Source organism: Streptomyces barringtoniae, from assembly GCF_020819595.1.
GTDB lineage: Bacteria > Actinomycetota > Actinomycetes > Streptomycetales > Streptomycetaceae > Streptomyces > Streptomyces barringtoniae.
Window position 1 is genome coordinate 342,090 of record NZ_JAJHNP010000007.1, and the last position, 83,148, is coordinate 425,237.

Genomic DNA, 83,148 nt, shown 5'->3' on the forward strand with positions numbered 1-83,148 from the left:
CGGCTTCCCTGACCGGTACGAAGCGGACGGTGTCGCCGGGGCGGAGCTGGCCGAGCTTCCACAGTTCGCCGCTGGCGACCACCGCGGGGCAGACGAACCCGCCGAGGGACGGCCCGTCGGGGCCCAGGATGATCGGCGTGTCGCCGGTGAAGTCGAGGGCACCCACCGCGTACGGCGTGTCGTGGATGTTGGAGGGGTGCAGGCCCGCCTCACCGCCGTCCTGGCGGGCCCACCGCGGCTTGGGCCCGATCAGGCGGACGCCGGTGCGGGCCGAGTTGTGGTGGACCTTGTAGTCGGTGGCGTAGAGGGTGTCGATGTCGTCGCGGGTGAAGAACTCGGGCGCCGCGTGCGGTCCTTCGGTGACACCGATCTGCCAGTGCGAGGTGATCGCCGGCCGGCGCTCGGACGGGGTCGGGCCGCCGCCGGCCGCCGCCGAAGCTCCGGGTCGCAGCACATCCCCGGCGCGCAGCGCCCGACCGCCGTGCCCGCCGAAGCCGCCGAGGGTGAAGGTGGAGGCGCTGCCCAGGTATTCGGGTACGTCGATGCCGCCCCGGACGGCCACATAGCTGCGCAGGCCCGGCCCACGGCAGGCGCCGAGCACCAGGGTGGCGCCGGCCCCGACCGTGACCGGCTCCCACAGGGCTGCCGCGCTGCCGTCGACCGTGACCGGTACGGGGGCGCCGGTGACGGCGACCACGGTGGCGGCCGAGAAGCGCAGGGTCAGCCCGCCCGCGGTGACCTCCAGGCCAGGCGCCTGAGCCGGGTTTCCGACGGCCAGATTCGCCTCGGCGAAGGAGACGGCGTCGAAGGGGCCGCTCGGCGGTACGCCCACGTGCCAGTAGCCGAGCCGGCCCGGGAGGTCCTGGACGGTGGTCATCGCGCCCGGCACCAGGACGTCGATGCGCGGCTCGGGGTCGACGGTGGTGGCGAGCGTGCTGGTGCTGTGCACCGCCTTGCGCACCTCGGCCCGCGAGGTCAGCTCGCGCAGCAGGCCCAGGTTGGTGACGATGCCGTCGATCCGGCTCGCGGCCAGGGCCTGGCCGAGCACGTCGAACGCGGCGTCCCGGGTGGGGCCCTTCGCGATCACCTTGGCGAGCATGGGGTCGTAGTACGGCGAGACCTCCAGACCGGTTTCGGCAAAGCCGTCGACGCGCACGCCGGGCATGTCGTCGGCGCCCTGGCCGGGGAAGGCCGCCCGGGTGATCAGGCCCGAGGACGGCAGCGAGTCCTTGCCGGGGTCCTCGGCGTAGACGCGAGCCTCCACGGCATGCCCGGCGGGCGTCCACTCCCGCTCGAACACCGTGTCCTCGACCCTTCCGTCGCGGGCCAGGGCGAGCATCAGTTCGACGAGATCGACGCCGTACGCCTCCTCGGTCACCGGATGCTCGACCTGGAGACGGGTGTTGACCTCCAGGAAGGCGGCCTCCTCGCGCGTGGGGTCGTAGACGAACTCCACGGTCCCCGCGCCCCGGTAGCCGACCGAGGCGAGCAGCCGCCGCGAGGAGTCGTGCAGCAGTGCCCGCACATGAGGAGGCAGGGCCGGGGCCGGGGCCTCCTCGATCACCTTCTGGTTGCGGCGCTGCAACGAGCAGTCCCGGTCGCCGAAGACGGCGATCCGGCCGGTGCCGTCGCCGAAGACCTGCACCTCGACATGGCGGGCGGGGCGCACGAGGCGCTCCAGGAACACCCCGGCGGACCCGAAGTTGGACTCCGCGAGCGCCGCGACGCGGGCGAAGGCCCCGCGCACCTCATCGGCGGTGGCGCAGGCCTGCATGCCGATGCCGCCGCCACCGCCGGTGGCCTTGACCATCACGGGCAGCCCGATCGAGGAGGCCGCGGTGACGGCCTCCTCGGCGCTTGCCAGCAGTTCCGTCCCGGCCAGCAGCGGCACTCCGGCGGCCTTGGCCAGGGCGCGTGCGGTGTGCTTCTCACCGAAGGCGGTGATCTGGTCCGCGGTCGGTCCCGCGAAACGCAGACCGGCCCCCTCGACGGCACGGGCGAAGGCGGTGTTCTCGGAGAGGAAGCCGTAGCCGGGGTGGATGATGCCCGCGCCCTGGGCGAGCGCGGCCTCGATGATCGCCTCGCCGCGCAGATACGACGCGCGGGCGGGCGCCGGACCGAGGCGGACCGCGTGGTCGGCCTCGCGGACGTGCGGGGCGGCCCGGTCGGCGTCGGAGAAGACGGCGACGGTGCCCAGGCCCATCCTCCTGGCGGTGCGGATCACACGGCGGGCTATCTCACCGCGGTTGGCGACGAGAACGGCGGTGGGGCGGGTCACGCGCCCTCCTTCGCGGTGCGAGCGGCGTGCGCGGACCGTGAGTCACCGGCGACCGGTGCCGGCTCCACGACGATCATCCGCAGCGGAGTGGGGTTGAAGTCGTTGCACGGGTTGTTCATCTGCGGGCAGTTGGACACCATCACCAGCACATCCGTCTCGGCGCGCACCGCAACCCGACGGCCCGGCGCCGACATGCCGTCCACGATGCCCAGTGCGCCGTCCGCCTCGACGGGCACGTTCATGAACCAGTTGAGGTTGGAGACGATGTCCCGCACCCCGAGGCCACGCCGGCCGGCCTCGGCGAGGAAGTTCTCACGGCAGCCGTGCTGGAACATCACATGATGGCCGTAGCGCAGGGTGTTGGACTCCTTGCCGCACGCGCCGCCGATGGTGTCCTGGCGGTCGACCTCGTTGGCGACGACGGTCATCAACGGGCGGCCCTCGCTGCTGCGCAGCACGGTGCCGGTGCGCACATAGGCGTTGCCCTGCCAGGCCAGGGTGTCGGGGACGCTGTAGCGCTCCTCGGGATCGTCGGCGTCGTAGAGCAGACAGTCGGCCGACTGGTTGCCGCCGACGTCGACGATCGTCAGGACGTGCCCCGTCCGCACCACCGCCGACCAGGGCGCGTTGGGGGCCACCGTCTCGTCCAGGACGACGGCGCCCTCGACCAGGCTCGCACCCCAGTCCAGGGGAGAGCCCTCCGCGTACACGGCGCCAACGGGGACGGTGGAGGCGACTGTGCCGCCGGCGGCGGTCGGGTAGTTGACGGGCCTGGTCTCGGTCCGCGTGCTCGCCATGTCACAGCCCCCGGGCTTCGCAGTAGTCGATGGTGTTGAGGTAGGCCCGGTGCAGTTCCGGAGTGGCGGTGAACCGCGGCTCGCCAGGTCCGGTCGGGGCACCGCGCCAGGCGTGCACCCGCAGTGGGCCGACCACATAGCCGGGACGAGGGTCCAGCGGATGGGCGACATTGGCGACCAGCACCAGCAGGGGCATCTCCGCCACGAGTTCGACATGCGTGCCCGCCCCCGCGCTGCCCTGCCAGGCCAGGGTGCCGTCCGGCTCGACGCGCACGCCCTGGAAGAAGGAGAGACTGGGCGGCAGGTCGCGCCGGCTCAGACCGTGCTTGGCGGCCGCCTTGAGGAAGAGCCCGCGGCCGGACGGCGACGGCCCCTCGGGGCGGGCGTCACCGTACTTGCGCTCGTTCCAGGCGTCGGTGGTGGTGCCGCAGAAGGCGTCGTGCCGGCCGGAGGAGTCACCGCTGACCACGGCCAGGACCCGGCCGTCGCCGGAGAGCAGCGGATGGTCCTGGCTCGGATACGCCTGCCACGGCACCTTCTGGGTGTCGGCGACGTTGAGCCGCTCCACCGGCTCCAGAGCGTTGAAGAGCAGCAGGTGGGCGCAGGCGTCACCGCTCGGGTCGTCGAAGCGCAGCCGCGTACCGCGGGCGAGGACCTTGTGCGTGTAGCCGCCGGGTGCCACCGTCTCCGCCCACACCAGGGCGGCCGCGTCCACCCCCGGCGGGCAGTACGGGCTGTCCGACGCCGGAAGGTACGGCATCCACGCGCCGGCCTGCCCGCCCTGGGCGCGGGCGTCGTCGCGGGCGCTTCGGACGCTGTCGGTCAGGTGCAGATCACGGGCGCGGGCGGGAGCCTGCCTGGTCGGGTAGCGGCCGTGCTGCGGTACGGCCGTCGAGCTCTCGGCGGTGGTCATGGATGTCCCGTCGTCCCTTCGTCGGTACGTCATCGATGCGTCCCCTCGCGTCACACGGGCCCTCAGGCGGGCTCGGCGACGGCCTGGGCGTCCAGGGGCGGCTCGGTGTGCGTGTGCGGTACGTGCCTCAGCTCGATACGGCGGTGCAGTCGGCGGGGGAGGAAGTATCCGGCACCGGCGGCGAGGCTGAGCCCGATGAACAGCGGGGCGCTCCACCGCAGCCACCACGTGCCGCCGGTGAGGTCGTAGATCTCCGCACGGGGCCAGATCAGATTGACCGTCATGCCGGCCTGGTAGAGCACGGCGAGCATGTTGACCGCCACTCCCCACCGGCCCAGCGAGAACAGGGGCCGGCCGGTCTCGTCGACGCCCGTCGGCAGCCCGCCGCTGCCCCTTCGCCAGATCCGGGTGACCAGCAGGGGCACCGTCACGCCCAGATAGGCCAGGTACAGCAGGGCGATGCAGAGACTGGACAGGGCGGTGAAGATCGCCGACTGGCGGATGTTGACCACGAGCGCGATCGCGGCGCCGACGCCCACCACGATCGACGTGGTGATCGGCGTACCGGTGCGGGCCGATACCTTGCCGAGGCGCCGGTGGAAGGGCAGGGCGCCTTCGCGCGCCATGGAGTACATCATCCGCGCCCCGGAGGTCTGCACGGCCAGGGTGCAGGCGAACACCGCGACTGCCACGCAGCACAGCAGCAGGCGGCCCAGAACCCCGCCGAGCCGGTCGGTGAGCACCCAGGACAGACCAGCGGCTGCCAGCTTTCCGTCGGTCAGGCTGCGCGCCGCCATCAGCCCCGACAGGATCAGCAACGCGCCGCCGACACCCGAGGTGATCAGGGCCCGCAGGATGGTCCGGGGAGTGGTCCGGCGCGGGCTGTGGGTCTCCTCCGCCAGCTCGCCCGCTGAGTCGAAGCCGACCATCACGTACGCCGCCATCAGTGAGGACGCGAGGAAGGCCCCGAAGTAGCCGCCGTGACCGGCCCAGCCGGTGGGGTGGGCCACCACCCGCGGACCCCGCTCGGGCAGGAAGAACAGGATCAGCACCAGTGCGAGCACGCCGATGATCTCGACCGTGACGCCGAAGCTGGTGGCGGCGGCCATCTGGCGGATGCCCAGGATGTTCACCACCGTGGTGATGACCAGCAGGACGCATCCCAGCAGGACCGCGTTCTGCGCCCCGGTCGGGGAGCCCACCGACGGATCGGCGCCCGGACCGCCGACGATCTGGAACCCGGACCAGATGCCCGGCAGCACCGCCTGTGCCGCGATCGCGGCCGCCGCGACCGTGAGTATCTGCCCGATGATCATGATCCAGCCGACGAACCAGCCCGTCGTGGTGCCGGCCAGCCGGCTCGACCACTGGTAGATCGCCCCGGATATGGGCCAGCGCGCGGCCAGTTCGGCGAAACACAGTGCGACGAGCAGTTGGCCCGCGAAGACCAGCGGCCAGGTCCAGAAGAACGCGGCGCCGCCGAGCCCGAAGCCCAGCCCGAACAGCTGGAAGACGGTGGTGAGGATCGACACGAAGGAGAACCCCGCGGCGAACGACGCGAAGCTGCCTACGCCGCGGCGAAGTTCCTGCTGGTAGCCGAAGAGGGCGTGGTCGGTCGTGCCACCGCCGCCAGGGTCCTGTGCAAGGGGGAGTTCGGGCCGGCTCATCGCCGCACCTCCGATCGGTCGACAGATACCTGTCGCTTGATAGGTATTGCGATCGTCGGCCGGACCGGTCTCACACCCGAGTCCGGGGAGTTAACTTCGTGTATCCGCGGGCCCGCCTCGGAGATGACTGCGTGCCGGCACTCTGCGGTGTCCCCACAGCGGACCCTCCCGCGCGAGACGCGGGATCGGCTCCGGCGTCTCCGCCGATCTCGGCGGCCGACCGGGGCTCTTGTGTCTGTGGGGGCACTTGCCGACGATCAGCTCTCGGTGCCGGCGCAGCAGCGTCGCTGGGGTGACGAAGAAGCTGCTCCAGCTCTGTCTGGGCAGCAGACGCGACAGGGCCGTCAGCAGGGCCCGGTCGGCCGGTTCCAACCTCGGTTCGCCGAGCAGGCGTTGGAGCACAGCGAGCTGCTGTCGCAGCACCAGCAGTTCGACGTCCTTGGCGGCGTTGCCCGGCAGCCGCAGGCCCGCGGCTCCAGCGACCCGCGCGTCAGCGGACAGATCCATGACCACCGCATGGATCTCGATCACGCCCCGGTCCATCACCGTCCCGCAGAGAAACGTCCTGATCAGGGGCCAAACTCGGGTTATCACGCGGGACAGGCACGCTCGGCCGGCCGGATGCGACGGGGCCCGGCCATTGCCGTTCGGGGCCTTGCTCCTGAGTGCGGCGCGGGCGAGCCGCCGGTTGTCCGTCCCCGGGCACGGCCGCATGACGGGGACGAAGGCAGCCTCTGCCGGCACCCGCAGGCCTTCGTCGCATTTGTCCCCGGTGTCTGTCCGGAACGCCGACTCGTATGGCCACGAGGTCAGTGCAGCGGGGCGGTGCTTGCCGGAATGAGCGAATTGGGGTCACTGCCCAGACGCAACGCCTGCATGCTGCCCGCTCAGGCGCGCATCCTCGGCGGCGGGTGAGTCTCCCCGTCCGACCGGTGACTGTAGGTGGCCCCGAACACCTGGCACCTCGCCGGCCTGCAGCGCCGGCTCGGGCCGCCGGCGTGGGCGACCCGGCTGAGGCGACGACCCTCGTGACGGTCGACGCCGACCAACGACGACCTACAGCGGCACATCGGCGTCATCTTCCGGGACTTCATCCGCTACGAGATGTCCGTCCGCGACAACATCGGCTTCGGCCGCATCGAGGCGATGGACGACGACGAGCGCATCCGGGCCGCAGCCGTAGCCGGAGGAGTCGACACCGTGGTGTCCGCCCTTCCGGACCGGTACGACACCATGCTCGGCCGGCACTTCGAGGAGGGCCGGCAACTGTCGGGCGGTCAAGGGCAGAAGGTGGCTCTGAGCCGGGCCTTCATGAGGAGGGCCCCGGTGGTCGTGCTCGACGAACCCACGTCGGCCATCGACGCGTAGGCCGAGTCCGAGATCTTCGACCGCTTCACGTGGCCGGTGAGGCGGACCAGCAGGGCGGGCAGATGCGGCAGAACGTGGTCTTCGCGCAGGTAGGCGTTGCGGGTACGGCCGGGTTCGGGGCGTATAGCGCTGGTGTGGCCGTGGCGGCACGGGTAGCCGGGACGGTGGTGGGTCCAGTGGGATTCCATGGGTCAGGCCGCAGACGCCGCAACACAGCAGCCCCGCCAGGAGATACGTGCGCCCGTGTACCGTCTCCCCTCGGGCACGGAGGTTCTGGACGCTGCTCCTCGGCCAAGGAGGCCAGGTCTTCTTCGTGCCCAGTCCGCAGATACTGCGCGGCCGGGTTTGCCACCAGCCCGTCACGGAGGCCTCGGGTGAGGTGTCGGTCGTTCAGGTCCAGGCTGCGCGCGGTCCAGGTGCCGAGGTACGCCCGCTCTGCGAAGTCCCGGGATCGGCGAGAGGTGGCCACCCGTAGTTCCACCTGGTCAGCAAGTGGCGTCGGTCTGACCAGGCTCAGGAGGCGGCGGACGTCAGGTACGTCAGGCACAGCCCTCCCTCACAATCAGGCATCTTCTGCAGGGTCCAGCGGCCGTTGACGGTCGCTGAGGAGAAGTTCGACTCGGCGTCGTCCTGCTCCACCTCGCCCTCCTTCAGGGCGTATCCGGCCTTCGGGAGTTGCTTGTGCAGGAAGGACAGCGCGGAGTCGAAGCCGCCCCGTACGACTGCGACGACGACGAGCCGGTTACCGGTGCGGTGCTCCACCGAGGTGACGACCGCGCCGTCGGGCACCGGCAGGGTGACCGGGAAGTCCTTGGGCAGCGGCAGTGAGGCGGCGGTAGGACAGCCGCCGGACGCGGTGTCGGCCGCCTTCGCGGCAGACGGATCTGCTCCTTGCCCGGCCGCATACCGCGTCTGTCTCTCGGGCCCGGCGTGCTTGGTCGTCGTCGAGCATCCCGTGACAGTCGCCAGGCTGAGGACTACGCCGCCCAATGCGGCAGCGGGGAGGAAGGACTTCACCTACTGGCCTCCTTCGGGCTTCTTGCGTGCGCCGTGGACCACGGCGTCGAACGCGCCGTACAGCGTGTTGCCGGTGGCCTGACGGGCGATGGAGGCCAGTGCGTCGTAGTTCTGGGGCCCGCCGGTAGCGCAGGTGCCGGTGCAGCCGTCGGCGTACGCGGCGAGCACGCGGCCCTGGGCGTCGAGGGTGACGTCGATGAAGTCCAGAAGATTGCGGTCCTGGCCGCAGGTGGTGCCACTGGTGCAGATCGAGCCCCTCTGCACCGGGTCGGTGGGCGTGGCGTCGACGGTGACCCACGACTGGCCGCCGTCGTAGGTGGTGGCCACGTACAGGTGCCAGACGCCCTTGAAGCCGGCCGCGTCCTGGTAGTTGCCGCCGGTCGTGGTGCCCAGGAAGGCGAAGGCGGCGCGGTCGTCGTCGCCTGCGGTCACGGCCGGGAAGACGATGTTCTTGATGCCGAGAGCGGCGCCGACGTTCTGGTCGTACAGCCACGTCTTGCCCTTGTCGTGGCTGATGGCGATACGCGCAGTGCCGTCGCTGTTCTGGTAGCCCATGTACACCGTCCCGCCGGCTCCGACCCCCACGCTCGGGTCGGAGTCACCGGGGGTGCTGGAGGGATTCTTGCGGACCGTCCACGTCAGCCCGTTGTCCTCCGAGACGGCCACGGCCTGGTTGCCGCCGCAGCCCTTGTTGGGCACGTACACCGTGCCGTCCGGCGCGACCTTCACGTGCCCGTGCAGGCCGCCACAGTCCAGCAGCGAGTACATCGGAACGGCGGGCCCATAGGTGAGACCGCCGTCCCGGCTGACCGCGCAGGAGGCGTCGGCGATGTCCTGCGAGCAGTAGTAGACGGCGTTGGGGTAGGACGTGAGGGCACCAGGTCCGCCTGGGGTGAAGGGGCCGCCACCGATGGTCTGGTGGTCCACACCGGAGTTGACGCCGGAGCCGCCCGTCGGCGTCCATGTCTCGCCGTCGTCGTCGGTGTAGCAGGTCAGAGCAGTCTTGCCGGCGAGCTGCGACTCGAAGGTACGGCGGGCGGCAGGGTCGGTGAACAGGATGGGGTCGAGGCTGGTGGTGCTGCCCAGGGGACAGCCGTTGGCCGCGTGCGCGCTCTTGTCCTGCCAAGTGGCGGTGCCGTCGCCGTCGTAGGTGACCTTGAGCGTCGAGGTGTACGCCTGGAACATCGCGGCGCCACTCGCGCGGTCCACGCCGATCGAGGGCTCACCGGCGTTGTGCGCGTCCTTGATGCCGTCAGGCGCCGAGGAGTTGGCGTACGTCGGCGGGACGGCCGTGCTCGGCGGCGGATCGGCCGGGTTGGCGACCAGGCTCGCAACGCCGGTGAACCTGTCACCGAGCGGTGCGTACGGCACCACGCGCACGGTGTACGACGCCGTCAGCGCCGGAAGCAGCACGGTCTCGGGGTCGCTGGAGGACGCCGAGGCGGCCACCTCCCGACCGTTCGCGTCGAGGACGTAGAGGTCGAAGTCGGCTGCGGTGTCGGGCCACTTGATGTCGATGCGCAGGCTGTGATCAGTGTCGTAGCCGGCAGGTACGGACACCTTCAGGGCATAGTCGTCGCAGAGTTGCGGATTCCCGCAGCTGACCGTTCCCGCGGTGCCAGAGATGTTCGGGATGACGAAAGGACCGGCGCTCCACGTGGCCGTGGGCGCCGTGTCGCTGACCGAGCCCGAGGGCGGAGCGGCGGCGTCTGCCGACACACTCGGCAGAGCACCGGCGACCAGCGCCAGCAACCCCACGGTAATGCGCCACCGCGACCGGCTGTTGCGGTGAAGACGTAGCGCGGAGAAGAGAGCCACAAATACCTCCGGGGTTCGTGAGTCGGACGAAGACTGGATGGTGCGTGGCGATACTGATCAGGCCTTCGTCTGCTCTACGGGGAGGTAGGCGGCGTCCGTCGCAAGGAATCCGAACTCTTTTCGCCCGGCACACTGCCGTGCCGGCACCGCGACCTGCTTCGCCGCCGCCACGCCAAGGCCTCCCGCCCCAAACGTCCCAGGCGACCGCGCGCCATACGTTCCGTCAGTGAGTTCGTCGTCCTTGACATCACGGTCGCCGCATCCACCGTGCGGAACATCCTCAAGGAGCACGGCATCGGCACCGCATCCGAGCACACCTGCACAACCGGCGCTACATTCCTACGCTGTCGAGCACAGGCCATCCACGCCGCCGATTTCTTCGCGACCAACACCCTGACCGGGGCGACCTGTACGTCCTCGCGATAATCGAGCAGGCCACCCGGCGTGTGCGGATCCCCGGTGCAACCGCGCACCCGACCGCGGCATGGGTCACCCGACTCGCCCGAAAGATGCTCATGGACCTTCAGGACACGGGCGCCGGCGTGGCACCCTCGGTGAGCAGGGCAGGTCCCGCGCCGGCCTGGTAGTCGCCGGCCGTGCGACGCAGGACGCCGTCGTCGTCGAACTCCCGCCTCGACAGCCGTAGCGCCACGGCGGCCCGCTCGGCCAGGGCCACGTCGACCTTCTCGAGTATCTCGTCGAGCTGTGTCCCGACTCACACGCCGGGACGGCACATTGAAGCGAAGATAAGGACAACGGTTCGATCTCTGTGCGTGCCAGAGGCTGACACCGGCGTCCTGGTGCGCGGTAACGTGCGCGCTCGGCCTGATCATCGCACTGTCCAGGGACTGTTATGCCCGATCCTTTCACGCCGCCGGACGACCGGCCGGCAGCGCCCGTGACCGTCCGCTTGACGGCCGAGTCGCGGGCCGGGTCCTCCATGCGGCGTCAGTTGCTGTGGTCCGTGCTGCCACCGGGCGTGGTCGCCGTGGCCGGTGCGGTGACCACCGCGCTGGTCAGTGACGGCCACCTGGACCGGGCGGACCAGGGGGCGATGTTCGGCGGTGTGGTCCTCATCGGCGCCATGGCGGCAGGAATCGCGGGTGTAAGGGCTTCGGCGGAGGCACGAGCAGCCACCAAGCACTGGACGGAGCTGTCCCGTGCGGCCGACCGGGACCGTGCCGAACTGGCCGAGCTGATCCGCACCACAGCCGAGGGCAGAGCCGAACTGGGGTCGTTGTTCCGTCGGCTGAGGGCTGGGGAGCCCCCTGTGCGGCGCCAGCCAGAACTGCCGCCGCAGACCGGCCCGGACGGACTCTCCCGACTCGGATTCGAGATCGCTGCGGCCCGGCACGAGGCGGAGGCAGCCCTGCTGGAGACCGCCGCCGGTGCGCTCGGTGCGGAACACAGTGCCCGGCTGGAGCAGTTCGAGGTGTTCGCCAACCTGGCGCGTCGACTCGAGTCCCTGGTGCACCGCGAGATAGGACTGCTGGACAGCCTGGAGAACGAGGTCGAGGACCCCGACCTGCTCAAGGGGCTGTTCCGGGTGGATCACCTGTCCACCCGAATCCGCCGCTACGCCGAGAACCTGGCCGTGCTCGGCGGCGCGAACACCCACCGCCAGTGGACCCGTCCCGTCGGCCTGACCGACGTGCTGCGTTCCGCCGTCGCCGAGATCGACCAGTATGCCCGGGTCAAGCTGGTCCCGCCCATTGATGGAACGGTCAGCGGCCACGCCGTGGTCGACGTCGTCCATCTGCTGGCCGAGCTGCTGGAGAACGCGACGGTCTTCTCACCGCCCCAGACCACCGTGCACGTGCGGGTCGAGCCCGTCGCTGCCGGGGTGGCGATCGAGGTCGAAGACCGAGGCCTGGGCATGTCAGCAGCCGAGCGCAACCAAATGAACAGGGTGTTGGGTGCACCCGACAAGGTCGCCCTCGGCGAGCTGCTGCAGGACGGCCGGATTGGCCTGTACGTGGTCTCGGTCCTGGCCCAGCGGCATGACATCGCTGTGCAGTTGCAGAGCAACGTATACGGCGGCACTCAGGCCGTCATGGTGTTGCCCACGGCGCTGCTCGGCCCGCAGCCGGCAGCTCCCGCGCCCGAGCACCCCGCTGTCGCGACCCCTGACGCGGTGCCGCGAGACCGAGTGGAGCCCGAGGCGACGGACCCCCCGGCGACAGTGATGACCGTCGTCGCGGATCCGCGCGTGTCCGATTCCGAACCCCAGCCCGCCCCGATGCCCTCCCACGGTGAGGACGACCGTCCGCGGCTGCCTCAGCGACGCCGGGACCACGCCGCCGAACAGCCGCACCCGGTCCCCAGCGCCGGTACTTCCGAGGACATCGCACACGACCCGGGCCTGATGGCCGCGTTCCAGACCGGACTACGCAGGGCCGAGGAAGCGGAGACGCCCTGACACCCGAGGGCCACCCTGAAGGCCAGGGGCCCCGTCCAGCAAGCCATTTCCTTCTGCCGAAGAGGAGTACACGATCGTGGCGAGCGAAGACCTTTCCTGGCTGTTGACAGGTCTGGTGAACCGGGTGCCGCACACCCGAAGCGCCTTGTTGCTGTCCTCGGACGGACTGGTGAAGGCGGCGGAGGGGCTCGAGGCGGACGCCGCGGACCAGTTGGCCGCGCTCGCCAGTGGGCTGTACTCATTGGCGCGCAGCGCGGGCCGGCACTTCGACGATGGCGGCGACGTGCGACAGATAGTGACGGAGCTCAGCACCTCGCTGCTGTTCGTCTCGGCCGCCGGGCACGGCGCGGTGCTAGCGGTGCTGGCCGGACGCGAGGCGGACGCGGCGGTGCTGGGCTACGAGATGGGCATGATGGTGAAGAGCGTGCGCCCGCACCTGGCCACGCCGCCCCGGCACCCGGTGGGGTAGCCGATGTCGCCGGTCCTCCCCGACGGACCGCTGATCAACGAAGCGGTCGGGCGGCTGGTCCGTCCCTACACCGTGAGCGACGGCCGGACCAGGGCCACGTCCCACTTCACGCTCGTGACCGTGGTGCGGGCCACGGGTGTCCAGACGCAGGGCGCCTTCGGCCTGGAGCATGCGCAGGTGCTGGCGCTGTGCGAGAGCCCCGTGAGCGTCGCCGAGGTCGCGGCCCGGATGCAGGTGCCGGCCGCCGTGGTCAAGGTGCTGCTGTCCGATCTGGCTGAGGGCGGCGCGGTGGTCGCAGGCGACGCGCCCCCGCCGTCCCCGGGTCACTACGCACGACCTGATCGAGACCTCCTGGAAGCGGTGCGCGATGCCCTCCTCAAACGACTGTGACCCGCTGCCCGCCGAAGCCCTGCCGGTGGGAATCAAGGTGCTCATCGCCGGCGGGTTCGGCGTGGGAAAGACCACCTTCGTCAACACGCTCAGCGAGATCGAGCCGCTGAGCACCGAGGAGATGCTGACCGCCGTCAGCGCGGCCACGGACCGACTGGACGGAGTGGAGGACAAGGCCACCACCACGGTGGCCCTGGACTTCGGCCGGATCACGCTCGGTCCGGCCCATGTCCTGTACTTGTTCGGCACACCCGGACAGGAGCGCTTCTGGTTCATGTGGGACGAACTCTCCGAGGGGGCGCTCGGGGCGGTGGTCCTCGCCGACACCCGCAGGCTGGAGCACTCCTTCGCGGCGGTGGACTTCTTCGAGCGGCGCGGCATCCCCTTCGTCGTCGCCGTCAACGAGTTCGACGGCGCCCACCGCTACCACGCGGAGGAGGTGCGGACCGCGCTCGACCTCAGGCAGGAGGTGCCGGTGGCATTGTGCGACGCCCGCGTCCAGAGCTCCGGCATCCGCGTGCTGCTCGAACTGATCCAGCACCTGATCACGACAAGGAGTTCCCATGGCAGCGACACCGCCCCACCCCTCCTCCGGGCCTGAGTCCGGGATCGCCGTGCGCCATCTACTCCTCCCCCCGGAGGACCCACAGGTGCGTACCCGATCCGAGCGGCTGCGCGCGCTGGGCATCGAAGCCCGTCCGGATACGGAACTCGACGCCTTCGCACGGGAGCTGGCACAGCGCACCGGCGGCTGCTATGCCGGGGTCAACTTCTTCCTCGACGCCGACCGCCAGTACTTCGCAGGGTTGTACAGCGCCGCACAGGACACCCCGGTGCACGTGGGACCGCCGTTGCTGGAGGACCCGGTGCCCGGCCGCGTCATGCCCCGCGACATCGACATGGGCATCTGCCCGCACGTGGTCAAGCGTCGCCGGGCGCTGGTGCTGGAGGACATCCGGGATTTCCCGCGGTTCGCCGGAAACCCGGTGGTCGACGCGATCGGCGTCCACTCCTACCTGGGCGCACCGCTGATAGACAGCACCGGTGTGGTGCTCGGCACCATCTGCGTAGTCGACCAGGACCCGCAACCATGGGGGCGTAAGGGGCTGGAAACCATCAAGGCCATGGCTGCGGAACTGGTCGAACGGCTCGAGGAGTCGGCACGCCGTCGCAGCTGACCGGCGCCGCCGGACTCGCAAACCCCATCCATGGTCTGTGAGCTGCAACTTCTGGGGAACGGCCGTCGACAAGCGGGCGTGCGGGTCAGACACCCCCTGTCGTTTGATGTCGAACGGCGTGGGGTGCCTGGTGTGACCAGGCGGCCGCTTCGTCGTAGTGGGTTCGGGTCTTGAGCATCCGTGGAGGATGCCGACGAGGCGGTTGCCGAGTGGGAGTATCCAAATGAAGGGTCTGGCCCGTAGTCGATGGTGACGCCGGGGGTCCGTCAGGGCAACAGGATGCGGTGGCGGAGGCGGAGGACGTCGAAGTCGGCGCGGCCGTGCATCTGTCTCATGATCCTCCAGGTGCGGGTGTTGACGCCTTCGGCCGCTGGTGAGACTGCCGAGGTGGGGTAGGCCGCCGTTCGCGGAGATGGTCGCGGCAGGGGTCGACGAGGGTGGGCCGGTCTTGTGGCAGGGTCGGTAAGGTGCTGCACCTCGGCCAGGCTCACTCCTGCGTCCTGGTTCTGATGGGCGTCCGCCTCGATGGCACCAAGGAACTGATCGCGCTCGCGGCGGGTCTGCGGGAATCCACCGAATCATGGGCCGACTTGCTGCGCGACTGCCGGCGGCGGGGAATGAGGGACCCGGCCCTGGGTGGTCGGGGACGGGGCGATGGGCCTGTGGCGGGCTCTGGCAGAGGTGTTTCCGCAGGCCCGGCATCAAAGGTGCCGTGGTCGCGTTGCTGAGTGCCCGTCGGGCGGACGGGGACCATAGCGCGGTCAGTCCGATGGATGGCAGCTGATCGCGACCGTAGCCACAGGCGGAGTCACCACATGACATAGGCAGTTCATTTTGCCAGGAATCCTAAGGCGCCGGCAGGGGGCGTGCCGACTCTGTCTACGGGCATGTGCGGCGGCGTTTGCCTTGTCCTCAGAGACGGGCCTGGTCATCTGTCGACGCCGCACCCCCTCGGCTCGTGGACCGCTCCAAGCGGATGTGTTGGGCCGCCCCGTGCTACGGCGAGGTGGGCAGGTGTGGGGAGCGGAGTACGAGCAGGGTGATCTCGCTGGGGGCGAAGACGCGGAACGGCGGGCCCCAGAAGCCGGTGCCGCGGCTGGTGTAGAGGAGGGTGCGGGCGCCGTGGTGGCTGAGGCCGGCGAGGGCGGGCTGGTCGATGCGGACCAGGTGGTGGAAGGGCCAGATCTGGCCGCCGTGGGTGTGGCCGGAGAGCTGGAGGTCGATGCCGGCGGCTGCCGCCCGGTCGACGAACTTGGGCTGGTGTGCCAGGAGCAGGACGGGCAGGTCGGGGTCGGCGCCGTCCAAGGCTCCGGCGAGGTGGGCGCGGTGGCCTGCCAGGCCGGAGGACTCGGCGGTGACGTCGTCCACGCCGGCGACCACGAGGGTGTCGCCGCCGCGTTCGAGCAGCAGATGGCGGTTGCGCAGCGGCTCCCAGCCCAGCTCGTCCATCAGGTCGACCCAGCCCTGGGCCTCGCTGTAGTACTCGTGGTTGCCGGTGACGTAGACACGGGCCCGGGTGGCCCGCACGGTACCGAGTGGGGCGGCCTGGGCGCGGCGGCGTTCGGCCGTGCCGTCCGCGATGTCGCCGGTGTGGCAGACCAGGTCGGCTTCCAGGGTGTTCACCGTCTCGCACACCCGTGCCGACCAGCGGGCGCGATCGAGTGGGCCGTAGTGGGTGTCGGTGATGAGGACGACGCGCGTGCCGTCCAGCCCGGCCCCCAGTCGCGGGAGTTGCACGTCGAGTCGGCGCACGCGTGGCACGCGGCGGGCCTCGGCGTACCCCCAGGCGAGCAGTAGGGCGGTTGTGCCGAGGACGGCCCACGTGACGATTCGGGCCCGGTCCTGACTCTCGCCGATGCCGGCCACGCTCAGGGCGAGCCGTAGTACGACGCCGAGCAGAACGGACCAGGTGAACAGCACCCAGCTGGTGCCCAGCAGGGTGTCACCGATGATCGCCGCCCGGTCCTGCTGGCGCCGGCCGTGGCCGCGCATCATCGCGAGCGGCATACCGATGAGACCGAGGACGAACAGGGCGGTGCCGACCAGCGTGACGGGCAGCGGCCAGTGCTGGCCGCTGTGCAGGAGCACCCAGCAGGGCACGGCCCAGAGCAGGACGGGGGCGATCAGGGGGATGTAGCGCATCAGGCGGTGCAGTCGGCTCTGCCGCGGCGCTTGCGCTTCACCCTCGGCGGGCCGGGTGTTGCTGGTGGCGGTCACGCTTCCCCTCCCTGGCCAGGCTGCTGTCTCGCGCACTGTATCCGGTCGCCTTCGGGCCGGCCGGACCGGCGTTCATGGTCGCGGCTCCTTGGGGCGAAGGGTTCTCTGCGGGATGGCAAGGCTCCGCCGCAGACACCTCCCTTGGCATGAGCCGCGATCAGGGCGCTACTGCCCCGGCTTGGTACTGCCGCCAGTGGAGCGCGCCCCGGCGGTACGATGGCCGAAGCCGACGACGGCGAGTGACGGCCTCACTGAAGCCGGCCCGGAAACAGGCGTTCAGCTCACGGACCAGCTGCAGGAGCGAGCCGGGTCTGGCCCTGCTTGGCCTCCAGCTCCTTGATGAGGTCTTCATCGACGTACTGCGGCAGTTCCGCGGCCGGGGTAACGGAGCGCGGACCGATGGCTCCCGTGACCGTCGGCAAACCAGCCGCGCTCCTCCTCCGACGACTGGTGCGGATGGCCCGGTCAATCACTCAGGTGGAACCATGGCCTGTGCTCGGGCGACGCTCGTCACGGCTTCTCGAGCCGGGCTGCCAGATCCTCGGGGAGCGTGTCCCGGTTGGTCCGGGTCACTTGGAGCAGGGTGATGTCAGGGCGCTCCTTGAGGGCGTCGGTGAACGGGTCACGGTGCGCGTGGACTGTGGCGACGATGTCGATGTCGGACTCGAACAGATGCCGGACCGCGTCCTGGAACGCGGTGCACGCCAGCTCCATACGCCCGAGCTCGTCGATCAGTACGAGATCTCCAGCAGCGGGATCCGCTGCCGCCGACATGAGCGGCGGCAGCGCGAACCGCTCCATGACGTCCAGATCGACGCCGTACCGGCCCACCCGCGGTGGACCGGGGAAGTCGACATGGGCGAGCACGGCTCGGCGACCGCCCTCCAGTGTCTCCAGCGCGAAACCGCTGCGGGTACCGCCGTGCCGGATCTCCTCCGTGGTGAAACCGACGGCCCTGCGGGTGCGCAGGAGCGTGGCCAGTCGGCGGACAAGGGTCGTCTTGCCCGCGCCGGGGCGTCCTTCGAGCAGGATTCTCGTCGGCATCGTGTGCGCTCCCTGACAGGCCCGTATGAAGGGTTCCCGGTGCGGCGGTCGGGCTGCTCGGCCAATGGAGTGGCCCGACCGCGCCGGCGGCGGCCGCACTGTTTCGGGCAGGGCGGCCGCGCGAACGCCCGGAATCGAGCTCAGGAGCGTGGCGTTCAGCGACCATGCAGCGATTACCCGGTAACGCAGGGGGAGGGATGCCTCCGCCTGGACACGGGCAACGCTGCTTCTTCCGCCTGTGGGCCGTGTCGGAGGCGCCAACGCCGACCACCGCTGTGGACGTGGGTGGAGATGCCTCGTGCACCCGTCCGACCGGTCCGGCCGACGCCGTCAGCGCCCGCCGGCCCGGCTCGGTCGGCTCATCTGCTCAGCCTGAGCCTCCACAGACCACGGCCGTGTGTCGCGGCGACCACTGTGTCACCCGAAGGAAGGAGGGCGATGTCGGTCGTGACCGAGCTGGGCAGGCCGTGGCCGAGCCGGGACCAGCGGGTCGGCGTCCTGACGTCGGCGACGTAGACGAGGTGGTCGGTGGCGAGGATCAACTGTCCCTTCGCGATGACCATCGCGTCCGCCGGGACGTCGGGCAGATTGCCGCTGATGTCCCTCCAGGTCGCCCCGCCGTCCAGCGACTCGAAGACGTGCCCGACGCCGCCACCCGGGATCCATTTGCGTGAGTACGCGCCGTAAACGGCGTATACGTGGGCGGGATGAGCCGGGTCGCTGACGATCCGGGTGACGTAGCGGTTCGGCAGGTTCGGTGCGGTGATGGTGTGCCAGGTGCCGCCGTAGTTGGTGGCGATGCCGCTCTTGAAGCCGCTTCCGTCCTCGTCCGAGGGCAGGCACGGACCGCACCAGCCGACGTAGTCGACGCCGTTGTCGGCTTCGACCGCGGTGGTGGACGCGGTCTCGCCGAGGTCGTGGACGGGCTGCCAGTCGCATGTCCCGGCGGCCTTCGCGCAGACCGTGCCGAAACCCTTCTGGGTCTCCCATACGTACCGGCCCGAGATCACCCAGCGGTTGCCGTTCGCCCTGTCGGCGGTGAACGGGGCGATGAACTGCATCTTGGGATCACAGCCGGCGATCGGCGCACTGATCTGGCAGCCGGGGCTGATCTCCCGGAATGCCGCTGCTGTGCCGTCGGAGCGGCCACCGACGGTGGTCACCGCGATGTCGCCGTAGGTGTATTCGACGGCCGCGCGGTCGGCGTTGTCCGGGTCCACGATGACATCGCCGCCGTCACCGGCGAACGGCTGGATCACGTCGTGGGAGTTGCCGCGCACCAGGGTTGCGCCGTTGTCCTGCAGGCCTCCCCACAGCGCCGTTCCGCCCTGAGGGTCGTGACCTGCGCCGACGTAGAAGTACTGGAGCGTGTGCAGCCCGGAGTTGAGGTCGTACCAGCCTGCCGTGGCATGGTCGGTCGTCAGCCGGGTCCACACCCCGCCGTCGCTGCCCACGTACAACCGGCCCTCGTCGTTGATCGCGATGGCGTGCTGGTCCGTGTGGACGGTGGGCGGACAGCCCGTGGCGGTGCCGTAGCAGGGCAGCGTGTAGTTCCAGAAGGGTGCGATCGTCGTCCAACTCGCGCCGCCGTCGCGGGATTCGTAGACCTCCTCCAAACCGACGTAGACGTGTTGCGGGTCGTGTGGGTCGACCTTGACGTACTGGTTGTACCAGGAGCCCACTCCCGGCTCGTAGGTGGACGGGAAGGACTGGGCGGATCCGGATCTGCCGAGCGTCCCGGCGTCCGCGACGAGCGTCCACGGCCCGTTCGGATCGCCGTTCGCCGACTTGTACACGCCCTTGAGCGAGGTCGACTGCATCGGCGAGGGGCGCTTGCCGGCGGTGTAGGCCGGTGACTGGATCACCGCGTACAGGGCGCTGCCGTCGGGGGCGTAGGCGAGGCTGGTGCGGCCGATGTCGGAGTCGTCGATCCCGGCGGGCCGTATCCGCTGGAAGGTACCCGGTGCGCCGCCCTTCGTGGACAGGTAGAGCCCGTCGTAGGGGGTGCCGTTGCGGAAGCCCAGTGCGGCCAGCACCGTGGCGCCGTGACTGCCCGGCCGGACGGTGACGCTGGAGATGATTGAGGTCCGCGCCGGGTCCTTGTCCGGGTTGGGGTCGGGGCTGAGCACGCGTTGCCACGGGGTGTCCAGCCGGCCGGAGAACGGGCGACGCCACAGGCCGTGGCTCGTTGCCGCGAACACGTACGAGCCGTTCGTCGTCAACGTGGCGACCTGGGCGTTGAGCAGCTCGGAGCCGCCGACCCGCTGGAAGGTCCTGCCGTGGTCGGCGGAGCGGTAGACGCCCTGGCCGGTGTAGTTGTCGGCGCTGGTGTTGGCCTCACCGGTGCCGACCCACAGGGAGTGGTCGGCGGGATTCACCCACAGCGAGCCGATCGACTCGGTGGACGCGTGCTGGAATCCGGGGGTCCAGGTCCTGCCCGTGTCCTTGGACCGCCAGACGCCGCCGTCGGCGAACCCGGCGTACACCCACGGGCCGTCCGTGGCCAGTGCGGACGCCCTGCCGGTCACCGGACCCCAGCCGGAGCCGTAGTCGGAGTAGGACGGGTCGGCATAACCGGGGGTCTCGCTGTCGGCCGAACCACTGGTCACCTCGGACCAGGTGCCGCCACGCACCGGAAGCCGGTCGCCGGCGGCCGCTCCCGCAGCGAGTGCGGCGCCGGAAACCGTGGCGGACGGGGCCGTACGTGCCGCGGCGAACTGGAGGGTACCGGCGACAGGGTCGTCAGGATCACCACCGTCGTCGGCCGGTTGCATGCCGCCGGTGTTGCTCAGGTGGACCTGCCTGGCGAGTGCGGCAAACCGACGGTCGGCGGACGGGTGGTGGGTTCGGGGGACGGCAACGCCGGGTGTGCCGCCGGTGAGAACCGCCGTGGCCACCATGGCGGCCACGAGCAGGCTGGCGCGAGGGAGCATCACATGCCTCCTGGGCATCAGAACGCGAGTTGTGTCGCGCGGTGCTCCCGCCACCACAGGACGCCGGTGAGCGTAAAGGGTCAGTGCGCGGCTCGCATAGCCTCAATTCGGTTTCATACGGCTGGGGTTGCCGCTGGATAGGAATTGCCGGACTGCGCCCGCGACTGGGGCGGGCACCGGCCCGGTCCCGAGCGCGCCGGGGAAGAAGGTCCGGGATCCGCGCTTCCGATGAGCGGATACCGGTGATGACGTGCGGGAACGCGGCTTACGGCGTGGCTGTGCGGGGATGGCCGGAGGTACCGGAAGAGGCCAGTCACCATCGGCGGCGGAGGTCCGCCGGAGTCCTCGACACACCATCCATAACGCCGGGTTATGGATGTGTGACGTCTCCCCGGCGGCACACAAGCGGCCGAATACTTCTCCTCAGGCAAACCGCCTATCGCCAAGTGCGCGGCCCACCAGGCCAGGCTTCCCGTCCGGACGACCAGCTCCCGCCATGCCGCCCGGACGGGAACCACGGCCCATGACCGCGGCGCCGCGCCTGTTCGAGCCGTGACGCGCCCCTGCGACAGGGCGACGGCTCCGCACGTGAGCTGTCGCCGCCCTCACCCCCTCACAGCCGGGAACGGCCGCGAGGCGAGTCTGCGCACTGGCCTTTCACGCCGGACCTCCCCCCCGGCGCCAGCGGCCGGATGGAGACGGTACTGACCGATCCGGCGACCGGCGAGGAACTGCGGGTCTGGCAGTAGAGGGGATACATGCACGTCTTCACCGGAGACACCCTGGCATGCGACTGGCGCGCCTCCATCGCACTCGAACCCGTCGAGACGATGACCAACGCCCTCAACCGCCCGAACACACCGCCGCCCTCGCCCTGGAACCCGGCCGACGCCGCGAGTTCAGCTTCGGCGCCGCCTCTGCGGCCTATGCAGCGCTCCGGTACTCATTGATCAGGCCGCCAACGGCTTGGCGTCGCGTGAGCCGGACGTGATTCAGGTCGGCCGGAGCCGCCGGTAGCGGTCGGGGCGGGCCCTCTACCTCACGTTGCCCCGGCCACGGAGCCGCAGGCCAAGGCCCTGAACCCGGTTTCCACACCCCACAGGCAAGGATCTGGCGGCATGCCGCGCGGACTTGCCCATGCCCAGGGGCACGCCCGCCATCTTGAGGCCGAGGTCGTCCGCGCGCAGGTGGATCCTGGCGGCGCCCGCCTTCCCCAACTCCCTTGTGTCCCCGCGAGAACGCTGACCACCCGGCCTTGAGGGAACGTCCCGACGGGCAACGAGTGAGCGGTCACCGAGTGGCCTACCCATTCGGGTACCCCCGTTGAGCAGCCGCACAGCCGCACGATCGGCATGCACGAACACGCCTGTTCCAGGCCTTTCGCGACCAGAAGACTTCAGTCGTCGGATCAACAGCTGACTGCCGCGTTCGGCGCGGTGGGAAGGAGAGGGCGGCATGGTGGCTGCGGGCGAGGCCTGGTGGTCGAACGCGGGCGGCTATGTGCCCGATGTACTGAAGGCGCTGGCGAAGCACCCTGGCAAGGTGGTGCTGCGCTACCCGGGTACGGAGCTGACAGCGGCCGACTACCTGCGTGCTGTCACCGGCACCTATCGCGCCTTGCGCGCAACCGGCGTCAGGCGCGGCACCGTGGTCGCCGTACTCACCGCACCCAACAGTCCGGACATGATCACCGTGCGGCATGCCGCTCACCTGGCCGGCGCCGCCGTCTGTTACCTGCGCTCCACCAACCCGGGTACCAGCACGGCCATGCTGCCGCTCACCGACCAACTCGGCATCCTGCGTGACACGGGCGCGACCGTCCTCTATGCCGACCGGACCAGCGCGGCGCGTGCCGCCGAACTGGCCGAGCATTCCGAAGCAGTCCTTGTCGGTCCCGGACAGGCCGGATCCGCCGGGGTCGTGCCCACCGACGACCCCGGGGCCATCGCCCCAGAGCGCGGGGAGCCCGACGGCCTGGCAGTGATCATGTTCACCAGCGGCAGCACCGGTCGCCCCAAGGGGATCCGCAAGTCACTGCGGGCCTGGGAGGGCACGGTGCGGATCGCGATCGAGTCACCCGCGGAGGCTGCCGAGATCACGGCACTGTTCAGCACCCCGCTGAGCCACAGCGCCGGGCTCCTGGTCGACGGTGCCCTGGCGGTGGGCGGTAGCGTCGTGCTACTGCCGGAGTTCGATGAGAAGCAGGTAGCGCATACCGTCACCGAGCACCGCGTCACCCGCACCTTCATGGCCACCACCCAGCTGTATCGGCTGCTCGACCATCTCGACGATCTGGGGCACCGTGACGCCGAGGCGGCCGGCCTGGCCAGCCTGCGGAGCCTGAGCTACAGCGGGACATCGGCGGCGCCCAGCCGTATCACCGCCGCGCTCGAGGTGTTCGGCCCGATCCTGCTGCAGCTCTACGGCACCACGGAGAGCGGCCGCATCACGTTCCTCGACCCGGCTGGGCACGCTGACCCCGGCCTGGCCGCGACGGTCGGCCGGGTATTCCCTGAAGTCGAGGTGGAGGTGCGTGACCTGGACACCGGGGCGCTGTTGGCCGACGGGCAGGTCGGTGAGATTCGGATGCGTTCCCCGCAGCTCATGGATGGCTACCTCGACCCGGCCCTGGACGCCGATGTGCTGCGCGACGGCTGGTACCGCACCGGCGACATCGGCTACCGCGACGAACGCGGCTACATCCACCTGCTCGACCGTGTCTCCGACGTCGTCAAGGTCGACGGGGTCAAGGTCTACCCGGCCGTGGTCGAGCGCGAGCTGCTGACCGTCCCCGGCGTCGCTCTCGCGGCCGTCTACGGAGTACGCGACACCGATGGCACCGAGCACCTCCACGCTGCCCTGACCTGCCGCCCCGGCACGCTCGTCGAATCCGACGCGGTACGCAAGCACATCAGCTCCTCCCTCTCTCCGGCACTGGCCCCCGAGCGGGTCCTGGTGCTCGACGAACTTCCCATGAACGCCACGGGCAAGCCCGACAAGGCGAGGCTGCGTGAGCACAGCGCCGCTGCGGCCTGAGGCACCGCGTCAACTCAACTCCCCTTCCACCTCAGCCACTTTCACCTCCTGCTGAACGAGAGGAATCTCATGCCCCGGCACCTCGACTACTTCACCCACCAGCTCACCGATGAGCAGCGCCGCACCCGCACCTTCCTGGAGATCGGCCGCCGAGCCGGCAACTTCCCCAGCGCGATCGCCCGCACGGCCGGCGAGGACAGCGAGGTCAGCGTCTGGTGCAGCAACGACTACCTCGGGATGGGACAGCACCCTGCCGTCCTGGCCGCCGTCCACGACGCCGTCGCCCGGTTCGGCGCCGGGTCCGGTGGCTCCCGCAACATCGGCGGCACCAACCACCGCCACGTGGAGCTGGAGCGCGAGCTCGCGGACTGGCACGGCAAGGACGCGGCGCTGCTCTTCACTTCCGGCTACACCGCCAACGACGGCGCACTCGCGGTGATCGCAGGCAACCCCGAGGGCACCGTCGTCTTCTCCGACGAGCTGAACCACGCGTCGATCATCGACGGTCTGCGGCGCAGCGGCGCCCAGAAGCGCATCTTCCGCCACAACGACGTCGCGCACCTGGCCGAACTCCTCGCGCAGGCCGACCCGGAAGCACCCAAGCTGATCGTGCTGGAGTCGGTGTACTCCATGTCCGGTGACGTGGCGCCGCTCGCCGAGATCGCCGACCTCGCCGAGCAGTACGGCGCGACCACCTTCCTCGACGAGGTGCACGCCATCGGCATGTACGGTCCTGAAGGTGCCGGCATAGCAGCGCGCGAGGGTATCGCCGAGCGGTTCGATGTCATCATGGGCACCCTCGCCAAGGGCCTCGGCACCGCCGGTGGTTACATCGCCGGACCGCAGGACCTGATCGACGCGGTGCGCACACTGTCGCGGGCGTTCGTCTTCACCACGTCGCTGCCGCCCGCCACCGCGGCCGGTGCCCTGGCCGCCGTACGCCACCTGCGCGCCTCCGATGCCGAGCGGCAGAGCCTGGCCAGGAACGCCCAGTTGCTGCACCGGCTGCTCGACGAGGCCGACGTGCCGTTCCTGTCCTCCGACTCGCACATCGTCTCGGCGCTGGTCGGCGACGACGCCCTGTGCAAGCAGGCGTCAGCGCTTCTTCTGGACCGGCACAAGATCTATGTCCAGGCCATCAACGCCCCCAGTGTCCGTGCGGGCGAGGAACTTCTGCGCATCGCTCCGTCGGCGACGCACACGGAGGCCGACGTACAGAAGTTCGCCGAGGCCCTCGCGGGCATCTGGCAGGAGTTGGAGATCGCCAAGGCGTCCGACCGCGCGGCCGGACGTACCGCCGCGGTGAAGGAGTCTGTGTGACCCGCCCTCTGGCCGCCGTGCTTGCCGATACGGCAGCACGGCGGCCGGACCATCAGGCTCTGGTCTGGGACGACACCGTCGTCACCTACGAGCGGCTGTGGGACCGGGCCCGCCACTACGCCGGAGTTCTGCGCCGCCACGGCGTAGCTCCCGGCGATCGGGTGGTTCTGCTCGTGCCCAACTCACCCAGTTTTCCGGCCGTCTACTACGGCGTCCTCGCCCTGGGGGCGGTTGTGGTGCCGATGAACGCGCAGTCCCGAGCCGCCGAAGTGGAGTTCGTGCTCAGGGACTGCGATGCGCGCGCCCTCATCTGCGAGGGCACAGCCCTTGAGCAGGGTGCTCCCGCAGCCGCGGCCGCCGGAATCGAGTTGTTCACCGTGGCGGACGGCCACGCAGGCGGAATCGATCTCGTCGCTCCCCACGCCGGGCCGCCCATCGAGGACTACGCGGAGGTCGCCCCGGACGACCTGGCGGCGATCCTCTACACCTCGGGCACCACGGGCCGCCCCAAGGGCGCGATGCTGACCCATCGCAACATCGTCACGAACATCGAGGTGACCGCTGTCTCCCCGTTCGGGATCCAGGATGACGACGTGCTCTATGGCTGTCTGCCGCTGTCGCACACCTTCGGGCAGGTCTGCGTCATGGGCACCTGCTTCCTGGCGGGCGCCACGCTGGTCCTCGCGCCCCGGTTCGCCGCCGAGCAGGCCCTCAAGGCGATGGAACGTCATGGCTGCACCGTCTTCATGGGCGTGCCGACCATGTATCACGCACTGCTCGAAGCCGTGGCTGCGGGCGCGCCCGCGCCCCGACTGAGGCGCGCCTACAGCGGCGGATCCGCGCTGGCAGTACCGGTCCTGGCGCAGGTGCAGCGCGCCTTCGGCTGCGAGGTGTACGAGGGGTACGGGCTGACCGAGACCTCTCCCTGTGTCGCGTACAACCAGCCGGGCACAGCACCGCGGCCCGGCACCGTGGGACTGCCGGTCGAAGGTGTGGAGGTGGCCATCGCCCGTGCCGACCTGGAAGGCAGCGTGGAGTTGCTCCCCGTGGGCGAGGTGGGCGAGGTCGTCGTCCGAGGCCACAACGTGATGGCCGGATACCTCGGTCTTCCGAAGGCCACCGCCGAGGTGCTCGTGGACGGGTGGTTCCGCTCCGGAGATCTCGGACACTTGGCACCGGACGGCTACCTCACACTCGTGGACCGGAAGAAGGACGTGATCATCCAGGGCGGCTACAACGTCTACCCGCGTGAGGTCGAGGATGTGCTGCTGCGCCATCCGGCCGTCGAGCAGGTCGCTGTGGTAGGCGTTCCGGATCCGGCACGCGGCGAGCAGGTCTGCGCAGTCGTGGTGCGCAGGGACGGCGCCGGCCCGGACGCTGAACTCTCCGGCGAACTCGACGAGTTGGCGCGCCAGGAGTTGAGCGGTTACAAGCGGCCGCGCCGCGTGGAGTTCGTCGAGCGACTGCCACTGGGCCCCAGCGGCAAGGTCCTCAAGCGTGAGTTGGCCAAACTGCTGCTCACTTCGCGAGCAGCCCGATCTCCAGCGCTCTGACCACTGCGAGGGTGCGGTTGGGGCTGTTCAGTTTGGCGAGGATGTTCCCCATCAGCCGCTTGACGCCGTTCTCGGAAATGCCCAGCGAGCGGGCGGCCTGCTTGTTGCTCAGGCCGCCCGCGACCAGTTCCAGGACCTGTGTCTCACGTGCCGTCAGCGCGACGGCAGGGCTGGGACCGGCAGGTACGAGCAGGCGCCGTGCCAGGCTCGCCGATACGTGGAAGCGCCCGGCGCACACGTCGGAGACCGCTTCACGCAGCAGGCTGAGGTGGAGAGCCGATCGGTCCACGAAGCCATGCACGTGCGAGGCCCAGGCCGACGTCATCCGCTCGTCGGGGCCGATGAGGACCATCAGGCGCACATCTTGGTCGCGCAGTTGCCGGGCCAACACCGGGTCCGTGGCCTCCGCCAGCTCGGCGGTGGAGGTGAGCAGCAGGTCCGGCGACACCTCCGGGGCAGCCGCTGCAGCGTCGGCGATGGTCGAGTAGCTGAAGATGCTCGCGATCGACTCCAGGGAGTGCAGCATCCCTTCGAGTCCGTAACGGTGGATGTCCTTGCGGACCGCCAGGGCAACGGTGAGGCCCCGCGCGGACTGAGACGTCGGAAGAGACATGTTCTCCTTCTCTCTGTACGAGGGTGGGGCCCCGGGTCGTGCGAGGGTGGCCGCCCCGTTCGAGGTCGGCCACCTTCCCTTGCGTGTCCGGGGCTGTCGGTCAGGACCGGGTGACCGCCGGCTGAGGGGCTTCTGTCGGGGTGATCTGCGGGGCGTCGGCCGCAGGAGCCTGCTGCCGCACCAGCCACAGGGCAGTGAAGACGGCGCTGGCCAGAGTGACGACCCCGGCAGTGAGGAACGCGGTGTTCAGGCCGCTGCCGAAGGAAGCACCGTGCTCCTGACGCGTGCGCACGATGGCACCGAGCACCGCGACCCCGAAGACCGACCCGATCTGCCGAGTGGTGCTGCTGATCCCCGAGGCGAGGCCGCCTTCGCGGGGACCGACCGAGGAGATGGCCGCTCCGGTCAGCGGGGACATGGTGAGGCCGAAGCCGACACCGGTGATCGCCAGGCGCCACCACACGTTCGGGTACGGCGTGCTCGCATGCACGGCAGCCATCGTCACCAGGCCGGTCCCGGCAAGGACCAGGCCCACGGTGACAACGCTGCGGAAGCCGAACCTGGCGGCGATTCGAGCGGCGTACGGACTGCACACCACCATCGCGATCGAGCAGGGCAGCGTCTCCATCGCAGCGCGCATCACCGAATGGCCCTGGACCGTAACGAAGAATTGAGAGAAGAAGAAACCCGAGCCCATCAGGCCGAAGCCGACGACGGTCATTGCCGCGTTCGAAACGGTGAACAGACGGTGCTTGAACAGACGCAGCGGCAGCATCGGAGTAGCCACGCGGGCCTCGATGGTGAGGAACAGCGCAAGCAGGACGATCGTCGCGCCGAAGCAGGACAGGATCAGCGGCGACGTCCAGCCGAGATCGCCCGCTTCGGTGACCCCAAAGGTCAGCGTGCCCACAAGGAGGAGTGCCAGCACCTGACCGGGCAGGTCGAGCGGGGGCGCATCAGGGTTGCGACGGTCCGGCAGGATGCGCGCACCCACGACAAGCGTCACCACGCCGATGGGTATGTTGATCAGGAAAATGGCACGCCAGTCGAATGCCTCGACCAGCAGGCCGCCGGCTGCAGGCCCGACCGCGAGGCCGATGCCGCTGAAGGTGGCCCACTGACCGATCGCCTTGACCCGTTCCTGAGGCACGGGGTAGCCGGAGGCAAGAAGCGCGAGGCTGGCCGGGCTGAGCGCGGCAGCCCCGATGCCCTGAAGGATGCGAGCGGCCAGAAGCCAGCCGACGGTGGCGGACAGGCTGCACATGAGCGAGGCGAGCGTGAACACGGCCATGCCGCCCAGAAAGATGCGCTTGCCGCCGAAGCGATCCGCGAAGACGCCGCCGGCGAGCAGCAGCATCGCCACGGCGAGCACATAGGCGTCCACGATCCACTGCAGCCCGGTCAACGTCGTGTCCAGACGCAGTTGCATGTCGGGCAGTGCCGCACTGGTGATGGTGTTGTTGAGTAGAACCATGAACTGGCCGATGCAGGTCAACGCGAGTAAGGCGACCCTGTTGTGAGAACGAACGGGTGCTGTTCGGCGATGTCGGCCAGTTCGGCGACGGTCGAACACAGGGGTAGCTCCTATCGAGAGTCGTGGTATGGAGAGTCGAAGAGGCCGCAGCAGAGCAGAGCGGGCCGACAGGTTCCGCTCGCGCGGTCAGTCCTCGGCGTACATCGACTCGATGGTGTCCGCGTGCAGCTCGGCTATCGCCGTGCGGCGCAGGCTGAGCTTCGGGGTCAGCTCGCCGGTCTCCGGAGTCCACGGGCCGGGCAGCAGGCGGTACTTCTTGATCTGTTCGACGCGGGCGAGGACGGCATTGGCATCGGCGACGGCCTGCGCCACGGCGGCCCGGACGGCCGGGTGGCGGGTCAGGTCGTCCAGACCCGCCACATCGATCCCGTTGGCCTGTGCCCACGCGGGCACCGCCTCCTCGTCCAGAACGAGCAGCGCGGTGACGTAGCGGCGGCGGTCGCCGATGGCGGCGGCCTGGCCGATCAACGGGTGGGCGCGCAGCAGGGATTCCAGCCTGGTCGGGGCGATGTTCTTGCCGCCGGCGGTGATGATCAACTCCTTCTTGCGGTCGGTGACGGCGACCAGGCCGCGGTCGTCCACGGCGCCGACGTCGCCCGTGGGCAGCCAGCCGTCGGCGTCGGTGGCGGGTTCGATGTCCAGAGTGTCGCCGTCGGCGCGCAGGTAGCCGGCGCACACCACGGGGCCACGCAGGAACAGCTCGCCGTCGGCGCCGACCCGGACCTCGATGCCGGGCCCCGGCCGGCCGACCGCACCGAGCGCGAAGACCTCCGGCGTGCTGACGGTCGCGGCGCCGGTGGTCTCGCTGAGCCCCCACACCTCGTAGACGCACAGCCCGAGACCGGCCAGGAACTCGAGCACGGCGGTGGGGATCGGTGCCGCGCCGCTGAAGGCGCGGTGGCAGTCGTCGAGCCCGATGTCGGCCCGGATCGGCTGCAGCACGGCGCCGTCCAACTTCTCACACCGGGCGGCGAGTTCGGCGGGCACCGCCTTGCCGGCCGACCGCAGCCGGTACACCTCGACGGCCGTCTCCTGCGCCTGCCTGACGACCGCGGCCTGCTCAGGCGGCAACGCCGCAAGCCGCGCACGCGCCCCGGCCGCCAGCTTCTCCCACACGCGCGGCACGCCGAAGAACGCGTGCGGGCGCACCGCCTGCAGCGTCGGCAGCAGCTGTGCCGGGTCGTCGCAGATGGTGACGTGGCCGGCGTTGCAGATCGGCATGTAGATGCCCAGCACCCGCTCGGCGATGTGCGCCAGCGGCAGGTAGGCGACGGTGCGTGGATGCTCGGGTACGGCGACCAAACGGTCCTGCATCATCGACTCGTAGATGACGTTGCGGTGCGAGAGCACCACACCCTTGGGATCGCCGGTGGTGCCCGAGGTGTAGACGATGGTCAGTGGCGTCTCGGGCGTCGAGGCGTCGGTGAGCCTTTCGAAGGCGCCCGCGTCGGGCAGCTCGCGGGTCAGCTCGGCGTACGTGACATAGCGCCGGTCACCCGCCGGCACCGCGTCCGGGTCCACGACCACGACCGCGCGCAACCGGTCCATTTCCGCCAGCGCCGGCCGCCAGCGCCGCAGTTGCTCCGCGCCCTCCAGGACGACGACCGTGGCGGCGCTGTGCCGGGCCACGAAGCGCAGTTGTTCGGTGCTCAGCGTGTCGTACGTGGTGCAGGCCAGTGCGCCAAGATGGATCGCGGCCAGATCGGCGGCCCAGTGCTCGGGCCGCTTGGACATCGCCACCAGCATGCGCTCGCCGCGGGACAGACCGAGCCCGGCCAGGCCGTGGGCGAGCGCGGCGGTCTCGGCGCGCAGCCGCGACCAGGTCCAGGTGGTGGCGTCCGGACCGATGCCGCTGGTGAGGGCGGGGTGGTCGGCGAAGTCACGGGCGTTGCGGCGCAGCAGCCCGGTGATCGTCACGTCCTCGGTGGCGACGGACAGGTGGAGCGGTGTTGCTGAGGCCACGGCGGGCTCCCTTCATCGCAAGGGTCGTTCCGGCTTGACTGGGCGCCACTTCAGCCGCGCGGCGTCACCAGCAGGGGGAGGCTGCGCAGATGCGGCAGGGAGCTCTTTGCCACTCGGATACGGGCGCCCGGTGCAATGCGCAGCTGCCAGCGGGCGGCGAGGGCGGCCAGGGCGACGGTCATCGTGGTCGCGGCGAGGTGCTCCCCGACGCAGCGGTGCGGCCCGAGGCCCCAGGGGAAATAGGCGCCGGGTGGGGGTGCCTGGCCGGGACCGGGCTCGGTGCGCTCCGGATCGAAGAGATGAGGGTCGGCGTAGGTGTCCGGGTTCCGGTGCATGGCGCGCGGGCTGTAGCCGACTTCCGAACCGGCCGGAACGAGAGTTCCGGCGAGGACGACATCGTGCCGGGCACGCCGGGTGGAGAGCATCGACGCGTGCAGCCGCAGCGTCTCGTCCACGACCTTTCGGGTGTAGGAGAGCTCCCTGACCCGGTCGTAGGTGAGCGGTTGTCCGTCCAGGACCGACCGAGCCTCGTCGTACAGCCGCTGCTGCACCTTGGGCCGGATGGCGGTCTCGAAGACGGCCCAGGTCAGCGAGGTGCTGGTGGTTTCGAGGGCGGCGAAGACAAGGATGAGGAACTCACCGCGGATCTCCCGATCGGTGAAGGGACGGCCGGTGTCCGGATGGGTCGCCTTCAGCAGGATGTCGAGGACGTCCGGTACGGAGACGGGGTGGGCCCGTCGGTCCTGGATCAGCCCGTCGATGACGGCGTGGAAGCGATCCATGGCGGCCTCGAAGCGCCGGTTGGCAGGTGTGGGCAGTGACGTCAGGGCCTCGGGGAAGACGGTCCCCGTGAACAGCTTCCCCGAGATCAGGCCGAGGGTGCGCCGGATGTCGCGTACGACGACCGTGGGCAGATCCGCGCTGAACAGGCAGCGCAGCACCACGGCGGCGACGAAGTCCGACATCTCCTCGTCCGCCGGCACGGGCACCCCCGGCTGCCAGGCGGCGAAACGCCGTTCCGCCTCTTCGACGATGGCCTGGGCGTAGCCGCGGACGCTGGTCCGGCTGAAGGCCGGCTGGATGGTGCGCCTCTGGTGCCGGTGGTCCGCACCGTCGGAGGCGATCGGCGGATTCCCGAAGTGACCGGCCAGGACTTCGAAGAAGCGACCGCGTTCGAAGGTGTCGGTGTCGACCTGGATGCGGTGCACCAGGTCCGGGTCGTTGGCCAGGTAGAGGCCGAAGGGCCCGAACTCGACCCGCACCAGCGGATCCTGGGTCCTGATGGACTCGAAGAACGACAGCGGCCTGCGCAGCAGTGCGGGCACATGGCCCAGGACGGGAACCCGCCCGGGTGCCGGCGGGCAGGGGACAGTGGTGGTCGCTGACATGGTTCTACGGGCTCCTCGTCGTTGCCTGATCGGCAGGTTCCGTGGTCAGTGGCGAGTGCTGGGCACAGTGCCGACGGCGAGCACGTTGCCCTCGCTGATGTATCCGTCGGGGTCGTCCAGCGGGTGGGCGGGATCGGTGGGGTCGGCGAACCTCTGCCACGTGCTGCTGAGGCCGAGCACCAGGGCCTGCCTGGCCAGCTGTGCGCACGCAGCCTTGTAGAAGTCCTGTGCGGCGGGAGCCAGTGGGGCATGGTGCTCGATCAGGATGGTCTGCTGGCGTACGTCGGTGAGTCCGGCGCGTTTGAGGTGTCGGTAGAGCTCGCGGCTGCGCAGGAGCTGGCGGGCGTACCCGGGTTCCGCGCCCGCGGTGCGGAAGAAGTCGGCGAAGAGGTAGGGGTCTGCGGGCCGGGCGGTGATCAGGTGGGCGTCCAGGTCCTTGATGGCGAGGGTGCCGCCGGGACGGATGACGCGCATCAACTCCGCGAGTGCCCCCGCGAGCTCGGTGTCATCGAGATACTGCACGGTGTTGGCACACCAGGCGGCGTCGAAGGTGTCGTCCGGGTAGGGCAGGTCCAGGAGGCTTGCCGCGCGGACGTCGGTGGGGCAGGGCAGGTGCCAGGTGTCCGCGAGGTCTGCGGCGAGCACGGCGTTCTCCTCGGCCAGGTCGATGGCCGTGACTCTGCCCTCGCTGCCGACGAGCGCGGCGAGGTGCGGCAGAAAGTCGCCGGTGCCGCAGCCCGCGTCGAGGACATGTTGTCCCGGGTGGAGACCGGCCTGGCCGAGCAGAGCCAGATAGGGCTTTTCGCACGCGCGGAAGTGCGCGTCGACGATGGTGTGATGGGTGAAGCCGAGGCCGGTCGAGGAGGTGTAGCCCCAGTCCTCGTGGTCTTTGGTCAGCATGCCCGGGCTCCGCTCGCGATGCCCGCCGCGGCGTCGATTTCGTCGAGGAGTCCACAGAGGGCGTGAGTGACCTCTTCGGGGGCTTCCAGAGGCTGGAGATGTCCCGCGCGCGGGAGGGTGATCAGGCGCCCGTGCGGCAGTACGTCCGCGACGTAGCGGGATTCCTGCGGTGTGACCAGCGCGTCCTGCGCGCCGGCGATCACCAGGGCAGGTATCCGGGCAGCACTGAGGACGTCGGTGGAGTCGGGGCGGGCCGCGATCGCCCGCTGGGCCCAGGCCAGGGCAGCGGGGTCGGCAGCGTGGGCGTCGGCCAGGACCCGCGCGAGTAGCTCGGGGTGGTCGGCGCGGGTGGTGTGGGCGAGCAGCAGGGGCGTGACGCGCTCCACGATCGCCGGGCGGTGGGCCGGGTCCTGGACCAGCTCCGCGAACGTGAGCCGTTGGGCTGCCGCTTCGGGTTCGTCGGCGGTGGCGCGGGCGGAAAGGAGCGCGAGCCCCGCGACCCGGTCGGGACAGCGGCGCAGGAATGCCATGGCCGCATAGCCGCCCATGGACGATCCGGCAAGGACCACCCGGTCCATGCCGTGCTCGTCGAGCGTGCGGGCCAGGTCGTCGGCGATCACGTCGAGGCAGGGCGGGCTGTCGCCGAGCGGGGTTTCGCCGAAGCCCCGCTGGTCGACAGCCAGTACCGGATGCCCCCGGGCGCGCAAGGCGCGCTCCTGGGCTTCCCACATCGAGGCGTGCAGAGACAGGGCGTGCAGCAGGACGACAGGCGTGCGGTGCCGGGTGCCGGGCAGGTCAGAGCTCGCTGTCACCGGGAGGCCTCCGCCTCGGCCGTGGTGATGAACTCCCGTATGTGGTCGTGGACCTCGGCGCCGCGGCGCCACGCGAGGGTGACCGGAGCGGGCGGCAGGTCGTGGATCGGCACGACCTTGATGCCGGGCGGTGCGAGGTCGGCGAGGGAGATCAGCGAGATGTGGATGGCGTCGCCGGCGGCGACCATGCGCATCATCTCCGGGATGGTGCGGACCCGGCGGTTGCGGCGGATGGGACGCCCGGCGAGGGTGCGCGGCGGTACGACGTCGTCCCAGACGTATGCGGGGAAGCTGCCGGGCGGGGCGAAGGCGTCGTAGTCGGCGAGCTCCTCGATGGAGACCGACTCACGGGCGGCGAGCGGATGCCCGGAGCCGACGACCACGGCACGGGCGTCCTCGGTGAGTACCCGGCTGCTGACCAGGTCGGACTCGTTGATGCCGAACTTCACGATCATCACGTCGAGTTCGCCGGCGCGAACGCCACGAAACGGATCCGCGATGTCGTACTCGATCAGCTGCACGTCGGCCTCCCCGCGGCCGGCGAGCCGGATGATGCGGGCAGCCACCTCGGTGGATCCGTGGTAGCCGAACCGGACGGTCCTGGAGTCGGCAGCGGTCAGGGTCTGCTCAGGCAACGAGTGCCTCCTCGGTCAGCCCAGCGGCCGCTTTCAGCCGTCCGGGAAGGTGCTTTTCAGTGGTCACGCGCACGGTGGCCAGGCGCGCGGACAGCCCGACGATCCGGGGTACCTGGTGCACGACCAAGTGGTCGCCTGCTGCGATGAGGCCGTCCAGGACGGCTTCCGCCAGCACGTGGTTGACGTGCACCAGAGCCTCCGAGATGGTGCAGTCCGCGGTGGCGACGTACAGGTCGCGGCGAGCTCGCGGGCGTCCCGGCGGGCGGTGTCCGTCCGGTAGCTCGACAAGGATGTCCGGTCGGGGCGGCAACCCGGCGGGTGCGTCGAAGAGCTTCAGGAGCCTGCGCAGCGAGGAGGTCAGGGCGGCGGGCCCCGGCGTAGTCCACGCCGCGGAATCGTCGTCGGCGGTGTGCGCGAAGCGGAACCGCTCCCGCAGCTGCGCCGGGTTGCCCGCGAGGAAGACGGTGCGGGTGAAGGACGTACGCCAGTCTGCTGCCTGTTGCGGTCCGACACCGAGAGCGAATACGCAGGTGTCGCGCACCCACTGGGCCAGATCGAAGTTCCTGAGCACCACCGTGACCAGGCTTCCCGCGTCGCCTTCTGCGGTGATGTCGCACCAGGCGGCGGTCAGGCCGTCATACGAGGTCAGGTCGTGCCGGGCACCGAGGTCGGGACGGGCGGTGCGGATGCGCCTCGCTTCCTGTTCGCGCAGGCAGTCCTGCGTTATGGGAGCCACCGTCGTCGTCACAGGAACACCGTCCTCAGCAGGTCGGCAGCAGGAGCGGCGCGGCGCTTGCCGAGGAGGTGGGAGGTCAGCCGGTAGGGGTTGACATACACGTGGTCCTTGCGGTGCTGCGCCAGCCGGTCCTGGAGCGCCGCCCCGTCCGTCTCCGGGCCGGCCGCGTCCAGCAGACGTGCGGCCCGCTTGATGCACTGCCGCAGCAGATCCGAGCGGAACGACTGCTGCCGTCCGGGACCCAGTACGGCGATGAAATACAGCCGCATGCCCAGGCGTACGGCGCCCTCGTGGTATTCGGCACGTGCGGCGTCGATGAGCGTCCCGGCGTGCAGACCCCGCCAACCGCCATGCCGTGCGGAGTGGATCCGGCCCTCGACGGGCACCCGGCCCACCGCAACCCGCCGCACGCGTGGGCCGAGCGCTGTCAGAACCCGCTCCAGTTGCCGGTAGTCGGGGTCGAGTTCGTGATCGTAGAGAAGTACCACTTCGTCGAAGTCCGGGGCGAGCGGAATGAGCTCCCGCAGGGCACAGGCAAGGTAGTTCGGCCGTCCGTCCGCAGCGACCAGCCGGCGCAGGTTCAGTCCGAAGCGGGTGAGGTCCAGGTAGACGGGACCGCCCACCTCGCGCTGGTCCAGGCACATGCCAAGACCGGTGAGCCGTTCAAGGACGGCGTCCAGGCCCAAGCCGGGCGGCTGGTGCTGCAGGAGTCCCGGGTTGTGCAGGGCGAGAGCCGCGTAGTGCTCGGACCACAGCTGCAGGATGCGGGTGCTCACCGGATGCACCCAGCCGCGTTCGACCGCTTCGGCGTACGGGAGCAACGCCTGCGCGGGTGCGCGCTCGGCCGCGCGGAAGGCGACGTACAGCTCACCGATCCGTTCCTCGGTGAAGTCGCCGTAGTCGGTGGCACCACGGCTGCGGTCGAGGAACTCCCAGAATCCCAGGGTCTGTTCGGTGGGGTGGTAGGTGGTGTGGCTGTAGCGGTAGGCAACGTCCGCGAGGGGGCGGGTCGCCCGGTACATCACGTCCGTCCACAGCAGCCCCTTGAGATGGCTCGGAGTGAGCGGCTTGGACGGAGTGACGGTGATGGGCGCAAGGAGCACCCGGGGCCGGTCCACCGCGTCCGGCCGCGGGCGGGGGCCTGCCACGGAAAGGGTCGTCATCTGCGAGTCCCTCCTGCCGAGGTGACACGGCGTACGAGCTCTTCACGGCTGAGCGGCGGGGACGGTGCAGGACCGGCGGAGGCCGCCTGCCTGACCCGGGCGAGGAACTTGTCGTCGTCGAAGAGCTCCGCGGGCGTGGACAAGGTCATGAGCATGCGCATGAGTCCCCGCCACACCGTGCCGTCGCTGCGGGCCGCGTTCACGATCTCCTCGGTGGTGGGCAGATCGCCATGGGGCACAGGCACAGCGGGGGCGCCGTCGACGGCGGCCTGCCAGCGGGCGATGCGGAGCCGGTCGGATCCCACGGACTGCTCGTACCAGGGCAGGAACAGTTCGTGGGTCATACGGGCGACCGCCCGGCGCTGCGCGATGCCGATGTCGGGCTGTTCGGCCAGCAGGTCCGCGAGCCGGAAGGCGTGGTCGAGGGCGAGCGACATGCCGCGGCCGAAGAGCGGGTTGGTGATGCAGGCGGCATCGCCGACTTGGAAGAGGCCCGGGACCGGCCACTGCTGCGGACCGGCCACCCCCCGCAGGGTGTTGGGCGGACTGGAGATCACCCGCACCGCAGAGATGGGGAAGCTGACGCCGTCCTCCAGCCAGGGGGCGAGGCCCGGGGTGGCGCGGGCGGCTGCGGCGAACCCGGGGCGGGTGCGCAGGCCCTGCAACGCCTTGTCGCCCGGCAGGGAGCCCAGGGCGATGGAGAAGGTGCCGTTGTCGCCGGGGTGCAGCACACCCGCGTAGTGACCGAAGACGTCTCCGACACCATGGCCGCGGCTGAGTGGCCCCGGCAGGGTGCGGCTGGTCAGCCGGTAGAAGCGAGTGTGGCCGACCAGCCCGGACGGGCTGGTGCGGTCGGCGGCCAGGGGGACTCCGGCGCCGTGCAGCCAGCGGCGGGACAGCGCCCGGCGCCCGGTCGCGTCCACCACGATGTCGGCGGGAATGCGCTCGCCCGTGCCGGTGACGACGGCTTCCACACTCCGGTGCCGGGGGTGGAGTTCGAGGCCGACGACGGTGGTGTCGTGCCGGATGGTGACGTCGGCCACGTTGCCGACCGTTCGGTGCAGCAGGATCTCCAGACTGGAGCGGCGGCAGCCGAGCGCGACCAGTTCGCTGTCGCCGGATTCCCGGGCACTGTCGGTGGCTTCGGCGGGCAGCGCCTGGGTGAGGTCGAGGAGGGGCGCGCCCGCGGCCCTGGCGTCCGCCAGCACCTGTGGTGCGCGCTCGCGCAGGACGCGTACGCCGAGCGAGGTGAGCGTGTGCGACTGCAGGCCCTGGGGCACGGTCGGGCGCTGCCACGTGGCGTCGGCTGTGGACGACTGGGGCGGTTCCGGGGCGCGCTCCAGAACCAGGACGCGGTACCCGATACCGGACAGCGCGAGCGCGCTCGCCAGTCCGGCGACGCTTCCGCCGGCGATCACTGCGGTCGGCATGTCAGCGCCGCCGCCCGTGGACGAAGAAGACACGGCGCACGTGGCGCTCGCTGCGCGGGGGCACCGGATCGGGCCAACGCCCGAAGTCGGCGCCCGCCTCGCCGGGCTGGGTCGCCCGCACGTCGAATCCGTGGCGGCCGAAGAGCTCCTCCGGCTCGTCCGTGCCGAACAGCCAGGGGCACCCCCAACCGCTGAAGACATCGAGCAGGCCACGCATGTGGGGCAGGGTCAGGGCGGCGGAGTTGACGATGTCGGCGGCGACACGGCTGCCGGGGGCCGAGATCGCGGCCACCCGCTCGAGGATGCGGTGGGCGTCGGGCTCGGGGATGTAGTAGAGGAGCCCTTCGAGCAGCCAGGTGGAGGGGACGGTGGGGTCGTATCCCGCGGCCTTCAGGCAGGCCTCCCAGTCGGGCGAGGTGAGGTCGACGGCGACCTTCCGGTGGGCAGTGCGCGGCTCGGCCGCCCCGAACCGCTCGTCCTTGTACGCGAGTACGGCCGGACGGTCGACTTCGAACCAACGCACCCGGTCGGGCCAGTTCAGGCGGTAGGCGCGGGAGTCCATGCCGGCCGGGGCCAGCACGATCTGCGTGGTGCCCGGGTCCTCGGCCGCCTCCTGGAGGTAGTCGTCGAAGAACCGGGTGCGGATCGCGTTGTAGTCGGGGGTGCTCGGCACGGTGCGCTCGCGGCCCGGCGGGAAGGTGACGTGACGCACCTCGGCGAGCAGTTCGGGGCCGATGTCTCCGGCGAGGTCGGCGGCGTACGGGTCCTCGTACAGCCGGTCCGCGCGCTTGGTCTCGGCGGCCCGCAGGGCGGCGGTGAGAAGCGCGGTGCGCTCGACGGCGTCCAGTGATGTACCCATGTCGGTCCTCCGGTTGGTCGGTGCGCCGGCACGCGGCGGCTCGTCGCCGGCCAGGCTCAGGGGGCTGCTGTGCCCCGCCGTTCGGGGCCCTGCCCGGTCAGCCGGGCCCACTGCTGCGGGTCCTGCCTGAACAGCCGGTCCTTGACCTGAGTGGGCCGGATGCCGCTCTCGACCCGGGCCTGCCACTCGCGCAGGAAGGCATCGGAGTCCAGGTGAAGGAGTGCCGGCGCGGACAGCCGGCCCCGAGTGCGTGCCGTGCGGTAGTCGGCCGATTCGCGCTGCAGGGCCTCGTCGAGGAGGGCGGTGAAGCGGTCGGACTCGTCCCGGCTCCATGGGGTGCGCAGGGCGACGGCGAATTCGTAGCCCGCGGAACGGTGCGGGGATTCGGTGACCCGGCAGGCGGCGTTGCGCAACTCGAGACCGGTGGCATGCAGCGCACTGTGCAGGGCCCTGATCACCTGGGCGTCGCGCAGCCGCTCGCCGGCGTGGTCGGAGCGGTTGGCGCGGCCGGTGTACGCGAGGCGGGGGACGCCGTCCCGATGGTCGACGACGCGTACGACGTCGCCGACCGCGTAGCGGTAGAGCCCGCCGACGTGGCTGAACACCACGTGGTAGTCGCGGTCCGCCTCCAGTTCATGGGGCTGGAGGGTGGCGGTGTCGGGGCCGAGGTCCCGGTCGGCGTCGGCGAACTCGTACACCGCGGCGTTCACCACGAGGCTGCCGGCACAGGCGTGCCGGTCGAGGGCCACGCCCACCGGGCCTTCGGAGGCGGCCACGGGGGCGGGCAGGGCGGCAACATCGGGGCCGAACTCCTCGCGCAGCCGCGGGAGATACAGCGAGGCGGGCCCGGTGGTCCAGCAGAACAGAGCACGCATGCGGGGCCAGATGTGGGACGGGCGCACGGTGCCGTGACGGTGGGCGAGGCGCTCGAGTTCGGTGGCGCGGGCGGGGTTGGGGGTGCGGTGCGGCAGTCCGCCGAGCGTGCCGTCGCGGACCTCCTTGACGATGCGGGGCCACCACAGATTCAGCTGGTACGGCACGGCGGCGACCATCGCCGGGTTGATGCCGATGATGCAGCGGACGTCGCTCTCCACCGCGAGGCGCAGCCGCAGATACATCTTCTCCGCGTGCTGATCCGCCGCGACGGGCACGGCTAGCGTGGCCCAGGGGGCGCCGGTGCCGGGCTCTGCGGACAGCGGTTCCCCGAAAGCGGCGCCGAAGTCGACCTGGCTGGCGCCGACATGCGGGCGGCCGGAGGCTGTGGTGGGCGGGGCCGCGATGGGGTCGTGCTTGAGATTCAGGACCGCGCCGGGAGAATCCAGGATGTCCGGGAAGTGCTCGATGAGGGGCGCCCACGCGGCGTAGTAGAAGGGAAAGAAGGTCGTGCGCATGAAGCGGGGGGTCACCGGGATCTTCTTGTGGGCGCCGGTGCTGCCGCTGCTGGTGAAGAACACTGTGGGGCGGTCGGCGGTCAGGACGTTCTGCTCGCCGCCCGCGGCCCGCTCGATCCACGGCTCGAGATCGGCGTACGTCTGTACGGGGACGGCCCTGCGGTAGTCGGTGAGGCTGCGGATGCGGGCGAAGCCGTGCCGCTTTCCGTACTCCGTACCCGCGTTGAACTCCAGCAGGTCGCTCAGCACCCGCCGCTGGTGGCCGACCGGGTCGGCGAACGCAGCCCGCAGGACCTGCCGTTCGGCAAGGACGCGCTCGCGGTAGCGCCGTAACCGGGCGGGGTCGGCCCAGGCTTCAGCCAAACTCATGGGTGAGTACCTCTCGTATCGCCGCCGCGGTGGACTCCGGACGGTCCATTTCCTCGATGACGGTGACGGGCAGGTCCTGGATTTCGTCCCTCATGACCTTGGCCAGATCGGTCTGGTACCGCCTGAAGCCGTCCCGGTCCGGCTGCGCACCGTAGTGCTCCAGGAGGTTGAGACCGGCCCCCTGCCGACTGCGCTGCCAGGTCGTTTCAGGCGGTACGTCGAGGTAGATCACCCGGTTCGGCCGGGGAAAGGTGCGCCACCAGGCGAGCAGAGGGCTTTCCCCGGCTCCGGCGAGGCGGCATTTCGCCAGCAGCTTGTAGTAGTAGGAGTCGACGACAACAGGGGTGCCGGCGTCGGCGCGCAGCAGCTGGTCGCGCAGGTGGACGACGGCGGTCTGCACAAGTGTGGCGAAGAACTCCGGGGACCAGGCGCCCGGGTGCGGCGCCACATCCTTGACGACGTTCCGGCGCAGTCGGGCTATGAGGGCGTGCTCGGGAGCGAGGCGGGTGTCGTCCACGGAGAGGAGCTGCCACTGGGGCGCTGTCCGGGCGAGTTGGTCCAGTGACGAAGACTTGCCTGAGTAATCGGGGCCCAGGAGTACGCAGAAGGGCGGGTGCCCGGTGTCGAAGTCGATGAGAGACCTCCTCTAGAGGGCCGACACGAAGGTGTCGACGACCAGACCCGCCTGCACCGGATTGAGCCGGGGGTCGCAGAGGCTGGTGTAACGCGCCGCCAGGGCCGCCTCGTCCGGCACGTCTGCGCCCACGCACTCGGTGACGTGCTCGGCGGCGGTCTCCAGATGCAGGCCGCCAGGGCGGACCCCGACGCCGCGCAGGGCGGAGACGAAACCCCGGACCTCGTCGCAGACATCCTCAAGGCGCCGGGTCTTGAGTCCGTTCGCGGCCTTGTACGTGTTGCCGTGCATCGGGTCGCAGAGCCAGACGACGGGGTGACCCGCGTTCTTCACGGCCTGCGCGAGAGCCGGCAGCAGCGTGCGCACGTCGTCCTTCCCGAACCGCGCGATCAGCGTCAGGCGGCCGGGCTCACGCCCGGGGTCGAGACGCTCGACCACGTCGAGCAGGTCCCGCACCTTCGCCTTGCCGCTCACCTTGCAGGCAACCGGATTCATCACGTCCGCCAGCAGCCGGACGTGCGCGCCTTCGCCGTGCCGCGTGCGCTCTCCTATCCACGGGAGGTGGGTGGAGCCCAGGAACCAGCCGCCTGCGGACTCGTCGAACCGCACCAGGGCCGTCTCGTAGTCCATCACCAGGGCTTCATGGCTGATCCAGGTGCGCTGTCCGACCACCGGATCTTGGCCGCGGCGTCCGTCGAGGGCATCGGCCACCGTCTTGGCGGCCCGGTAGGCGCGCAGCATGCGGTCGGGGTCGTGCCTGCGGGATGCCGCCTCCGGGACCTCGGAGTTGACGATGTGGCCGCGGAAGACCGGCAGCAGGCGGCCGCCCACGTCCTCCGTGGGAGCTGACCGGGGTTTGGCGAACTGGCCCGCGAGCCTGCCGATCCGGACGACCGGAATTCCGGTCGAGACCGCGACGGTGTCGGCGAGGCGCACGAGGGCCCTCTCCTTGCGCGCTGCGTGCTCGGGCGTGCACTCCGCGAAGTCCTCCGCGCAATCGCCGGCCTGGAGCACATGGCCGTCGCCGGCCGCGACGCCGGCGAGTTCGCGGCGCAGCTGGAGCAAGTCGGGCAGCCGGGTGAGGACGGGACGGCCGGAGAGGTCGGCGCAGACCTCGTCACGCCGGGCCGGATCCGCCCAGGAGGGCTGCTGGCCCGCTCGGTAGAAGCGCCAGCCGGTCTGGTCTCCGGCGTGGGAGTGTGGGGTACGGGCCGCTTCTTCAGCATCCGCAAAGGCCTGGGACATGAGAGTTCCTTCGCTGTGTCGAACGGCGATCAGGCGGAGTGGTAACTCGGGCCTAGTCATCCGCGAGCTGCACTATGTGCGGATTGAACTGCTCGTGCACATAGGCCCGGCCGCCTGCGGCGTAGTGGATGACGTACTCCTTGAAGGCGGAGTCCACCCACCGGTCGGTGAGGCTGTCCCGCCAGCGCATGAGTCCGGTGGACAGCTGCTCACGGTGCTGGTGCACGTGCTGGTCGCGAAGCTGGATGCCGATGGGGGTAACGGAGTCGGGCACCCCCATCCGGCTGCGTGCAACCTCGTCGAACACCACCCGGTTGATGCTGACCACCTCCTGTTCGGAGGTCACCAGGCAGGAGCGGCGCTCCAGAACGACGGCGGTGTCCGCGAGTCCGAGCGCGGAACGTATGCCGTGCGGGAGCCGGCCTGCCGGGGTGTCGCCCTGGGCGTCGACCCGGATCGACAGCTCGTGGCCGATGAGGGCCTGCAGGAGCAGGGTGGTGGAACCGTCACAGGCCAGCAGCATGCGGGTACTGGCGCTCAGTTCGATCGTCGGCTGGAGGGTGGTCATCGTTGGTCTCCTGGGCTGCCCGTGGTGTGCTGGAGAGGGAACGTCCGGCGATCGCGCCGGTGCGGGGGAGGGGTGGCCACGCCCGGGGGACGTGGCGCGGCCACCCCGGCTGGGATGACGCGCGCCTCAGTGCGCCCGCACCGCTTCGGCCGGCTTGTCGCCGGGCTCGGTGCTGCCGGTGTCGCCCGCGGAGTCGCGCGGCAGCGGCGGGCGGGTGCGCCCGAAGCGGTTCATCAGCGGCCGCTCCACGCCGATGTAGAGCAGCCAGGAGAAGAAGACACTGATGCCTGCCTCCAGGGCGAGCAGTCCGGCCGCGACCGGGGCGCTGTGCACCGGGCTGAGGCCGAAGCGTTCGACGAAGACGTGCACGGTGATGTCATGGACCAGGTAGAAGGCGAACGAGACTTCGCCGAGCCACACGAAGACCCGGTGCCGCAGGACCGAGCGCCGACCCGCGATATCGGTCGTGGCCATCGCGGCGATCAGCAGCGCGACCGGGATCAGCGTCACGGCGCTCATCCCGAACAGCCACGGCACCCACAACAGTTCGACCAGGTAGGCGACGGCGACCAGGAGCAGCGCCGGGGCGACCCGGAAGTTGATCCAGCGGCCGGTCATGACGATGCGGGCCATCAGGATGCCCACGGCGAACTCGATCATCCGGAACGGCGGCAGCTGCCAGACGAACCAGTACTGCCACACGGAGGCCCGGAACCCCAGCGGCATGACGGGCGAGTCGGGCAGGGCCGCGTACGCGATGGCCGGGACGACGAACACGGCGGCGCCCAGGATGCCCACCCACAGCCACAGCCGCTCCGGCCGGATGCGCTGGATCACCCGGTGCAGCCAGGGGAAGCACAGGTAGAAGACGATCTCGACGGAGAGCGACCAGCTGGGCGGGTTGACGCTCTGGAACGTCTTCGCGTCCGGGATCCACGTGTGCAGCAGCAGGAGGTTGGGCAGTGCCTGCTTCCAGGTGTTCTTGGCCCAGGCGAACAGCACCAGCGCGGCGACGAAGGTCACCACGTGGTTGGGGTAGATCTTGACGAGCCGGCGCCGCCAGAACTGGTGGGGCCTGTCGCCCGGGCGGGCCGACCAGGTCAGCACGAATCCGCTGAGTACGAAGAAGAACCCGACACCGAGCCAGCCCGCCTTGCTGACGGCATGCGTGACGGATTCGGCGCTGCCGCCGCTGAACGGGGTGTACGGCGGCAGCGTGGAGTGGAAGAGGAAGACCATGAACGCGGCGAAGAACCGCATGCCGGTCAGCGAGGGCAGCCGTGCAAAGCGCGCGGACGCGGGCACGGTGGTTCTGGTCGGGCTGGACATGGTGAGACTCCCGATGGTGTGGTGAGCGGTCGGCGGCCGGGTCATCCGACCGGTGTGACGACGCCCTTGGCGTCCAGGAGGAACTCGGTGTAGTTGCCGTCGTGCGGCATGCCCGGCACCAGGTCCCAGGGCAGGACGGCACCATGGGTGATCTTCCGGACGGACGGGTCGAGCAGGGCCTGTCCGATGATCGCGGCGTTGTCGGTCAGCAGGTTGAGCACCAGCGACGGCCGCAGCGGTGCGATGCCGTCGGCCGGGCTCCAGGGGGCGACCACGACGAACGGGAAGGCCAGCTCCGTACCGACGGCCGGATGGTCCGCGCGGTCGGCGGCGAGGACCATGGGGCGCGGCAGGAAGGAGCCGTCGCCGAGGTCGACGAGGAAATCGTCGCCGTACAGCGGGGTGCTGTGGTCCGTGAGTTCGGTGGCCAGCTTCGCCATCTGCCGGCGCAGCGCGTCGGCGCGCTCGCGCCCGACGACGAGGAGCTCGCTCTCCGGGTCCGTGGCGGGCAGCACCGGGATGCGCGCCAGCCGTCCGGCGAGCCTGGCCGCGGTGTCGTGGACGTCGTTGCTGGTCAGGATGGCTGAGAGGTTGGTGCAACGGGTGCCGCCGTCGAAGGCGGCGCTCATGGTCAGGTGATCCAGGAGCGCGTCGGTCAGGGGCACGTCGAGCAGGGCCCGGGAGCGCCCCGGGCCGCGGGTGGCCACTCGAGCGTGATCGGTCCAGGTGCTCACTGCCTGCTCGTTGCCGTAGATGATGCCGCGGTCGGCGGCGTTCAGCAGGAACGAACCGACGGCGTGCGGGCTCGGCAGGAAGGCCAGCTTGTCCGGTGGCAGCCCGGCGGACAGCAGCGCGGCGGCCAGCCGGCGAGGGGTGAACGGATCGCGGCTGCCGGGCCGGACGACGACGCTGTAGCCGTGGTAGAGCGGCTGCACCCACGTGGCGTGCGGCTGCGGGTGGTTGCTGGCCATCACGGCCGTGAAGACCCGGCCCGAGGGTGCGCGGTGGACGCGGTGGGTCGGACGTAACTGCGCGGCAGGCAGGTCCGCCGCGGTGGTGGCGGGCAGTTCCTCGATCTCGGCGGCCATGTCCGTCAGGGCACGCCGGACGGTGGTGGACGCGAGACCGGTGGCGCGCACGGTGCGGCGCACATAGTCGTCGGCGCTCTCGCCGTTCAGCTCGGCCGTCGCAAACAGCTGCGCGGCCGTGCGGAACACCTCCGGCTCGGGTGGCCGGCCATCGGCTGAGCGGCGCAGTCGGTTGACGGCGGCCTGGGCGGCCAGCCTGGGGGCGAGGCCGACGTCCGCGAGCGGTTCGCCGTGCACGTCGGTCAGCACGCTGCGGTCGGCGCTCGGCCGGCTCTCACCGGCGACGAAGGGATCGATGACGAGCACTCAGTACACCCCCTCCACGACGTCGGCGTCCTCGTAGGTCGCCACGCTCGCCACCTCCGCGAGGCCGTCGACGCCACCGTCCGAGGCCGGCCGGACCCGCACGGCGCTGTCCCGTTCCAGCACGTTGGGCAGGAACATCTCCTCGCTTACGAGGTTCACCCTGACCCGGCCGCGCTCGCCGTAGCCGACCTGCCTGCCGTCCTCGTCCACCAGGTCCAGGCGGGTGGTCTCGGCGAACGGCTCGAAGACGCAGGCATGGTCGTCCTCCGGCGTCCGTACGCGCTGCGGGGCCACACCCATGAGGCTGTTCCCGTAGATCCCGACCAGGCGGGCGGCGGGGAAGAAGTCCTCCTGGACAAGGCGCAGGCTCTCCGGGCTGAAGGAGGTGCCGGCCCAGATGATGGCCTCGATGCGGGATGCGACGAGTTCGTACAGGTCCGGCCGGGCGCAGATGGCCTCGATCAGCGGGGGTGTGGTGCTCAGGATGCGCACCGGCTGGCTCAGCAGGACCTCGCGAGCCTGGTCGAGGAGGTGGTCGATGTAGTCGTCGGCCTCCTGCTGCCGGCCGGAGGCGAGCAGGCGTTTGACCCAGCGCGGGTCGAGGTCGACGGTGTAGCACAGGCCGCCGGAGGGCTCGACGTAGCGAGAGGTGTCGAAGGCCACCACATGCGGGCCGGTGGGCCCCAGGTGCAGCCAGTCGCCGGTCTCGGGTACGCCGTGGTCGGTCAGCCGCTGCCGGGTCCAGGCGCCCATCCGGGAGCGGTAGGCACCGTCCACGATCCGTTTGGGGGCGCCGGTGGTGCCGCCGGACTCGTAGACACGGAAGACCTGTCCCGGTGCGGCACCCCTGGGTATGAGGTCGGCCGCCGGGGCGGTGCGCAGTTCGCGGCTGACATCGGGAAAGCGCAGCAGGTCGGCCGCGCCGGTGACATCGGCGCGCGGATCAAAGCCCAGGTGTGCGCGGCGGGCCAGCCAGAACGGTGAGCCCGTGCGCTCGTCGAAGTGCCAGGCCATCATCGCGCGGACATGGGCGTCGAAGTCCGCCTCCCCGGCAGGCGGCCGGTGCGGGGCGGGCGGGTGGTCAGGAGTGGTGGTCACGCTTTCGTCCCTTCGGAGCGGTGCGGCGTCAGAACGGCTGGTTGAGCGCGTCGTCCACCTGGTGGGCCACCGCTTCCAGGCCGTTCTCGAGGAAGTCGGTCTGCCGGTCGAGGGCTGCCTGGTCGGTGGTGTTCATCTCGGCCAGGAGGATGTTGCGGGAGGCGTCCTGGGCGATCTTGACGCGGCCGAAGCGGCGTTCCTGGAACTCCGCCAGCAGACCGGGGAGTTCGCCGTCCCGGCCGAGCACCTCGCCGAGTACGGCGGCGTCCTCGATGGCCATGGCCGCGCCCTGGGTACGGTGCGGCGCCATGGCGTGGGCGGCATCGCCGAGCAGCAGCAGCCCTTCGTGGTACCAGGGCAGCGGGAGGAGCACCTCCTCGATCGGCGCGTACACGATGTCGTCGTCGGGCTTGATGCTGTCGCGCAGTTCGCCGATCAGACCTGTGTAGCCGGCCAGCCGCTCGGTGAGAAGGCCGTGGAACCGCTCCCGCGGGTGGCGGGGATTGCCCGGCTCCGGCGTCACGTGGAGCAGGTACATGACATCCTGGTTGAGCGGGAAGAGGCCCGCCTTGGTGCCCATGCCCTGGAAGTACATGTTCCGGGTGACGTCGGCGTGCCGCTCGAGGGCCACCCGCCACACCGAGTAGCCGGTGAACCGGGGCTCGACGCCGAGGGCCGCCTTACGGAACGAGGATCGGATTCCGTCGAACGCGACCACAAGGTCATAGCGTTCGGTGCTGCCGTCGGTGAGGGTGGCCGAGACCCCGCCGTTCGCGGTGGTCCGCATCTCGTCCACGGAGGTGCCATAGCGGACCTTGGTTCCTGCGTCGACACAGGCCTTCTCCAGGATCCGGGCCAGATCCCTGCGCTGGATGGCGCAGTTGGCGGGTACGCCGCCGACCCCCAGCTTCGACCGCAGCGCAAGCAGCAGCCGGGAGGCGGAGTCGTGGAAATCGACACGGTCGAAGGTGAAGCCGTGGGCGAGGACGTCGTCGAGCAGACCGAGTTGTTTCAGGGCCCGCAACGCGTTACCCGGGATGTTGATGCCGACGCCGGCGACGCGGTTCTCCGACTGGATCTCGACGACGGTGGTCTCGATGCCCTGCTGCCCGAGCGCGGCGCCGGCGGCGAGACCGCCGATGCCCCCTCCGATGATCAGGATGCGGCGTTTCACGGTGACTCCTCACGCATGAGTGGACGATTCCGGGTCACTGGTGCTGGTGCTGGTGCTGGTGCTGGTGCTGGTGCTGGTGCTGGGGCAGGCCCGCCACCCAGCGCGCGTGGTTGCGGACGAGCTGCCGGTCGGGTTCGACGAGGAGCAGCACGCGGTCCGAGGCGATGAACTCGTCGGCGAAGGGGGCGCCCAGGTATTTGCGGGACAGCTCGTCGATGTGGTCGCGGGCCTCGGCGCCGAGAATCTCCTTGACCACCCGGCCGCGTATCTCGGCGAAGTTCAGGGGGTCGTCGTGCTGCCAGACGGTGATGGTGGCCCGCGGGTCGCGGCGCAGATTGCGCACCTTCTGCCGGGCCACCTCGCTGTTGAGGGCGAGGTAGTCACCCGCGGTGGAGACCCACACGATCTGGGTCTGCGGGGTTCCGTCGCGCATCAGGGTGGTCAGGGCGGCGAAGTTCGGCCCGTCCGCGAGGGCGCGGACCTCCGGGTCGAGGCGGGGCCCCACCGCGACCTCCATCTCCTGGTGAGCGGGCATGCTGCGTCCTTCCTTCGGGATGGAATTCCTTCGTAGGCACCCGGCCGCCGGCGATACGGCGCGGGGATGGGGCCGGGGCGCCGTTCACCCCCGCAGCGCGGGGCTGGACTCCCCGGCCTCCGTGGGCGCCGCCGCCGGCAGCGGGCCCTTGCGGCCGCGTCCGCGGAGTGCGCCCACGCTGACGACGAGGGCGAGGCCGGCGAGCACCTCGAAGCCGGCGCCGGCCAGGGGGTTCCAGCGGAGCATGCCCGCGTTGGCCAGCAGCCCGCCGACCGCGGCGGCGGCCATCTGGCCCACGTAGACGGAGCTGTTGTTCAGCGCGAGGAGCATGTCGCCGCGGTCACCGCCGATGCCCAGGGCCCGGTGCAGCAGCAGCGGGAAGCTGGGCCAGTGCACCAGGCCCCATACTCCGACGGCGACCGCCGCGGCCAGCGGCCAGCGGATGGCCGGGGTGAGCACGACCAGCCAGATGCCCAGCGCGCTGATGGTGAGCGTGAGGCCGACGACCGAGCCGAACCGGTCGGCCAGCCGTCCGCCGACGAAGACGCCACCGAAGCTGCCGACGCCGAAGAGCAGGAGAACCCACGACTGCTGACCGGCGGAAAGTCCTGTGATCTGCTCCAGGATGGAGCCGAGATAGGTGTAGACGGTGAACGTGCCGGCGGTCCACAGGGCCGTCACCAGCAGGTGCGTGGGAGCCTGCGGGATCCGGATCGCGGCCATCCGCTCCCGTACCGTGGCACCGGGCCCGGTGGGCACGTCCGGCAGGAAGAACTGGATGCCGGCGACCGTCAAGGCCGCGAGGAAGGCAACCAGGCCGAAGGCCCAGCGCCAGGACGAGAGTTCGCCGACCCAGTTGCCGATCGGCACACCGAGGGCGATGGCGCTGGTCATGCCCGCGTAGACGATGGCCAGGGCCCGTCCGCGCACCTCGGGCGGGCTGATGCGGGCGGCGACCGCGGAGGCGTTGGCCGAGTACAGAGCGGCGCCTGCACCGGTGATGACACGGCTGATCAGCAGCACGGTGAAGTTGGCCGAGACGGCCGACAGGGCGTTGCCGAGGCCGAAGACCAGCATGACCGCGATGAGCAGCGGCTTGCGTCGGAACTTGGCGGTGAGCCCGGCCAGGATCGGCGCTCCCACCGCGTACGTGGCGGCGAACGCGGTGGAGGTCTGGCCCGCGAGTGCCGTCGAGAGATGCAGGTCCCGTCCCACTGCCGGCAGCAGTCCGGTGACGATGAACAGGTCGGTGCCGGTTGCGAATGTTCCCAGCGCGAGTAGCCAGACCCGCGGGTCCACCCGTCCGGCCGAACTCACCGAGCGCATCGGAGTCCTCCTTTCCGGAGACGGTTGGTCAGACGGCGGTGTCCAGCGCGACCTCCCGCCAGGCGTCGAGCTCCTTGGCGACGCCCTCGAGCTTGCTCTCGATGCGGGCGACGCAGTCCGCGCCGAGCGGCAGGCGCATCGGGGGCGCGTCCGACTCGGCCATGGCGACGATCGCCCGGGCGGCCTTGACCGGGTCGCCGGGCTGCTGGTGGTTCGTCTCCACCGCCCACTCGCGGGTCTTGCCGACGGTCTGCGCATAGTCGTCGATCGCAGTGGTGCGGTGCAGCGAGGAGTCGTCCAGGAAATCGGTACGGAACACTCCGGGTTCGACGATGGTGACGTGGATGCCGAGCGGGGCGAGGTCGGCGCGCAGGGCCTCGCTGAGTCCCTCGACGGCGAACTTGGTGCTGTTGTAGACGCCCCAGCCCGAGCCGGCGGTGAATCCGCCGACAGAACTGATGTTGAGGATCCGGCCGGCGCGCTGCCGGCGCAGGTGCGGCAGCACCGCCCGGGTGACGGCGAGCAGACCGAAGACATTGACGTCGAAGACCGCGCGCACCTCGGCCGATGAGGCCTCCTCCACGGCGCCGAGCAGCCCCCGCCCGGCGTTGTTCACCAGGACATCGATCCGGCCGAAGCGCTCGACCGCGGCCTGCGCCACCTCCTGTGCCTGCCGCTCGTCGGTCACGTCGAGCGGCAGGGCCAGCACCTCATCGCCGTACTCGCCGAGCGCGGCGCGCACGACCTCCGCGTCGCGCGCCGTCGCGACGACCTGATTCCCGCGGTCCAGCGCCTCCCGGGCGATGTGCAGGCCAAAGCCACGGGAGCTGCCGGTGATCAGCCAAACGGACATGAACTTCCTCCAACTTTCGGTGTGTTGCGGGGGCCAGGGGCCGAGGTCCGCGGACGTCGTCCTCAGGTGCCGGCGTGTTGCGTGAGGAACGAGCCGAGCACCGCGGCGAACCCCTGAGGGTCCTCCGCCAGCGCGTTGTGACCCGTATCGATCTCGGCGTAGGAGGCGCCAGGGATCCCTTCGCGCAGCAACTGCTGCTGGTCCGCTCCGCAGACGCGGTCATGTGCGCTGGCGAAGACCAGCGTCGGCGCGGCGATGCGGCCGAGCAGCGGACGCAGGTCGACGGTGAGGCCGACCTCGAACTGCCGCGCGGTGCCGGGTTGGGCGTTCTCCGCGATCTGCTGGACGAGCTTCTGGTGCGACGCCTCGTCCGTCGCCGCCCAGTACCGGGGGCCGAGGGTGGCCAGGGGGAACATCTGCGGGACGAGTGAGGTACCCGACTCCGCGTCGGTGCGCAGCAGATCGAGCGAGTAGCGGAAGTCGGCCGTCATCCGCTGGTCGGTGTACGCCCAGCCTGCGTGTGAGACGACCGAGCGCACGCGCTCGGGATGCTCGGCTGCGAGGCGGAGCGCCACCACCGCGCCGAGGGAGTGGCCGGCGAGGTGGAAGGTGTCGAGGCCGGCGTGGTCGGCCACCGCCAGCACCTCGGCGACCAGGTCGCCCAGGGTCAGCTGCCCGCCATGGTCGACCGTTCCACCGGAACCGGACAGGTCCGGGGTGACGACGGTGAACTTCCCCTTCAGCGCCTCGACTTGCTGGGCCCAGGCGTCACCGCGGGTTCCGGTGCCGTGCACCAGCATCAGAGCCGGGCCGCTGCCGTTGATGCCGTACGCGACGTCGGCATCGCCGCCGCTGATCCGTATCTCCGCACTCGGCATGTCGGGTGCCTCCTCGAGATTGGTCAACTGCCGGACAAGATGGGACCACGAGTCGTGCTTGGACGCAAGTATCATTTTTAACTGGAAGCCAAGTAAAGATCGGCCCGGGCCGCACCGGCGCAGGTGAGGGGCATATTCATGTCCAGCGATGCAAGTAGGCGGCATGAGTTCAATCTTGACCTTGCATCAATCTTTGGACGACTATCACTCCTGCAGCACCGACGCTTCGCTCACGCATGCATGAAGGCAGGGGGATGCCACATGGATCAGCCCGAAACAGCGTCCGATCGCTCAATAGCCGTCATCGGCATGGGGTGCAGGTTCCCTGGTGCCTCGAACGTCGACGAGTTCTGGGAGCACCTGATCGGCAATGCCGACAGCGTCACGGCGATTCCGGGCGACCGCTACGACGCGGCCGCGTACCACGCTCCCGACCCGGCCACCCCGGGCAAGTCGGTATCGGCAAAGGGCGGGTTCATCAGCGATCCCTTCGCCTTCGACCCCGGCTTCTTCGGCATCTCGCCCGCTGAAGCCCGCGCCATCGACCCACAGCACCGCGTCCTGCTCCAGGTCGTGTGGGAGGCGCTGGAGGACGCCGGCATCCGCCCCTCCGCCCTGGCCGGCAGCCGCACCGGTGTCTTCGTCGGCCAGGCAACCGCCGAATACGGCGACGAGCACCGGCCGCTGACCGAGCAGGACATCCGGCGCACCATCAGCAGCCAGTTGCGGGCCATGGCCTCGGGACGCATCTCGTACGCGCTGGACCTGCGCGGCCCCAGCATCGTGCTGGACACCGCCTGCTCCTCGTCCCTGGTGGCGGTGCACATGGCCCGGCAGAGCCTGCTCACCGGGGAAAGCGACCTCGCCGTCGTCGGCGGCGCCAACGTGGTCCTCTCGCCCCGGGACTCCATCGCCTACTCGCAGGCGGGCATGCTCTCGCCGGAGGGGCGCTGCGCGTTCGCCGACGCCGATGCCGGCGGGTTCGTGCGCAGTGACGGTGTCGGCGTCGTGCTGCTCAAGCGCCTCGCGGACGCCCGGCGCGACGGCGACCCGATACTGGCGGTGCTCGCCGGCAGCGCGGTGAACAACGACGGGCGCAGCAGCGGGCTGCTCGTCAAGCCCTCCGTCTCGGGCCAGGCCGAGATGCTCCGCGAGGCCTGCCGCAGCTCCGGGATAACCCCGGCCGACCTCAGCTACGTGGAGGCGCACGGCACCGGCACCTCCGTCGGGGACACGGTGGAACTGTCCGCGCTGGCAGCGGCGATGGGCTCGGAGCGCGACCCGGACCGGCCGCTTCGGACCGGCTCGGTGAAGAGCAACATCGGCCATGCCGAGGCGGCCGCCGGCATCGCAGGACTGATCAAGACCGTACTGATCGCCCGCAACGGCGTGATCCCCGCCTCGCTCCATGTGAACAGTCCGCATCCGCTGCTCGACGACCCGGACTCCCGCATCCACGTGGTCACCGAGAACGAACCCCTCGAAGAGGGCGACGAGACGTACCTCGGGGTCAGTTCCTTCGGCCTGTCGGGAACCAACGCCCATGTCGTCGTAGGCCGGTACCCTTCCGGCCTCACTGCCGAAGCCGTACCCGCCGCCGCGGACGAGCGCCCCGAGCTGCTGGTGATCAGCGCTCGTTCGCAGCGATCCCTGAAGCGGCTCGCGGCAGCCTACGCCCGCCATCTGCGGCCCGGTGGCGCGGGCCATCAGGAGCCCCTGCGCGACATCTGCGCCGCGGCCGCACTGCGCCGCGACCATCACCCGTACCGGATGTGGGTGATCGGCAGCAGCCACGAGGAGGTCGCCGGCCGGCTGGAGGCGCTGGCGGCCGGTGAGGAGATCGCCGACGGTGGACGCGGCGAGGCCGGCTTCGGCGCGGAGCGGCAGACGGTGTTCGTCTTCCCGGGGCAGGGGGCGCAGTGGCCGGGCATGGGGCGCAGGCTGCTCGAGGCCTTCCCCGCCTTCCGTGACCGTATGGCCGAGTGCGATGCCGCGATCCAGGCGGAACTGGGCTGGTCTGTCATCGAATTGCTGAAACGCGAGCAAGAGGACTTTCCCACCGAGATCGACGTGGTCCAGCCGGCTCTGTGGGCGATGGAGGTGTCACTGGCCTCCCTCTGGCAGGATCTCGGTGTCAGCCCTTCCGCATGCATCGGGCACAGCATGGGCGAGACGGCCGCCGCCGTGATCGCCGGAGCCCTGCCGGTGCGCGACGCAGCCGCAGTCATCTGCCGCCGCAGCCGGCTCATGCGCAGGCTCGGCGGCCGGGGGCGGATGTTGGCCACCGACCTGTCCCCGGGCGAGGCAGAGCTGGTCGCCGGCCGTCATCCCGACGCACTGTGCGTCGCAGTGGAGAATTCACCGCACTCCACCGTCCTCGCCGGAGATCCGGAACGCCTTGGCAGGCTCGCCGAGGACATGGCGGAGCGCGGTCGGCTGGCCCGGTTCGTCAACGTCAGCGTGGCCTCCCACTCCCCTGATATGGACGCGCTGCGGTCCGAGCTGCTCGGCGCCCTGACCGACCTCGAGCCGCGCGAGACGTCGCTGCCGCTGTACTCCACCGTGCGTGCCGAGTTCGTCCACGGGACGGCCCTCGACGCCGGGTACTGGATGGACAACCTGCGGCGCCCCGTGCGGTTCGCCGGTGCCGTGGCGCAGCTGGCGAAACAGGAGGAGAGCGTCTTCCTGGAGATCAGCCCGCACCCGCTGCTGACCTCGGCCGTGGAGGAGACCCTGGACGCAATCGGTACCCCGCACCTCACCGTCGCTTCCCTGCGCCGGAAGGAGAACGAAGGCGTCGAGCTCGCCCGCGCGGCCGGACGCCTCCATGCCGCAGGCGCCCGCATCGACTTCTCCCGGTGGTTCCGGGGCGCGGCCCGCCCCGTGCCACTGCCCCGATACCCCTGGGACAACGAGCACCTGCGGGAACCGGCGGCCCTCCCCGCGGCCACCGGATACACCTACGAACGGCCACTGGACATCCAGGCGTTGGGGGTGTCGTTCCGCGGCACAGCCGTTGTACCACCGATGCTGTACGTCGACGCCGTGCTGAGCGCGGCACGCTCCGAACTCGGCGGGCAGTACCGCCTTGAGGACATCGCACTGACCGGAGAACTGGTCGACCACGGGCAGGCACACGGGGCCTCCCTCCGGGTCAAGCTGCGTCCCGAGGGTGCCGACCACCTCGCAACGGTCCAGGTCGTCGCCCCGGCGTCAACCAGCGAACCGGCCCGGACCTGCCTGACGGCCCGCGTCACTTCGTCCCCCCTCAAGGGCGGCGGCACGACCGAAAGCCTGGACGCGTTGCTCGCGCACTGCACCGAGTACCTGTCAGGACCGGACTTCTACGACGAGGTCCGGGGGTACGGATACGAGGTCCCCGGCGACCTCGCGGGCGTCAGCCGGCTCTGGCGACGGGCGGACCGTGCGGTGGCCCGGATGCGCCTGCCGGCACCCGGACACCCCGCGGCCTGGGAGATACCGCTGCAGCCGCTGCTCGCGGTGCTGCCCCGCAGCGGACCGGACGGCATGAGCTACACCTATTTACCCGTTGGCATCGACTCCGTGACAGTGCACGGTGACTCAACCGACCTGAAGGGGACGGTGTGGAGCTCGGCCGTGCTCCGACCGGTGGCGGAGGACGGCACAGCGTCCTGGGACTCCGTTGTCCGCGCGGACGTCGTGATCCGCACGGACGACGGGGAACACGCACTGGCAGAGCTGCACGGGGTCCAGCTCTTGCAGCTGACCGGCGCAACCGGCGCGGCGGACGCCCGGGACACCTCGCCACGGCGAGAGGCCGGGGCGGCCGAGCCGGCACCACCGGCAGCGGAGGCCGCCAGCGAACCTGCGCCCAAGCAGTCTGCCGACGCCGAGGCGGCCGTTCTGACGCACGCCGCGGCGCTCCTCGGAACGACGCCCGAACGCATCGACCGCCGACGCGCGTTGAGCGAGCTCGGTCTCGACTCCATAACGGCCGTCAGACTGCAGCAGCGCATACGGGCCGCCATGGGCATAGACCTGCCCGTGGGGCGCCTGCTCGGCCGGGAGAGCATCGGCCAGTTGATGGCGTCGACCGCGATCTAAACGCATACTTTGCATCAAAGTTAAATTCTGGTATAAACCCCGCAGTGGAGAACCAGGCCCAGCCATACGGGCCACGCAACACATGGTTACAAGGTCCACTCCCTTGTCGCTGGAGAAAGTATGTCTGCCGAATCCCCTGTTGCACCCGTTGCTACGGGCCGCCGCGAACGCAACAAGCAGCGGATGAGGGCACGCATCTTCTCTGCTGCCCTGAGTCTGTTCGCCGAGAAGGGCTTCGAGCAGACGAAGGTCGACGACATCACGGAGCGCGCCGACGTCGCGCGGGGCACGTTCTTCAACCACTTCCAGCACAAGGAAGAGCTCGTCACCACCTGGAGCAGCCAACGCCAAGCGCGATTCGAGGAGAAGTTGCGGCAGGGAACGCACACGAACGACGACCTGTGCGTCGCCCTCGGGCGATGTATGACGGCACTGGCCGAGATCAACGAGGAGGAGGAGCCGGGGCTCAACCGGGTCATGCTCACCTCGTGGGTGCGGGCCGGCCTGCCGATCACCGAACCGCCACGCACGGCCGAGGCCTTCGCCAACGTGATCCGGACCGGGGTGGCGGAGGGCAGGGTCAGGCCCGGTGTGGATCCTATACAGGTGGGGTACTTGCTGCGGGACGCCTACTTGGGGGCACTGTTCCGATGGTGTCGCGGCGATCTGAAGGCCGAAGACCTGGCCACGGAACTGCAGCGCATCGTGGACTTCCTTCTGCCCAGCATCGTCAGCGACAGCTCCATCGCCGACGACACGAAGTAGCCGTCGCGGGGAGCGTCCGTTCAACGGCCCTGTGTCCACGCCCTTGTCGAGCAGGCGGCGTCGGTGAACACGGTGGCGTATGACGCGAGACGCCGACCGCGACGAAGCTACTGATCACCGCGGACGCCGGGACTCGCCCGGCTACCGCTACCGGGTATGGAAGAGCGAACTGCCCTGGCGCACCCTGGCTGCCGAGACCGGACTGGCAATCACCGTATGCCGCTTTCCTCCGGCGACTTCGCAGTGGAACAAGATCGAGGTGCCCCCCGAGGCGCCACTTCTACCGGGCAGGGGTGATGGACCCCTGCCGCCGGGCTGTCACAGCAGTCCGGTGAAGCTGAGGGCAGCCGATCCGCGGAGACGCGCGGGGGCCGTCAGGGGTGGAGCATCCCTGTTCGACACCGGAACAGTACGCACTACGCGCTACCGACACCGGGGGACAGCAGGCATCCCTTCGCCCTGGCCGACCACCACATGATGAAGATCCTCAAGGGCTGAACGGGGCCCGTGCTGGCCCGGATGGCCACCGACCAGCCACGAAGTCGTCCTGCAGACGATCGCGTCCACCACCACGAGCACCGGACTGCGAGTCGAAACGTACTGGCGAGGGCACGGCAGGGGGACCGCTCGGCCGCAGCCCACCGCCGCAGCCGGTTGGTATACCGAGTTGGCGCCAGTGACGGCCGCGGACCTCCTCGCCGCAGCCAACGGCCATGGCAGACCGGCAAGTTGATCCCTGACGGCTTCTCACGACCCTGTGTCGCTGCCGGAAGCGCGGCAGGGCGTCAAGCTGACGCGTCCGCCCCGTTCGGGGCCACGTCCCGGATGAGGCACGTCAGACGGGAGGTGCAGACTCGGCGGTCCTGGTCGTCGGTGATGACGACCTCGTAGGTCGCCATGGTGCGGCCGCGGTGGACCGGCGTTGCTGTGCCCGTGACCGTTCCCGAGCGCAGCCCCCTGTGGTGGGTGCAGTTCAGTTCCACACCGACCGCCACCTTCGTGGGGCCGGCGTACAGCGTTGCGCCGATCGAGCCCAGGTGTTCCGCCAGGACCGCTGAGGCGCCGCCGTGCAGGAGGCCGTAGGGCTGGGTGTTGCCCTCGACCGGGAGGGTGCCTACGACGCGGTCGGAGGTGGCTTCGACGAGCTCTACGCCCATGCGGTTGCCGAGGTGTCCTGCGGAGAACATCGACTCGAGGTCGACGCCGGCGTCGGCGAAACGACTGAGGACCTCAGGCGGGATCTTCGCCACTGTGCGCGGCGTGGTCTGCGTCTGGGTCTGCTCACCCATGGGCGCGGCTCCGATCGGCGGTGGGGTCGAGAAAGGATCGCTCTTAGGAGTGTAGTTTGCACCATCTGTTCGGTGCGGCACTGTGATCGACGTCTCTCCGTCGGGGAGCCGACGGGTTGTCTTGTGGGCACGGCCGAGCCGCGATTGGAAGAGCCCCGCCGCTACCTCCGGGCGCCCTCGCCTGAAGCCTGGACCGTGATCCGCCCCGGGAGACCGGGGTCGATCGGCAACTACTCCGTCTGCTGCGCTGGGTCGTCGGCCGCCCCGAGCGCCGCAGCGAGGAAGCCCGGGACCGGCTCAAGGACCTGTGCGGGCGGTGCACGCACATCGCCGAAACCACCCGCCTGGTCAGGGACTTCAGCCCCATCCTCCGACGCCGTGAGGGACATCGGCTTCGCGAACGGCTACGGATGGCGTACGACTCGGACGCCACCGGGATGAGCACCTTCGCCATGGGGCTGGAGGCCGACTTCCCCGCCGTCCAAGCAGGACTGTCTACCTCGTGGAGCTCTGCGCTGCCGAAGGACACAATCCTTCCGCCGGGCAGCCTCGAGCCGCAACGGCCCCGAATTGTGGGGAGTTGGGCCGAACGAAGGCGGATGGCGTCGCCGCGCCGGGCGGGCAGGAGCTCGGTGAGGGAGGACCCCGGCGGCGGACACGTGCATCGTGTGCGGCATGTGCCGGATGTGGCGCTGTCGCTGTCTCCGGGTGGACCGGTAGCCACAACGCCGTTACCGGCGGCGGTCCTGGTGAATTGTCCGGTGTCAGCCGACTGTTACTCCGCCTTCGGTGGAGTCGGTGGAGCGGCTGAGTTCCTCCCAGGCGTCGAAGTCGTCCTGGACGCGTTGGCGCCCGGCGGCGACCAGGCGTAGCGCGTCCGAGCCGAGCAGGACATGCACGGGAGGCTTCTCCGCGTCCAGGAGGGTGAGGATGGCGTCGCCCGCGCGATCGGGGTCACCGATGCCCTGACCCGCGAGGGCCTGGCGGCGGGTCCGGATCGGGTCGAACAGTGCGTCGTAGTCGGCGATGCTGCGTGGTGCGCGGACCAGTGACCTACCTGCCCAGTCGGTCTTGAACGCGCCGGGAGCTACGGCGGTGACCCGCACGCCGAACTGGTTGACCTCTTGGGCGAGGGTGTCGGTGATGCCTTCCAGGGCGTGTTTGCTGCCTTCGTAGAACGCCAGTCCGGGGAAGGTGGTGTGCCCGCCCATCGAGGTGATGACGAAGATGTGGCCGCCGCGCCGTTCCCGCATGCCGGGCAGGACCGCTTTCACGGTCGCTACCGTGCCGAATACGTTGACCTCGAACTGGCGGCGCAGATCGGCCATCGATGACTCTTCGAAGGTGCCTTCGAGCCCGTAGCCGGCGTTGGCCACGAGCACTTCGATCGGGCCCAGTTCCGCTTCAGCGGCCCGCACCGTGGGGTCGATCCGGTCCGCGTCGGACAGGTCGAGGATGAAGGCCCGGGCGCGGTCTGGGTCCAGTGCCTGGAAGGCGGCCGCGTGCTGCTCGGTGCGCACGGTGCCCGCGACCCGGTGCCCGGCCGCCAGGGCTCGTCGGGCGATGGCCAGTCCGAGGCCGGTGCTGACGCCGGTGATCAGGAATGTCTTGCTCACTACGGGTGTCCTTTCGTGGACGAGTGTCAGGTCGCGGGGCGTGCGTGGGCACGGCGGCATCGACCCCGCAGGTATGGCGGGGTCGTGTCTGGGTGGTGCTGGTGCTGGATCGCCCGGCTCGGGCGGTGGTCAGGACTCGGCGGCGGTGTCCCGGGTAGTCGCGGTGGCGGGTTCGCTGCCCCAACTGGCCAGCAGTCGCAGGCGCTCCTGAGATGGCGAGCCGGACGGCGCGCAGTAGACGACGAGCGATTGGCCCGGGTCGGCGACCGAGGTGAAGATCTCGTACTGCAGTTCCAGGTCACCGGCGACAGGGTGGTGGAGGCGTTTGAGGCCGGTGCTGCGTTCCTGGACGCGGTGTTCTGACCACCACGCCGGGAACTCGGGTGAGCGCATCATCAGCTCACCGATCAGGTTGGCGATGCGCTGGTTTCGCGGCTGGGCGGCGGCGGCCATCCGCAACCCATGCACATAGTCGCGGGCGACGCGTTCCCAGTCGCACCACACCAGGCGAGCACGCGGATCCAGCAGCGTCCAGCGCGCCATGCTGCGTTCCCGGTACGGCAGCTCGGCCAATTGGGGAAACAGCAACGCCCACAACGTGTTCCAGCCGACGACAGTGAGGTTCCGGTCGCTGACAAAAGCTGAGGCCAGATCCATCGACTCCAGCACCTGTCGCAGTGCCGGCCGTAGCCGTGACGAGTGCTCGGCCCGGTCCTTGTGCCCGGCTGTGGTGCCCGCGAGGGCGAACAGATGCCGCCGCTCGATGTCATCGAACCGCAGCGCGTCGCAGAGGGCATGCAGTACCTGTTCGGACGGCTGCCGGGCGCGGCCCTGTTCCAGACGGGTGTAGTACTCGATGCTCACCCCGGCCAGCTGCGCGACCTCACCGCGCCGCAGACCGGTGACCCGGCGACCGGCGCCGAACTCGACCGGCAGACCGACCTCGTCCGGCGTGAGTCCAGCACGGCGGGCCCGCAGGAAGTCACCCAAGTCGTTATTGCCCATGCCCTGAGTCTGCTCTTCACCCAGCCGCTCACCAAGGGCATAGCTGGTCCTGCCAGTACTACCCACCAGGCAGCAGTCCAGGCGCACGATCCCCCCACCGTGAAAGGCTACCCACCTCCGTGACCGTGCACGGAAAGTGCCGAAGAACCCAGACCTGCCCCGCGTCCGGCGTCCGCCCCGGCGAGATGGGCACCGTGGCCGAGATCAAGGCGGCAGCGGCGAAGCGGGGCATCCCCTGCAGCGTCGTCCCGCTGGACAGCCAGTTCCGCTGCGGCGGCAGCGACGCCTACCTGCGTTGGGTGGTCCGCCTCCTCGGCCTGGAACCGGGCGGGCCGGTCGCGTGGGAACCCGACGGCCGCATGCAGTTGCTGGTCGCCGAAAGCCCGCAGGAGATGGAAGCCTTCCTCCAGGCCCGCCGCACCCATGACTACGGCGCCCGTATGTCCGCGGGCTACTGCTGGCCCTGGTCCCCGGAACCCAAGCCCGGCGATCCGCTCCCGCCCGATGTCGTCATCGGTGACTGGGCCCGCCCCTGGAACCTGCGCGGCGACCGCTCCGTCTCCGGCGCGCCCCCGGCCGCCCTGTGGGCCACCGACCCGGCGGGCTTCGGACAGGTCGGCTGCGTCTACACCGCCCAGGGCTTCGAGTACGACTGGTCCGGCGTGATCATCGGCCCGGATCTGGTCTGGCGCGGCGACCGCTGGATCACCGACCGCACGGCGTCCAAGGACCTGGTATTCAGGAGGTCCACTCCCGCCACCGACGTCGACCGGCTGATCCGCAACACGTACAAGGTCCTGCTGACCCGGGGCATGGTCGGCACGATCGTGTACTCGACGGACCCTGAGACGCGGGAGAAGCTGCGCGACTTGGTGAGGGGAGGGCTGCAGCGGCAGCCCGCGCAGGTCTGACCGCGGAGGGGCGAGAAGGCAGCCGGAAGGATCAAGAAGATCTGCGGGCCGGAGCAACCGCACATCCCATCAGCTCTGCCTGCTTCGAGACGTCGATGAAGGAGGCGAGGGGATTCAGGCGAGCGACGATCTCGCTCGTCAGTGGTTGCCTCTCGAAGATGTGGCGCAAGGCTTGTAGATCCACGGGCCGTTCGTAGTAGTCCTCGGCGAACGACCGGAACGTCTCCGGAGTGGGGTTCATCGGCAGGCTGAGCATCCAACCGGAGCCGTCGGGGTCCGGGTGCCCACTGGGGAAGTCGATCCGACCGGCGTGCCATTTCGGGTCACCTGTCTCACGCCACAGGCAGAAGGTGACCCGGGGCACGCCGTCATCCATGAACGCAGGCTCGTCGATCTGAGCCTGGAAGACCTGGGGAACCGAGTCGAGCACGCCCGGCCAAACCGTGTCCTCGGCGTACGGACTCATCGGTGACTCATGGTCGAATCCGCGTATGTATGCGCCGCCAGGAGAGAAGACGATGTCGAACTCGTCCCCGCTGCCGTTGCGCATCGAGAAGACCTCCTCGGTCTCCGACCAGTGCGCATCGAAGGAGTAGTACGGGCAGCCCCCGGGATTCAACACGGCCTCGGCCAAGGCGATGGAACGGCATATGTGCTGCAGGCTGCGGATGTCCGGCAGGGCCGCGGCGGCGTCGTGAACGGTCATGCAGCCATTCAACTCCGAGGCACTGACAGAGCGATCCGGCCACGACGCTCATGGAACGGGCCGACAAGCGCCCAGCTGGTTTCTCGGTGAGCGGTCGTTTTTCTAAGATCACCTATACCGGTTGCGGTCCGACGGACTTCCCCAGGGACACGCCTCTCCACCCGCACGAGTCACGCGTGCCCTGGGGGGAACCACCTCGTGAGGCTAGGCGCCCGGCCCGCAGGTGGACGGCAGATCCCTGCAGGCCCAGGCGTGTCAGCTGTCGGCGCCGGCGTCGCTGTGGCGTCGGCCGGAGCCGCCGTGCCAGTCCAGGACCATGGTGGTGGCGTCGTCCGGCAGAGAGCCGCCGCACGCGTCGTGGACCGCACCAGTCAGAGCGCGGACCACTTCGCGGGGGTGTGCGTCGCGGGTGCCTTGGATGAGGGCGGGCAGGTCGACAGCGGCCGAGCAGCGCTCGGTCATGCCGTCGGTGAGCAGCACCAGGCGGTCGCCCGGCTCGAGGTCGAACCGCTGCACCTCGTAGGTGACCGGAACGGGAACCCCGAACGGCAGGTTCACCTTGACGGCAAGCTCCTCCAGCCGTGCCCCGCGCAGCCGCAGCGGCCAGGGGTGGCCGGCATTGACCAGCTCGCATTCGCCCGTCCCCAGAGTGACGCAGAGCAGCTGGCCGGTGGTCATGCCGCGGGCGTCCTCGGTGATCGCCTCGTGGGCGGCGTGCGCCTGGCCGAGAACACCTTCAGCGGCGCGGCGGGCTCTGCGCAGGGCATTGACCGTGAGCGTGGCCAGCATGGCGGAAGCGGTGTCATGCCCCATCGCGTCAGTGATCGACAGATACAGCCTGTCCTGGTTGAGGGCGTAGTCGTAGGTGTCACCGCCGATGTCGTCGGCGGGGACCAGACCGCAGGCCAGGGTGAACTGGGCCGCCTCGCAGCAGGAGGCCGAGGGCAGTAGCTGGTGCTGGATCTCCGCGGCAAGACTCACAGCAGTGGTGCGCCGGCCCCAGTGGTAGAGATCGGTGAAGCGGCGGTCGGTGACCACGATGTATGCGAGCGCGTGCGCTGCGTACGCGACCGCGTCGCGGACCGTTTCGTCCGCGTGCGGCACGAACAGGTCCAGTACGCCGATGCAGTCGCCGCGGTTCGTCACCGGCGCCAGAATCCGGCACCCGCCCTCCCCGTCGTCCTCCTGGTGCAGGCGCTGGCTGCGCAGGACCCGGTCATAGACGCTGCCCGCGAGCTCGAATCTCTGCGCCTCGCCGTGCGCCTGCCCCGCCGTACCGGCTCTGGGCAGGCGTACGACTTCCTGCCCGATCAGGTCGACGAACAGGAACGACACCTCTGTCGCCGAGAACCGTTTCTCCAGGTTCCGGGCGACCACGTCCACCGACTCCACCGGCGCAGCATCCTCCGCCGCCCGCAGCACCTCGTCCAGGCCCAGACCCTCACCAGCCACCGAACCACCTCCCCGGGCCATTCGCTCCGAGTTCCCCCAGCCTGCCTTCGAAAGCGCCACCGGAGAGCGGACGCACCAGGGCGCCGGGACCTGATAACGCTTGCACGGGTGCATATGCGGTGTGACATCGGGAAACTCGGGGCTCGGACCCTTTGAGGACGCGCGGAGGGAGCTGGACATGAGCCAGGTCAGGACAGGTTCGTCGGATCTTCCGCAGCCGTTCCGGGCGGTCGGCTCCGGGCTGCGCCGTCTGCCCGGAGCCGAGCGGGTGAGCAAGGTCGGCGACAGCGCGCTGGAGTGGATCGGAGCGATCTCTCCACGCGGTCGGCGGATGGCGGTCTACACCGGAGCCGGGGTACTCGGCGTCGCAGGGGTGGTGGAATGGCCCGTGGCTCTCACCGGCGCGGCCGTGGCGTGGCTGACCCAGCCGGGCACCCGCCGAGGCGCACAGGAGGAGGCGGCCCAGGCCGGCAGGGCCGGAAACGCCGGGAACGACACGCAGGGCGGTGGCCGGTCCGCTGCGGACGACGCCGACCTCGCCCCCACGGACACCGACAGCTTCTCGCAGCACTACGGCCCCGGCGACAGGCTCGCGCCCTCCCACTTTCACCACGAAAGCCACCCGCACGAGCAACCCGCCAAGGTGGGCGACTCTGCCACGGCATCGGCGCTGAAGCAGGTCGCGGAAGCCTCGGCACACCGCCGGGAGCCGGACTCGTCCAGCGGGCATTCGTAGAAGACCGAACCCTGTAGCCGGCCGTGGCGGGCGCTGAGGGAACCCGTGTCGGTCGTGTGGCGGCCGACGGAAAGCCGCCACGCGACTTTGCTCGGCGCCTCTGCTCCGGCGCTGATTCGTGGGTTCTCCCGATAGGACTCGGCCGCGCCGATGCCACCGAACGCCGACCCCGCACGATGCCGGATGATGCAGCGGTACGCCGCCGTCGCCGGGCTGCCCCGGTGGCTCGTCGTGCCCGTGCTGACACCTGGTCTGTCAAGTCAGTGGGTCGGCCTGGTGACCCCGGTGCCGACCTCGATCGCCCGCCCGCTCACGGAGTCCCTGCGCCACGAAGTGATCTGCCGGGAGCGGGGCATCGAGCGGTACCTGCCCAGTCCGCCCGGCCATCCGCTCGGCTTCGACCAGGCACTCGCTCTTGCGTTGCAGCGCGTCCGGGAAGCCCATGTCGTCACGCGCTGGTCCTTGGCTTGCGTGCCGGCCCCCAGCGACCCGCTGTCGACCGACCCGGACGGGGCAGGCGGCAGCCTGTACGCCGACGTCCGCGAACGCGAGACGGATGTGGCGCCGGAGGCGCCGTGGCAGGTCATCGAGGGCATCGGCGGCGAGAACGGCTGGTACTCCTTTCCCCTGGCCCTGGGCCGTGCGCGGCTGGCTCGACCGCCTCGTCGGCGGCGTCGGCCTGCGCCGGGGCCGACGGGAGGCCCGGCGACTGCGGGTGGGCGACGCGCTGGACGTCTGGCGGGTGGAGGAGATCGAGCGCGGCCGGCTGCTGCGGCTGCGCGCCGCGATGCGGCTGCCGGGTCCGGCCCGGCTGGAGATGCGCGTGGACGGCGACGGCGGCGGACCTGTCCGATACCGGCAGCGGGCGCTGTTCCACTCGCGCGGACTGCTGGGTCACCTGCACTGGTGGAGCGTCTCTCCCTTCCGCGCGGTCGTCTTCGGAGGCATGGCGCGCAACATCGTCCGCGCCGCCGCCCGCGCCCAGCACGACCATGCCAGCACAACTGAGCCCCTCACGACCGGCCGCACCGCTACCGGAAGCGCCGCGCCGCCGGAGCACAGTGGAGAGAAGTTGAAGCCCATGCGCGTCTCGGTCGTCCTGTTCACCTCCGACCTGCGCCTGCACGACCACCCGCCGCTGCACGCGGCGCTGAAGTCCGCGGACGCGGTCGTGCCGTTCTTCGTGCGCGACCTGGCCGTCGAAGCTGCCGGGTTCGCCACGCCGAACCGCAGCGCCTTCCTCGCCGACTGCCTGGCCGACCTCGACGCCTCCCTGCGCGAGCGCGGCGGACACCTCGTGGTGCGCTCCGGCGACCCGGTGGAGGAGGTGTGCCGTGCGGTGCGGGAGGCGGACGCCGACGAGGTGCACATGGCGGCGGCGCACAGCGCCTTCGCCATCCGCCGGGAGGACCGGCTCCGGCGGGCCCTGGAGTCCGGCGGCCGCCGCCTGGTCGTCCACGACGCGGTCACCGTGGCCGTGCCGCCCGGCGAGGTGACTCCCTCCTCGTCGGACCACTTCGCCGTCTTCACGCCGTACTACCGGCAGTGGGCACAGGCCCGCCTGCGCACGGCTGTGGCCGCCCCGCGCCGCGTGCCCGTGCCCGGCCAGGTGAACGGCGAGCCGGTGCCCGCCCGCAGCGAGGTCACCGGGGTCTCGCCCGCCCTGCCGCGCGGCGGAGAGACCGAGGGCCGCAAGCGGATGACCGCCTACTGGCGGCACGGCCTGGACGCCTACGACGACACCCGGGACGACCTGGCCGCGGACGCCACCTCCCGGCTCTCCGCGCACCTGCATTTCGGTACCCTTTCCCCGGTAGAACTGGTGCACCGGGCCCGCCACCGCGGCGGACCCGGCGCCGAGGCGCTGGTACGGCAGCTCGCCTGGCGCGACTTCCACCGGCAGGTACTCGCAGCCCGACCGGTCGCCGCCCGCGCCGACTACCGCACCAAGGGCGACCGTTGGCGCACCGAGCGCACGGCGAAGGCCGACATCGAGGCGTGGCGGGAAGGCCGTACCGGCTACCCGGTGATCGACGCCGCGATGCGGCAACTGCGCCACGAGGGCTGGATGCACAACCGGGCCCGCCTGCTGACCGCGAGCTTCCTGACCAAGACGCTCTACGTCGACTGGCGCATCGGCGCCGCCCACTTCCTGCACTGGCTGGTCGACGGTGACATCGCCAACAACCAGCTCAACTGGCAGTGGGTGGCCGGTACCGGGACCGACACCCGGCCGGGCCGGGTCCTCAACCCCGTCATCCAGGCCAAGCGGTACGACCCGCACGGCACTTACGTCCACCGCTGGGTGCCCGAACTGAGGAACATCGACGCGCCTGCAGTACACGAGCCGTGGAAGCTGCACAGAGCGGACCGCGCCGCGCTCGACTATCCCGACCCGATCGTTGACCTGTCCGAGGGCCTGGACAGGTTCCGCCGGGCCCGCCGCCGGCAGGAGTGACCGCGGCCGACCGGCTCTCACCCTGGCGCGGGACCGGCGGGCCTCCATCGCCCTCGAACCCGTCGAGGCGACGACCGACGCCTTCAACCGCCCCGAACATGCCGCCGCCCTCTCCCCGGAGCCCGGTCGGCAGCGCCAATTCCGCTTCGGCGTCAGGTACGGGTCACCGGGAACCTGACAAGCCGCGGTGGACGGTCCCGCGGAAAGCGTGACGATCAGAGCGACCACCCGCGTTCGATGATCATGTGGGCGTGGCTCGATCGCAGACCCATGGCAGTTCCGGGCCGCACCCACGCTGGGTCAGAGCACCGACGAATACGGGGCACCTCACCCACCCCTTCGGCCACTGCGACCCAGAGCACCCCCACAGCCACCCCGACCGCACCGGTCACACCGAGCCCACCACCGGACCGTGTCACGGACAGGAGAAGCACTGCGTCAGCACGAGCCCGACCGACACCGCCGGCGCCACGACCGGCGGTGCGGGCGACGGCGGGCTGCTCGGCGGCGCCACCGGCGGTGGCACCTCACCTACACCCGCACCCACGACCAGCCCACCGGCCACGGCCGGCATCCGTGGAGGGGCGGCGCGCTGATCCACGCCGCTCTCGGCATCCAGGCTGGTGACTGCCATCGGCGCGGACGCTCGTCGGCGTGGGCATGGTGAAGCCTCCTTGTCTCGACACCTCCGACTTCGAGATCCCGCTGTCCGCCTCGAGCGCCTCGACCAGGTCATCGACCGAGCGCGTTGAGGCCTCGTTCACGTATGCCTCCCTGGCCGCGGCGAACAGGGACCGATCGCTCCGCTCGACCAACAGGGTGATGAGGCGTCAAACCTTGCGGCTGCCATTGCCTGACGGCGGATAAATCTGGATGGGACAGGTATGTCGTAAATCCGCAACAGCGTCAGCCGGGCGCAACCGGGCGGTCGGCCGGCTCATCTGGCTGATCAGCAAGGCGCACCAGGCGCCTTGGGTGGAGACCCACGGGAGGGAAGCCCATGACCAGGACGAGAAGGACCGGGATGAAGGCGCGTGGCGGCCGCCTGGCCCTGGCCGGTGCGCTGGGGGTGGCCTCGTTGGCTCTGGCCGCGGTGCCTGCGTACGCCAAGGGTGAAGTGGATATCACAGCGCCGCACGCGGCGCATGTCGGCAAGACCTTCACGGTCACGGCGCACGGGGACGACGATGCCGTCCGCTACTTGCGGATATGCCTGCAACAGCGGAGTGGCGGGCACGCGTGGCGCCAGGTGGCCTGCGGTGCCGTAGTCGCCAGTGGCACGGAGGCGCGGGCCGCCGCGCACGTGAAGGATGCGGGGCGGGGCCCGGTGGACTTCCGCGCCGTGTTGTACGGCCTGACCGGTCCGCGTGATCACCACCCAGTGCGCCATCGCGCGTCTGACCCGGTGACGGTGCACGTCCGCTGAGCCGTCAGCGCGGCCGCGGACAGTCGGCACCACTACGTCCGCGGCCGCCCCGTCGTGCGTCGGACGAACGTTGCGGCAGCCGACCTTCGGCGGTCCACCGCCTCTCCGCCCAGCGCTTGGTCAGCCACAGTCCGATCGCCTCGATGCCCTCGAGTATCCGTCCCCGAAGTCCACTCAGCGCCGAGTGGGCACGGCACATCACTCCGTGCGGGGCGGGTAAACGGGTTGTGCGCGCGTCAATCGCGGATCTGGAAGGACGGGTCCATGAGTATGTCGGACAAGACCGCCGACACGGGCGACGAGAGCAAGGGCAGGACGGAAGAGTAGGTCGGCAAGGCGGTCGGCAACGAGCGTCTTGAAACGGAGGGCGGGTCCTGACCAGATCGAAGGGGACGTCCGGCCGGAGAAAGGACCAAGGACGCCGTCCGGGACATCCTCGACGAGGATCGGTCCCCCGAGCGGCATCCGGACGAAGGCAGTCGGCAGGTAGCCGGGCATCCGGCCGCCGCTCTGCGGGCGCCGGCCGTCAACGCACCGCATGCGGTGGTGGATAACTGGTGCGACAGGACGGCGGTCGGTGTCGGCCGCTGGTGGAGGGGGGCGTGGACAGTGGGTGGCGGGAGCATCCGCGCCATGCGCGAGACCGGCAGCCGGATGGGCCAGTGGTGGGCTGCGCTGCGCCGGACACCTGTGGCGATCTGGAATGACGACGTGACGGACTGGGCCGCCGCTTTGACCTACTATGCGGTCCTAGCCCTGTTCCCCGTGCTGCTGGTGCTTCTCTCGGTGCTGGGGCTCACCATGCCCACGGCGCAACCGGAAGTGATCGACCGCCTCACCCGCGTGGCGCCCGCCGCATCCCGCGGCTTGCTGCGCAGCGCCCTGGAGCAGATGGCCGGCCAGTCCTCGGCAGCCTGGCTGCTGGTCTTCTTCGGCGCGGCCGGGGCCCTGTGGTCGGGCTCCAGCTATCTGAGTGTCTTTCGCCGGGCCCTGCACGCCATGTATCACGTCAGCTCGCACCGGCCGGTGTGGCGGACGGCCCCACGCATCATCGTCACGGCCATCGCGCTGATCACCCTTCTCCTGACCACGACGCTCGCTCTGCTGCTGAGCGGCAGCCTGGTACGACGTCTGGGCCGAGCACTGGAGATGGGCAGCCTTCCCCGGGCTGCATGGGACACCTTGCGCTGGCCCGTTCTGGCAGTGGTGGCCATCGCCCTGGTCCTGGTGCTCTACCGTTCCGGTCCCGCACCGTCGCGTCCGCTGCGAAAGATGGCGCCGGGTGGCGGCCTGGCCATCGTGCTCCTGCTGTCGACCTCCCTCGGCTTCACCGTCTATGCCTCTCATGTGAGCACCTACCACCGCCTGTACGGCTCCCTGGCCGGGGTCGTGGTCTTCCTCGTCTGGTTGTGGCTGTCCAACCTGGCACTCCTGGCAGGTGCCCAGTTCAACGTCGAGCTCGCACGACAGGCCGTCAACGCCCATGCGCGCGGACACCGACAACCGTGATGGCCGTGGACGCGCGGCCTTCGTGTTCCAGGCCCCGGTCATCGCAGTGATCGTCGTCCTCAGCCGCCGCATCGACGATCCGCTCCGCCCGATCCGACCCGCGCCTTCGGCACCACGGGAGCGGTCCTCTCCGCCGTCGGTCTCCGGGAAGGAGCCGCTGCTGTCGCTCACCCTGTTCCGCAACCGCACATCCAACCTCGGGCTCATCCCCCAGACCCTCCAACAACTCATGCTCCTGGGCTCATGCCCCCGGCCGAGGCGTCGTGGGAACGGACTTGTACAACCGGCCTTCGACACCGCACTGTTGGCCGGTATTCGTCCACACGGTCAGGAGTCCCGGCTTGTCCTCCCGCCCTCCCGTTCCCACGCCCGCCCACGTCGTCGACCCCGTCGGCGGCTGCCCGCACGCCCTGAACGCCGACCTGCGGGCCCGGGGGCCCGTTGCGGACATCGTCCTGCCCGGCGGCGTGCCCGCGGCGGTCGTCCTGGGGCACGACGCGCTCAAGGAGTTCCTCTCCCACCCCGACGTGGCCAAGGACGCCCGCCACTGCCCGGCCCTGAACGACGGCACGATCCCCGCGGACTGGCCGCTGCGGGTCTTCGCCAACGCCCAGGGCATGCACACCGCCGACGGCGCCGACCACCGCCGGCTGCGTTCCCTCGTCGGCAACGCCTTCACCGCCCGCCAGGTGGAGCGGCTGCGGCCGCGCATCGAAGAGCTGACCGTCGGCCTCCTCGACGACCTGGGCCGGGCCGCCGACGAGGACCCGGACGGCATCGCGGATCTGCGCACCCACTTCGCGCTCCCGCTCCCGATGAGCGTCATCTGCGAGCTGCTCGGCGTGGACCCCGAGCACCGCAGCCGGCTGCACGACCTCACCTACACGGTGGTCATCGCCACCGACACCACCCCTGCGGAGGTGATGGCCGCCGTACGCGAGCTCGTCGAGCTGCTCGGCACGATCGCGGCCGCCCGCCGGGCCGCCCCCGGCGACGACCTGACCAGCGCCCTGATAGCCGCCCGCGAGGACGGCGGCGACCGGCTCAGCGAGGCCGAACTCATCGGCACGATGCGCCTGATGCTGGTCGCCGGCCACGAGACCACCCTCAACTTGATCAGCAATGCCGTACGGGCACTGTGCACCCACCGTGACCAGCTGGCGCTGGTTCTGGAGGGCAAGGCCACCTGGTCGGACGTGGTGGACGAGACGCTGCGCTGGGACGGCCCGGTCAGCTGGTTCCCCTTCCGCTACCCCACCCGCGACCTGGCCCTCGGCGGCACCGTGATCCCGCAGGGCACCCCGGTTCTTGCCGGCTACACCGCCGCCGGGCGCGACGAGGCCTTCCACGGCCCGGACGCCGACCGCTTCGACGTCACCCGGCCCGGCGCGGCCCGCCATCTCTCCTTCGGCCAGGGCGTGCACTACTGCGTGGGCGCCCCGCTCGCCCGCCTCGAGGCCACGATCGCCCTCGAACGGCTCTTCACTCGCTTCCCGGACCTCGGCCTCGCCGTCCCCGAGGCCGATCTGCCCCGTCAGCGCAGCTTCATCGGCAACAGCGTCGAAGCGCTCCCGGTCCGCCCGGTCCGGCGCTGAGGCGCTCCAGAGGGATTGCTGCCGAGGCGAACATGCCAGTGATGTCAGAGCGGCCTGTGATCGTTGGCTTGTGGATGAGTTGATTCAGCCCGTTGACGAGCGGGATCAGGTGTTGGGCGGGATACGCCGTTGCGAGGCTGTCCGCCATGGTTGGCTCGCTGCCCACGAGGCGGTCGTCCCCGACAGTGTGGTTCCCGCCGGCGCCCAGCCGAGTCGGCTGCAGACCGGCCAGTCGGTGTCAGTGGCTGCCCCTACTGACGCCGACAGGCTCTGCGAAACCGTCAACGATTGGATCCGCCACAGTGGTGCCTCGCCCGGTGCGGACGGTGGGTGAGTCGGAGAGCCGCAAGTGGTTCGACCTGCTTGCCCAGGCGGTGCAGAACTGATCGGCGAGTGCGGCCGAGACCCCGCTGTGGTAGTCCTACATCATGTAGGACTACTGTGTGCTCGAGGAGCTGCCGCCCCTGTGAAGGGGCGCCTTGGTGTGTCGCCAGTCAGGATGGTCATCGGATCGGTGCCGCATCAACGTCGTCGGCACAGCGATCCGCAGCGTACGAGTGCACGACGTGAGCCCGGCAGCCCCGGAGGAAGCCCTGGCATCCGCTGAACCGCGGTCCGAGCGTGGAACACATACACACCGACACCTGCCTGGAGACCATGTGGTGACTGACACCCCGGCCGTGCAACCGTCCGAAGAGGTACTCATCAGTATCGTCCTGCCCGTCTACCAGGTGCAGGAGTATCTGCCGGAGTGCCTCGAATCGGTCCTCGGGGCGTCTCAGTCCTTTCAGGGTATTGAGGTCGTGGCCGTGGACGACTGTTCCCCCGACGCCAGCGGTGCCCTTCTCGACGAGTACGCGGCCCAGGACCAGCGGCTGCGCGTGGTCCACCTGCCGCAGAACGTCGGCCTCGGCCGAGCACGCAGCGAGGGACTGGCTCGGGCCCGTGGCGACTACGTGTGGTTCGCCGACAGCGACGACCGGCTGGCCGACGGGGCGCTCGCCGCGGTCGCAGAGCGTCTGAAGCGGACCGAGCCTGACGTGCTTCTCGTCGACCACGCCCTCCTCGACCCGGAGGGAGGCATCGAGCGCAATGTCCGTGCGCATCTGTTCCGCGACGCCCCCGAGACGTTCACGCTCGCGGAGCGCCCGGGCACCCTGGACCTCGTCATGACCGCGTGGAGCAGGGTGCTGCGCCGCGACTTCCTGCTCGGCCTGGACGTGGAGTTCGGGCACGGGTACTACGAGGACATCTCCGTCACCTACCCCGTCCTGCTCGCAGCGCGCCGCCTCAGCATGCTCGACCGTGTCTGCTACCACTACCGGCGCGGGCGGGAGGGAGCGATCACCAACACCTCCAGCCCGAAACACTTCGATCTCTTCGGCCAGTACGAGCGGATCTTCGCCTTCATCGACCGCGAGGCCGAGACCGCCGAGCCCTTCCGCAGGGCAGTGTTCGACCGGACCGTGCGACATGCGACGACGGTGCTCGCCACCCCCGGACTTGTGCCGGAGGACATGCGGCGCGAATTCTTCCGGCAGACGTCGGAACACTTCCGGAGGTTCCGGCCGCGCGACTACTCCCACCCGTCCGGGCTGCGCGGCCTGCAGTACCGGCTGGTGGAGCGGGGCGCGTACTCCGCGTACGCGGCCTTGGAACCGGTGAACCGGCTTCGTCTCGCACTTCGTACCGCCCTCGGCCGGGCGCGCCAAGCGGCACGGCGGGCACCCCGGCTCGGGGCAACGGCGCTGCGGCGGGCCTACTACCGTGCTTGTCTGCTGCTTCCCGTCGACGACAGCCTTGCCGTCTACGCCGCCTACTGGAACCGCAGTTACGCCTGCAACCCGGCAGCCGTCTTCGAGAAGGCCCGTGAACTCGCGCCCGGCATCCGCGGGGTGTGGGTGGTCGCCAAGGACAGGACGGGATCCATCCCGCCGGGTGTCGAGTACGTGGTGGACGGATCAGCACGGTGCCTGCGCACCATGGCGCGGGCCAAGTATCTGGTCAACAACGTCAACTTCTCTTATGAACTGCCCAAGCGACGCGGCGCGGTGCTGGTGCAGACACAGCACGGCACCCCCCTGAAGAAGATGGGAACCGACCTGCGGGACCACCCCGCAGCCGCACGCGGCATGAACTTCGACCGGCTGGTGGAGCAGTGCGGGCGATGGGACTTCCTGGTCTCGCCGAACCCGCACACCACCGAGGTGTTCACCAGGGTCTATCCCGGCAGCTACGAGGTACTCCAGACGGGCTATCCGCGCGTCGACCGGCTGGCCAACGCCTCGCTCGACCGGGTGAACCGTGTGCGGGACGAACTGGGCATCCCCCCTGGGCGGACCGCCGTCCTCTACGCGCCCACCCACCGCGACCACCAGGACCAGGCGGCGCCCCTGCTCGACGTGCAGTGGTTCGCCGATCAGCTCGGTGACGACCATGTCCTGCTGGTGCGTGCGCACTACTTCGACACCCCTCGGACCGTCCCGTCGCGGGGCGTCGTGGACGTCTCGTCCCACCCGTCGATCGAAGACCTGTGCATCGCTGCCGACGTGCTGATCACCGACTACTCCTCAGTGATGTTCGACTACGCCGCCCTGGACCGGCCGATCGTGATCTACGCGCCCGACTGGGAGGCGTACCGCCGCGCACGAGGCGTCTACTTCGACCTCCTCGCCGAGGCTCCCGGAGCGGTCGCCACCACGCAGCAGCAACTCGCCGAGGTCTTCCTCAGCGGCGAGTACGCGGGGCCGCACATGGCCGAGCGACGCTCTGGATTTCGGGCACGCTTCTGCCCCTACGACGACGGGCACGCGGCCGAACGCGTGGTGCGCCGTGTCTTCCTGGGAGAGCCGGCCAACAAGAACGAACCAGCACAGGCGGGCAGTTGACCTCGTCGCCACTCAGCTCCGCACGCGGCGTGCGAACCGTCCCGCGACAACGCGGCGCATCCCGGAAAGGCCATCCGCGATGCGCACGGCGAGGCAGCCACTGTTGGTGGCGTACGGCTGGAGCAACAGCACCCGTCCCCGACGGCCCATCCGCACCAGCCGCCTGAGGCCGGATCCCGCACGAAGCGGCCGCGTGGCCGACTCGCCGTCCCGGAAGGTCAGGGTCACCCAGGCGTCCCAGGTCGTGATCGTGCCGCCTTCACAGAGCGCCGCCATGTCCGCGGAGACGACGGCACGCCAGCCGTGTCCGCCTGGCTCGGCTTGCCACTCAGCCTCGTACCGGTGTGCCGCGCCCGTCACACGGTGCCGCAACTCGACGGTCGCCCGCTCCGGTCCGGCGTGCGCGGTCCTGCCGTAGAGGTCGGCCAGTCGTAGTTCGAGCACGAGCCGGCGACCCGCGCCCACGTTCCCGAGGACGTGGAAGGGCAGCAGCGCGACAGGGGTGTCGTCGAGACCGTCGAGCACGATCTCGTCCGTTCCGCCGGGGGTGGAATCCGCCTCGTCCCACAGCGGTCGCCGCGCGTCACCGGCGTACGGCGGTGTCAGCCGAGGCGGGTCGGCCGCCAACTCGGCCAGCCGCCCGATGTCCACGGCATTTCGCTCGCGTCCGAGCAGCACCTCGGTGCGCCAACGGGCAGCGGGAGTGGCCCGGCGTGCGGCCTCCGCCTCGAAGGCGCCCACGTGCTCGCGGGCGATCCGCCACCAGGCGTCCTGGTACTCCGGCGTCCGCTGCGGCAGTTCGCTCAGGTAGACGGCGAGATCGAACTCAAGGAATTTCGTCTGCGCGGCGATCAGCAGATCCTGGTCGCCGCTGTCCCGCATGATCTCCAGCACCTGCTGATGGGCGGTGACCCGGTCCCGCCAGTTCTGGATCCGGTCCCGGCGCAGCGAGATCGAAGCCCGGCCGGTGCCATAGCGCACATGCCAGATGTAGACGGTTTCGGGAGTGACGGCGAAGCGCGGCCCTGCCGCGTACACACGCGCGGTGAACACGAAGTCCTCGTAGTGCGCCGCGCCGTCGGGGAAACGGATCCGCCGGGACACCAGGAAGTCACGGCGGTAGATCTTGTTCACCGACAGCGTGTCCCACAGCGTCTGCGGGCGCCCGGCCACCCCGTTGTGCACCGACTCGGTCGTGAACAACCCCTCCTGCCAGGGGATTTCACGCCCACCGGGCAGCTCGCGCCGAACGCACAGGCCTGCCGCCACATCGGCGCCGTGCCGGAGTGCGACGGCGAGGAGCGTGTCCACAGCCTTCGGCGGAAGCACATCGTCGCTGTCGAGGAAGACGAGCCACGGGTGGCGGGCCGCGTCGATACCGTCGTTGCGCGGGGTGCCGCAGCCGCCGCTGTTGACCGCACGGCGTACGACGCGCACGCGCGGCTCGGCGGCTGCGAGCTCGCCCAGTATGCGAGGTGTGTCGTCGGTGGAAGCGTCGTCCACGACGACGACCTCGCCGACCGCATCGCCTTGTGCGAGCGCCGAGGCCACCGCCTCCGCAACGTGCTCCGCGTCGTTGTAGGCGATGACCACCACCGTCACCGCCCCGTCGTTCGCGCTGGACAACTCTGCTCCTGTTCGTGCGGTCGTGACAGGCACCCTGCGCCGTTGATGGAGCGGAGGACCCGGTGGGCGGCACCCGATGAACTCCTACATTATGTAGGACTGGGCTGATGGGTGCCGGCACCATGTGCGGCACGGTGCAGGGCAGGCCTCCCCAGAACCGCTCCTACGGTGCTTCGGCGGACGCCCGAGTGAAACACACCACGGCCAAGTCCGTAGGCACGGGCGACCCCGACGGGTAGGTTCCCACGGCCGGTGTCCACGAGGACGAGCCCTGTGGACGCCTTTTGATCGCGGATAGCCCGTCAAGCCCTCCTCCCAGGAGAGAACACCAGAAATGTCTGCACAAGAACCTGCGCACCACCCACCCCAGCGCGTCGGCGTGGTGGCCGAGTCCGTCTCCGGTGAGACGCGTGTCGCGGCGACGCCGGCGACCGTACGTCAGCTGCTGGGTCTCGGCTACGAGGTCGTGGTGGAGTCCGAGGCCGGCGCGGCGTCCGGCTTCAGTGACCAGGCCTACCTCGATGTCGGCGCGGAGATCGGCGAGGCCTGGGACGCGGATGTCGTCCTGAAGGTGAACTCCCCCTCCGACGCGGAGATCACCCGGCTCCGGCAGGGCACGACAGTGGTCGCCCTGCTGACGCCGGCACAAAAGCCCGAACTGCTTCACACACTCGCCGATGCCGGGGTGACCGCTCTGGCGCTGGACGCGGTGCCGCGCATCTCGCGCGCTCAGTCGATGGACGTGCTGTCGTCGATGGCGAACATCGCCGGGTACCGTGCGGTGATCGAGGCCGCGCACGTCTTCGGCCGGTTCTTCACCGGACAGGTCACCGCGGCGGGCAAGGTGCCACCGGCGAAGGTGCTGGTCGCCGGCGCGGGCGTGGCCGGCCTCGCGGCGATCGGTGCGGCGTCCAACCTCGGCGCGATCGTGCGGGCGACCGACCCGCGGCCCGAGGTCGCGGATCAGGTGAAGTCGCTGGGCGGCGAGTACCTCCCGGTGCACGCCGCCCAGGAGACGAGCACCGACGGCTACGCCAAGGCGACCTCCGCCGACTATGACCGTGCCGCCGCCGAGCTCTACCACGAGCAGGCGGCGGACGTGGACATCGTGATCACCACCGCGCTGATCCCGGGCCGGCCGGCGCCGCGCCTGCTGACGGCCAGGAACGTGGCGGCCATGAAGCCGGGCAGCGTCGTCGTCGACATGGCCGCCGCCCAGGGCGGCAACGTCGAGGGCACCGTGCCCGGGCGTGCGGTCGTCACCGACAACGGCGTCACCATCATCGGCTACACCGACCTCGCCTCCCGGCTGCCCGCCCAGGCCTCGCAGCTGTTCGGCACGAACCTGGTGAATCTGCTGAGGCTGCTCACCCCCGGCAAGGACGGGCGGCTGGCGATCGACTTCGACGACGTCGTACAGCGGGCCGTGACCGTGGTGCGCGACGGCGACGTCACCTGGCCGCCGCCGCCCGTGGCGGTCTCGGCCGCGCCCGCCGTACAGCCGGAGACAAGGCTTGCCGAGCCCGAGCCGAAGCGGCCGAGGCCGACATCTGCGGGACGCTTCGGCCTGATCGGGCTCGGCATGCTCGCCATGTTCCTGCTGATGGCCTTCGCCCCCGCCCAACTCGCGGGAAACTTCACGGTCTTCGCCCTGGCGGTGGTGATCGGCTACTACGTCATCGGCAAGGTGCACCACGCGCTGCACACGCCGCTGATGTCGGTGACCAACGCGATCTCCGGGATCGTCGTGATCGGCGCCCTGCTGCAGATCGGGCACGAGAACCGGATCGTCACCGCGTTGTCCTTCGTGGCGGTCCTGCTGACGAGCGTGAACATCTTCGGAGGTTTCGCCGTCACCCGCCGCATGCTGTCCATGTTCTCGAAAGGCTGAGCCGAGATGACCTCACTGACGGCCTCCCACGCTGCCGACCTGGTCGCCGCCCTGTTGTTCATCCTCAGCCTGGCCGGCCTGTCCCAGCACCGCACCTCCCGCGCCGGCATCGTCTACGGCATCGCCGGGATGGTCCTCGCACTGGTCGCCACCGTCGTGGTGGCCGCGCAGAGCATCACCGCCGGGGCGGTGGCCCTGATCGTGCTGGCCATGGCGCTCGGCGCGGCGATCGGCCTGTGGCGGGCCCGCCGCGTCGAGATGACGCAGATGCCGGAACTGATCGCGGTGCTGCACAGCTTCGTCGGCCTTGCCGCGGTGCTGGTGGGCTGGAACAGCTACCTGGAGGTGGAGGCGCACGGCACGGCGCAGACCCGGATCGGCGCCGACCTGCTGGGCATCCACCATGCCGAGGTGTTCGTCGGCATCTTCATCGGCGCGGTCACCTTCACCGGCTCGATCGTCGCGTTCCTGAAGCTCTCGGCGCGCATCAAGTCCCGTCCGCTGATGCTGCCGGGCAAGAACGCGCTGAACCTCGGCGCGCTCGGCGCATTCGTCGCGCTGACCGTCTGGTTCACGATCAGCCCGAACCTGCCGCTGATGATCGCGGTCACCGCGCTGGCGCTGGCCCTCGGCTGGCACCTGGTCGCCTCGATCGGCGGCGGCGACATGCCCGTCGTCGTCTCCATGCTGAACAGCTACTCGGGCTGGGCGGCGGCCGCGGCCGGCTTCCTGCTCGACAACAACCTGCTCATCGTCACGGGCGCGCTGGTGGGCTCCTCCGGCGCCTACCTGTCCTACATCATGTGCAAGGCGATGAACCGGTCCTTCATCTCCGTCATCGCGGGCGGTTTCGGCATCGAGGCCCCCACGGGCAGGGGCGAGGAGCAGGGCGAGCACCGCGAGGTGCGGGCCGCGGAGGCGGCCGAGGCGCTCGCGCAGGCTCGCTCGGTGATCATCACCCCCGGCTACGGCATGGCCGTCGCCCAGGCCCAGCACCCGGTCGCGGAGCTGACGCGACAGCTGCGCGAGCGGGGCGTCGAGGTCCGCTTCGGCGTCCACCCCGTCGCAGGTCGCCTGCCCGGGCACATGAACGTGCTGCTGGCCGAGGCGAAGGTGCCGTACGACATCGTCCTGGAGATGGACGAGATCAACGACGACTTCGCCGACACCTCCATCGTGCTGGTCATCGGAGCGAACGACACCGTCAACCCGGCAGCGACCGAGGACCCGGCCAGCCCGATCGCCGGCATGCCGGTGCTGCGGGTCTGGGAGGCGGAACAGGTCATCGTCTTCAAGCGCTCCATGGCCTCCGGCTACGCGGGCGTGCAGAACCCGCTCTTCTTCCGCGAGAACAGCAGCATGCTCTTCGGCGACGCCAAGCAAAGCGTCGAGGAGATCCTGCGCGCGCTCAGCACCAACGGCAGCCATGGGGCGGCCCCGGTCGCGCGTCAGGCGACGGTGGCCGGCCGGTGAGCCGGTTCTGAGTTCGTTCGTCGTCCTGCCACCAGCGTCCGGACCGTCTCGATGGTTCAGCTGTTCGGGCATCCTGACGCCGCAGGCGGCGGCAGACATGGTGTCGGCCGCCGCCTGGTGGCAAGGGTTCATGTTCCTGTGCACGTGGAGTGACGTGGCGTCAGCTGGTCGCGCTGCCGAGACCCACTCGGCTGGGCGCGCAAGGGCTGCCCACCCAGGCTGGAGGGTGGCCGTGGGGTCAGTCGCCCTCCTCGGCGAGGGCAGCCAGTTCACGATCCACGGCGCGCTGGTGCTCCACCGCCTCATCACGGGCCTTGCGCGGACTCCAACGGCCGGCCATGACGAAGATGAACGGCAGGAAGATCACTTGCCCGGCGACACAGATCAGCCACCAGGTGCGCCACTGTTCGGGGCCCTGGGCGGCGGCGTTCTTCACCTGGGACCCGTAGCGTTGCAGCAGCGCCAACTGCGGCTGGGCCCTGCGCACGGTCGCCAGGTCGTCGTCCCCGACCTCGCGCGCCGCCTGAGCCGCCAGCGCCGGTGGGACTGCGGCCGGAGGATACGCCTCGAGTTCGGCGAAAAGCCGCGGGTGCGCGTCGATGATGGCCAGAGCGGGGGCGGCCTGGACGCTTGCGGCCTTTACCTGGGCGCCATGCTCGACCAGGGGCGTGGCCGACGTCACCACGACCGGGACGAACGCTGTGGAAACCGCGACCACCGCCCGGATGATCCATCCCCACACGGCCAGACCGGTCGCCGTGGCGGCCGGGTTCTGCTTCTCCACGGTCTCGGTGAAGCTCGCCATCCAGGGTGCGTAGGTGACGCCGGTGAGCACACCGATGGCGACGAACAGTGCGGCAAAGGTGTAGTAGCCGGTGCGCGGCTCCGTGGCGTGCAGGGCGAAGAGCGTGGTGACCACGATCGAACCGACGGCTCCGACGATCATGAACGGCTTGCGTACCTTCAGTTTGTCGGAGAGCAGCCCCGCCGCCACCAGTGCCACCGCGTTGGCCGCCCAGTACCAGTTGGCCAGCCCGTTGGTGCGCTGCTCGCTGTAGCCGAACGTCGCGGCGAAATAGACGACGAAGTTTCCTACGGCGCCGAAGTAGAGCAGGAGGAAGAGGCTGACGGCCGTGGCCGAGCCGACGACGTCCAGCCGCAGCATCTGCCGCCAGTGACCCGCGGCCGCCGTCCTCTGATTCGCGCCCTTGGCCCGCGCTTCGATGAGCGCACGGTCGCGGAGGCTGACCATGATCTGGTCACGCAGCCGAGGCGACAGCTCGCGCAGCCCCAGCAGCGCCAACATGAAGACGGCAAGCCCGGCCCAGCCGGAGTAGCGCAGCTCGTCCTGCCAGCCGGCGAAGGACAGGGTGCTGCTGGTGACGACGGTGACGACCAGGCTCCCGATGACCGGGCCCATGGTCCAGTAGCCCATCGCGGTGGCTCGGCCGAGCTGTGGAGAGAAGTCCCGGATCAGTGCCGGCGTGGCCACCAGCACGATGCCTTCGATGAAGCTGAGGCCGGCGAAGAGCACCAGGTAGGTGCCCTTGTCCGGGGCGTTGGGCAGGCCGAGGAGGCTGAGCAGGGCGGCGATGAGAAGCCCGTAGACCACCATGTTGGCCCGGCCCCAGCGGTCGGCGAGGCCCGCCACGAGCGAGGCGAAGGCGCCGACGGCGTTGCCGATGACGCTGACCCACACGAAGTAGCTGTAGGTCATGTGGAAGTGCGTGATGATCGACGTGGCGACCGCGTACTGCACGTAGAGGGCGTAGTACAGGACCACGGTGGTCAACACGACGATCGCCAGGTACGCCATCCGGCGTGAGGTGGCGGGATAGTGGTTCAACTCGCGGCGCCACAACCGGGCGGCCTGGTGGGGAGTTTCCGGCGTGCCGGTATCGGTCGGTCCGAGATCCGTGTCGTCGGGCGAAGCGGGCATGGCAGTCATGCGGCGGCTCCTGGGGTCGGGCCCATGGGCCCGGTGCGGTGGGTGCGGACGGTGCGCGCCTTGCGGTGCGGCGGGCACGAGCACTGTTCGGCCAGGTGGGCCGAACCCCTGGGGTCTCTGTGTCCCTTCGGGGAAGATGTGCGCAGACGCTAGTACCGACTGGTCGGTACGGCCTAGGGGTGTGCGTGGGGATACCGAAACGTGACCTTGCGCCCGGGGAGTTGTAGGGGCCGGGTGGATGACCTCGGGTCGCCAGGGCGCGCAGGACGATGGTGTCCCTAGGGCACGCGCACCTCGCCGGGATCGGCCGATGCCGCTGAGGGCCCCGTCCGTTCCTCCGCCGGTCGGAGCCGGGCCGGATCCTGAGCGAGAAGGGCATCACCGTTGAAGACCATCGCGGGACTCCGGGGTTGGGTGCGGATGCCGTCGACTCGGCGCGCCACTTCTACGAGATCAAGGCCCACGGCGGACTGCTACCACCCGAAGGCTCCGTGACCAGGGCCGAGTTCGTGCGTGCGATCAAGGAGGGCGAGAACTGCTCGCTCGTCGTCGCCTCGCACTTGGAGCACAACACCGGCACCCCCGCCCTCCTGGTCATCACAGATCCTCTGCGTTGCCTGCCAGCTCATCATCCGAGCACGGCGCGTCGTCAACCCGTGCAGCTGACGTCCGAGGCCTTCGTGTTCAACGACCGGTTCGGCTTCATCCGGGAGCACGGTGGCCGGATGATGAATGTCCTGAATGCCCGCATCCTTGGAGTACTCGCCGAGCGTGCAGTCCCCGCCCGCCCTGCGGGTGCGGGTGACCCGGCTGTCCAAGTGGTCTCCTTCGCCCCCGCCGCCGGCTATGCAGCGGCCGGCGCCGGTCTGCGGCCGACCACCCTGCGCATGTGCTCGCGGCCACGCCGGCACTGGTCGCATCCCGGCTGCGTCGCCGGGCGGGTCCCCATCCGCGCACCGGCGTGCCGGGGCTCCGGCCGTTGCCACGAGCCGGCGAACTCCTCAGGCGCACGGGCTGGTCCGGAAGCGAAGTGTGCGGGAGCGAGTGCCAAGGCCCGGGAGTTCCCCTGCGCGGCGGGAACAGCCGAGGTGGCCGGCGCTGTTGCACCAGCCGAGGAACTGGCGTCGTGCGGGCGGGGAAGCAGGGGGAGTAAAAGATCGTCCGCCCCGACGCGATCCGGGGCCCCGGGCCCGCGGTACGCCCCGGTCACCCGAAATCGCGGCGACCGCTTGTACGCCTGCCGCAGACTCGGACCGAGGTCTTTTCACACAGGAGGATATTTCATGCATGACAGGCCCTTGACGCTCATGGCGGTGCACGCCCACCCCGACGACGAGGCCACTGGCACGGGAGGTGTCCTCGCGCGGTACGCGGCGGAGGGCATCCGCACGGTCCTCGTGACGTGTACCGACGGTAGTTGCGGTGACGGGCCGGAGGGTGTCAAACCGGGCGATCCCGGGCACGATCCGGCAGCCGTCGCCTTGATGCGGCGCCACGAACTCGAGTCGAGTTGCGACATTCTGAAGGTCAGTCACCTGGAGATGCTGGGCTATGCCGACTCCGGGATGATGGGCTGGCCGGCCAACGACGCCCCCGGGTCCTTCTGGCGGACCCCCGTGGAGGAGGGCGCTGCCCGGCTCGCGGAACTCTTGCGCCGCTACCAACCCGATGTGGTCGTGACCTACGACGAGAACGGCTTCTACGGCCACCCCGACCACATCCAGGCAAACCGCATCACGATGACGGCGCTGGCGATGACCGCGCAGACGCCGAAGGTGTACTGGACGACGGCGCCCCGGTCGATGATGCAGCGATTCGGGGAGACCATGCGTGAGTTCGGTGCGGACTGGCAGGAGCCGGATCCGGCCGAGGCCGCCGCGATGGCCGAGATCGGACTCCCCGACGAGGAGATCACCACCTGGGTGGACACCACCGCGTTCGGCGGTCAGAAGTTCGATGCGCTGGCCGCGCACGCCAGTCAGGGCGAGAACATCTTCTTCCTCAAGATGGGCCAGAAAAGGTTCACCGAATTGATGGGCGTCGAGACCTTCGTACGTGTCCAGGACACCACCGGCGCCGCCGTGCCCGAGAACGACCTGTTCGCCGGACTGCGCTGATCCCTTGATCATCAGGGGGCCCTGCTCGGTAGCGTGGCTGTTACCGGACGGGCTGGTGGCCAGTGTCCATGCCGAGCCGCGGTCCGCCCCGCTCAGCCCGTCCCCGGAGCAGATGCGGGCTGCGGCTCTGCACAGACCAGCAGCGCCGGCGTGGTCCCACTTCGCGGCGACGAAACGGCGGTGCCGGCCGAGCAGGGTGCCTGGGTGATCGGGAAGTCATCGCGCCAGTGGCGCCGAGATACAAGGCCGGAGAGGGTGGCGAATCGCTCTCAACGCTTGCGCCGACGCCCGCCGCGGCCTGCCGCCGCTCCGGCAGCCGCGCCCGCGCCCGCCGTCGCCGCTCCCGCCTGCGGACCTGGCCGGTCGGCCGAGACCACCAGGGCGGCGAGCAGTGTGGTGACCGGGACG

The 83,148-nt window shown here is 70.2% G+C and carries 63 protein-coding genes and 6 pseudogenes (1 of these 69 cut by a window edge); 25 read left to right on the top strand and 44 right to left on the bottom strand.

Annotation, left to right across the window (positions count from 1 at the left end):
- The 5 genes from uca to LMU33_RS15310 all read right to left on the bottom strand — a co-directional run.
- A protein-coding gene (gene uca, locus LMU33_RS15290) for an urea carboxylase (RefSeq protein ID WP_228620905.1) crosses the window boundary here: on the bottom strand, positions 1-2,278 show its 5' portion. Its footprint begins 1,316 nt before the window's first position; the window shows 2,278 of its 3,594 coding nt (coding positions 1-2,278); its start codon is at positions 2,276-2,278; its stop codon lies beyond the left edge, outside the window.
- Entirely contained in the window at positions 2,275-3,075 is an 801-nt protein-coding gene (locus LMU33_RS15295; protein ID WP_308280781.1) for an urea amidolyase associated protein UAAP2, read from the bottom strand. Before LMU33_RS15295 ends, uca begins: the two co-directional genes overlap by 4 nt.
- Before the next feature lies 1 nt (position 3,076).
- Positions 3,077-3,988, bottom strand: coding sequence for an urea amidolyase associated protein UAAP1 (locus tag LMU33_RS15300; protein ID WP_228620906.1), 912 nt, complete (start codon positions 3,986-3,988; stop codon positions 3,077-3,079).
- A gap of 62 nt (positions 3,989-4,050) precedes the next feature.
- A complete protein-coding gene (locus LMU33_RS15305; RefSeq protein WP_228620907.1) occupies positions 4,051-5,655 on the bottom strand; it encodes an amino acid permease in 1,605 nt (534 codons plus the stop codon).
- Between the two features lie 90 nt (positions 5,656-5,745).
- Entirely contained in the window at positions 5,746-6,186 is a 441-nt protein-coding gene (locus LMU33_RS15310; protein WP_228620908.1) for a hypothetical protein, read from the bottom strand.
- 528 nt (positions 6,187-6,714) lie between these two features.
- Between LMU33_RS15310 and LMU33_RS15315 the strand changes: the two are divergent.
- Positions 6,715-7,023, top strand: a pseudogene (locus LMU33_RS15315) (ATP-binding cassette domain-containing protein); the annotation flags it as partial.
- Positions 7,024-7,536: 513 nt separating this feature from the next.
- Here the strand turns inward: LMU33_RS15315 and LMU33_RS15320 are convergent.
- Both LMU33_RS15320 and LMU33_RS15325 read right to left on the bottom strand, forming a co-directional pair.
- Positions 7,537-8,040: a hypothetical protein gene (locus LMU33_RS15320; protein ID WP_228620909.1), complete on the bottom strand. Its 504-nt coding sequence runs from the start codon at positions 8,038-8,040 to the stop codon at positions 7,537-7,539.
- The gene (locus LMU33_RS15325) at positions 8,041-9,600 is read right to left on the bottom strand and encodes a sialidase family protein (RefSeq protein WP_228620910.1); all 1,560 of its coding nucleotides are present in this window, start codon (positions 9,598-9,600) and stop codon (positions 8,041-8,043) included.
- 73 nt (positions 9,601-9,673) lie between these two features.
- On the opposite strand from LMU33_RS15325, the gene LMU33_RS15330 reads away from it, so the two are divergent.
- Positions 9,674-9,832, top strand: coding sequence for a hypothetical protein (locus LMU33_RS15330; RefSeq protein ID WP_228620911.1), 159 nt, complete (start codon positions 9,674-9,676; stop codon positions 9,830-9,832).
- A 549-nt stretch (positions 9,833-10,381) separates the two neighbouring features.
- On the opposite strand, the gene LMU33_RS15335 is transcribed toward LMU33_RS15330, so the two are convergent.
- Complete coding sequence (locus tag LMU33_RS15335) at positions 10,382-10,534, bottom strand: hypothetical protein (RefSeq protein WP_228620912.1); 153 nt, start codon at positions 10,532-10,534, stop codon at positions 10,382-10,384.
- Between the two features lie 177 nt (positions 10,535-10,711).
- On the opposite strand from LMU33_RS15335, the gene LMU33_RS15340 reads away from it, so the two are divergent.
- The 6 genes and pseudogenes from LMU33_RS15340 to LMU33_RS15365 all read left to right on the top strand — a co-directional run.
- Positions 10,712-12,277 (top strand): sensor histidine kinase, encoded by a 1,566-nt coding sequence (locus tag LMU33_RS15340; RefSeq protein ID WP_228620913.1) that lies wholly within the window; start codon positions 10,712-10,714, stop codon positions 12,275-12,277.
- A 76-nt stretch (positions 12,278-12,353) separates the two neighbouring features.
- Positions 12,354-12,746: a roadblock/LC7 domain-containing protein gene (locus LMU33_RS15345; RefSeq protein WP_228620914.1), complete on the top strand. Its 393-nt coding sequence runs from the start codon at positions 12,354-12,356 to the stop codon at positions 12,744-12,746.
- A 3-nt stretch (positions 12,747-12,749) separates the two neighbouring features.
- A complete protein-coding gene (locus tag LMU33_RS15350) occupies positions 12,750-13,136 on the top strand; it encodes a DUF742 domain-containing protein (RefSeq protein WP_228620915.1) in 387 nt (128 codons plus the stop codon).
- Positions 13,114-13,737, top strand: a complete 624-nt coding sequence (locus LMU33_RS15355; RefSeq protein ID WP_228620916.1) for a GTP-binding protein — start codon at positions 13,114-13,116, stop codon at positions 13,735-13,737. Before LMU33_RS15350 ends, LMU33_RS15355 begins: the two co-directional genes overlap by 23 nt.
- On the top strand, positions 13,700-14,314 hold the full coding sequence (locus tag LMU33_RS15360; RefSeq protein ID WP_228620917.1) for a GAF domain-containing protein: 615 nt from the start codon (positions 13,700-13,702) through the stop codon (positions 14,312-14,314). Before LMU33_RS15355 ends, LMU33_RS15360 begins: the two co-directional genes overlap by 38 nt.
- 491 nt (positions 14,315-14,805) lie before the next feature.
- Positions 14,806-15,025: pseudogene (locus LMU33_RS15365) on the top strand (transposase); the annotation flags it as partial.
- Positions 15,026-15,310: 285 nt separating this feature from the next.
- On the opposite strand, the gene LMU33_RS15370 reads toward LMU33_RS15365, so the two are convergent.
- The 4 genes from LMU33_RS15370 to LMU33_RS15385 form a co-directional block, all read right to left on the bottom strand.
- Positions 15,311-16,531: a metallophosphoesterase gene (locus tag LMU33_RS15370; protein ID WP_228620918.1), complete on the bottom strand. Its 1,221-nt coding sequence runs from the start codon at positions 16,529-16,531 to the stop codon at positions 15,311-15,313.
- Positions 16,532-16,812: 281 nt separating this feature from the next.
- Positions 16,813-16,953, bottom strand: coding sequence for a hypothetical protein (locus tag LMU33_RS15375; RefSeq protein ID WP_228620919.1), 141 nt, complete (start codon positions 16,951-16,953; stop codon positions 16,813-16,815).
- An 88-nt stretch (positions 16,954-17,041) separates the two neighbouring features.
- Positions 17,042-17,575, bottom strand: a complete 534-nt coding sequence (locus tag LMU33_RS15380; RefSeq protein ID WP_228620920.1) for an NTPase — start codon at positions 17,573-17,575, stop codon at positions 17,042-17,044.
- A gap of 359 nt (positions 17,576-17,934) precedes the next feature.
- Entirely contained in the window at positions 17,935-20,508 is a 2,574-nt protein-coding gene (locus LMU33_RS15385) for a beta propeller repeat protein (RefSeq protein ID WP_228620921.1), read from the bottom strand.
- A 1,455-nt stretch (positions 20,509-21,963) separates the two neighbouring features.
- Here LMU33_RS15385 and LMU33_RS15390 point away from each other — a divergent pair.
- From LMU33_RS15390 to LMU33_RS15400, 3 genes are all read left to right on the top strand, one after another.
- On the top strand, positions 21,964-23,544 hold the full coding sequence (locus LMU33_RS15390) for a class I adenylate-forming enzyme family protein (RefSeq protein ID WP_228620922.1): 1,581 nt from the start codon (positions 21,964-21,966) through the stop codon (positions 23,542-23,544).
- A 69-nt stretch (positions 23,545-23,613) separates the two neighbouring features.
- Positions 23,614-24,864 (top strand): 5-aminolevulinate synthase, encoded by a 1,251-nt coding sequence (gene hemA, locus LMU33_RS15395; protein WP_228620923.1) that lies wholly within the window; start codon positions 23,614-23,616, stop codon positions 24,862-24,864.
- Positions 24,861-26,417, top strand: a complete 1,557-nt coding sequence (locus tag LMU33_RS15400; RefSeq protein ID WP_228620924.1) for a long-chain-fatty-acid--CoA ligase — start codon at positions 24,861-24,863, stop codon at positions 26,415-26,417. The genes hemA and LMU33_RS15400 overlap by 4 nt, the downstream gene beginning before the upstream one ends.
- Here LMU33_RS15400 and LMU33_RS15405 read toward each other — a convergent pair.
- The 23 genes from LMU33_RS15405 to LMU33_RS15515 form a co-directional block, all read right to left on the bottom strand.
- Positions 26,383-27,030 (bottom strand): helix-turn-helix transcriptional regulator, encoded by a 648-nt coding sequence (locus LMU33_RS15405; protein WP_228620925.1) that lies wholly within the window; start codon positions 27,028-27,030, stop codon positions 26,383-26,385. The genes LMU33_RS15400 and LMU33_RS15405 overlap by 35 nt on opposite strands.
- A 100-nt stretch (positions 27,031-27,130) precedes the next feature.
- On the bottom strand, positions 27,131-28,525 hold the full coding sequence (locus tag LMU33_RS15410) for an MFS transporter (RefSeq protein ID WP_228620926.1): 1,395 nt from the start codon (positions 28,523-28,525) through the stop codon (positions 27,131-27,133).
- A 165-nt stretch (positions 28,526-28,690) separates the two neighbouring features.
- The gene (locus LMU33_RS15415) at positions 28,691-30,526 is read right to left on the bottom strand and encodes an AMP-dependent synthetase/ligase (protein WP_228620927.1); all 1,836 of its coding nucleotides are present in this window, start codon (positions 30,524-30,526) and stop codon (positions 28,691-28,693) included.
- 50 nt (positions 30,527-30,576) lie between these two features.
- Positions 30,577-31,914, bottom strand: coding sequence for a cytochrome P450 (locus tag LMU33_RS15420; protein WP_228620928.1), 1,338 nt, complete (start codon positions 31,912-31,914; stop codon positions 30,577-30,579).
- A gap of 45 nt (positions 31,915-31,959) precedes the next feature.
- Positions 31,960-32,814, bottom strand: coding sequence for a class I SAM-dependent methyltransferase (locus LMU33_RS15425; RefSeq protein WP_228620929.1), 855 nt, complete (start codon positions 32,812-32,814; stop codon positions 31,960-31,962).
- Positions 32,808-33,626 carry an alpha/beta fold hydrolase gene (locus tag LMU33_RS15430; RefSeq protein ID WP_228620930.1) on the bottom strand — a complete coding sequence of 273 codons (819 nt, stop codon included), beginning with the start codon at positions 33,624-33,626 and terminating at the stop codon, positions 32,808-32,810. The genes LMU33_RS15425 and LMU33_RS15430 overlap by 7 nt, the downstream gene beginning before the upstream one ends.
- Positions 33,623-34,261: a LysR substrate-binding domain-containing protein gene (locus LMU33_RS15435; RefSeq protein ID WP_228620931.1), complete on the bottom strand. Its 639-nt coding sequence runs from the start codon at positions 34,259-34,261 to the stop codon at positions 33,623-33,625. The genes LMU33_RS15430 and LMU33_RS15435 overlap by 4 nt, the downstream gene beginning before the upstream one ends.
- A complete protein-coding gene (locus LMU33_RS15440; RefSeq protein ID WP_228620932.1) occupies positions 34,254-35,009 on the bottom strand; it encodes a DUF6182 family protein in 756 nt (251 codons plus the stop codon). Before LMU33_RS15440 ends, LMU33_RS15435 begins: the two co-directional genes overlap by 8 nt.
- Positions 35,006-36,160, bottom strand: a complete 1,155-nt coding sequence (locus LMU33_RS15445) for a hypothetical protein (protein WP_228620933.1) — start codon at positions 36,158-36,160, stop codon at positions 35,006-35,008. Before LMU33_RS15445 ends, LMU33_RS15440 begins: the two co-directional genes overlap by 4 nt.
- Positions 36,157-37,590, bottom strand: coding sequence for an FAD-dependent oxidoreductase (locus tag LMU33_RS15450; RefSeq protein ID WP_228620934.1), 1,434 nt, complete (start codon positions 37,588-37,590; stop codon positions 36,157-36,159). Before LMU33_RS15450 ends, LMU33_RS15445 begins: the two co-directional genes overlap by 4 nt.
- Before the next feature lies 1 nt (position 37,591).
- Positions 37,592-38,449 (bottom strand): class I SAM-dependent methyltransferase, encoded by an 858-nt coding sequence (locus LMU33_RS15455; protein ID WP_228620935.1) that lies wholly within the window; start codon positions 38,447-38,449, stop codon positions 37,592-37,594.
- A gap of 56 nt (positions 38,450-38,505) precedes the next feature.
- A complete protein-coding gene (locus LMU33_RS15460; RefSeq protein WP_228620936.1) occupies positions 38,506-40,209 on the bottom strand; it encodes a GH3 auxin-responsive promoter family protein in 1,704 nt (567 codons plus the stop codon).
- On the bottom strand, positions 40,196-40,726 hold the full coding sequence (locus tag LMU33_RS15465) for a hypothetical protein (protein ID WP_308280782.1): 531 nt from the start codon (positions 40,724-40,726) through the stop codon (positions 40,196-40,198). The genes LMU33_RS15460 and LMU33_RS15465 overlap by 14 nt, the downstream gene beginning before the upstream one ends.
- A gap of 129 nt (positions 40,727-40,855) precedes the next feature.
- A complete protein-coding gene (locus LMU33_RS15470) occupies positions 40,856-42,088 on the bottom strand; it encodes a 3-deoxy-7-phosphoheptulonate synthase (RefSeq protein ID WP_228620937.1) in 1,233 nt (410 codons plus the stop codon).
- Between the two features lie 52 nt (positions 42,089-42,140).
- Entirely contained in the window at positions 42,141-42,656 is a 516-nt protein-coding gene (locus tag LMU33_RS15475) for a hypothetical protein (protein ID WP_228620938.1), read from the bottom strand.
- A 126-nt stretch (positions 42,657-42,782) separates the two neighbouring features.
- Positions 42,783-43,985: an acyltransferase family protein gene (locus tag LMU33_RS15480; protein ID WP_228620939.1), complete on the bottom strand. Its 1,203-nt coding sequence runs from the start codon at positions 43,983-43,985 to the stop codon at positions 42,783-42,785.
- Positions 43,986-44,026: 41 nt separating this feature from the next.
- Positions 44,027-45,379 carry an aldehyde dehydrogenase family protein gene (locus tag LMU33_RS15485; RefSeq protein WP_228620940.1) on the bottom strand — a complete coding sequence of 451 codons (1,353 nt, stop codon included), beginning with the start codon at positions 45,377-45,379 and terminating at the stop codon, positions 44,027-44,029.
- Positions 45,380-46,477, bottom strand: coding sequence for a phenazine biosynthesis protein (locus tag LMU33_RS15490; protein WP_308280783.1), 1,098 nt, complete (start codon positions 46,475-46,477; stop codon positions 45,380-45,382).
- Positions 46,478-46,505: 28 nt separating this feature from the next.
- Positions 46,506-47,651, bottom strand: a complete 1,146-nt coding sequence (locus LMU33_RS15495) for an FAD-dependent monooxygenase (protein ID WP_228620941.1) — start codon at positions 47,649-47,651, stop codon at positions 46,506-46,508.
- 34 nt (positions 47,652-47,685) lie between these two features.
- On the bottom strand, positions 47,686-48,186 hold the full coding sequence (locus LMU33_RS15500; protein WP_228620942.1) for a PPOX class F420-dependent oxidoreductase: 501 nt from the start codon (positions 48,184-48,186) through the stop codon (positions 47,686-47,688).
- An 84-nt stretch (positions 48,187-48,270) separates the two neighbouring features.
- Positions 48,271-49,512 carry an MFS transporter gene (locus LMU33_RS15505; protein WP_228620943.1) on the bottom strand — a complete coding sequence of 414 codons (1,242 nt, stop codon included), beginning with the start codon at positions 49,510-49,512 and terminating at the stop codon, positions 48,271-48,273.
- Positions 49,513-49,540: 28 nt separating this feature from the next.
- Positions 49,541-50,365 carry an oxidoreductase gene (locus LMU33_RS15510; RefSeq protein WP_228620944.1) on the bottom strand — a complete coding sequence of 275 codons (825 nt, stop codon included), beginning with the start codon at positions 50,363-50,365 and terminating at the stop codon, positions 49,541-49,543.
- A 62-nt stretch (positions 50,366-50,427) separates the two neighbouring features.
- Entirely contained in the window at positions 50,428-51,243 is an 816-nt protein-coding gene (locus LMU33_RS15515; RefSeq protein WP_228620945.1) for an alpha/beta fold hydrolase, read from the bottom strand.
- Positions 51,244-51,504: 261 nt separating this feature from the next.
- On the opposite strand from LMU33_RS15515, the gene LMU33_RS15520 reads away from it, so the two are divergent.
- The 3 genes and pseudogenes from LMU33_RS15520 to LMU33_RS15530 form a co-directional block, all read left to right on the top strand.
- The gene (locus tag LMU33_RS15520) at positions 51,505-55,329 is read left to right on the top strand and encodes a type I polyketide synthase (RefSeq protein WP_228620946.1); all 3,825 of its coding nucleotides are present in this window, start codon (positions 51,505-51,507) and stop codon (positions 55,327-55,329) included.
- 183 nt (positions 55,330-55,512) lie between these two features.
- Positions 55,513-56,094 (top strand): TetR/AcrR family transcriptional regulator, encoded by a 582-nt coding sequence (locus LMU33_RS15525; protein WP_228620947.1) that lies wholly within the window; start codon positions 55,513-55,515, stop codon positions 56,092-56,094.
- 92 nt (positions 56,095-56,186) lie between these two features.
- A pseudogene (locus LMU33_RS15530) lies at positions 56,187-56,353 on the top strand (ISAzo13-like element transposase-related protein); the annotation flags it as partial.
- Between the two features lie 526 nt (positions 56,354-56,879).
- Here the strand turns inward: LMU33_RS15530 and LMU33_RS15535 are convergent.
- From LMU33_RS15535 to LMU33_RS15545, 3 genes are all read right to left on the bottom strand, one after another.
- Positions 56,880-57,383, bottom strand: a complete 504-nt coding sequence (locus LMU33_RS15535; RefSeq protein WP_228620948.1) for a PaaI family thioesterase — start codon at positions 57,381-57,383, stop codon at positions 56,880-56,882.
- 764 nt (positions 57,384-58,147) lie between these two features.
- Positions 58,148-58,999: an oxidoreductase gene (locus tag LMU33_RS15540; RefSeq protein WP_228620949.1), complete on the bottom strand. Its 852-nt coding sequence runs from the start codon at positions 58,997-58,999 to the stop codon at positions 58,148-58,150.
- A 129-nt stretch (positions 59,000-59,128) separates the two neighbouring features.
- On the bottom strand, positions 59,129-60,091 hold the full coding sequence (locus LMU33_RS15545) for a helix-turn-helix transcriptional regulator (RefSeq protein ID WP_228620950.1): 963 nt from the start codon (positions 60,089-60,091) through the stop codon (positions 59,129-59,131).
- 83 nt (positions 60,092-60,174) lie between these two features.
- Here LMU33_RS15545 and LMU33_RS15550 point away from each other — a divergent pair.
- A pseudogene (locus LMU33_RS15550) lies at positions 60,175-60,915 on the top strand (DNA/RNA helicase domain-containing protein); the annotation flags it as partial.
- Positions 60,916-60,946: 31 nt separating this feature from the next.
- On the opposite strand, the gene LMU33_RS15555 reads toward LMU33_RS15550, so the two are convergent.
- Entirely contained in the window at positions 60,947-61,621 is a 675-nt protein-coding gene (locus LMU33_RS15555; protein ID WP_228620951.1) for a hypothetical protein, read from the bottom strand.
- 255 nt (positions 61,622-61,876) lie between these two features.
- Complete coding sequence (locus LMU33_RS15560) at positions 61,877-63,073, bottom strand: PP2C family protein-serine/threonine phosphatase (protein WP_228620952.1); 1,197 nt, start codon at positions 63,071-63,073, stop codon at positions 61,877-61,879.
- A 178-nt stretch (positions 63,074-63,251) separates the two neighbouring features.
- On the opposite strand from LMU33_RS15560, the gene LMU33_RS15565 reads away from it, so the two are divergent.
- From LMU33_RS15565 to LMU33_RS15575, 3 genes and pseudogenes are all read left to right on the top strand, one after another.
- On the top strand, positions 63,252-63,809 hold the full coding sequence (locus LMU33_RS15565; RefSeq protein WP_228620953.1) for a hypothetical protein: 558 nt from the start codon (positions 63,252-63,254) through the stop codon (positions 63,807-63,809).
- A gap of 183 nt (positions 63,810-63,992) precedes the next feature.
- A pseudogene (locus LMU33_RS15570) lies at positions 63,993-64,803 on the top strand (DUF2867 domain-containing protein); the annotation flags it as partial.
- 87 nt (positions 64,804-64,890) lie between these two features.
- Complete coding sequence (locus LMU33_RS15575; protein ID WP_228620991.1) at positions 64,891-66,267, top strand: cryptochrome/photolyase family protein; 1,377 nt, start codon at positions 64,891-64,893, stop codon at positions 66,265-66,267.
- Positions 66,268-66,944: 677 nt separating this feature from the next.
- Here LMU33_RS15575 and LMU33_RS15580 read toward each other — a convergent pair.
- Positions 66,945-67,073, bottom strand: a pseudogene (locus LMU33_RS15580) (transposase); the annotation flags it as partial.
- A gap of 218 nt (positions 67,074-67,291) precedes the next feature.
- On the opposite strand from LMU33_RS15580, the gene LMU33_RS15585 reads away from it, so the two are divergent.
- From LMU33_RS15585 to LMU33_RS15600, 4 genes are all read left to right on the top strand, one after another.
- Positions 67,292-67,693 carry a hypothetical protein gene (locus LMU33_RS15585; protein ID WP_228620954.1) on the top strand — a complete coding sequence of 134 codons (402 nt, stop codon included), beginning with the start codon at positions 67,292-67,294 and terminating at the stop codon, positions 67,691-67,693.
- A 633-nt stretch (positions 67,694-68,326) separates the two neighbouring features.
- Positions 68,327-69,202: a YihY/virulence factor BrkB family protein gene (locus LMU33_RS15590; RefSeq protein WP_228620955.1), complete on the top strand. Its 876-nt coding sequence runs from the start codon at positions 68,327-68,329 to the stop codon at positions 69,200-69,202.
- A gap of 341 nt (positions 69,203-69,543) precedes the next feature.
- Entirely contained in the window at positions 69,544-70,797 is a 1,254-nt protein-coding gene (locus LMU33_RS15595) for a cytochrome P450 family protein (RefSeq protein WP_228620956.1), read from the top strand.
- A gap of 662 nt (positions 70,798-71,459) precedes the next feature.
- Positions 71,460-73,685: a bifunctional glycosyltransferase/CDP-glycerol:glycerophosphate glycerophosphotransferase gene (locus tag LMU33_RS15600; RefSeq protein WP_228620957.1), complete on the top strand. Its 2,226-nt coding sequence runs from the start codon at positions 71,460-71,462 to the stop codon at positions 73,683-73,685.
- 12 nt (positions 73,686-73,697) lie between these two features.
- Here LMU33_RS15600 and LMU33_RS15605 read toward each other — a convergent pair whose 3' ends face one another.
- Positions 73,698-75,311, bottom strand: coding sequence for a glycosyltransferase family 2 protein (locus LMU33_RS15605; protein WP_228620958.1), 1,614 nt, complete (start codon positions 75,309-75,311; stop codon positions 73,698-73,700).
- A 334-nt stretch (positions 75,312-75,645) separates the two neighbouring features.
- Here LMU33_RS15605 and LMU33_RS15610 point away from each other — a divergent pair, with 334 nt between their 5' ends.
- Both LMU33_RS15610 and pntB read left to right on the top strand, forming a co-directional pair.
- Positions 75,646-77,202, top strand: coding sequence for a Re/Si-specific NAD(P)(+) transhydrogenase subunit alpha (locus LMU33_RS15610; protein ID WP_228620959.1), 1,557 nt, complete (start codon positions 75,646-75,648; stop codon positions 77,200-77,202).
- Positions 77,203-77,208: 6 nt separating this feature from the next.
- Positions 77,209-78,675 carry a Re/Si-specific NAD(P)(+) transhydrogenase subunit beta gene (gene pntB, locus LMU33_RS15615; protein ID WP_228620960.1) on the top strand — a complete coding sequence of 489 codons (1,467 nt, stop codon included), beginning with the start codon at positions 77,209-77,211 and terminating at the stop codon, positions 78,673-78,675.
- Between the two features lie 238 nt (positions 78,676-78,913).
- Here pntB and LMU33_RS15620 read toward each other — a convergent pair whose 3' ends face one another.
- Positions 78,914-80,623 (bottom strand): MFS transporter, encoded by a 1,710-nt coding sequence (locus tag LMU33_RS15620; RefSeq protein WP_228620961.1) that lies wholly within the window; start codon positions 80,621-80,623, stop codon positions 78,914-78,916.
- A 473-nt stretch (positions 80,624-81,096) separates the two neighbouring features.
- Positions 81,097-81,441: a hypothetical protein gene (locus LMU33_RS15625; RefSeq protein ID WP_228620962.1), complete on the bottom strand. Its 345-nt coding sequence runs from the start codon at positions 81,439-81,441 to the stop codon at positions 81,097-81,099.
- Positions 81,442-81,906: 465 nt separating this feature from the next.
- Between LMU33_RS15625 and LMU33_RS15630 the strand changes: the two genes are divergently transcribed.
- Positions 81,907-82,740, top strand: coding sequence for a PIG-L family deacetylase (locus LMU33_RS15630; protein ID WP_228620963.1), 834 nt, complete (start codon positions 81,907-81,909; stop codon positions 82,738-82,740).
- Positions 82,741-83,148: the final 408 nt, after the last annotated feature.

Bases quoted from the DNA above. Each gene is read 5' to 3' on its own strand.
- LMU33_RS15295 (WP_308280781.1), bottom strand. From the start codon at position 3,075: ATGGCGAGCACGCGGACCGAGACCAGGCCCGTCAACTACCCGACCGCC.
- LMU33_RS15300 (WP_228620906.1), bottom strand. From the start codon at position 3,988: ATGACCACCGCCGAGAGCTCGACGGCCGTACCGCAGCACGGCCGCTAC.
- LMU33_RS15305 (WP_228620907.1), bottom strand. From the start codon at position 5,655: ATGAGCCGGCCCGAACTCCCCCTTGCACAGGACCCTGGCGGCGGTGGC.
- LMU33_RS15330 (WP_228620911.1), top strand. From the start codon at position 9,674: ATGACGAAAGGACCGGCGCTCCACGTGGCCGTGGGCGCCGTGTCGCTG.
- LMU33_RS15340 (WP_228620913.1), top strand. From the start codon at position 10,712: ATGCCCGATCCTTTCACGCCGCCGGACGACCGGCCGGCAGCGCCCGTG.
- LMU33_RS15350 (WP_228620915.1), top strand. From the start codon at position 12,750: ATGTCGCCGGTCCTCCCCGACGGACCGCTGATCAACGAAGCGGTCGGG.
- LMU33_RS15355 (WP_228620916.1), top strand. From the start codon at position 13,114: ATGCCCTCCTCAAACGACTGTGACCCGCTGCCCGCCGAAGCCCTGCCG.
- LMU33_RS15360 (WP_228620917.1), top strand. From the start codon at position 13,700: ATGGCAGCGACACCGCCCCACCCCTCCTCCGGGCCTGAGTCCGGGATC.
- LMU33_RS15380 (WP_228620920.1), bottom strand. From the start codon at position 17,575: ATGCCGACGAGAATCCTGCTCGAAGGACGCCCCGGCGCGGGCAAGACG.
- LMU33_RS15385 (WP_228620921.1), bottom strand. From the start codon at position 20,508: ATGCTCCCTCGCGCCAGCCTGCTCGTGGCCGCCATGGTGGCCACGGCG.
- LMU33_RS15390 (WP_228620922.1), top strand. From the start codon at position 21,964: ATGGTGGCTGCGGGCGAGGCCTGGTGGTCGAACGCGGGCGGCTATGTG.
- hemA (WP_228620923.1), top strand. From the start codon at position 23,614: ATGCCCCGGCACCTCGACTACTTCACCCACCAGCTCACCGATGAGCAG.
- LMU33_RS15405 (WP_228620925.1), bottom strand. From the start codon at position 27,030: ATGTCTCTTCCGACGTCTCAGTCCGCGCGGGGCCTCACCGTTGCCCTG.
- LMU33_RS15420 (WP_228620928.1), bottom strand. From the start codon at position 31,914: ATGTCAGCGACCACCACTGTCCCCTGCCCGCCGGCACCCGGGCGGGTT.
- LMU33_RS15425 (WP_228620929.1), bottom strand. From the start codon at position 32,814: ATGCTGACCAAAGACCACGAGGACTGGGGCTACACCTCCTCGACCGGC.
- LMU33_RS15445 (WP_228620933.1), bottom strand. From the start codon at position 36,160: ATGACGACCCTTTCCGTGGCAGGCCCCCGCCCGCGGCCGGACGCGGTG.
- LMU33_RS15450 (WP_228620934.1), bottom strand. From the start codon at position 37,590: ATGCCGACCGCAGTGATCGCCGGCGGAAGCGTCGCCGGACTGGCGAGC.
- LMU33_RS15455 (WP_228620935.1), bottom strand. From the start codon at position 38,449: ATGGGTACATCACTGGACGCCGTCGAGCGCACCGCGCTTCTCACCGCC.
- LMU33_RS15460 (WP_228620936.1), bottom strand. From the start codon at position 40,209: ATGAGTTTGGCTGAAGCCTGGGCCGACCCCGCCCGGTTACGGCGCTAC.
- LMU33_RS15470 (WP_228620937.1), bottom strand. From the start codon at position 42,088: ATGTCCCAGGCCTTTGCGGATGCTGAAGAAGCGGCCCGTACCCCACAC.
- LMU33_RS15475 (WP_228620938.1), bottom strand. From the start codon at position 42,656: ATGACCACCCTCCAGCCGACGATCGAACTGAGCGCCAGTACCCGCATG.
- LMU33_RS15480 (WP_228620939.1), bottom strand. From the start codon at position 43,985: ATGTCCAGCCCGACCAGAACCACCGTGCCCGCGTCCGCGCGCTTTGCA.
- LMU33_RS15500 (WP_228620942.1), bottom strand. From the start codon at position 48,186: ATGCCCGCTCACCAGGAGATGGAGGTCGCGGTGGGGCCCCGCCTCGAC.
- LMU33_RS15505 (WP_228620943.1), bottom strand. From the start codon at position 49,512: ATGCGCTCGGTGAGTTCGGCCGGACGGGTGGACCCGCGGGTCTGGCTA.
- LMU33_RS15510 (WP_228620944.1), bottom strand. From the start codon at position 50,365: ATGTCCGTTTGGCTGATCACCGGCAGCTCCCGTGGCTTTGGCCTGCAC.
- LMU33_RS15515 (WP_228620945.1), bottom strand. From the start codon at position 51,243: ATGCCGAGTGCGGAGATACGGATCAGCGGCGGCGATGCCGACGTCGCG.
- LMU33_RS15520 (WP_228620946.1), top strand. From the start codon at position 51,505: ATGGATCAGCCCGAAACAGCGTCCGATCGCTCAATAGCCGTCATCGGC.
- LMU33_RS15525 (WP_228620947.1), top strand. From the start codon at position 55,513: ATGAGGGCACGCATCTTCTCTGCTGCCCTGAGTCTGTTCGCCGAGAAG.
- LMU33_RS15535 (WP_228620948.1), bottom strand. From the start codon at position 57,383: ATGGGTGAGCAGACCCAGACGCAGACCACGCCGCGCACAGTGGCGAAG.
- LMU33_RS15555 (WP_228620951.1), bottom strand. From the start codon at position 61,621: ATGACCGTTCACGACGCCGCCGCGGCCCTGCCGGACATCCGCAGCCTG.
- LMU33_RS15565 (WP_228620953.1), top strand. From the start codon at position 63,252: ATGAGCCAGGTCAGGACAGGTTCGTCGGATCTTCCGCAGCCGTTCCGG.
- LMU33_RS15575 (WP_228620991.1), top strand. From the start codon at position 64,891: ATGCGCGTCTCGGTCGTCCTGTTCACCTCCGACCTGCGCCTGCACGAC.
- LMU33_RS15585 (WP_228620954.1), top strand. From the start codon at position 67,292: ATGAAGGCGCGTGGCGGCCGCCTGGCCCTGGCCGGTGCGCTGGGGGTG.
- LMU33_RS15590 (WP_228620955.1), top strand. From the start codon at position 68,327: ATGCGCGAGACCGGCAGCCGGATGGGCCAGTGGTGGGCTGCGCTGCGC.
- LMU33_RS15610 (WP_228620959.1), top strand. From the start codon at position 75,646: ATGTCTGCACAAGAACCTGCGCACCACCCACCCCAGCGCGTCGGCGTG.
- pntB (WP_228620960.1), top strand. From the start codon at position 77,209: ATGACCTCACTGACGGCCTCCCACGCTGCCGACCTGGTCGCCGCCCTG.
- LMU33_RS15620 (WP_228620961.1), bottom strand. From the start codon at position 80,623: ATGACTGCCATGCCCGCTTCGCCCGACGACACGGATCTCGGACCGACC.
- LMU33_RS15630 (WP_228620963.1), top strand. From the start codon at position 81,907: ATGCATGACAGGCCCTTGACGCTCATGGCGGTGCACGCCCACCCCGAC.